This window comes from Thalassotalea ganghwensis (genome assembly GCF_053485795.1).
The window spans coordinates 1-115343 of the sequence record NZ_JBQRUM010000004.1 but is presented as its reverse complement, the minus strand read 5'-3'; the positions used below and the strand labels follow the sequence as shown (position 1 = coordinate 115343).

General features: G+C 38.2%; 101 protein-coding genes and 10 tRNA genes (1 of these 111 running past the window's edge). 80 read left to right on the top strand and 31 right to left on the bottom strand.

The annotated features are described in order from the left end of the window. The 3 genes from mnmA to ACSLUH_RS05600 form a co-directional block, all read right to left on the bottom strand. Positions 1-357 carry the start of a tRNA 2-thiouridine(34) synthase MnmA gene (mnmA, locus tag ACSLUH_RS05610; protein WP_448565316.1) on the bottom strand. It extends 786 nt beyond the left edge of the window, so only the first 357 of its 1143 coding nucleotides appear in the window; its start codon is at positions 355-357; its stop codon lies off the left edge, out of view. A gap of 66 nt (positions 358-423) precedes the next feature. Then, on the bottom strand, positions 424-921 hold the full coding sequence (locus tag ACSLUH_RS05605; protein WP_448565315.1) for an NUDIX hydrolase: 498 nt from the start codon (positions 919-921) through the stop codon (positions 424-426). Next, complete coding sequence (locus tag ACSLUH_RS05600) at positions 905-1555, bottom strand: pseudouridine synthase (RefSeq protein WP_448565314.1); 651 nt, start codon at positions 1553-1555, stop codon at positions 905-907. The genes ACSLUH_RS05605 and ACSLUH_RS05600 overlap by 17 nt, the downstream gene beginning before the upstream one ends. A gap of 173 nt (positions 1556-1728) precedes the next feature. Here ACSLUH_RS05600 and ACSLUH_RS05595 point away from each other — a divergent pair, with 173 nt between their 5' ends. The 9 genes from ACSLUH_RS05595 (at position 1729) to ACSLUH_RS05555 (ending at position 10931) form a co-directional block, all read left to right on the top strand. Beyond that, complete coding sequence (locus ACSLUH_RS05595; protein ID WP_448565313.1) at positions 1729-3963, top strand: NADP-dependent isocitrate dehydrogenase; 2235 nt, start codon at positions 1729-1731, stop codon at positions 3961-3963. A 241-nt stretch (positions 3964-4204) separates the two neighbouring features. After that, a tRNA-Ser gene (locus ACSLUH_RS05590) sits at positions 4205-4295 on the top strand. Between the two features lie 162 nt (positions 4296-4457). Beyond that, positions 4458-5036 carry an ankyrin repeat domain-containing protein gene (locus ACSLUH_RS05585; protein ID WP_448565312.1) on the top strand — a complete coding sequence of 193 codons (579 nt, stop codon included), beginning with the start codon at positions 4458-4460 and terminating at the stop codon, positions 5034-5036. 136 nt (positions 5037-5172) lie between these two features. Continuing rightward, positions 5173-5574: a hypothetical protein gene (locus ACSLUH_RS05580; RefSeq protein ID WP_448565311.1), complete on the top strand. Its 402-nt coding sequence runs from the start codon at positions 5173-5175 to the stop codon at positions 5572-5574. Positions 5575-5724: 150 nt separating this feature from the next. Continuing rightward, on the top strand, positions 5725-6906 hold the full coding sequence (locus ACSLUH_RS05575; RefSeq protein ID WP_448565310.1) for a tetratricopeptide repeat protein: 1182 nt from the start codon (positions 5725-5727) through the stop codon (positions 6904-6906). Between the two features lie 161 nt (positions 6907-7067). Then, the gene (locus ACSLUH_RS05570; RefSeq protein WP_448565463.1) at positions 7068-7625 is read left to right on the top strand and encodes a phosphoribosyltransferase; all 558 of its coding nucleotides are present in this window, start codon (positions 7068-7070) and stop codon (positions 7623-7625) included. 22 nt (positions 7626-7647) lie between these two features. Continuing rightward, positions 7648-8862, top strand: coding sequence for an alkaline phosphatase family protein (locus ACSLUH_RS05565; RefSeq protein ID WP_448565309.1), 1215 nt, complete (start codon positions 7648-7650; stop codon positions 8860-8862). 176 nt (positions 8863-9038) lie between these two features. After that, positions 9039-10256, top strand: a complete 1218-nt coding sequence (locus tag ACSLUH_RS05560; protein WP_448565308.1) for an EAL and HDOD domain-containing protein — start codon at positions 9039-9041, stop codon at positions 10254-10256. 135 nt (positions 10257-10391) lie between these two features. Next, positions 10392-10931, top strand: a complete 540-nt coding sequence (locus ACSLUH_RS05555; protein WP_448565307.1) for a DUF3750 domain-containing protein — start codon at positions 10392-10394, stop codon at positions 10929-10931. 9 nt (positions 10932-10940) lie between these two features. Here the strand turns inward: ACSLUH_RS05555 and ACSLUH_RS05550 are convergent, their stop codons facing one another. Then, positions 10941-11945, bottom strand: a complete 1005-nt coding sequence (locus ACSLUH_RS05550) for a LacI family DNA-binding transcriptional regulator (RefSeq protein WP_448565306.1) — start codon at positions 11943-11945, stop codon at positions 10941-10943. Between the two features lie 151 nt (positions 11946-12096). Here ACSLUH_RS05550 and ACSLUH_RS05545 point away from each other — a divergent pair, with 151 nt between their 5' ends. From ACSLUH_RS05545 to ACSLUH_RS05510, 8 genes are all read left to right on the top strand, one after another. Continuing rightward, positions 12097-13140: a UDP-glucose--hexose-1-phosphate uridylyltransferase gene (locus ACSLUH_RS05545; RefSeq protein ID WP_448565305.1), complete on the top strand. Its 1044-nt coding sequence runs from the start codon at positions 12097-12099 to the stop codon at positions 13138-13140. After that, positions 13140-14282 carry a galactokinase gene (galK, locus tag ACSLUH_RS05540; protein ID WP_448565304.1) on the top strand — a complete coding sequence of 381 codons (1143 nt, stop codon included), beginning with the start codon at positions 13140-13142 and terminating at the stop codon, positions 14280-14282. Before ACSLUH_RS05545 ends, galK begins: the two co-directional genes overlap by 1 nt. A gap of 37 nt (positions 14283-14319) precedes the next feature. Beyond that, a complete protein-coding gene (locus tag ACSLUH_RS05535) occupies positions 14320-15894 on the top strand; it encodes a sodium/sugar symporter (protein WP_448565303.1) in 1575 nt (524 codons plus the stop codon). A 251-nt stretch (positions 15895-16145) separates the two neighbouring features. Next, positions 16146-17171, top strand: a complete 1026-nt coding sequence (gene galE, locus ACSLUH_RS05530; protein WP_448565302.1) for a UDP-glucose 4-epimerase GalE — start codon at positions 16146-16148, stop codon at positions 17169-17171. Positions 17172-17347: 176 nt separating this feature from the next. Next, on the top strand, positions 17348-17950 hold the full coding sequence (locus tag ACSLUH_RS05525) for a hypothetical protein (RefSeq protein ID WP_448565301.1): 603 nt from the start codon (positions 17348-17350) through the stop codon (positions 17948-17950). Positions 17951-18028: 78 nt separating this feature from the next. Then, positions 18029-21961 carry a thrombospondin type 3 repeat-containing protein gene (locus ACSLUH_RS05520; protein ID WP_448565300.1) on the top strand — a complete coding sequence of 1311 codons (3933 nt, stop codon included), beginning with the start codon at positions 18029-18031 and terminating at the stop codon, positions 21959-21961. Positions 21962-22053: 92 nt separating this feature from the next. Beyond that, on the top strand, positions 22054-22626 hold the full coding sequence (locus ACSLUH_RS05515; protein WP_448565299.1) for a MiaE family protein: 573 nt from the start codon (positions 22054-22056) through the stop codon (positions 22624-22626). Between the two features lie 5 nt (positions 22627-22631). After that, positions 22632-23837 carry a glycosyltransferase family 2 protein gene (locus tag ACSLUH_RS05510; RefSeq protein WP_448565298.1) on the top strand — a complete coding sequence of 402 codons (1206 nt, stop codon included), beginning with the start codon at positions 22632-22634 and terminating at the stop codon, positions 23835-23837. A gap of 86 nt (positions 23838-23923) precedes the next feature. Here the strand turns inward: ACSLUH_RS05510 and ACSLUH_RS05505 are convergent, their stop codons facing one another. Next, positions 23924-24961, bottom strand: a complete 1038-nt coding sequence (locus tag ACSLUH_RS05505) for a M14 family metallopeptidase (RefSeq protein ID WP_448565297.1) — start codon at positions 24959-24961, stop codon at positions 23924-23926. Continuing rightward, a complete protein-coding gene (locus ACSLUH_RS05500; RefSeq protein ID WP_448565296.1) occupies positions 24952-26430 on the bottom strand; it encodes a glutamate-cysteine ligase family protein in 1479 nt (492 codons plus the stop codon). The genes ACSLUH_RS05505 and ACSLUH_RS05500 overlap by 10 nt, the downstream gene beginning before the upstream one ends. Positions 26431-26576: 146 nt before the next feature. Here ACSLUH_RS05500 and ACSLUH_RS05495 point away from each other — a divergent pair, with 146 nt between their 5' ends. From ACSLUH_RS05495 to ACSLUH_RS05430, 14 genes are all read left to right on the top strand, one after another. Continuing rightward, positions 26577-27503, top strand: a complete 927-nt coding sequence (locus ACSLUH_RS05495) for an AAA family ATPase (protein WP_448565295.1) — start codon at positions 26577-26579, stop codon at positions 27501-27503. Positions 27504-27514: 11 nt separating this feature from the next. Beyond that, positions 27515-28519, top strand: coding sequence for a DUF58 domain-containing protein (locus tag ACSLUH_RS05490; protein WP_448565294.1), 1005 nt, complete (start codon positions 27515-27517; stop codon positions 28517-28519). Next, the gene (locus ACSLUH_RS05485; RefSeq protein WP_448565293.1) at positions 28512-30602 is read left to right on the top strand and encodes a transglutaminase TgpA family protein; all 2091 of its coding nucleotides are present in this window, start codon (positions 28512-28514) and stop codon (positions 30600-30602) included. Before ACSLUH_RS05490 ends, ACSLUH_RS05485 begins: the two co-directional genes overlap by 8 nt. 213 nt (positions 30603-30815) lie before the next feature. Continuing rightward, positions 30816-31145: a DUF4870 domain-containing protein gene (locus ACSLUH_RS05480; protein ID WP_448565292.1), complete on the top strand. Its 330-nt coding sequence runs from the start codon at positions 30816-30818 to the stop codon at positions 31143-31145. Between the two features lie 652 nt (positions 31146-31797). Continuing rightward, positions 31798-35169, top strand: a complete 3372-nt coding sequence (recC, locus tag ACSLUH_RS05475; protein ID WP_448565291.1) for an exodeoxyribonuclease V subunit gamma — start codon at positions 31798-31800, stop codon at positions 35167-35169. Further along, positions 35166-38726: an exodeoxyribonuclease V subunit beta gene (gene recB, locus ACSLUH_RS05470; RefSeq protein WP_448565290.1), complete on the top strand. Its 3561-nt coding sequence runs from the start codon at positions 35166-35168 to the stop codon at positions 38724-38726. The genes recC and recB overlap by 4 nt, the downstream gene beginning before the upstream one ends. Then, positions 38720-40570, top strand: coding sequence for an exodeoxyribonuclease V subunit alpha (gene recD, locus ACSLUH_RS05465; protein WP_448565289.1), 1851 nt, complete (start codon positions 38720-38722; stop codon positions 40568-40570). The genes recB and recD overlap by 7 nt, the downstream gene beginning before the upstream one ends. Before the next feature lie 18 nt (positions 40571-40588). Then, a complete protein-coding gene (locus tag ACSLUH_RS05460) occupies positions 40589-41122 on the top strand; it encodes a DUF3087 family protein (RefSeq protein ID WP_448565288.1) in 534 nt (177 codons plus the stop codon). Between the two features lie 23 nt (positions 41123-41145). Next, a complete protein-coding gene (locus ACSLUH_RS05455) occupies positions 41146-41541 on the top strand; it encodes a VOC family protein (protein WP_448565287.1) in 396 nt (131 codons plus the stop codon). A gap of 120 nt (positions 41542-41661) precedes the next feature. Further along, on the top strand, positions 41662-41922 hold the full coding sequence (locus ACSLUH_RS05450; RefSeq protein WP_448565286.1) for a DUF5062 family protein: 261 nt from the start codon (positions 41662-41664) through the stop codon (positions 41920-41922). A 68-nt stretch (positions 41923-41990) separates the two neighbouring features. Beyond that, on the top strand, positions 41991-42446 hold the full coding sequence (locus tag ACSLUH_RS05445) for a CreA family protein (RefSeq protein ID WP_448565462.1): 456 nt from the start codon (positions 41991-41993) through the stop codon (positions 42444-42446). A gap of 145 nt (positions 42447-42591) precedes the next feature. Further along, positions 42592-43005, top strand: a complete 414-nt coding sequence (locus ACSLUH_RS05440) for a CBS domain-containing protein (RefSeq protein ID WP_448565285.1) — start codon at positions 42592-42594, stop codon at positions 43003-43005. 150 nt (positions 43006-43155) lie between these two features. Continuing rightward, positions 43156-47022: an ATP-dependent RNA helicase HrpA gene (gene hrpA / locus ACSLUH_RS05435; RefSeq protein ID WP_448565461.1), complete on the top strand. Its 3867-nt coding sequence runs from the start codon at positions 43156-43158 to the stop codon at positions 47020-47022. 71 nt (positions 47023-47093) lie between these two features. Beyond that, a complete protein-coding gene (locus tag ACSLUH_RS05430) occupies positions 47094-47393 on the top strand; it encodes a PilZ domain-containing protein (RefSeq protein WP_448565284.1) in 300 nt (99 codons plus the stop codon). Between the two features lie 54 nt (positions 47394-47447). On the opposite strand, the gene ACSLUH_RS05425 is transcribed toward ACSLUH_RS05430, so the two are convergent. Then, positions 47448-48638 (bottom strand): class I SAM-dependent methyltransferase, encoded by a 1191-nt coding sequence (locus ACSLUH_RS05425; protein ID WP_448565283.1) that lies wholly within the window; start codon positions 48636-48638, stop codon positions 47448-47450. Between the two features lie 102 nt (positions 48639-48740). Here ACSLUH_RS05425 and ACSLUH_RS05420 point away from each other — a divergent pair, with 102 nt between their 5' ends. After that, positions 48741-49010 (top strand): acylphosphatase, encoded by a 270-nt coding sequence (locus tag ACSLUH_RS05420; RefSeq protein WP_448565282.1) that lies wholly within the window; start codon positions 48741-48743, stop codon positions 49008-49010. Between the two features lie 115 nt (positions 49011-49125). On the opposite strand, the gene ACSLUH_RS05415 is transcribed toward ACSLUH_RS05420, so the two are convergent. Then, positions 49126-49344: a DUF1653 domain-containing protein gene (locus tag ACSLUH_RS05415; protein ID WP_448565281.1), complete on the bottom strand. Its 219-nt coding sequence runs from the start codon at positions 49342-49344 to the stop codon at positions 49126-49128. 526 nt (positions 49345-49870) lie between these two features. Between ACSLUH_RS05415 and ACSLUH_RS05410 the strand changes: the two genes are divergently transcribed. After that, positions 49871-50110 carry a hypothetical protein gene (locus ACSLUH_RS05410; protein ID WP_448565280.1) on the top strand — a complete coding sequence of 80 codons (240 nt, stop codon included), beginning with the start codon at positions 49871-49873 and terminating at the stop codon, positions 50108-50110. A gap of 24 nt (positions 50111-50134) precedes the next feature. Here the strand turns inward: ACSLUH_RS05410 and ACSLUH_RS05405 are convergent, their stop codons facing one another. The 3 genes from ACSLUH_RS05405 to ACSLUH_RS05395 all read right to left on the bottom strand — a co-directional run bounded on the left by ACSLUH_RS05405 (position 50135) and on the right by ACSLUH_RS05395 (position 51981). Then, the gene (locus ACSLUH_RS05405) at positions 50135-51631 is read right to left on the bottom strand and encodes an FMN-binding glutamate synthase family protein (RefSeq protein ID WP_448565279.1); all 1497 of its coding nucleotides are present in this window, start codon (positions 51629-51631) and stop codon (positions 50135-50137) included. A 104-nt stretch (positions 51632-51735) separates the two neighbouring features. Further along, positions 51736-51812, bottom strand: a tRNA-Met gene (locus ACSLUH_RS05400). 92 nt (positions 51813-51904) lie between these two features. Next, positions 51905-51981: transfer RNA gene (locus tag ACSLUH_RS05395), tRNA-Met, on the bottom strand. A gap of 219 nt (positions 51982-52200) precedes the next feature. Between ACSLUH_RS05395 and rlmKL the strand changes: the two genes are divergently transcribed. Genes rlmKL through ACSLUH_RS05375 form a run of 4 tightly spaced genes read left to right on the top strand, consistent with a single transcriptional unit; the run spans position 52201 to position 58274 of the window. Further along, positions 52201-54327: a bifunctional 23S rRNA (guanine(2069)-N(7))-methyltransferase RlmK/23S rRNA (guanine(2445)-N(2))-methyltransferase RlmL gene (gene rlmKL / locus ACSLUH_RS05390; protein WP_448565278.1), complete on the top strand. Its 2127-nt coding sequence runs from the start codon at positions 52201-52203 to the stop codon at positions 54325-54327. Continuing rightward, positions 54317-54565: a glutaredoxin family protein gene (locus ACSLUH_RS05385; protein ID WP_448565277.1), complete on the top strand. Its 249-nt coding sequence runs from the start codon at positions 54317-54319 to the stop codon at positions 54563-54565. Before rlmKL ends, ACSLUH_RS05385 begins: the two co-directional genes overlap by 11 nt. Next, positions 54565-56466, top strand: coding sequence for an ATP-binding cassette ATPase Uup (gene uup, locus ACSLUH_RS05380; protein WP_448565276.1), 1902 nt, complete (start codon positions 54565-54567; stop codon positions 56464-56466). Before ACSLUH_RS05385 ends, uup begins: the two co-directional genes overlap by 1 nt. A 26-nt stretch (positions 56467-56492) precedes the next feature. Continuing rightward, a complete protein-coding gene (locus ACSLUH_RS05375; RefSeq protein ID WP_448565275.1) occupies positions 56493-58274 on the top strand; it encodes a DUF3466 family protein in 1782 nt (593 codons plus the stop codon). 69 nt (positions 58275-58343) lie between these two features. Here the strand turns inward: ACSLUH_RS05375 and fabA are convergent, their stop codons facing one another. Further along, positions 58344-58859 (bottom strand): bifunctional 3-hydroxydecanoyl-ACP dehydratase/trans-2-decenoyl-ACP isomerase, encoded by a 516-nt coding sequence (gene fabA / locus ACSLUH_RS05370; protein ID WP_448565274.1) that lies wholly within the window; start codon positions 58857-58859, stop codon positions 58344-58346. A gap of 161 nt (positions 58860-59020) precedes the next feature. Between fabA and ACSLUH_RS05365 the strand changes: the two genes are divergently transcribed. From ACSLUH_RS05365 to icd, 13 genes are all read left to right on the top strand, one after another. Beyond that, positions 59021-59299 (top strand): RepB family protein, encoded by a 279-nt coding sequence (locus ACSLUH_RS05365; protein ID WP_448565273.1) that lies wholly within the window; start codon positions 59021-59023, stop codon positions 59297-59299. A gap of 155 nt (positions 59300-59454) precedes the next feature. Then, on the top strand, positions 59455-60099 hold the full coding sequence (gene uvrY / locus ACSLUH_RS05360) for a UvrY/SirA/GacA family response regulator transcription factor (protein WP_448565272.1): 645 nt from the start codon (positions 59455-59457) through the stop codon (positions 60097-60099). Next, a complete protein-coding gene (gene uvrC / locus ACSLUH_RS05355) occupies positions 60099-61937 on the top strand; it encodes an excinuclease ABC subunit UvrC (RefSeq protein ID WP_448565271.1) in 1839 nt (612 codons plus the stop codon). The genes uvrY and uvrC overlap by 1 nt, the downstream gene beginning before the upstream one ends. Before the next feature lie 105 nt (positions 61938-62042). After that, the gene (pgsA, locus tag ACSLUH_RS05350; RefSeq protein ID WP_448565270.1) at positions 62043-62621 is read left to right on the top strand and encodes a CDP-diacylglycerol--glycerol-3-phosphate 3-phosphatidyltransferase; all 579 of its coding nucleotides are present in this window, start codon (positions 62043-62045) and stop codon (positions 62619-62621) included. Between the two features lie 160 nt (positions 62622-62781). Further along, positions 62782-62857 (top strand) — tRNA-Gly (locus ACSLUH_RS05345). A gap of 57 nt (positions 62858-62914) precedes the next feature. Continuing rightward, a tRNA-Cys gene (locus ACSLUH_RS05340) sits at positions 62915-62988 on the top strand. A gap of 4 nt (positions 62989-62992) precedes the next feature. Next, positions 62993-63079 (top strand) — tRNA-Leu (locus ACSLUH_RS05335). 57 nt (positions 63080-63136) lie between these two features. Beyond that, a tRNA-Gly gene (locus tag ACSLUH_RS05330) sits at positions 63137-63212 on the top strand. A 24-nt stretch (positions 63213-63236) separates the two neighbouring features. Next, a tRNA-Gly gene (locus tag ACSLUH_RS05325) sits at positions 63237-63312 on the top strand. A gap of 61 nt (positions 63313-63373) precedes the next feature. After that, positions 63374-63460 (top strand) — tRNA-Leu (locus ACSLUH_RS05320). 296 nt (positions 63461-63756) lie between these two features. Continuing rightward, a complete protein-coding gene (locus ACSLUH_RS05315) occupies positions 63757-65580 on the top strand; it encodes a PAS domain S-box protein (RefSeq protein WP_448565269.1) in 1824 nt (607 codons plus the stop codon). Position 65581: 1 nt separating this feature from the next. Further along, positions 65582-65929 (top strand): response regulator, encoded by a 348-nt coding sequence (locus ACSLUH_RS05310; RefSeq protein ID WP_448565268.1) that lies wholly within the window; start codon positions 65582-65584, stop codon positions 65927-65929. 125 nt (positions 65930-66054) lie between these two features. Continuing rightward, positions 66055-67299, top strand: coding sequence for an NADP-dependent isocitrate dehydrogenase (gene icd, locus ACSLUH_RS05305; RefSeq protein ID WP_448565267.1), 1245 nt, complete (start codon positions 66055-66057; stop codon positions 67297-67299). Positions 67300-67389: 90 nt separating this feature from the next. Here the strand turns inward: icd and cspD are convergent, their stop codons facing one another. Then, complete coding sequence (gene cspD, locus ACSLUH_RS05300; protein WP_448565266.1) at positions 67390-67614, bottom strand: cold shock domain-containing protein CspD; 225 nt, start codon at positions 67612-67614, stop codon at positions 67390-67392. Positions 67615-67827: 213 nt separating this feature from the next. On the opposite strand from cspD, the gene clpS reads away from it, so the two are divergent. After that, positions 67828-68148 (top strand): ATP-dependent Clp protease adapter ClpS, encoded by a 321-nt coding sequence (gene clpS, locus ACSLUH_RS05295; RefSeq protein ID WP_448565265.1) that lies wholly within the window; start codon positions 67828-67830, stop codon positions 68146-68148. Positions 68149-68178: 30 nt separating this feature from the next. After that, on the top strand, positions 68179-70437 hold the full coding sequence (clpA, locus tag ACSLUH_RS05290; protein WP_448565264.1) for an ATP-dependent Clp protease ATP-binding subunit ClpA: 2259 nt from the start codon (positions 68179-68181) through the stop codon (positions 70435-70437). A 66-nt stretch (positions 70438-70503) separates the two neighbouring features. Here clpA and infA read toward each other — a convergent pair whose 3' ends face one another. From infA to ald, 5 genes are all read right to left on the bottom strand, one after another. After that, complete coding sequence (infA, locus tag ACSLUH_RS05285; protein ID WP_011043571.1) at positions 70504-70722, bottom strand: translation initiation factor IF-1; 219 nt, start codon at positions 70720-70722, stop codon at positions 70504-70506. A gap of 84 nt (positions 70723-70806) precedes the next feature. Continuing rightward, the gene (locus tag ACSLUH_RS05280; RefSeq protein ID WP_448565263.1) at positions 70807-71508 is read right to left on the bottom strand and encodes an arginyltransferase; all 702 of its coding nucleotides are present in this window, start codon (positions 71506-71508) and stop codon (positions 70807-70809) included. A gap of 3 nt (positions 71509-71511) precedes the next feature. Continuing rightward, positions 71512-72237: a leucyl/phenylalanyl-tRNA--protein transferase gene (gene aat / locus ACSLUH_RS05275; protein ID WP_448565262.1), complete on the bottom strand. Its 726-nt coding sequence runs from the start codon at positions 72235-72237 to the stop codon at positions 71512-71514. Between the two features lie 6 nt (positions 72238-72243). Then, complete coding sequence (gene trxB / locus ACSLUH_RS05270) at positions 72244-73194, bottom strand: thioredoxin-disulfide reductase (protein ID WP_448565261.1); 951 nt, start codon at positions 73192-73194, stop codon at positions 72244-72246. Between the two features lie 204 nt (positions 73195-73398). Beyond that, positions 73399-74520 carry an alanine dehydrogenase gene (gene ald, locus ACSLUH_RS05265; protein ID WP_448565260.1) on the bottom strand — a complete coding sequence of 374 codons (1122 nt, stop codon included), beginning with the start codon at positions 74518-74520 and terminating at the stop codon, positions 73399-73401. A 124-nt stretch (positions 74521-74644) separates the two neighbouring features. Here ald and lrp point away from each other — a divergent pair, with 124 nt between their 5' ends. The 12 genes from lrp to ACSLUH_RS05205 all read left to right on the top strand — a co-directional run bounded on the left by lrp (position 74645) and on the right by ACSLUH_RS05205 (position 88267). Further along, entirely contained in the window at positions 74645-75124 is a 480-nt protein-coding gene (lrp, locus tag ACSLUH_RS05260) for a leucine-responsive transcriptional regulator Lrp (RefSeq protein ID WP_448565259.1), read from the top strand. A 112-nt stretch (positions 75125-75236) separates the two neighbouring features. After that, on the top strand, positions 75237-77678 hold the full coding sequence (locus ACSLUH_RS05255; protein ID WP_448565460.1) for a DNA translocase FtsK: 2442 nt from the start codon (positions 75237-75239) through the stop codon (positions 77676-77678). 4 nt (positions 77679-77682) lie between these two features. Next, a complete protein-coding gene (lolA, locus tag ACSLUH_RS05250; RefSeq protein ID WP_448565258.1) occupies positions 77683-78348 on the top strand; it encodes an outer membrane lipoprotein periplasmic chaperone LolA in 666 nt (221 codons plus the stop codon). Then, a complete protein-coding gene (locus ACSLUH_RS05245; RefSeq protein WP_448565257.1) occupies positions 78335-79690 on the top strand; it encodes a replication-associated recombination protein A in 1356 nt (451 codons plus the stop codon). Before lolA ends, ACSLUH_RS05245 begins: the two co-directional genes overlap by 14 nt. After that, complete coding sequence (gene crcB, locus ACSLUH_RS05240; protein ID WP_448565256.1) at positions 79671-80072, top strand: fluoride efflux transporter CrcB; 402 nt, start codon at positions 79671-79673, stop codon at positions 80070-80072. The genes ACSLUH_RS05245 and crcB overlap by 20 nt, the downstream gene beginning before the upstream one ends. Before the next feature lie 42 nt (positions 80073-80114). Further along, the gene (gene serS / locus ACSLUH_RS05235) at positions 80115-81395 is read left to right on the top strand and encodes a serine--tRNA ligase (RefSeq protein ID WP_448565255.1); all 1281 of its coding nucleotides are present in this window, start codon (positions 80115-80117) and stop codon (positions 81393-81395) included. Positions 81396-81513: 118 nt separating this feature from the next. Further along, entirely contained in the window at positions 81514-81999 is a 486-nt protein-coding gene (locus ACSLUH_RS05230; protein WP_448565254.1) for a TlpA family protein disulfide reductase, read from the top strand. Between the two features lie 67 nt (positions 82000-82066). Then, the gene (locus tag ACSLUH_RS05225; RefSeq protein WP_448565253.1) at positions 82067-83194 is read left to right on the top strand and encodes a M14 family metallopeptidase; all 1128 of its coding nucleotides are present in this window, start codon (positions 82067-82069) and stop codon (positions 83192-83194) included. A 27-nt stretch (positions 83195-83221) separates the two neighbouring features. After that, on the top strand, positions 83222-84718 hold the full coding sequence (locus ACSLUH_RS05220; protein WP_448565252.1) for an alanine/glycine:cation symporter family protein: 1497 nt from the start codon (positions 83222-83224) through the stop codon (positions 84716-84718). Positions 84719-84841: 123 nt separating this feature from the next. Further along, entirely contained in the window at positions 84842-85174 is a 333-nt protein-coding gene (locus ACSLUH_RS05215) for a hypothetical protein (RefSeq protein WP_448565251.1), read from the top strand. Between the two features lie 13 nt (positions 85175-85187). Further along, on the top strand, positions 85188-85466 hold the full coding sequence (locus ACSLUH_RS05210; protein WP_448565250.1) for a YeaC family protein: 279 nt from the start codon (positions 85188-85190) through the stop codon (positions 85464-85466). Further along, positions 85463-88267 (top strand): DUF349 domain-containing protein, encoded by a 2805-nt coding sequence (locus ACSLUH_RS05205; protein WP_448565249.1) that lies wholly within the window; start codon positions 85463-85465, stop codon positions 88265-88267. Before ACSLUH_RS05210 ends, ACSLUH_RS05205 begins: the two co-directional genes overlap by 4 nt. Positions 88268-88490: 223 nt before the next feature. Here ACSLUH_RS05205 and ACSLUH_RS05200 read toward each other — a convergent pair whose 3' ends face one another. Then, a complete protein-coding gene (locus tag ACSLUH_RS05200) occupies positions 88491-88646 on the bottom strand; it encodes a hypothetical protein (protein WP_448565248.1) in 156 nt (51 codons plus the stop codon). A gap of 372 nt (positions 88647-89018) precedes the next feature. Here ACSLUH_RS05200 and ACSLUH_RS05195 point away from each other — a divergent pair, with 372 nt between their 5' ends. Further along, positions 89019-90032 (top strand): alpha/beta hydrolase family protein, encoded by a 1014-nt coding sequence (locus ACSLUH_RS05195; protein ID WP_448565247.1) that lies wholly within the window; start codon positions 89019-89021, stop codon positions 90030-90032. Between the two features lie 291 nt (positions 90033-90323). Here ACSLUH_RS05195 and ansA read toward each other — a convergent pair whose 3' ends face one another. Continuing rightward, complete coding sequence (ansA, locus tag ACSLUH_RS05190; RefSeq protein ID WP_448565246.1) at positions 90324-91331, bottom strand: asparaginase; 1008 nt, start codon at positions 91329-91331, stop codon at positions 90324-90326. A 21-nt stretch (positions 91332-91352) separates the two neighbouring features. Then, the gene (sppA, locus tag ACSLUH_RS05185; RefSeq protein WP_448565245.1) at positions 91353-93206 is read right to left on the bottom strand and encodes a signal peptide peptidase SppA; all 1854 of its coding nucleotides are present in this window, start codon (positions 93204-93206) and stop codon (positions 91353-91355) included. 159 nt (positions 93207-93365) lie between these two features. Here sppA and ACSLUH_RS05180 point away from each other — a divergent pair, with 159 nt between their 5' ends. Next, positions 93366-94061: an HvfX family Cu-binding RiPP maturation protein gene (locus tag ACSLUH_RS05180; protein WP_448565244.1), complete on the top strand. Its 696-nt coding sequence runs from the start codon at positions 93366-93368 to the stop codon at positions 94059-94061. 32 nt (positions 94062-94093) lie between these two features. Further along, a complete protein-coding gene (locus ACSLUH_RS05175) occupies positions 94094-94645 on the top strand; it encodes an NAD(P)H nitroreductase (RefSeq protein WP_448565243.1) in 552 nt (183 codons plus the stop codon). Between the two features lie 90 nt (positions 94646-94735). Here the strand turns inward: ACSLUH_RS05175 and asnS are convergent, their stop codons facing one another. After that, positions 94736-96136, bottom strand: coding sequence for an asparagine--tRNA ligase (gene asnS, locus ACSLUH_RS05170; RefSeq protein WP_448565242.1), 1401 nt, complete (start codon positions 96134-96136; stop codon positions 94736-94738). A 151-nt stretch (positions 96137-96287) separates the two neighbouring features. Between asnS and ACSLUH_RS05165 the strand changes: the two genes are divergently transcribed. Next, positions 96288-96656, top strand: a complete 369-nt coding sequence (locus tag ACSLUH_RS05165) for a hypothetical protein (RefSeq protein ID WP_448565241.1) — start codon at positions 96288-96290, stop codon at positions 96654-96656. A 41-nt stretch (positions 96657-96697) separates the two neighbouring features. On the opposite strand, the gene bioA is transcribed toward ACSLUH_RS05165, so the two are convergent. After that, positions 96698-97999 (bottom strand): adenosylmethionine--8-amino-7-oxononanoate transaminase, encoded by a 1302-nt coding sequence (bioA, locus tag ACSLUH_RS05160; protein WP_448565240.1) that lies wholly within the window; start codon positions 97997-97999, stop codon positions 96698-96700. Between the two features lie 100 nt (positions 98000-98099). On the opposite strand from bioA, the gene bioB reads away from it, so the two are divergent. From bioB to bioD, 4 genes are read left to right on the top strand one after another with little or no spacing between them, the layout of a single operon-like run. Further along, the gene (gene bioB, locus ACSLUH_RS05155) at positions 98100-99176 is read left to right on the top strand and encodes a biotin synthase BioB (RefSeq protein WP_448565239.1); all 1077 of its coding nucleotides are present in this window, start codon (positions 98100-98102) and stop codon (positions 99174-99176) included. An 8-nt stretch (positions 99177-99184) separates the two neighbouring features. After that, complete coding sequence (gene bioF, locus ACSLUH_RS05150) at positions 99185-100324, top strand: 8-amino-7-oxononanoate synthase (protein WP_448565238.1); 1140 nt, start codon at positions 99185-99187, stop codon at positions 100322-100324. Continuing rightward, on the top strand, positions 100324-101133 hold the full coding sequence (bioC, locus tag ACSLUH_RS05145) for a malonyl-ACP O-methyltransferase BioC (protein ID WP_448565237.1): 810 nt from the start codon (positions 100324-100326) through the stop codon (positions 101131-101133). The genes bioF and bioC overlap by 1 nt, the downstream gene beginning before the upstream one ends. Before the next feature lie 7 nt (positions 101134-101140). Continuing rightward, the gene (gene bioD / locus ACSLUH_RS05140; protein WP_448565236.1) at positions 101141-101818 is read left to right on the top strand and encodes a dethiobiotin synthase; all 678 of its coding nucleotides are present in this window, start codon (positions 101141-101143) and stop codon (positions 101816-101818) included. Positions 101819-101892: 74 nt separating this feature from the next. On the opposite strand, the gene pepE is transcribed toward bioD, so the two are convergent. The 5 genes from pepE to ACSLUH_RS05115 all read right to left on the bottom strand — a co-directional run bounded on the left by pepE (position 101893) and on the right by ACSLUH_RS05115 (position 105920). Continuing rightward, positions 101893-102597 carry a dipeptidase PepE gene (pepE, locus tag ACSLUH_RS05135; protein ID WP_448565235.1) on the bottom strand — a complete coding sequence of 235 codons (705 nt, stop codon included), beginning with the start codon at positions 102595-102597 and terminating at the stop codon, positions 101893-101895. A gap of 31 nt (positions 102598-102628) precedes the next feature. Continuing rightward, positions 102629-103033 (bottom strand): type II toxin-antitoxin system HicB family antitoxin, encoded by a 405-nt coding sequence (locus tag ACSLUH_RS05130; RefSeq protein ID WP_448565234.1) that lies wholly within the window; start codon positions 103031-103033, stop codon positions 102629-102631. 777 nt (positions 103034-103810) lie between these two features. Continuing rightward, positions 103811-103887 (bottom strand) — tRNA-Pro (locus ACSLUH_RS05125). 93 nt (positions 103888-103980) lie between these two features. Continuing rightward, complete coding sequence (locus tag ACSLUH_RS05120) at positions 103981-105657, bottom strand: DUF3413 domain-containing protein (protein WP_448565233.1); 1677 nt, start codon at positions 105655-105657, stop codon at positions 103981-103983. Positions 105658-105707: 50 nt separating this feature from the next. Further along, positions 105708-105920: a YejL family protein gene (locus ACSLUH_RS05115; protein WP_448565232.1), complete on the bottom strand. Its 213-nt coding sequence runs from the start codon at positions 105918-105920 to the stop codon at positions 105708-105710. 75 nt (positions 105921-105995) lie between these two features. On the opposite strand from ACSLUH_RS05115, the gene yejK reads away from it, so the two are divergent. From yejK to ACSLUH_RS05090, 5 genes are read left to right on the top strand one after another with little or no spacing between them, the layout of a single operon-like run. Beyond that, positions 105996-107051: a nucleoid-associated protein YejK gene (yejK, locus tag ACSLUH_RS05110; protein WP_448565231.1), complete on the top strand. Its 1056-nt coding sequence runs from the start codon at positions 105996-105998 to the stop codon at positions 107049-107051. Positions 107052-107078: 27 nt separating this feature from the next. Continuing rightward, on the top strand, positions 107079-108107 hold the full coding sequence (pyrC, locus tag ACSLUH_RS05105) for a dihydroorotase (RefSeq protein WP_448565230.1): 1029 nt from the start codon (positions 107079-107081) through the stop codon (positions 108105-108107). A 9-nt stretch (positions 108108-108116) separates the two neighbouring features. Further along, the gene (locus ACSLUH_RS05100) at positions 108117-108998 is read left to right on the top strand and encodes a 6-pyruvoyl trahydropterin synthase family protein (protein ID WP_448565229.1); all 882 of its coding nucleotides are present in this window, start codon (positions 108117-108119) and stop codon (positions 108996-108998) included. Beyond that, entirely contained in the window at positions 108991-109818 is an 828-nt protein-coding gene (locus tag ACSLUH_RS05095; RefSeq protein WP_448565228.1) for a M23 family metallopeptidase, read from the top strand. Before ACSLUH_RS05100 ends, ACSLUH_RS05095 begins: the two co-directional genes overlap by 8 nt. A 58-nt stretch (positions 109819-109876) precedes the next feature. Then, complete coding sequence (locus tag ACSLUH_RS05090; RefSeq protein WP_448565227.1) at positions 109877-110653, top strand: substrate-binding periplasmic protein; 777 nt, start codon at positions 109877-109879, stop codon at positions 110651-110653. Here the strand turns inward: ACSLUH_RS05090 and ACSLUH_RS05085 are convergent. Continuing rightward, entirely contained in the window at positions 110634-111536 is a 903-nt protein-coding gene (locus ACSLUH_RS05085; protein WP_448565226.1) for a tyrosine-type recombinase/integrase, read from the bottom strand. The two genes, ACSLUH_RS05090 and ACSLUH_RS05085, sit on opposite strands and share 20 nt — an antisense overlap. A gap of 255 nt (positions 111537-111791) precedes the next feature. On the opposite strand from ACSLUH_RS05085, the gene ACSLUH_RS05080 reads away from it, so the two are divergent. Continuing rightward, complete coding sequence (locus tag ACSLUH_RS05080) at positions 111792-112178, top strand: hypothetical protein (protein WP_448565225.1); 387 nt, start codon at positions 111792-111794, stop codon at positions 112176-112178. Positions 112179-112788: 610 nt separating this feature from the next. Here the strand turns inward: ACSLUH_RS05080 and ACSLUH_RS05075 are convergent. Both ACSLUH_RS05075 and ACSLUH_RS05070 read right to left on the bottom strand, forming a co-directional pair. Further along, positions 112789-112989: a hypothetical protein gene (locus tag ACSLUH_RS05075; protein ID WP_448565224.1), complete on the bottom strand. Its 201-nt coding sequence runs from the start codon at positions 112987-112989 to the stop codon at positions 112789-112791. Positions 112990-113063: 74 nt separating this feature from the next. Continuing rightward, positions 113064-114089, bottom strand: a complete 1026-nt coding sequence (locus ACSLUH_RS05070; RefSeq protein WP_448565223.1) for a phage/plasmid replication protein, II/X family — start codon at positions 114087-114089, stop codon at positions 113064-113066. Positions 114090-114286: 197 nt separating this feature from the next. Between ACSLUH_RS05070 and ACSLUH_RS05065 the strand changes: the two genes are divergently transcribed. Together ACSLUH_RS05065 and ACSLUH_RS05060 are read left to right on the top strand one after the other, a co-directional pair. Further along, on the top strand, positions 114287-114736 hold the full coding sequence (locus tag ACSLUH_RS05065) for a helix-turn-helix transcriptional regulator (protein ID WP_448565222.1): 450 nt from the start codon (positions 114287-114289) through the stop codon (positions 114734-114736). A 96-nt stretch (positions 114737-114832) separates the two neighbouring features. Next, positions 114833-115297 carry a hypothetical protein gene (locus ACSLUH_RS05060; RefSeq protein ID WP_448565221.1) on the top strand — a complete coding sequence of 155 codons (465 nt, stop codon included), beginning with the start codon at positions 114833-114835 and terminating at the stop codon, positions 115295-115297. The last annotated feature ends 46 nt before the right edge of the window (positions 115298-115343 follow it).

Here is a 115343-nt window from a genome sequence, read left to right as displayed (position 1 = left end):
TTCTTTGTTACACATAATATCTGGGTTTGGTGTTCGGCCTGCTTTATATTCAGCAAGAAAATATTCAAATACGTTATCCCAGTATTCTGTCGCAAAGTTAATTGTGTGCAGTTTTATACCTAGTTTTTCACACACCATTTGCGCATCTTTCAGATCCTCAGCAGCTGCGCAATATTCATCGGTATCGTCTTCTTCCCAATTTTTCATAAAAAGACCTTCTACTTGGTAACCTTGCTGTTGCAGCAAGTAAGCAGAAACAGAAGAATCAACACCACCTGACATACCAACGATTACTTTGGTTTGCTCTGGTAGTTTACCTTTAGGGTCGTTTGTTGTGTAAAATTGGCTATCCGACATTAATACATCAAAAGTCTATGGAAAATTGGCGCAAAATTATAGCACGCTTGCGCTAAGAGGCATAGATTAAAGATTAGATTTTATTAACGAAATGTCGATTTTATTGCCAGCCAAATAATCATTAATGCAATCCAGTACCATTGGTGAACGTAACTGTGCTTGTTTTGCTTGGATCTCTTCAAGCGTTAGCCAATGCGCGGCAATGATATCGCTATCTTGTGGTTTAGTCGCCAACATTTGACTGAGTTCAATCACAAAAGCAAAACGTAAGAAATACAAGTTAAGCTCTGGGCGGTGAAAATAATAAATACCACTACAATATTGTGGCGTCAGCGCAAGGCCGGTTTCTTCTAACAGTTCGCGCTTACAGGCATTAAACAAGTTTTCGTTGGCTTCAATATGGCCAGCGGGCTGATTAAATACGGTTTGACCGTTTTCCGTTTCTTCTACCAACAAAAAGCGATTTTCGGCAACGACAATTGCAGCTACCGTGGTATTGGGTTTGAATTGGTCATCATTTTCAATGGGTTGTGCTTTAGGTGTCAGATTATTTTGCTTTTGCACCGGTTAAATCCTTAGTTAACTTTTTATAGTGGCCATTATCAATGCCTTCAAGGGTATATTGGCCTATGCGGTATCGGATCAATCGCAGCGTTGGAAAGCCAATATGGGCGGTCATACGTCTGACTTGACGATTACGACCTTCATTAATGGTAATTTCTAACCAAGACGTTGGAATTGAAGCACGCTCTCGTATCGGCGGAACACGTGGCCAAATATCTGGAGCGTTGATTAAGTTTACTGTTGCAGGTAAGGTTAGGCCATCTTTTAATTCAACACCAACCCTTAGTTTTTCCAAGTCAGTTTCAGTTGGGATGCCCTCTACCTGTGCCCAATAGGTTTTACCGGTTTTTTGCGTTGGGTTTGCTAATTTGTGTTGTAATTTACCATCGTTGGTGAGTAGCAGCAGACCTTCACTGTCTCTATCTAAGCGACCAGCAGCATAGACATCTTTTACTGGAATAAAATCTTTTAACGTTTGGCGATTATTATCGTCGGTAAATTGGCTTAGGACATCGTATGGTTTATTAAACAGCACAATAATTTGCTTGTTAATCGCACGGCGAACTGCTGGTCGTACCTTTTTGTGGTGTTTGTTTTTTAGCCCGTTTGGCCGCGGTTTTCGGTTAGCTGTCACTATTTATTGCCTTTTTAACCTTTAACTTGTTTTAGCTAGCTATTTTAATGCGCCTTAAATTTAGATACTATGCGCGCGCAAAAAAAATTTTCTGACAAAATGAATGCTAATCTGCCAATCGTGCATGATTATTCGTTTTGTCTCAAGTTCGCCTAATATTAGCAGGAAAAGAAATGACTACAGAATCGTCTAAAATCATTTATACCATTACTGATGAAGCGCCAGCATTGGCGACGCAATCTTTGTTACCTATTGTTAAAGCGTTTACCTCGTCATCAAACATTGATGTTGAAACTCGCGATATTTCTCTAGCAGGGCGTATCATTGCAAACTTCCCGAAGTATTTAACAGAAGAGCAACGTATTGGTGATGCACTAGCAGAATTAGGTGAATTAGCAAAAACACCCGAAGCTAACATTATTAAATTACCTAATATTTCAGCGTCAATTCCACAATTACAAGCGGCAATTAAAGAGTTGCAAGCTAAAGGGTATGACTTACCTGATTATCCAGCTGAACCTCAAAATGAAGCAGAAGAGTCAATTAAACTTACTTATGCAAAAGTATTAGGCTCGGCAGTAAACCCGGTATTACGTGAAGGTAACTCTGACCGTCGTGCGCCAAGTGCTGTTAAAAACTACGCCAAGAAAAACCCACATTCAATGGGGGCTTGGTCAAAAGACTCTAAATCTCACGTTGCACACATGAGTGAAGGTGACTTCTACGGCAGTGAAAAATCAATGACGGTTGAAGGTGCTACTGATATGCGTATTGAATACGTTGATACAGCAGGCAATATCACCGTTTTAAAAGATAAAGTTGCATTAGAAGATAAAGAAATAATCGATGCTTCTGTAATGAACGTTAAAGCCTTAGTAGAGTTTTTTGAAGCAGAAACACAAAAAGCAAAACAAGAAGACGTTTTATTATCACTCCACATGAAAGCAACCATGATGAAGGTTTCAGACCCGGTTATTTTCGGTCATGCAGTGAAAGTTTTCTACAAAGACGTATTTGCTAAACATGCGGCGACGTTTGAACAATTAGGTGTTGATGTTAACAATGGTATTGGTGACGTTTACGCTAAAATTGAGCGCTTACCTGCTGAGCAAAAGGCAGAAATTGAAGCGGATTTAAATGCGGTTTACTCACAGCAGCCACCGCTTGCTATGGTTGATTCTGATCGTGGTATCACCAACTTACACGTACCAAGCGATGTTATTATCGATGCGTCGATGCCAGCGGCACTTCGCGCTTCTGGTCAAATGTGGGGGCCAGACGGTAAACAAAAAGATACCAAATTCATGATCCCTGATCGTAACTATGCTGGAGTTTTCCAAGCAGTGGTTGATTATTGTCGTGAAAATGGTGCATTTGATCCAACAACAATGGGTACGGTTCCAAATGTTGGTTTAATGGCTAAGAAAGCTGAAGAGTACGGTTCACATGACAAAACTTTCATGGCCAAAGGCGATGGTGTCATCCGCGCAGTTAATATTGCAACAGGTGAAGAATTGTTGTCACAACAAGTCTCGCAAGGCGATATTTTCCGTATGTGTCAAACCAAAGATGCCCCTATCCAAGACTGGGTTAAATTAGCGGTGACACGTTCACGTTTATCAGAAACTCCAGCAGTATTCTGGTTAGATGAAAACCGTGCTCACGACGCACAAATGATTAAAAAGGTGAATACCTATTTAGCGGATCATGACACCAGTGGTCTAGATCTTCGTATCTTAGCGCCAGTTGATGCTTGTCAGCACACGCTAGAACGTTGTGGTAAAGGTTTAGATACCATTTCAGTGACTGGTAACGTATTACGTGATTACTTAACGGATTTATTCCCAATTTTAGAGCTTGGCACGAGTGCTAAGATGCTTTCAATTGTACCACTAATGAACGGTGGTGGTTTATTTGAAACGGGTGCAGGTGGTTCTGCGCCAAAACACGTTCAACAATTTGAAAAAGAAAACCACTTACGTTGGGATTCACTTGGTGAATTCTTAGCATTAGCTGCTTCACTTGAACATGTTGCCAATACAACCGGCAATAAAAAAGCGCAAGTATTAGCCGATACATTAGATGCAGCGACAGGTAAGTTCTTAGACGAAAATAGATCGCCATCTCGTAAGGTTGGTGAGCTAGATAATCGTGGTAGTCACTTTTACTTAGCGATGTATTGGGCACAAGCGCTTGCTGAGCAAACCGAAGACGAAGAGTTAAAAACAGCGTTTACTGCGGTAAGCCAGGCGTTGACTAAGCAAGAAGCTAAAATTGTTGAAGAGTTAAATAGTGCGCAAGGTACTGCAATGAATATCGGTGGTTACTACAGCCCTGACGTTGAGTTAGCCGCTAAAGCAATGCGCCCAAGTGAAACATTAAATACGATTTTATCTAGTTTGTTATAATCGTTTTAAATCATTCACATTTTACAAAAAAGGTTAAGCGGGTGCTTAGCCTTTTTGTTTATCTATTAGCGGGTACTTTACAACAAAACTTTAACAAGCATCAGCTAGTGCAATTTTGCACAAAAGTTAATCATATCGTTAGCTTAATTCAAAAAAAGTGCTAAAAATGACAATTATCGCTTTACAAATTAATAGCTACTCTTTAATATTCGCACCGCTTTAGCGAGTTGTTAAAGCATTCGGTGAGATGGCTGAGTGGTCGAAAGCACTGGTCTTGAAAACCAGCAGGTGTTAATAGCGCCTCTAGGGTTCAAATCCCTATCTCACCGCCATATAAAGAAAAAACCGCCTAGATGGCGGTTTTTTTGTTTTAAGTATCTTAAATTTCATTTCGTTACTGAAGTTCCAATAGTGGTTGCCAATATTGATAAAACGGATTAAGTTGTGAGGAATGGCAATACATTTTAGATTACGCCTGCCTATGGAGTATTAACATGGAATCTGTTAACCCTAAACTAATTGTTTTACTCATTTCTGCATTTTGTTTATGGGTTTTTGTTCAATATACCAATCCCTATCAAGAATATGGTACTGATGATTTTTGGTTGTCAGCAACCATTGATGATGTTGGTCAGATACCTGATGAAGTATTAGCACCCAATAATCAAAATGGGCCAGCTATCATGTGGGCAGCCGCTAATGTAAAAGATCCAAATATTATTAAAGCATTGGTGGAACGTGGGGCAGACGTTAATGAGCGTGATAGCCTGTTTAAAGGGACTGCCTTAAGTGCCGCCGCTTATCAAAATCCACATCCAGAAATCATTGATCAATTGGTAGCTTTGGGTGCAAAAGTAAACGTGGTGTTAGGCAAACTAAAAAAATCGCCGTTATTACTTGCTGCGGAGCAGAATAACCCTGATATTACCGAACGATTATTATTTCATGGCGCCGATCCAAACTATAAGGATGCTTTTGGTAAAACCGCTTATCAACAAGCGATAGCGTTTGAAAACCAAGCGGTGGTGAATTTCTATCAACAATGGCTGGAGAATAATCGGCTTAAAAAATAAGGCGAACGTTAGTTTTTAAAGCGAGTTTATCCGCAATAATATTGCTTTTGATAAGTTAGAGGAATTAGTTATCTACGCGCCAGAATATAATAAAAAAGAACGAGTTAAACTTATTCTGCTTTTTCTGTTACTTAGTGTGGTGTTGTATCTTGGTTATGCTCAATGGTTCCTGCCTTTTTTAACATGGTATGTTGATACTGTTCATTGTCATACACCTCTTGGCCTCCCTGGGATAGTTGCGTTATGGTATGGGTTGTTCGTAGGCCTACCAATAATATGCGCTTTATTTTTAGGTATTTTTACCGTTCCGATTGGTATCAAAAGTTTTTGTAGTGAACAATTTCCACCGCCAGGTATGAAAGTCTTTAAACCAACTAAAATACGTTTTGGCTGGCAAGCCAAAACTATCGCGTTTATCCATGTTTTTATTCCTATGCTATTGTTATTGGTTTCTTTCTGGGGGTATTTTCAAGTAGGGGAGATGCCAACGGATGACAACAACTTTGATTATCGTGTATGCAAGGATATAAGCCAATAAATTGGGCTCTTCCTTCGTTCAGAACGAATCGCCAACCAAGGTTTATGTAACCAAACATTAATGTGAGCAAATTTTGCTCACATATACGAAGAATTTAGTATACCTTTTAAGTAGACCTTAACATAATTGATCAAATGCTTAGGTAAGACTATGTCGCTAGTTAAATCGCTTTTACTTATTTTGTTATTAATGTTTATTCATGCTTGTTCGACTGTGCCTAAAACTCAGGCTATCGATGTAGCGCCAGCGATGCACTTATTACAAGATCACTATTTTCCTCATTCGTCTGAGGCTAATATTGAAAGTGAACAAGAGGTTTTTTCTCTTGATAACACTATGAAAGAGGTGGTGAGAAAAGAACTCCTGTCAATAAGAGATTACCACGATCGTTCAGCTAAATTGCTGAAACACCTCTTTGATAAAGAAAGTATTAACCTTGCTTATCAAAATGATGCCAATTTAACAGCTAGACAAGCCTATTATTCGCAACTTGCCAACTGTCTGTCGTTAACCATTATGTCTTATTCACTCGCTAAAGCGGCAGGTTTGAATGTAGCATTTCAGCGCGTTGAAATACCTGAGTATTGGATTAGAAATGGTCAATATAATATGCTCACGGGGCACGTGAATTTATTGATAAGACGGGAACGTGGTTTTGTTGATAAACAAGTCTGGTTTGATAAACAGCTGACTGTCGATTTTGATCCTTTCGTGAACAAAAAGTCTTTTCCTGCATCTATCGTCGATAAAAATTTAATCTTAGCGATGTTTTATACGAATAAAGGGGCGCAGGCAATGATGAATCAAAAGTTCGACATTGCCTATGCCTATTTTAAAAAAGCGATTGAGACTGACCCTCGTTATATTGCTGGCTGGGGAAACCTAGGTATTTTATACCGAAAAATGGGGCACTATGATTTGACAAGGCAAGTCTACCAACATGCCTTAAAGATTGAACCCGAAAACCTGAGTGTTCTCGACAACTTAGTCGTTCTATTAAAGGTAGAAGGAAAACGAGAACAGGCGTTAACTATTGAGTCACTAATACACCAAAAGCGGAGTAAAAACCCTCATTATCATGCTTTACTGGCCGATGAAGCTATGCTTAAACAACAATACTCGCAAGCGCTTATACATTATAAAGATGCTTTAAATATCGATGAGAATAATCATGAGTTACACTTTGGTATAGCAAAAGTGTACTACCGTTTAGGACAACATAGGTTAGCTAAACGCGCTTTAAAGCATGCGATTAGATTGAATGACTCTGACATGATAGAACAAAATTACGTTGCAAAATTAAATTGGGTAACATCAAGATCAGATGATTAGTGTAACGTTGAGCTAAAGGTTGTTTTTAAGGCCTAGTGTAAATCGTTTTTCTTGACAGCTCATTCACTTAGATTAAAGCCCTGATTAAAATAATTTACTGCTTAGACGCCAAAGCACGTTATAATTGTTGGTTCCCCTGTATTAATTAAAGTGAAGCAATGATGCAAAAAAGATTTATCACAGCTCAAGAATTATTAGAAGATTCATTCAAACTCGCTGCACAAGTTTATGAAAGTGGTTTTAGACCAGACTATATTATCGGTATTTGGCGAGGTGGGGCGCCAATAGGCATCGCTGTACAAGAATATTTTGATTTTAAAAAAGTCGATACCGACCATATCGCTGTGCGCACCTCTTCATATTATGGTATTAACCAGCAGAGTAAAGAAATTAAAGTGCATGGCTTGCACTACATTATTGAAAATGCAAATCATGACGATAAGTTACTGATAGTCGATGATGTCTTTGATTCTGGGCGCAGTATTGATGCTTTGATCACACAATTAAAAAAACTGTCACGTAATAATATGCCTAGCGATGTTAAAATAGCGTGTCCTTGGTTTAAGCCTAAAAACAATAAAGTGGATATTGTCCCTGATTACTTTATTCATGAATCTGATGAATGGTTAGTGTTTCCTCATGAAATTTCAGGATTGTCTTTTGAAGAGATTGCTGAAGGTAAAAGTGATCTAGCGAATATTTTAGGACTTTTTAAATAGCTATTATTACAAGGTGAAGAAGGTGTTAAAGCGATTTGTTGCTACTGTTGGCTTTTATCTGTTTGCTTCTTATGTTTGTGCAACCGGTAATAACCAAACTATCACGATCGTAATTTCTATCGATGGCTTTGCCAATAGCTACTTTGAACAATATCAACCGACAACATTATCATTACTCGCTAAACAAGGAGTGAAGGCAGAGGCTTTGCTCCCATCTTTCCCGACTAAAACGTTTCCAAATCATCTGGCGATGATGACCGGAAAAAAGCCATTTCAACACGGTATTTTTTTAAATAAGTTCTATGACAAGCAATTTAAGGACACCTATCGCTATGGACAAAGCAATCAACCTAGGCAATGGTTAAAGTTTCCTCCTATTTGGTCTTTGTTAGAGCAGCGTGACATTAAAACCGCGATATTGTTTTTTCCAGAGTCAACGACACCATATTTGGGCGTGTTGCCAAGCTATGCAATACCGTATGATGAAAGTTGGTCTGATGATAAGCGTTTTGAGCAATTGTATCGTTGGTTAACGTTACCGAATGAGCAACGACCTCAGTTTATAGCTGGGTATTTTTCATCCATCGATAAAGTGGGACATCGTTATGGTACCCGATCACCTGAATTGGCGCGTGCTATAACCAACTTTGATAAAGCATTAGCCAATTTTACCAGCCAATTAGATGCGTTGCCTTTTGACGCTAATTTAGTGATTGTTTCAGATCATGGCATGGTTAATATTGATAATGAAAAAGCAATTGATGTTGATAAACTGTTGGCTGATTTAGAGGTGTTAGATACCATTGTAATTAACTCAGGTACTCAGTTAATTTTTTATAATAACGATCGACCAAAGTTAGAAGAATTAGCCAAGTTATTACGACAAAGAAAAGATAGCCGTTTTGATATTTTTGAAAATGGAAGTTTTCCAAAAGCTTGGTCTGTACCCAAGAATAGCACTTATGCTCCTGATATTATTCTCAGCGCTAAGCTTCCATTTGTTTTTATGGGTAACGATGGTTATACCGGCAGTGCAAGCCATGGTTTTGAACCTACAGAGAGTATGGAGTTAAATGCCATATTTGTAGCGAAAGGGCCTAGCTTTTCCCGTCAAAGAGAAGTCCCCTCATTTGCGAATACGGTGGTGTTTACATTGTTGTCACATATATATGGTTTAGAGCAACCAAAACTAACAACAGAAAAAGAAAAAAACTTATTAAAAATTTTAATGCCATAAAGCGCAATAAGGTTTTAGTCATATCACGCTATAGGTTCTTCTGGTTGTTCAGAGATTGAATATTGAGCAAATTTTAACGGTATTAACGATTTAATAAGATAAATTCTTTATTTTTCCCTATTAAATCGGTATGTTTGACCTTCTTAGTTAGCGTTTAACAATTAAATTATAAAGTTATGTATAGCACCTATATTGCAAGGCAAGCGATTTTAGATAGAAATACGCAAACCGTTGGTTATGAGCTGTTGTTTCGCGATAGTCCTGACAATAAGTTTCCTGAAATTGATCCTGATGTTGCAAGTTCTAAGCTCATTATCCAAAACCACTTACAGGGTGATATTAATTCAGTGTGTTTGGGTAAAACGGCATTTATTAATTTCACTGAAAAATGTCTGATTAACAAATACCCTTTGATGTTCGATAAGAATTCGATCGTAATAGAGTTGGTTGGGCAATCTTCGCCAACGGAGCGCTTACTAAAAATTGTTAAATTTTATTGTGAGCAAGGATATAAAATCGCGTTAACTGAGTACGATTTGAATGAAAAATGGGACGCTTTATTTCCCTACCTTTCGGTTATTAAAGTTAATATTGAAAAAATTAATCCTAAGCGATTACAACCGATAGTTGCCAAGATTAAACCTTTTAATATTAAATTAGCAGCAGAAAAAGTAGAAACTAATTTTCAATTACAATCTTTAGCTGAAGTAGGTTTTAACTATTATCAAGGTTTTTTCTATCACGAACCGGAAATGATAGAGGGGCAAACCTTAGCGCCAATGAAAACTCAGATGCTCAACTTAATCAGTGAAACCTTCAATGTTCCACTTGATTACACCGCAATAGCACACATTATTAGCCACGATATCAATTTAACGGTAGGCTTGTTAAAAATGGTTAATAACGTTGCAACGAGTACACGAGTCGAAATAACGTCACTAAAACAAGCGGCTGCGTATTTAGGTGAAGAAAAACTAAAGCAATTTGTCACTATACTTGCCTTATCAAAATTAACTTCAGACAAAACAGATGAAGTATCAAAACAAGCGTTAATAACCGCTAAGCTAATGTCAGCGATCGCTAAAGAAAGTGCCTTTAGTGAGATAAGTGATTTTGCGTTTATTACCGGACTTTTATCTTCTATTGAAGTGATTTTAAGTATGCCTATAGAAGAAATTGTCAAAACCATGCCTTTGGCAGAGCCCATCGTCAAAGCATTGGTAAACCACGAAGGCTTATTAGGTGAATTATTAGTGCTTACTACTAATTATATCGTCGGAGAAGGAGAGAGCATGACTCAACTGACCGAGACCTATGAAATTGATGCTGACTTTATACACCGTGAATTTGTTGAAGCGAGTCGTTGGTGCCAAGAGCTTGGTATTTTCAGTTAATTTACTGCTACGCTTATTAAAGCTGCTTATAGGTTGAACCTGAGCAGCTTTTTTACGTTATATGATACTCGCGCTTTAGTGGAATACGTCGTAAAGTCGTTATTATCGTTTCAGGATTTTTGGTTGAGACTGAAAGTGAAAAACAAACAATCTACGTTACTTATATTTATTTTCTCACTGCTAACCGTTAGTTGTAGCAACAATGATTGGCGCACGGCAAGTCGAGAGCCGGCAGGTATAGCAGCGGATCCGCTTATAGAAAAGCAAGCGGTTATTGAAGTTTATGCAGCGGACGCTTTTAGTTGGCGCGGATGGTTTGCCGTTCATACCTGGATAGCCGTCAAAGGGGTTGCAGATTCACACTATACGGTTTATGAAGTGGTTGGGTGGCGTGTTAGAAACGGTTTACCTGCGTTACACAGCTATCAAACAGCGACACCAGATCGTTATTGGTATGGAGCAAAACCTGAAAAAATTCTTTCGATAAAAGGACAGCAGGCTGAAAACTTAATACCTCGTATTGATCTGGTGATAAAGAGCTACCCTTGGGCTAATGAATACAAGGTGCTTCCCGGGCCTAACAGTAATACCTTTACAGCGTGGGTCGGCAAAGAAATACCTGAATTAAATTTAAACTTGCCTTTTAGTGCGATTGGCAGCGGGTTTGCTTATTAAAGTGCTGCACTATTTTACCCTAGTGGCTGTAGACTCTCGTTTGACAAGACGAGGAATATGCTTAAGTGCAGTCATTGGCGTTGATGTTTGCTTTACCGCAGCTAGTGCTAGCGTTGCTGCTTGCATGGCCATTTCTTTAATAGGGTAGTTAAGGGTAGAAAGCTTAGGCCTGGAATATCGTGAAAGTAAAACATCATCAAAGCCAATAACAGAAATATCTTCGGGTACTCGGTAGCCGTTGTCCTCTAACGTTGAAATAGCACCTATTGCCATCGCATCATTGTAAGCAAAAAGGGCGGTAAACTTGGTATTACTGGTTAACAGGGTTTGTGCAGCTAATTCGCCTCCTTGTAATGTTGGTTCTCCATAGGTAATTAATTCTTGATCTAAAAGGATATTGGCGGTCTCTAATTCACTTTTAAAACCGCCAAGTCGTAAACTCGGATCATCTATTTCAAAGCCACTGCTAATACAGGCAAATTTAGTATGGTTTAAAGCCATTAAGTGTCGTGCCGCGATTTTACCGCCCTCGAAGTTATCTAACCAGATACACCGATCTGCAATTGCTTTAATATAACGATCTATCAGTACCAAACCTGGTATTTGTTTTGCTAACGTTATTAGCTTGTCATCAGGAAGTTTTTTACTGTGAACGACAATAACATCACAACGTCGCTCTATTAGTAGATTAATTGCTTGTTGCTCAGAGTGTTCATCTACTAAGCCTGTACTTAATAATAGCTGTCTGTTTTCTTGTCGAGCGACAAAATCAACGCCACTTGCCAGTGAAGCAAAGAATGGGTCGGTAAGATCTGGAATAACAACGCCAATCGTATTACTTCGTTGGGTTACTAATGCACGAGCGTTGGCATTAGGGGTATAGCCTAATTGCTCCATAATCCGTTGCACTTTCTCTTTCGTTTTAGTGCTAACCTTTTGGTCGTTATTAACAACCCTTGAAACGGTTGCTACGGAGACATTAGCTAGTTTAGCGACATCTTTTATCGTTGACATAAATGTAAATGTTTACATTGGCTTGGTAATGTAACTTATCTTAATAAATTAATGATATATTGTGCAACATGAATAATGTATAAAATTCACTTGAAAGATAAAATGAAAACGTTTACATTTCAAGAAAATCATAAAATGAAGTAGTTTTTTAATGAATACGTTATTTAAACCGACAGAGCATCCGCATCGTCGATACAATCCATTAACCGAAGAGTGGGTGTTAGTTTCACCTCATCGTGCTAAAAGACCTTGGCAAGGTCAGGTTGAGAAAGTTGAGGAAAACGACAAACCTTCATACGATCCTGAATGCTTTTTATGTGCAGGCAATACGAGAATTAATGGCGAAATAAATGACAATTATCAATCAACATTTGTATTTGATAATGACTTTGCAGCATTAAAACCAGAAACGCCTGAATATAGTAGTGAAGACCCGTTATTTAAGACCCAAAGTGAGCAAGGAGAGAGTCGCGTTATTTGCTTTTCTCCAGATCACAGCAAAACGTTACCCCAGTTATCAACAGATGAAATATTTTCGGTGATATCTACTTGGCAACAACAATGCAAAGAGTTAGGTGAAACGTATCGTTGGGTGCAGGTTTTTGAAAATAAGGGCAGTGTCATGGGGTGCTCTAATCCGCATCCTCATGGACAAATTTGGGCACAAAATCATTTGCCAACCATTGTTAATCAAAAACAAAATGCGCAAAGCAATTACTTTATAAAATATGGCACTAATTTACTTGCAGATTACGCTGTTAAAGAGTTGGTGAGTCAAGAAAGAATCGTTGTTGAAAACGATGATTGGTTAGTCGTCGTACCGTACTGGGCTGCTTGGCCATTTGAAACGATGTTGTTACCAAAATTTGTTGTTCAACGTATGACCGATTTGACTGACTCTCAAATGGTATCACTCGCTGAAATCATTAAGCAAATCACGACATGTTATGACAATCTATTTCAATGCTCTTTTCCATATTCAATGGGATGGCATGGTGCGCCATATGACGATTTGGCACATAAAGAGTGGACGTTACACGCAAGCTTTTATCCGGCATTGCTAAGGTCAGCAACGGTACGCAAATTTATGGTCGGTTATGAAATGTTGGCTGAATCGCAACGTGATTTAACGCCGGAGCAAGCAGCAAGTCGACTTAGAGATGTTGTTGGCGTACATTATTTGGAGGCTTGCTAATGGCACAATGCAAAGAAATTGAGCAACTATTCGTTAAGCAGTTTGGGAAGTTTCCTGATGCTGTTGTACATGCACCTGGGCGAGTCAACATTATTGGCGATCATACTGATTATAACGACGGTTTTGTCTTACCCGCAGCAATTAATTTCGGCACCAACATCGCAATCGCTAAACGTGAAGATATGTTAGTGAATGTTTATGCACACGATTGTGAGCAGCAGTCTACCGAGTTTATCCTTAATCAATTTTACTTTGATGAAGTTAATTCTTGGTGTAATTATGTTCAAGGTAGCTTACAAGCGTTGATTAATGAATTTCCACTGATAAAAGGGGCTGATATAGTCGTATCAGGCAATGTACCCCAAGGTGCGGGGTTGAGTTCATCGGCTAGCTTTGAAATTGCGCTTTTAAAAGCATACGCGAAGATATATCGCCTTTCTTTAGACGGTGTCAAAGCAGCAAAGTTAGGGCAAATAGCTGAAAACGAATTTGTTGGCTGCAACTGCGGTATTATGGACCAGTTGATTTCTGCGATGGGAAAATCAGAGCACGCCATGCTCTTAGATTGTCGTACATTAGCATTTCAAGATGCCTTGATCCCAGAAGAACTTAGCTTATTTATTGTTAATTCAAATGTTAAAAGAGGTTTGGTTGACAGTGAATATAATTCTCGTCGTGAGCAATGTGAGCAGGTTGCCCAATACTTTAATCAAAATAGTTTACGCGATGTTTCATTAGACGAACTAGAAAATGCTCGCGAAAATCTCGACGATACCTTGTATCGACGTGCGAAACATGTACTCACTGAAAATGTGCGTACTGAGCAAGCGTTAGCGGCATTGAATGGTAATAACTTAGCCAAACTCAGTGAACTTATGTATGCGTCTCATCTTTCACTTCAACAAGACTTTGAAGTAACAACTCCTGAAATTGATGGTTTGGTGATGAGCATTAAGAACGTGATTGGTCAACAAGGTGGAGTGCGAATGACAGGTGGTGGTTTTGGCGGTTGCGTTATTGCAGTAGTACCAGATACACTCGTTAACGAATTAACGGAAGTGGTCAAAACTGAGTATAAGCGTCAGTTCAATATAGAAGCAGACGTTTATTGCTGTCATGCAACACAAGGTGCATTTCGATAATTTAAAATAATGATAATTATAAAAGGTAAAACTAACGATGGAATTAACAAATAAACTCGGTAATTTGGATACCGGGGTCTTTATTGTTTACGTCATAGGCCTGCTTATATTGGCGCTGTGGATATCTAAAAGTGAGAAGAGTGAAGGGGCAAATACAGAAGACTACTTTCTTGCCAGTAAGGCGCTTCCTTGGTGGGCAATAGGTGCTTCGCTTATCGCTTCCAATATCTCGGCAGAGCAAATTATCGGGATGTCTGGTTCTGGTTATGCACTCGGGCTTGCGATTGCCTCATATGAATGGATGGCAGCCATCACTCTGATTTTGGTAGGTAAATACATGCTACCTATTTTTTTGAAAAATCAGATTTTCACCATGCCGCAATATTTAGAACAACGTTTTGATAATAGAGTAAAGACAACGCTAGCGTTGTTTTGGCTAGCGGTTTATATTTTCGTAAACTTAACTGCTGTACTTTGGTTAGGGGGCTTAGCTATTGAAACCGTCGCGGGCGTTGACTGGATGTTTGGCATGATATTCCTGGCGGTGTTTTCAATTGCTTATTCGCTTTACGGTGGCTTAAAAGCTGTCGCATACACTGATATTTTACAAGTCGTCTTATTGGTCTTTGGTGGATTATTTTTAAGTTATTTAGCGCTTGATGCAGTATCGGGAGGTCGAGGGATTCTGGCTGGCTTTGGTGTATTGACTGATCAAATGCCAGGTCATTTTGACATGATTTTAAGTGAAGATAATGAGCATTACATGTCACTGCCGGGAATTTCGGTATTAATTGGTGGTATGTGGATAATGAACTTCAGTTATTGGGGCTTCAATCAATACATTATTCAACGAGCGTTAGCCGCGAAAGATATTAAAGAGGCGCAAAAAGGTATCGCTTTTGCTGCCTACCTTAAGTTATTGATGCCAGTGATAGTCGTGTTACCAGGGATAGCGGCGGTTATTTTATATCCTAATCTTAGCGCACCTGACCAAGCATATCCGTCAATGATGGCATTAATGCCAGCAGGTATTAAAGGGCTAGTTTTCGCCGCGTTGGTTGCTGCAATTGTGTCTTCACTTGCTTCGATGACCAATAGTATTTCAACAATTTTTACCATGGACATTTACAGCAAATTTAAGCCGAATGAAACGCAGAGACATTATGTGCATATTGGTCGTATTGCGGCGCTGGTTTCATTATCTATAGCGCTATTTGTTGCTGAGCCACTGCTTGGTAAGTTTGATCAGGCTTTTCAATATATTCAGGAATTTACTGGTTTCTTTACGCCAGGTATCGTGGTTATTTTTATTCTCGGGATGTTTTGGAAAAGAGCGACATCTGCTGGAGCATTAGCAGCAGCGTTAGGATCAGCAGGTTTTTCTATTGTTCTTAAGTTCTATTGGCCAGAGTTACCGTTTATGGACCGAGTCGGTTTAGTCTTTTTATTATGTCTAGCCGTTTGTTATGTCGTTTCAATGTTAGGTAAGCCAAGCACAAACGATAGCAGTGTTAGTCTGTCAGAGATTAGTTTTGAAACGGAAAAACCATTTAATATCGCTGCGCTAGGTGTGGTTGTTATTTTAATCGCATTATACGCAACCTGGTGGTAAGAAAACGTTAATGTTGAAATAAGGCCAAATAGTTTGGCCTTTTTTATGAGCAAATATAAGGTGTGTTGCGCTTTAGGGGCTATTTTGTCGCAATTGATGATGTATTGAAACAAGGCAAAGTTGATGTCGTGAAGATATTGGACATTAATTCACGATAACGCAGCAGAAAAACATCATAATGCCGCGAATAAAATGACGTTAATTCAAATAAAATTAAACCGCTAAAGATTAATACGCCCCGAGAGGTTATTATGAAAATTTTAGTTACCGGTGGCGCTGGTTACATAGGATCCCACACTACGCTATGTTTATTAGAACAAGGTTTTGATGTGGTTGTACTAGATAACTTAGTCAATTCAAATATAGAGGCGTTAAAGCGCGTTGAGCGCCTAGCAAATAAAAGTGTTTCATTTATTCATGGGGATATCAGAGATAGGCATCTTTTAGAGGAGATATTTAGTACAGACAATTTTTCAGCAGTTATTCATTTTGCCGCACTGAAAGCCGTCGGTGAATCAACCACTATGCCACTTAGTTATTATCAAAATAATGTCCATGGCTCGTTAACGTTATTAGAAGTAATGGCAAAGTATCACATCAATGACTTTATTTTTAGCTCTTCCGCTACGGTCTATGGGGAAGAAAAAGCCGTGCCTTATACCGAAAATATGACACTAGGTAGACCTGCTAGTCCTTATGGTGCAAGTAAAGTGATGGTTGAAAGAATACTCGAAGATCACTGCCAGGCAAATGACGATTTTAGAGCGGTTTCATTGCGGTATTTTAATCCTATTGGTGCCCACCCTAGTGGTATTATTGGTGAGGATCCTAAAGGCATACCAAACAATTTACTGCCATATATTGCTCAAGTGGCGGTCGGTAAAAGAGAAAAGCTTTCAATTTTCGGCAATGATTACCCAACTCCTGATGGCAGTTGTTTAAGAGATTATTTGCATGTAATGGATCTTGGGCGAGGCCATGTTAGCGCGCTTAATTGGCTCTTAGATAATCCAGATTTTAGTGGTAGTGAAGCCTTTAATTTAGGGCGAGGAAAGGGAATTTCAGTGTTTGAAATCGTGCAATCTTTTGAGAGGGTAACGGGTCAAAAAATTCCATTTGAAGTGGTAGCGAGACGCGCAGGTGATTTACCTGCCTTTTGGGCCGACGCGACTAAAGCTAATAAATTACTCAACTGGGTTGCTGAATACGATTTGCCAGATATGATAGCTGATACATGGCGTTGGCAATCTAGTAACCCAAGCGGATACGGTGAATAACGTTTAGCCTTTTTAAACGGTATTTGTTTACCCCAACCAGCAATAGTCTATTGCTGGTTGCTCTTCCTTTCACAAACCCGTTTAACAGCAAACCATTCGTATTAAAAAATGGTTTGAAAATTGCATTGTACTAACTATTAGGTTTTCTCCCGTTAGTCAAAATAATGGTGTTCTTTATGAAAAGGTTTCGAATGTTAAATTTGGTTAAGCCGTCTTTTGTCAGTAAGCGGCAAATTATTGCCGCTCCTTTATTGTTAGCAACATCTTTAACACCAGTATTAGCAGCCGAACTCGGTGTAAGTTATCTCAAAGGAAGTGACTCTGGCGTAAATGGTTATAGTTTTGAATACATCAATTCCTTTGGTAAGAAAAGTAGCTTTTACTGGTCTGTAGGTTACTCAAGTATGAAAGGCCTACCAGTTTCCTGGAATCAAGATGAGTTAACGTTTGATATTAACCAAGTCGACGTAAAGGTTAGCTATCGTCACAAATTTAGAAGCTATAATCAGTTTGTCAATAAGCTGACAGCCGAGTTTTTAGTGGGGGGTAGTGTCATGACAACGGAAAATAAATTCGTTTGGCCTCAACTAAATGAAGAAAAGTTTTTTAGTGAGAAGGGCGATGTCAGCGCTTTTGCAGGGATTGCATTGCTTTTTGAAGCTTCACGAAATACCTCCATCGTTTTTGGCGTTAGATTACAACCCGAGGTGTCTGAGTTTGATGATGTAAGTTCGGCTTATATCGGGGTTAACTATCGTTTTTCACAAGCGGGTTATTAAGCTAGGTGTTTTGTCTTACAAAAGCATCTAAACTTTAGGTGTTGTGTTGATATTTTTGTTATTAGTAGTGGAGTAATCATGCCTTCAAAAAATACTCTCGTTGTTGCTTTATCTTTAGCGCTTTCTATCAGTGCGCCAACGTATGGACAGGTTTTAGCTTGTCCTCCGCCAACCCCTGTGACTGATACAGATGGTGATGGATATGACGATAGTATTGACTTGTTTCCTAATGATCCAAGTGAATGGTATGACGTTGATTTAGATGGTATTGGTAATAACGCCGATCTAGACGATGATGGGGATGGAGTGCCCGATGTTATCGATAATAACATTGATAATGATCCCGTGATCAATATTTACGATCCGTTTCCAGAAGACCCCACCGAGTGGTTAGATACTGATGGTGATTGTATTGGTAATACCTTAGATACTGATGATGATAATGACTCTTTTCAAGATTTAGAAGATGCTTTTCCTTTAAATCCGCTTGAATGGGCCGATACCGATAGTGATTTAATTGGTGATAATGCTGATACTGACGATGATGGTGACCTGGTAATCGACCTCTATGATGCCTTTCCAAAAGATCCGTTTGAAACCCTAGATACAGACAGTGATGGAATAGGTAATAATGCAGATACCGATGATGATGGTGATTTGGTGTTAGACGGTAACGATGCTTTCCCATTAGACCCTAATGAATTTAGTGATTTAGATGGAGACGGTTTAGGAGACAATGCCGATAACGATGATGATGGTGACGGTTTTAGTGATACCACTGATAGTTTTCCAACCAATCCAGCTGAATGGTTAGATACCGACAACGATGGCATTGGTAATAATGCCGACAATGACGACGATAATGATAGTTTTGGCGATGAAATAGATGCTTTTCCATTACTGGCAAGTGAGCAGTTTGATTCTGACGGCGATGGCTTAGGAAACAATACTGACAGTGATGATGATAATGATGGCATCATTGATATTAATGATGTATTTCCATTAGATCCTAGTGAATATATTGATACAGATAGTGACGGTATCGGTAATAACGCTGATTCAGACGATGATAATGACGGGACGCCAGATGGTGAAGATGCTTTTCCGTTAGATCCAACCGAGGACAGAGATTTTGATGGTGATGGTATTGGCGATAATGCTGATACTGACAAAGATGGTGATGGAGTACCAGATGTTGATGATCCAAGTGATTATGACTCGTTAGAGTTTTTAGATACTGATGGCGATGGTATCGGCAATAATGCCGACGATGATGATGATGGCGATGGCGTATTAGATAGTGACGATGCTTTTCCCTATAATCCTGCCGAATTTGTTGATACTGATGGAGATGGAATCGGTAACTTCAGTGACAGTGACGATGATAATGATGGCATTGTTGACGCCGATGATTTTTTTGCATTAGACCCTCTCGAATGGGTAGATACTGATGGAGATACTATTGGTAATAATGCTGATACTGATGATGATGGAGATGGCGTTGCTGATGCCGATGATGCTTTTCCTTTAGATAGGTTTGAATCAACTGATAGTGATGGTGACGGTTTAGGTAATAACGCTGATAGTGACGATGATAATGACGGTTTTATCGATGCAAGAGACGATTTTCCATTAGATCCTCTTGAGTGGTTAGATACCGACAATGATGGGATCGGTAATAACGGTGATACCGATGATGACGGCGATGGCGTTTTAGATAATGGCGATATATTTCCGTTAAATCCTCAAGAAGCATACGATACTGATGGTGATGGCATTGGTAACAATGCTGATAGTGACGATGATAATGATGGTCGCATCGACAGTGAAGATGCCTTTCCTTTAGATGTCAGTGAATGGTTGGATACAGACAATGATGGTATTGGTAATAACCTTGACAGTGATGATGATAACGATGGTGTAACCGACAATCTTGATTTATACCCACTTAACCCAACAGAAAGTCGTGATGATGATAATGATGGCATAGGCAATAATGCAGATGCTGATGATGATAATGATGGCGTTCTCGATGTCGATGATGCTTTTCCATTAGACCCCATTGAAAGTGTCGATACCGATGGTGATGGTATTGGTAATGTGCAAGACATTGATGATGATAATGATGGGGTTTTAGATTTTGAAGATGCATTCCCTTTAGATGCGACTGAAAGTTTAGATTTTGATCAGGATGGTGTTGGTGATAACACTGACCCTGATGATGATAATGATGGCATGAGTGATGAGTATGAAATTAAATATGGGTTTGATCCATTTAATGATAATGATGCGTTATTAGATAGTGACCAAGATGGTGTTTCTAATGTTGACGAATATAAAAATCAATCAAACCCGTTAGCTGACGATTACGCGCCAGTAATATCAACACTGCAAACCATGGATATCGATGCAGATCATATTTTTACCGAGATTACTATAGAGCAACTGCGTCAGTTTACCAAAGTTGTCGCAAATGATGGTAAAGATGGTGTTAACTGCTGTGAGGTAAAACCGATAGGTTTTCAAAATGACGTTTTAGTGTTAGCTGCGGGCAGAGCCACAATAATGTGGCGTACTCAAGATCAAGCGGGCAACATTGGTACGGCAGAGCAAACCATCAATATTTATCCATTGGTGAATATCGACTTACAAAAACACACTGCAGAAGGCAATGAAGTTAAAATACCCGTTTTCTTGTCGGGTGAAGCACCCAATTACCCAGTCGTTATTCCATTTGATGTCACAGGCACCGTTGATAGCTTGGACTATCAATTGTTAACCAATGACGTTGTAATAGAGCAGGGAGTCAAGGGGGAAATATCGCTACTTATTCACCAAGATTACCAGGCCGAAAGTGATGAAACCTTGATTATTACGCTTGATGATAATGTCAACCTAGGCTCACAAACTACTCATACGTTAACGATAAGCGATCAAAATATAACGCCAGAGGTAGTTGTGGAGGTCTATCAAGGACAACCTGTCACCACCATTGCTAAAGATAATGGTGAGGTTTTGATAACATTGGAAATAAAAGATCCCAACTTAACTGATCTACACCTTATTAGTTGGACCATTCCTGATTACGCCAATGCACAAATTAGCGCTAATCAACGAACGGTAGTGTTAAATCCAGAGACAATAGAATTACCTGCTGAAAATAAAGGTTTATTGTCTCTTTCGGTATTAGTCACTGACAGTGGGGCGGGTGAGCTATCCCAACAACGTTTTATCGATATTCCTATTGTTGATACTTATCCACTATTAACTTCAACAGATACAGATGGTGATGGCACAACCGATGAACAAGAAGGTTTTCAAGATCAAGATAAAGATGGCATTCCTGATTTTATGGACAAGTCAACACTTGGCTATATTCAGCAATTACACGTTAACTCATCATTAACCAAATTAATGGAGACAGAACCGGGGTTGACGATAAAATTAGGTCGCTATGCTAAGTTATTACTCTCTGACGGCGTTCAATTAACTCGTGCTGAAATTGACCATACTCAATTGATCGCAGAGGATTCGTTGAGTCACCAAAGTGAGTATTTTGATTTTGAAATAGATGGCATTACACCGTTTGGCGGTTCAGTATCATTTGTTATACCGCTTACAACGGCTATCCCAAAATACGCAGTTTATCGAAAATATAGTGACGCTAATGGTTGGCAAGATTTTGTAGAAGATAGCAAAAATATGGTCGCCTCCGCGCTTGCCGTGAATGGTGTTTGTCCTAAATTAAGCAGTGCAGCATACAGTGCTGGATTAATAGAAGGTAATACATGCCTAAAAATCACTATAGAAGATGGTGGTGTAAATGATGCTGACGCAATAGCTAACGGGGTCGTTGTTGATCCTGGCGTTGTTGCGATTATTCCAAATGAAGAGATTGCTGAGCAAACCGATCCGGAAAAATCAAGCAGTGGAGGTAGTATTGGATGGTTATGGTTGTGTAGTGTTTTAGCATTGCGCTGCCTTCGTAACAAAACCAACCTAAAGTATTAGACAAAATAGCATAGTTCAATGGTGTTTGGGCTTGGAGCTACAACAGAAGCTGTGTAAAATACGCGAAATTTTTGACTAGCGTTGTAATATTTATGTTCGAATTAAAGTATCAAACACCATCAGAATGGGCACAAGTAGTATTAACTGATTTTAATGCCTTCCTACAAGACCACGCCGCTGCTGAGAAAAAAGCGTCAGGAATGGCTGTGTCGATGTTGTCTCATTATCCTGATAGAAAAAATTTGGTACGTGCAATGACGGACTTGGCGATAGAAGAATTGATCCATTTCAAGCAAGTGGTCAAACTATTACAAGCACGAGATGTACAATTGTCAAATGACGAAAAAGACCACTATATCAAAGAAATTAGAAAGTTGTTTCGTCACGGTAAAGACGTGTTTTTCTTAGACCGATTATTAGTGGCTGGCGTGATCGAAGCGCGAGGGCATGAGCGCTTTTCTTTAGTGGCAGAAGCGCTTCCTGAAGGTAAAGAGAAAGATTTCTATGTCAGTATTGCAAAATCTGAAGAAAAACATAAAAACCTTTTTGTTGAACTGGCTTATGAGTACTTTGATAAAAATGAAGTTGATCAGCGCTTAGAAGAAATTTTGATTGCTGAAGCTAAGATCTGTGAACAGCTTCCGTTTAGACCGGCATTACATTAAGTTGAATGTCTAAAAATTTTACTCAATATTTACAGCGCTATGCAGAGCCTATAGTAAATAGGCTTGACGATTTTCCTTGTCATCATCATTTTCAGCATAGTCTGGTTATCCCCGCATATAAAGAAGATGTAGCGTTTGTTAAACGCTTTTTAACATCAGCGCTTAGTTCACAAGCTATTTTACTTATCGTTGTGATCAATCAACCCGATAATGATAACAATAAACTACCTCAGCAAACATTACTTAAAGATATTGCTTTGTTAGGAGAGGCAAGTTGGGTCAGCGAGCAATGCCGGTTGGTTAACTTAAAGTGCTGTAATAGCGCCATTTTAACCATTGACTGCTTTAATGTTGCTTTACCCGAAAAAGAGGGGGTCGGCTTAGCCCGAAAAATAGGGGCTGATGCTGCGATAAAACTCTATTCAACTGGGGTAGTCGCAAAGCCTTGGATAGGGTCAACAGATGCCGATGCGACTTTACCTGATCATTATTTCAACGCGTTAAACGGGCTTTCTGAACAATCGGTTGCTGCTTGCTTTAATTTCACCCACGAGAGTGAACAAGAAACGATCTTTAAAGCGACCAAACAATATGAACGAGCCCTACGTTACTATGTTGCTGGTTTAACATATGCAGGATCACGCTATGCCTTTTTTACCATAGGCAGTGTTATTGCATTTACCGCTTCTAGTTATGTAAATGTGAGAGGATTTCCTAAACGTAGTGCAGGAGAAGATTTTTATTTGCTCAATAAACTGGCGAAGCAAGGACAAGTGGCATGGCTTAAAGACAGTGTTGTTCGCTTAGAGGCTAGGCTTTCAGATCGCGTTCCATTTGGCACTGGGCCTGCAGTAAGTGAAATTATCAGACAAACACAAGAAGGTTCGCGATACTGTTATTATCATCCCCAATTATTTGTGGAATTAAAGTCACTATTATTAGCCTTTGAGGATTTAGTGCATCAATTTGATAATTATAACGTTTGGTTTAACCAATTAAGCGATATAAACCAACAAGCGTTAACATTTTTAGCATTTGAGCTATTCTTCGATAAACAAAGTCATGGTAATGCGAAACAATTCAGCCAACAATTGAAGGTATGGTTTGATGCGTTTAAAACGTTGAAATATCTTCACTATTTACGTGATAATTTTTTTGAAAATATTCCTCTTGAGCAAGCAATTGCAACAGCCAATTTTCAAGTTGATTAGATAAAGTAACTCAAGATCAACAACCCCAAGATCAACAACCCCAAGATCAACAAACCCTATGCTAAACAGGTTATCGTTGAAAACACTTAGGTTTGATTCACTTCAACAAGGTAAAAAAGACAATCATTTGTGGCGATCTCTTTCTTGGTTGTTGCCATAAAAATTTTCATGTCTTTACGACAAATCAATTGATTATCCCGTAAGGTAAAAAATTCATTGATTACATCTTCATTGTTAGCATTTCTTAACGTGAGGTTCGCTAAACCTTTGTCGTCTAACCAGCCAAGCATTTGATCTTTATAAATATTGCCAAAATTAAATTGTTCAATATTTTTCAATAACGAGACGCCGGTCTCTCCTTCGTCATGAGCTACAAACCATAAATCGACGTTGGGTTTTATTTTTAATCGCAATGGTTGATAAACGATATCTAATATGGGTTTTGGGTGACAGCGGTGAATATCTTCACATTCTAGCAGTTGACAAATGCCTTGAAACGCAGCTTCATGAGCTTGTTCATCTTGAGCGCCGCCACATTCAATCGTAACGATAGGGCAGCCAAAGTTTTGCTCCATTAACGCGCCTAGTTGAATACCTGAAAGAATAATGGTTTTACAAAAGAATGCACTAAGCGCCAATATTTCAGGCGTTATCACTGGACTCACTGCAAAAGCAGGGCTAGAGCCAGAAGTGTTGTGCATGTCGATGACTAATTCAGGAGATACTTCCCTTATTAATTTTTTAATAATATTTGCTCTTAAAAAGTAACCTTGATTTGAGTCATTGTTAAAGCATCTATTAATGTCTAAACCATCGGGTAAATATCGATGACTAAACAAAGGAAATTTGCTTGCAGCTTCAACAGAGCAGATAATAAAACGAATATTGGTTTGGGGGATACTAAAGCTATCTTTGTTGGTTAACCATCGATGAAGCGCAATTAAGCCAGAAGGTTCGTTGCCGTGTAAAAGTGTCGCAATTACACGCCATTTGTTAGTTTCCTTTCCTGTTACGTCAATGACGGTCATGGTGCTTAACGATAGCAAAAATTGTTGATAATCTGCTTTAAGCGCAAGTTTATCAGGGTCCCTTAAATAGGCGACTTCGCTAAAATCTAACTCCATATACTTTCCCATTCAATAATCGATTTACCCGTTTGATAATGCGCTAAATAGTTTTTAACTAATTGTTCGCTAGCTTGCTGTTTGTTCATACTTTTTTCTAAATGAGCCATGGTGTTTTTTTGCCATATGGCTCCGGTAATTTGCTTATCAAGTCGTTTTTCTATTAACGATAAGTAAAAACTTGCTTCTTTATGACTAATACCAATTTTAGTTAAACCAATGAGTGCAACAGGTAATAATGATCTAAGGACATCAGTTATTGCGGTTTCCTTTGGCTGAAACGCATTGTTTAACGGCCACAATATTTTCGCATTAAGGCCATGTTGAGCTGCGCGATAAAAATTATATTCTGCAAAGTTAAAAGGTATTTTTGCAATATAATCGTCGATATTATCAGCCAACCCTGAAGCTAGACCAATAGCTAGCGCAGCATTCGCTATCATATCTATGTGACTTGGCCCCGCAGGAATTGCTCTAAACTCAATTCTGATATGACCGTTGCCTTCACTTGAATATACGGGACGATGCCAAGGCCATATCGTTCCAAGGTGTAGTGAAAGCTCTTTAAACTTTGGTAAATGTTGATCAGTGTGGTCTTCGTCATAGATGACAGGGAGAACGGGGGGATATAAGGAAACCGCTTCAATAAAAAACTCATCAATGCTTTTTCTTAGCCAACCGTGTCCAAAGTTCACTCTAGTTGGAACTTTCCATTGAAATTCATTGTGTTGTCTAATATCCAATGATTGCTTAAATAATGCTATTCTGGTTTCATCCCATAACCTTTGTTGCAAAAAAATGGGGGAGTTTGCGCCAATAGCAGTTATTAATGGTAAGGTCAGTTGTGCAGCGTTAAAGGTATTCACCAATAATTCGGGTGTTGTCATCAAGTGGACTTGAAAAGAGGTATTAGCGCCTTCTGCACAAATATCACTGAAATTTACTGAAAGTGACTCATCACCCTTTACATTGACATGAAAATCTTCGCCTCGTTGCTCGCTAAAGTACTGTGCCATTGTATGGTAGCGCGGTACATTCGTCATACATTTGGTCGTCAGTAGCTCCTTTGTTAAGGTCGGTAAAATACCTATCGGCAAAATATCAATATTTATTGTTTGCGCTTGCTCTTGCAATAGCGCGGTTTTTTCATCAATTTCTTGTTGAAGAGCAGTGAGTGGATTATCCAATAAATTAAAGGCGCTTAGATTAATTTCCAAATTATATTGATTAAGTTCGTGTTGCATTTGAGGATCATTAATTTGATCAAGTAAGCGCTGATTTGAAAGACTAGCGTGACCTTTCTTATCAATTAAATAAAGCTCTAACTCAGCACCTATTTTTAGTGGCTCATTACCAAAATCCGGCTGACGACATATTGATTTTAAGCATTCAACTTGTTCAAACAGCTTTTGTTGAAAGGTCGCATAATCATTAGCGGTGAAATGCGTTTGCGTGATATCTTGCCCCATAAATGGTGATCCCTTTGTTAAGCTCGCCTTAGCATGTCATACTCTATTGGTACAAGTTGTTGACTAAGGTCAATAAAAATTGTTTTTATGCATTATTTTTAACCATAGGTTGTTATTGGTCGAAATAAAAGGAAGTACTGTTAGTTATGAATACAATAGTTGGTGAAGTACTTAATCAAATAGAGCAAATAATCTTAGGTAAGCCTAAGCAAATAAAGCTAGCGGTCGCCTGTTTGTTTGCGAAAGGACATCTGTTGATTGAAGATTTACCAGGAATGGGCAAAACAACGTTGGCTCATGCATTAGCTGCTACCTTAGGTTTAAGTTATCAGCGCACGCAATTTACCAGTGATTTATTACCAGCAGACGTTATTGGTGTATCAGTTTTTGATAAAGACTCTGGCAAGTTTACGCTTCATCAAGGTCCCATTTTTAATCAATTGGTATTAGCCGATGAAATTAATAGAGCGAGTCCTAAAACACAGAGTGCGCTACTTGAAGCAATGGAAGAGAATAGGGTCAGTATTGATGGCAATACTTATGAACTACCACAACCTTTTTTCGTGATAGCGACACAAAATCCACAGTTTCATTCTGGTACATATGCGCTTCCCGAGTCACAACTTGATCGTTTTATGATGCGTTTATCGCTTGGCTTTCCGAGTATCGAGGCTGAAAAAAAAATATTAGCTAATAGCTTTGGAGCGATTGATTATTCAACGCTTCCTACGCTAATTTCATCTGAGCAGCTTATTGAAATACAGCAAGTAGTTCAGAAAATTCACGTTTCTGAGCATGTTCTCGATTACGTCGTTCGCTTGTTGCGGGCAACAAGAACAAAAGAAGTGGAAGTCATGCCGCTTTCACCGCGCGCCGGAAAATCGTTATTGTCGGCAGCAAAGGCTTTTGCCTACATTGAAGGGCGCGATTATGTCTTACCTGAAGATATTCAAGCGGTATTTATCGCTTGTTGTCAACATAGATTATCGTCGCTATATGATGTCGGCGCAGATGATGCCAATAATATATCTGAACATATCTTAGCATCTGTTGATGTGTTAAGCGCGCATTAAGGATAAAGGTAATGTCTGTGGTAAGCACTGCAATCAATCATTGGATTAATACCAAGTTTGAAAAGTGGTTAGCTAAGCAGTTACCAGCGTCATCAAAGCAAACGCTGAAAAGGAACAATATTTTTATTTTACCGACTCGTTTTGGTTACGCTTATCTATTTTTCGCAACCTTGATGTTTATCCTTGGCACGAATTATCAAAATAACCTCATTATTTTAGTTAGCTTTATTTTAGCCAGTTGCTTTGTCACAGCGATGATACAAAGCTATCGAAACCTTGCTCACTTGCAACTCGCCTTAAACAATTCATTAGTGACCGGCTTTTGTGATGAAAAGTTATTCTTGCCTATCAATCTAAAAAGCGCTGGCAAGAAGTTCAAGTTATTCTTCTCACTGTCAAAAAACGCAATGGTTTGCGTGGATTTGATTAATGAGCAAGCAGAAGTCATGGTACCCTTAATGTATCAACAAAGGGGAATTCATCGCTTGCCGCGAGTTATTGTCAGTACAATTTACCCTTTTGGTTTATTTAAGGTTTGGACCCAATTAAATTTTGGCGTAAGCGCCTTAATATATCCCAAACCGATAAAACCCCCTGGAGACTTTGTTAACGCTTTTTTATCAAATGAAAGTCGTGATGCTTCAGATACCAACAAACAACAAATCGTTACTGAACGAGAGGGTATAGATGATTTTGCTGAGCTAAAAAGATATCAACGTGGTGAGTCATTAGCCAAAGTTGCATGGAAACAAGTGGCAAAAGGACAAGATTGGCACACTAAACACTATGTGCATGCAATTGATGCATCACCTGATTGGTTGAGTTTAGAAATGTTTCCTTCCGCCCATATTGAGTCGAGATTAAGTTGGTTAACCTTCTTAGTTTTAACATTAGAAAAACAAGAAATCCCTTTTGGATTAATGTTAAATAACGAAAAAATATCGCCAGATGGTGGCAAGCTCCATTTCCAACGCTGCCTAAAAATGATTGCAACTTATGGGCAGCATCATGGTTAATAACGTTGTAAAAGATCAATTAGATTATTCGTCAGCTACCCAATATCTGTTAATTATTAGTATGGCTTTCAACGGACTAACCTTAGTTGCCAACATTTCTATTTGGTTGATTGCTTTTTATGCAATAAGTCTAATTTGGCAAGTTTGTTTGGTGACTAAGCTTTGCTCTACACCAACTCGAGCACTAAAACTTATTGTCAGTATCTCTGGTCTGATATTGCTCGCTATTAGCGCTAAACAATTAGGCGCGCTAAATGCTATGGTTCACTTATTGTTTTTTGCTTACTTATTAAAACCGCTCGAAGTGAATAGCAATAAAGATTTTTATTTACTCGTATTGCTCGGCTTTTTTGTAATTGTAACTTCTTTGATTTTTAATCAGTCGCTTTACTTTATGCTGGTGGTATTGCTGGTAATTCTTATAAATTTCGCCGTTCTATTAAGTTTTCATTTTAACTCAAATAGCACTATTCAATATGGTAAAACATCTTTAGGGTTATTATTAAAAAGTGCACCGCTTGCCGCGTTATTATTTGTTATATTTCCTAAAATCCCTCCTTTTTGGCAAATGCCAACCGCTAAAAATGCCAACACTGGAATTTCTGATACGGTAAAAATAGGGGACATTGCTAACCTAGCATTATCAAATGATTTAGCATTTAGAGTAGAGTTTGATGATTTTACCCCCAGTAATCAGCAACTTTATTGGCGGGGGATTGTATTGGATCGTTTCGACGGTGTTGAATGGTCTACATCTTCTTTATCTAGAGCAACTAAATTAGCGTTAGCAAAGCAAAATGAACGGATGCAAACGACACGTCAATCAACCAAAGCGTTAAGTTATCGCATCCTCATAGAGCCAACGTATCAACCGTGGTTATTTGCACTTAATCAAATTTCGAGCGTTGACAGCAGCCTTATTGGCATCGATAAAACCTATCAATATACATTAGAAGCAACAAAGGAAATTGTCGCTCCAATTAACTATAGTGTAACGTCTAATATGTCTAATACGATTGATGTTGATTTAAGCAAACAACAAAAACAGTACTTTACTGTTATTCCTGAAAGCAACCCTAGACTCATTGAAAAAGGTCAGCAACTTCGAAACCGCCATGCTAAAAATATCGATATTGTAAATGCCGTTTTAACAACATTTAATCAAAACAATTACCGCTATACACTAAAACCGCCACTTTTGAATAATAATAGTCTCGACCAATTCTTTTTTGATACGAAAAGTGGTTTTTGTGAGCATTATGCCAGTAGCTTTACTTACTTAATGAGAGCTGCAGGAATACCAGCACGTATCGTTGTTGGTTATTTAGGTGGAGAGTACAACCAACAAGCAAATTATTATGGGGTCTATCAACGCGATGCTCATGCGTGGAGTGAAGTGTGGATTGAAGGAATTGGTTGGTTACGAATAGACCCAACTGCCGCGGTTAATCCTGACAGAGTAGAAAGAGGGTTCAATCAGTCGTTAGGTCAAGAACAAGCTGGGATCAATAATGAATTTTTATCATTTATCTCGGCCAGTTATCTTTTAACGAATATTAAGAATTATTTAGAGGCATTAGATTATGAATGGACTAAATGGGTGGTTAACTACTCAAGTCAAGATCAAACTGACATATTACAGGGAATAAAGTCCTTTCTATTTTGGTCTTTAAACTATCAAACACTAATCATTGTAGCGATAACCTTAGTCATCGCATTTTATTTCAGCTACCGTTTTTACAAGCACAAAGTTAATCAAGATGATACTTTGGTTGCCTATCATAAATTAGTAGCGCTTATTGAGAAGATAGGGTTTGTTCACCACCGAAAAACGACAGCAACTGACGTTAGAGCGTTTTTGTTAACCAAGCAACCTCAGCTAAAAGAGGCTATAGAAGGCTTTTATTTGACCTTTAATGATTTACGTTATGGTGACGCTAAAATGTCAAATTCTAAACGTCGACAATTAGTCGTTAAGCTGTCTGGCTACCTGAATAAGATAAAAGCAGGGCTGGTCAAAAGTGAAAAAAATCAAATAGTCGCTGATTTTAAAGTTAAGGATGAGCAAACCGTCGATAAATAAGAATCTGACTGCCTGAACCTAGCGAGTTGCTCTTATAGAAAAATATTCTTAATAGCAGCTTATTTAAAACAACACAGCGTTTCCCTTTTAAAAATAGTGAGATGATGTAACTAAATGTAACTCTGTTAAAGTATTTGCACTATTTATGTAGTTGATCAAGTGGCCATGGTTCGCTAACTTGAAGTTAAGGCAGTTATCATAGAAGTATTCGATATGACGCATATTCACACGGAGAGTCACCCTCAGTATGACATGGCAAAAGTCGTTGCAATATTGAGTTATGTAACAGTAGTTGGGTGGTTAGTTGCTATCTTTTTGTATGGCCGACATCATTCACCATTTGCACGCTTTCACTTAAAGCAATCGCTGGGTTTGATTGTCACTGCTGCAGCGCTATCATTTATCCCGCTAATAGGTTGGTTGATTAACTTTATCTTGGCACTTTATTGGTTATTCGCGTTGTGCTGCGCCATTAGAGGGCAGCAATATCTCGTTCCAATTGTAGGCCAATATTATCAAGAGCATCTCGACTTTATTCGATAGGCTTATTGGTCATAAAGTGTTTATTGTAGTGTGTTTTTTAAAGGTTGTTATTGCAGCCAAAGAACATGTTTTCATAAGTTCTTAAACAGTCGTCGTGTAGAGATTCCAAATAAAGTTTTATGATCAACGTCGAAAGACATAAAAAATCTAGCTACTACACGAAGGACTGACGTTAAAGTGACCTTACTCTTCATTAAAAACTAATCGATGAGTCCACTAAACTTTTATGTTTTTCCTTGATTTAGGTCATTTTATCCGTCAGCATAAATTTTAAACAATGGTTAACTGACCCTAGACAAAATATAGAGCGTGTTGAACCTTTATGTTTGATTTTTGTTCGAGTTAAATGTGTTTTGACCACGGCGCAAGGAATGTAGCATAGTTATTTTATGTAAAATCCTTGCAACAAAGGGCAAAGCACATTTAAACGAATCCGTAGGACAGTGTTTATACACCATTCCTACTGTGTAACGTCAATTCAAATAGAAGAACTATGAAACAGTGACACTGTCTTGTATCAAAGGCGTCTAAATCGCTGCAAAAACAAACAGCAAAGATCAACAAGCTCTAATAATATCGAGATTTTAACTGGCTATCGATTACAGGCTATGGTTTAATTTTCTCACAGGAAATTAATAAGAAATATGTCCCATTGATCCATCTTTATCCTGCCAACAAAATGGAAAATTTATTGGTCTTACTCGATAAAGTCCATCAAGTTGCGCCGCTACCAGTATTTAGCAAAGAATACATCATTGTTCAAAATGCAGGGATGCAACATTGGCTGAATATGTCCTTGGCGACTCGTCGAAATCTGAGTATGAATAATCAATTCATGCTTCCAGCTCAATTTCTTTGGCAAATGATGAGGTCTTTGGCCAGTAAGGAAAAAGTACCTGAGCAATCTCCTTATTCAAGGGAAGCGCTTTGTTGGCGGATATATTCAATACTTGCGCAGCCAATAGTGACCAATGATGAGCGCTATCAAACCGTTAATCGATATTGGAATAATTCTCTGTATAATCAAGAAAAGCGTGAACTGCATCGTTATCAATTAGCCTGTCAGCTTGCGGATTTATACGAACAATATTTGATATATAGACCACAATGGATTGATGCTTGGTATAAAGGAGAGCACCTGGCCGGAGATAGCGAGTTTCAAAGTTTAGCGTCATGGCAAGGAGCACTTTGGCTAAAATTAACAGAGCAAGCTCCCTATAACCCAAAAACGATGATGGAAAGTGCCATAGCCAACATGGCCGAATTTCAACAGTTTATTCCCGAGAGAATTACGTTCTTTGGTATTAATGCGATGGCGCCAATGTGGCTCTCTTTTATTCATGAGTTGAGTCAGTTCAGTCAAGTGCACTTTTTCCATCTCAATCCCTGTTTTGACTACTGGGGGGAAATAAAAACACAAAAACAAGCGGCAAACCTTGTCAGCCAGTGGACAGATAACCTAGATGAATTCAGCGAGCTGATTGGTAATCCTTTGCTGGCAAATCTTGGTCAGCAAGGGCGTGAATTTTTAGCGTTATTGCAGCAATACTCAACAATAGACATTGAGGTTTTTGATGATTTTTCTGCTGGTTTTGAAAAGACATCAGCGCAAAAAAACAGTGTGTTGGAGTTAGTACAACAAGACATATTAACCCTTAATAATAGGTCTTTAAACGCTCAACCGCTGATCGATGAATCTATTGTCTTTACCAGTGCCCACAGCCCATTAAGAGAAGTTCAAGGGCTTCATGATTGGTTATTACATCAGTTTAATCATGATCCATCATTAACACCGAAAGACATTTTGGTGATGTGTCCGCAGGTAGAAGAGTATGCGCCTTATGTACAAGCAGTTTTTGCTCAAGGTTGGCATGATTTATCAAGAAAACTACCGCCATTACCGTGCTCTATTTCCGATCGTATCAGTAAAGATAGCGATCCAATCGTTGCGACATTTTTAGAGTTTTTAGCATTACCGGATAATCGATTTAATGTCACTAAAATAATTGCTTGGTTGAATATACCAGTGATCAAAGAGAAGTATCGTTTTAGTGATGAAGATATCGACAAGTGTTGCCATTGGTTAAAAGCAGCGTGTGTTCATTGGGGAATAGATCAGCAACAAAAACAACAAATTTTGGATACCAATAACGCTAGTAACATGTACACATGGCAGTTTGGATTTTCAAAATTATTACAGGGTTTTGCCTATCAAGATGAAAATGTGCTTTTTCAAGATAGCGTGTTGCTGGCTGATGTTGAAGGTAGTGATGCTATTGTTCTTGGGCAATTGATGTTGTTTATTGAACATTTGCAATGGTTTGCCAAACAAATGAGTCAGCACAGAACGCCTTCGCAATGGCATGAGTTTTTAACGACTCTTAGTCAGCAATTGCTTGTCTCAGCGAGTTTTCCTGATATTCAGAATATTAATTCAGTGCTCGATAGCTTTGTCGAGTATTGCCACCATGGTGCTTTTGAAGAAAAAATTAGCTTAAGTGTCATAAATGATTTCTTGCACAGCCATTTTAGCGTTGCTGATGCTGGTCGTCAGTTTATGGTTGGACAAGTGACATTTTGTTCTATGTTACCGATGCGCAGTATTCCTTTTAAGATCATCGCAATACTAGGTTTAAATGATGGCGATTATCCAAGACAACGCCAGCCTTTTGGTTTTGATTTAATGTCAGTGTCTCCAAGTAAACTTGGTGATCGCTCTAGGCGAGGGGATGATAAATATCTCTTTTTAGAGGCAATAATCTCAGCACGCCAATCGTTATATCTGAGTTACCAAGGTCGAAGTATTAAGAATAATGCGGTTAGGGAACCATCACTTGTTTTAAAAGAGTTGATGAGTTATTTGACCAAAGGGTTTGGTTGGGAATTTTCCCCCAATTTAGATGCAGTCTCATCTACAAACTGTTTAAGACAGTTAGCAATGCAACCCTACAGTGTAAGGAACTTTGTTCAGTCATTTCCAGGCTTTGATTCGCGTTGGTTAGCTTTAGGAAAGCAAATTTCTAATCTAAAAGACGATTCAAAGGCTAAACAAACAGAATTATTTATGCCATTAGCGCAAGAAACCCTAATGGTTTCCTTAGAAGATTTACTTAACTTCTACCAAAATCCAGCACGTTATTTTGCTAAAAATCAATTGAACCTTGTGCTAGATAATAAACAAAACTATTTAGAAGATAATGAGCCTTTTGTTATCGATTATCTAGACAGTTACCAACTAGCTGATACCTTTTTAAACGAAAATTTAGTTGTTAACGAAAACAAGATAGGACTGGCTATCGAGCATGAAAAATTGATTGCGATGTTAAGTGGTCGTTTGCCTGAATTACCAACTACAAAAGCTCAAGTGGATAAGTTAGCATCAGATAGCGAGCGTTTAGCATCTGTCATTAAAACGCATGTTGGTAACAATTTCCAAACGGTACCGGTGATTTTTGAAAGCCACCTTGTGTTGCCTTGTTTTGATAAAAATTCAATCGCTGAAAGTCAAGAATTTAAGGTTGTTATACAAGCAACATTACCGGTATGCGACCAACGAATTGTTCTAGCAAGGCCTACTTCAGCAAAAGCAAAAGACAAACTAAAGCTTTATTTGAGTCATTTATTAACTCAGTGCTTGAAAGAGAGTGGTAGCGGGTTGGAAATGCCAATTTCAACTTGTGAAGGATTTTATTTTAATACTAAGGCGCAAAAGGTAAATCATTTTCGAGTGGAAGAAGTCGAGCAGCCTAGGGAGGCGCTTAACGCTTTGCTCTCTCATTATATTGAAGGTATCCATTCACCTAAGCCATACTATGCAGGCATTGCTGAAACCATGTTAAAAGCAAAATCTTTTGAGCAAGCCCAGCTTGACAGTTTATGGCATGATGAACGCAGTGTTTACCAACTTGATCCTTATCTTCGTTATTTCTGGCCTGAATCGCCCAAATTGGAGCATTTACAACCAATTTTATTTTCATTATTTGAACCCGTGTTTTCAAAGGTTAAAGAGGTTAAGTCATCATGATTAACTCTCTAAATGCTGCAACGATAGGGCTTACTGGGCGACATTTAATTGAAGCGAGCGCTGGAACAGGTAAAACGTATAACATCACAAGGCTTTACCTTAGACTATTGCTAGAAAGGGATCTAACGGTACAGCAAATATTGGTGATGACCTTTACTAAAGATGCAACCGAAGAAATTCGAGGGCGTATCGAAAGCTTTATTCGCACTGCAATAGAAGATTGGGATACTTTAGTTAACGAAGACCAATATTTTACTAGCCTAAATGAAAAAGTATCCGCAGATAAAAGGCTTAAGGTTCTACATCAAGCATTGATCAATTTAGATGAAGCAGCAATATTTACCATTCACGGGTTTTGTAAGCGTGTATTAAGTCAACATGCTTTTCTAACCGGAGTGTCTTTTAATGCTTCGATGGAAGTTGACGCAAGAGACCTAGTTGTTCAAAGTTGCCAAGATTGGTTTAGAAATTTAGCTAACGAGAATCCCGAAGATTATCAAGTATTGGCGCAGTTTTGGCCAACACCCGAAACATTTATCCAGGCCTTTTTCAAAGCAATAAACCATCGCGCTCCTTTGAGTGCATTATCTGATGGTGAGGTTAAAGAAGGTTTTATTGAGTTAGTTAGGCTGGCATTACAACAGCTAAATAATAACCATGCATTATTAATTGAGACACTGATTGATGTAAAAAAGGGTGCTGATAAACAAAAACGAATTGAAGAACTTGATGCGTTAAAAAACTGGTTAATCACTGTTCAACAAGACTTTTCAGTAAGTGAAACGCCATTTCCTAAAGCGTTTATTGACGGAAAACGCTTTTCTAAGTCAGTCCACAAAGAAGCGCTTAAGCAAATTTTTTCCCCTTGCCAACAATTAAGCAAGGCATTAGCAACCCTGCCTATTAAGCTCAGCAAAGCACAAGCGCTTAAGGTTGCTAAAAATGGTATTTATCAGATTAGAGAAAAGGTTACTAACCAAAAGTTAACCGCCAATATGTTAACGTTTGACGATCTTATTGGTGTATTAGCAGACCGCCTAAGTGACGATGATAAACCAACGGGAACATCAAAGCTTTTAGCCGAAAAGCTCGCAACTCAGTACCCCGCGGCGTTGATTGATGAATTTCAAGATACGGATCCGCTCCAGTTTAGTATTTTATCGGCTATTTATTGTGATCATCAATCAACAGTACTTTATCTCATTGGCGATCCTAAGCAAGCAATATACGGTTTTCGCGGTGGCGATGTTTTTGCGTACTTACAAGCGAGAAATATTTGTGAACATCATTGGGTAATGGATACAAATTGGCGTTCTTCTCCAGGAGTTGTTGCTGGTTATAATCGATTATTTTATGGCAACCCATTAAACAAAGACGCCCAAGACGTTTTTAAATACGGCATTGAATATCAACCGGTTAAAGCAGCAAAAACTGCAGACAGTGCTAACTTAGATAATCGCTATAAAGCGATTCAATTTATTCATTTTAGTGGTGAACAACAACCTCAAAGTTTTCGAACCCAAATGGCGACTTGGTGTGCGAATGAAATTTTGACACTGTTGAATGAGACATCTGTAGCGTCTAAAGATATCGCTATTTTAGTACGCGATGGTACTGAAGCCGCAGATATTAAGGTCGCGTTACAAAATGCAAATTTAGCCAGTGTGTATCTCAGTAATCGAGCAAATTTGTGGCAAAGCACACAAAGCAAACAATTATTATTGCTGTTGAAAGGAATTGTTTATTTTGAAGATAAACGCCAGTTTAACGCGGCGCTAACCAGTCAGCTCTTACAGTTGTCTCCGTTAAAGTTTGTTGAGGTGACAAGTGATGAAGCGTCTTGGCAATATTATGTCGATAAATTTTCTTGTTACCGTCAAATGTGGTCTAGCCAAAGCTTCATAACAATGGCGATTAGTCTGTTGCATGATTTGATGTCATTTAGCTATCAGCAAGACAGAGAGCTTACCAATGTATTGCATCTGTTTGAATTGTTGCAATCGGCTAGTCAGCGACATCGACAACCGACAGAATTGCTTGCTTGGTTTGAACAACAATTGCTGCAAGAAGGCGGCGAAAATGAGGCTGAACTTAGGTTAGAAAGTGAAGAAAACCTGATAAAGATAATCACTCAACATGGCTCGAAAGGTTTAGAATATCCTGTTGTTTTCATACCGTTTAGTACAAGACATAAAGATCCGTTAAAAGTTGGGGTGAAAAACGTCGAACTTATAGAGTATCACGATAATCAACGGCAACTACTATTGAGCTTAGATGCTAATAAACACGCAAAGTCTGCTATGGCAGAAGAGCACTATGCTGAAACGGTTAGGTTACTTTATGTTGCAATAACTCGTGCTGAGCAGCGCTGCTACATTTTAACCACCAACTTTGATAATGCCCATCGTTCACCGTTAGGACAGACCCTGAACCTTAACGAACCGCAAAATTTAGGTAACGCGTTACAGTGCTTGGTAAGCGATGAGCCAGAATATATGGGCCTAGAGCTAATAAGTGAGCCGGTTGTTTCTCTTCGTGTTGATGAACACGTGCAATCGAATATTGAGGCGCAGGAAGCACTTTTTAAAGGCTCGATCGAAAGAAACTGGTGGTTAAGTTCATTTAGTTCATTAAGTCGTAATATTGTTGATATAGGCGTGTCTAATCCTGATCGAGATACTAATGGTATTGAAGCTAAAGAGGAATTGACTCAGGTGTTGCCATCTCAATCGATTCGTTTTGATATAGAGAAAGGGGCACGAACCGGTAATTTACTCCATGATATCCTAGAAAACTTGGATTTCGAACGCGTTAATGACAGTGAGAGTAGTATTTCTCAAGCAATGGAAAATCCGCTACTAAAATTTGGTGAACTAGATGGCTTTACTGAGCATGACTTAATGCAATGGTTAATAGACGTTGTTAATGCACCGCTTTTTCACACTGACACTATTGATAACTCAGTTTCATTGTCAGATGTTTCGTTTCAACAATCTATTCGAGAGTGTGAGTTTTATTTTCCGTTGACAGCGGTTTTGACTCGTCATTTAGTTAAACTGCTGTCCGATCATCGTATTCGTATTAATAAACAATTAGTTGCAAAAGATGTGCTGCTAACACGGCCAATGTTGCCTAACATTGAGCAACTCAATGGAATGATGCATGGCTTTATTGACTTGATTTTTGAATATCAGGGCAAGTACTACATTGCCGATTATAAAAGTAATTATTTAGGTGATTGCTTTGAAGATTACCGGCAAGAGTGTTTAGTTGAAAATATACAACACCATCACTATGATCTTCAGTATTTAATCTATAGTGTTGCCTTGCACCGCTATTTAAGCCAAAAGCTAGCCAATTACAAAATTGAACAACATTTCGGTGGTTGCTTATACCTTTATTTACGTGGCATGTCGCCCGTAAATAAACACCATGAAGGCGTTTATTTTTGTCATTTACCCCCAGAAGAACTGCTAGCGCTTGATCGGTTATTTACTGATCAAGATGTTCAAACTAGCAAAGACTCGCAACAGGATAATGAGGAGGTTAAGTGGTAAATACACTCGCAGTATCATCAAATCCTTTACCTTATTCATATTTTGAACAAGCAAGTACACAACTATACGGTATCAGCGCTATTGATTATTTTCTGGCTAAGGAGCTGACAGAGCTGCTTGTTAACACCACTGCCGATGATAAGGTCGAAAGCGAGGCGCAGATAAGCGAGAAAACTTTTCATCTTGTTGTCACATTGAGTATGGCGATGCGACAGGGCCATAGTTGTTTGTCATTAAAAGAGGTCGCTACGCAACGCGTTGGCTTTATGGCGCAAGCAAATGGTATTGTGAGTCATCAAGGTTACCAATTACCTACGTTAGTTGAATTAACAGCTTTATTAGAGAACTTAGCAATACGCCCAGAGGCTGGTAAGCCATTAGTTTATGCAAATGATAATCTTTATCTCAGACGTTACTATTTGTTTGAGCAAGAAGTGCGTAGCTATGTTAATAATAGTAAAAGCGACCAGCAATTAGAAAATACGATTGAAGTTAAACAACACTTATCGACGTTGTTTAGTAACGAAAGTGAAGAATTAGATTGGCAACACCTCGCGGTTGCTAACGCGATTAACAAGCGCTTTTCGATTATTGCGGGAGGACCAGGTACGGGTAAAACGTACACAGTAACGAAATTATTAGCCGCAATTATTAGCCTTTCATTTAATAAAAGCTTAACGATTGCATTAGTTGCTCCGACCGGAAAAGCGGCTCAGCGACTTAGCGAGTCTTTAGTAAAAGCGATAAAGGGCTTCGAAGGACAAATTGATGCTTCTATCCTTGCCCAAATACCGACGAATGCACAAACTATACACCGTTTGTTAGGCGTAATTCCGTATCAAGTAAATTTTCGTCATCACCAAGAAAACTTGTTGTCAATTGACGTATTAATCGTAGATGAAGTATCGATGGTTGATTTACCCATGATGGCGCGTATTATTCGAGCGTTACCAACACATACTCAATTAATAATGTTAGGTGATGCCGATCAGTTACCGTCTGTAGCTGTTGGCAGTATTTTAGCTGATCTGGCGCCAAGGCCGTTTAAAGGTTTTACCAAAGCAAATCGTGATTATCTACAAGAAGTAACAGGTTACGAACAAATTCCGGTGAGCAAATCTGGTCAAGATCACGTCACGTTTTTGCAAAAAAGCCGTCGCTTTGACGATAAAGGGTTAGTAGGGCAATTGGCAACTCTCGTCATTGAGAGCCAAGCCGCATTAAGTTGGTCGCTACTTGAACAACACAACGTCGTATATTCTCCAGAAAGTTTTACCTGGCTTGAAGCGATTGTAAAACAATATTATGCACCGCTATTAAGCGTTAAGTCATTAGATGAAGCTTTTAATATCCTAAATCAATTTAGAATATTGTCAGCAACACGCGTTGGAGAGTTTGGTGTAGAAAAATTAAATGAGCGAGTAGAACTTATTTTACAGGGTAAGTCATACGCAGAGCAGGTTTATCATGGTAAGCCTATTATGGTCACTGAGAATGATTATAGTTTGGACTTATACAATGGTGATATAGGGATAGTTTGGCGGCAAGAGAATGGTTCATTTAAAGTGTTTTTTGAGCGTCAACATGGAGAGTATTATGGTGTATTACTTTCTCGCTTACCACGCTACCAAACCGTTTATGCAATGACGATTCATAAAACACAAGGTAGCGAGTTTTCACACCTAGTGATGGTGCTACCAATAAGGAATGAAAACAATATGCTCTCTCGAGAACTCCTTTATACTGGTATTACACGAGCGAAACAATCGTTAAAGGTGGTTTCTAGTAAAGCAATCTGGTGTAATGCGGTTGAAGCTCGTGTCAAAAGAAACTCTGGATTGTAATTACCGTAAGCATAAAACATGAAAAATATAGATATCAATACCATTAACAAAGCGGTTTATCGCAAAAATCTTAATATGATTATTGTCGGTTTTATCGCGACCTTTGCTTTATTATCTGTCGCTTTTGGCGCTATTTTTATCCACTTTTTTGGTATAACGCTGGCGGAATCACTTCAAGGTGAAACAAATTTTAGATTTAATTTATTAGGGGTTATTTTAGCATTGTTGGCCTGTGCTGCTATCTTGCATAGCCTTAAACATAGTGATTTTTTTAAAGAGGTCTACTTTGTTTGGCAGTTAAAACAAATTAATAACCAAATTTATCGAAAGTTAAAAAGTATAAAATCAGCAGCAATGAAAGATGATATAACCGCTTTAACAATATTAAAGTATTATTTTTCAACACAAATATCTTTACTAAAGCTTGACGATAACACCATAACTATTGGCCATTTAGAAAAAGAACTAGCGGCTGTTGAACGACAAATACAGTCAAAAGATTTATCAATCGACATCACAGATTTTAATAAGCAAATGTTAGATAATTTTTAGTCCATTCACTTAAAAAGGAACATATGATGATAGGGTATATTACACTTGGCACTAATGATTTAGCCAACGCTTGCAACTTTTATGATCAACTGTTTGCCTGTATTGGCGCAGGTAGATTTTTAGAAACTGATAGTTTTGTTGCGTGGGCAACTTCTCCAGAGCAAGCCGCATTAAGTATCACTAAGCCATTTAATGGTGAAGCTGCAACAGTTGGCAATGGGGTTATGGTTGCATTAGTGATGAACTCACCACAAGATGTAGATAAAGTTTATCAAAAAGCAATAGAGCTTGGGGGGACGTGTGAAGGAAAACCAGGACCTCGTCAAGAAATGCCAGGTTTTTACGCGGGTTATTTTCGTGACCTTGACGGCAATAAACTGAACGCCTTTTACATGGATATGTCACAAATGCCTGGTTAAATGGCGGCAATATTAACTATCTTGATTAATCGGATACGCGCTAAAAAGCGGGTTCATCATAACCTATGATTGGACTCGCTTTATTAAATTTATTTGTTTGCAATCTGTTGGAGACTGTCGATGAAAAAAATAAAAAATGAGTCAGCATTATTAAAAAAAGCGATTATGATTGGTGAAAAATATGCCATAAATAGAGGCTATGCAGGTTTCTCTGCAACGGATGCAGCAAAAGAAAAAGTTGAAGTGCTTTATCGTTTACTCGTGCAAGATAAATTAGTTCATCCGCTGCCAGAAAGCGAAGAGAACTTGCTAAATATGAAACATAAACTCGCACTTTGGATAGCTAAACAACTACCTGAAGATCACCCTTTGCTTAAGTAATCATTTAAGAGGAATAATTCATGCAGTTAAAGATCCACCAAAACGTAAAGCGGGGAATATGTTTCGTAATGGTATTCATCGGCTTAATGAGTTGTTCTGACGATGTTGGCAAGGTAAGCCTCGGTCTTTTTACAACCAAGGATGTCGTTGTCGTGGCAAAGCAAGATCCAATTGTTAAAGGGGTAACCTGTCATATTAGTCATGTTGAAGCCAATTTAGATTTTTCCGATCCTTCTGATATGTCGATAGCGTGTCGACAAACAGGAGAAATTACCATGGAACAAATTAACAAAATTGACAAGACTAAAGATGGCGAAATAGTTTTTCGTGAATCGAAAAGTATTCTATTTAAAAGCCTAAAAGTTCGTCGTATTTATGATCAAGAGCACCAAACCTTAATTTACCTTTCTTATTCAACAAAAGAGTCCAGTGGTAGTCATCACCATTCATTGTCAACAGTACCACTGTATAACACGCAAGCGTGGAAAGTTTTTAGTAAGCCACCTGAAAAACCAGCGTCTTAATGGTTTATCAATACCGTTATCTTAGTAAAGTGGTAATCAAAGGATTATTTAAACAATTTTTTGATAAATATAGGAATTAATAGCTAATTCAGTCTATGTTTAATGTGATGAATAGTTAATTTTGCGCTAGTTTAAAGGAAAATTTATGGAATCATTACAAGTCAAAGAATATATGAACCATTATCCGGTAACGTTTAATCCTGATATGGGATTAGCGGAAGCGTCTTTGCGATTTTTAAAAACCAAACAAATTGGTGGGCCAGTCGTTGATCAAGGGCATCAACTTGTTGGCTTTTTATCAGAAAGTGACATTCTTTCTAAGTTATTGGAGTCGACTTATTATAATCAACAAACCTTTACCGTTGATGATTTGATGCGTAAAGATGTCTTATCAGTAAAGCCCTATGACAGTATTATTGAGCTTGGTCAGAAAATGCTCCAAAACAAGCCGAAAGTGTATCCGGTCGTCGATGACGAAGGAAGTTTATTGGGAACCATATCAAGAAGCGATGTCCTTCTTGCGATAGATAAACATTTGCGTTCTGGTTATCACGTTTAATCTTAGAATTTAATTGCTAACGCCTATCCAATCTGCTGCATTTCTCAGGGTAAACTGATAAACTTCGCGTTTTGATGTTTACTTTGAGAAAAGTCTTTGTCTTCTGCAACACCTGATAATACTAATATTACTCTTGAATCAATTCAGTCCTTGTTACCTCAAGTAAAGGGCTCAGATATTGCGCGTATTAAAAGTCGACTAAATGGATTACGTAAATTAAAGCCTAGCGAAAAGCAGCAAAAAGTGTTGCGTTCAATTTACGATATGACCTTACAATCGATTCAAAGTAAGCTGGTCAAACAACAGAACTTACCAGAAATCAGTTTTCCAGAAGGCCTACCAGTCAGTCAAAATGTCGATATTATCGCTAAGGCTATTAATGATAACCAAGTTGTCATTATTGCAGGTGAAACCGGTTCGGGAAAAACAACGCAAATTCCAAAAATTTGTATGTCTCTAGGACGCGGGATTGAAGGGCGAATAGGCCATACACAGCCTCGACGAATTGCTGCAAGAACAGTGGCATCACGAATTGCCGAGGAGCTTAACAGTGAATTAGGCAAGGTCGTCGGTTATAAAGTACGTTTCAACGATATGGTTGATGAAAATAGCCATATAAAACTGATGACAGATGGTATTTTGTTGACAGAGATGCAGCATGACAGATTACTGCGACAGTACGATACTATTATCATTGATGAGGCACACGAGCGTAGCTTAAATATCGATTTTATTTTGGGTTATTTACGGACAATTTTACCGAAACGTCCAGATTTAAAGGTTATCATCACCTCTGCGACCATTGATCCTGAGCGTTTTGCTAACCATTTTAAAGATCATCAAGGAAAGCCGGCGCCGATTATTGAAGTGTCAGGGCGCACTTATCCCGTAGAAGTTCGTTATCGACCGCTAGAGGAACAAGATGACCCTGATGTCATTACGGGTATTTTGAATGCTGTTGATGAACTATCGGAACTTGGTCAAGGTGATATTCTGGTTTTTCTAAATGGTGAACGAGAAATTCGCGATACTGCTGAAGCTTTAGAGAAGGCCAAGTTGAAACACACCCAAATCTTGCCGCTCTATTCGCGATTAACAGTACAAGAGCAAAACCGTATCTTTTTGCCACATTCTGGGCGAAACATTGTTTTAGCTACCAACGTTGCAGAAACCAGTTTAACGGTACCTGGGATTAAATATGTCATCGACCCTGGTACGGCACGTATTTCACGTTATAGCTATCGTACTAAAGTTCAACGATTACCCATTGAAGCGATTTCCCAAGCCAGCGCAAATCAAAGAGCAGGTCGCTGTGGTCGTGTTTCCTCTGGTGTATGTATTCGACTTTATAGTGAGGATGATTATAACTCACGTAGTGAGTTTACCGACCCAGAAATACTACGAACCAATCTAGCGACGGTTATTTTACAAATGTTAGCCCTTGACTTAGGGGACATCAGCCGCTTTCCATTTGTTCAGCCTCCTGATAATCGTAATATAAATGATGGCTTACGATTATTAGAAGAGTTAGCAGCTATTGAGAAAACTCATAGCAAAAATAAATTAACAGATTGCGGTAGAAAACTGGCAAAATTTCCGGTTGACCCTCGACTATCGAAGATGATTTTAACTGCGATAGAACTGGGCTGCATTGAAGAGGTTTTTATTATTGCTGCCGGGATCAGTATTCAAGATCCGCGTGAGCGACCTCATGAAAAACAGCAAGCTGCAGATGAAAAACACAGCCGTTTTAAAGATAAACAATCAGATTTTATTAGCTATTTAAATTTGTGGCGTTATATCAAAGAGCAGCAAAAGTCGTTATCAAATAATCAATTTAGGAAGTTGTGCCAAAAAGAGTTCCTCTCATACCTGCGTATTAGAGAATGGCAAGACATTGTTAGTCAGTTAAAACTTGCGCTAAAAGAGTTAGATATCAAGTTAACCCGGTTAGACCAAGAAGATACCAACGCTGAGCAAATCATACATCAGGCGATTTTGTCTGGTTTACTTAGTCATATTGGACAAATAGAAGAGAACAAAGAATATAAAGGAGCTAGAGGTAGCAAGTTTTACATTTTTCCGGGCTCATATATCGCAAAAAAACCACCTAAATGGATCATGGCTGCCGAATTAGTTGAAACGAGTCGACTATTTGCTCGTATTGCAGCAAAAATTGAAGTTAATTGGATAGAACCACTTGCAAAACATTTATTAAAATATAGCTACAGCGAACCTCACTGGGAGAAAAAACAAGGTGCAGTAATGGCCTTTGAGCAAGCTAGCTTGTACGGTTTGGTCATCGTAGCTAAAAGAAAAGTTAATTTTAACAAAATTGAGCCTGCTACCTGTCGAGAAATCTTTATTCGAGAAGCGTTAGTTAATGGCCAATCAACCATTAAAGAAAAGTTTTACCTTACTAATAAACAACTCGTAGCTGATATTGAAAAGCTTGAGCAAAAAGCACGACGTAAAGACTTTCTCATCGATGAAGAGTACTTGTATCAGTTTTTTGATGAAAAACTGCCTGAAAGTGTCATATGCCAACGTAGTTTTTTAAGTTGGTGGAAGAAAGCTAAACAAACTCAGCCCCAATTATTAACCTATACGCGCGAATTCTTGCTTAATGAAGATGAAAAGATAGTAAACAAGCAAGAATTTCCTGATACGTGGCAGCAGGGGACGTTAACGTTACCGTTAACTTATCATTTTGCACCAGGTGAACAAGATGATGGAATAAGCTGCCATATCCCGATAAGCTTACTAAATCAGGTACAAGATCAAGGCTTTGATTGGCTTATTCCTGCAATGAGGTATGAGCTGATCATAAGCCATATTAAAGGACTACCGAAAACTCTCCGTCGCAATTTTGTCCCTGCACCCAATTATGCTCAAGCCTGCCTTGCGGCGATGACCGATACCGAGCTGACCTTTAAAGAAGCACTTGCCAAACATTTATTAAGAATGACAGGTGTTAGGATTGAAGCGGAAAACTGGCAGCAAGTAGAACTTGCCAATCACCTGATTGTTAACTTTAAAGTTATTGATGACAAAGGGAAGTTGATCGCTCAAGGTCGAGATTTGACCAAGTTAAAAGAGCAGCTGCAAGGAAAAGTAAAAGCAACGATTAAATCAGTCGCTGATAAAGGTATTGAACGCCAAGGTATTGAACAGTGGGATTTTGACCAATTACCTGAAAATTATCAAAAAAATGTTGCTAATATCACCGTGAAAGCCTACCCCGCGTTGGTTGATAAAAAGTCCAGCGTTGCCATTGAATTGTTTGAACAGCCACAGGTTGCCGAGCAAACAATGTTAAAGGGTTTGGCGAGATTGGTACTATTAAACATTCCATCACCATTAAAATACCTTCAAGAAAACTTGCCCAATAAAGCCAAATTAGGCATGTATTTTAACCCGTTCGGTTCAATAAAAGAGTTACTAGATGATTGCATTGAAGCTGCATGCTTGCATTTAATTGAACAGCAAGAGCATCTTGCAAGAAATGAGAGCGAATTTATTAAACTAAAAGATACTGTTCGCCAAGATATCTGTGAATGCGTTTTAGACGCTGCACTTCAAGTAGAGCAAATTTTAAATCTTACGCACCAAATTAATAAAAAGCTTAAAGGAAAAGTATCCCTTGAAATTATTCAATCGCAAGGAGATATCAAAGACCAGTTGAATCAATTGGTCTTTAAAGGCTTTATCGTTAAAAGCGGCATCAAAAGACTTCCAGACATTTTACGTTATTTAAATGCCATAGTGCGACGCTTTGAAAAACTCCCGATCGATCCAAACCAAGATCGGTTGAAAATGCTTGAAGTTGAAAAAGTACATACTGCTTATCAGCAACTATTAGCAAAACAACGAAAAGACTTGCCGTTACCAACTGAATTAGTTGAGGTTCGTTGGATGATAGAAGAGCTAAGGGTCTCGTTATTTGCTCAAAATTTAAAAACAGCCATACCAATTTCGAGCAAGCGCGTTTTAAATACTTTAAAAGCACTTGAATAAAGACAGCGATTGACAGCGAAGTTACCAATGCGTATAAATTAGTTAACGCATTTAACATAAATGGAGCAGTAATGGTTAATTATGACGATAAGCGTGATTTTTATCGCATGATGGTAAATAGCGATGTCACAGTAACAGTGTTAGGCGATGAAACAACTTCTACCTTGTTAGCAACATGTCGAGATTTAAGTGCTACCGGCTTAGCCATTGAAATGCCGCATCCGCTAGAGTTAAATACTCGCGTTAATGTTAGTCTTGCCTCAGCTAATAACAGAGTGCAACCACTTGATGTTACTGGTCGCGTTGTGCGGGTAAACGAAGAGTCTGCAGATAGCTATTTGATCGGCATTAATATCTCTGAAATAGATTAGCCAATAAGCGCATTGTTTAACTAACACAATGCGCTAAAGAAAATGTTTCAGGTATTACTCTACCTGACAAACAAGTCCTTTAAGATAATACCCTTCTGGATAATTGCTACTGATAGGGTGGTCTGGTGCTTGATGCAATCGTTCAACAAAATAGGCGTTACGTTTGGCATCGAGTGCAGCGTCAGCAACGACTTTTTGGAATAAACTGGCTTCCATTAAACCTGAACATGAAAATGTTAATAATATGCCGTTAGGTTTTAATAATTGCATGGCTAACATATTAATATCTTTGTAGCCTCGACATGCCCCGGTTAGTTGCGCTTTAGACTCAACGAACTTGGGTGGATCAAGAATAATCATATCAAAGGTTCTTTTTTCAGCGCGGTATTGTCGAAGCAGTTTAAAAACATCTTCCTTAACAAACGTTACTTTATCCGCGGCAATGCCGTTAAGTTCAACATTGCGTTTGGCAGTATCTAGCGCTTCTTGAGAGACATCAACATTAATAACTTCTTTAGCACCCTGCAGAGCACAATGTAGAGAAAATGTACCAGTATATGAAAAGCAGTTAAGAATTTGTTGATCTTTAGCGTAAACACCCGCGGTTTTTCTAGATTCGCGTTGATCTAGGTAAAAACCGGTTTTGTGGCCTTTTTCTACATCAACAATTATCTTCACACCATATTCTTCAATGACGCGTTCTGTACTCGGTGCCGGCTCGGTTAGCCACCCTGTAACAGGTGTTAAACCTTCCTTTTTGCGAACATCGACATCGGAACGCTCATAAATAAAATAATCGGGGTAAAGTGTTTTTAAGGCATTAACAATAGTGTAACGATGAAAGTCTGCTCCAGCGCTTAATAATTGACAGACAATGATATCGTCATAAATATCAATTGTGACACCGGGTAGGCCATCAGATTCGCCAGCAATCAATCGATAACCATTAAGTTTTCCTTTCGCAATAAACCAATCGCGTCGCCTTTGTGCATTGCTAAGTTTGTTGATAAAAAACGTTTCATCAATTTGTTCGCTTTGTTCAAAAGTCCACACTCGGATACGAATTTGAGATTCAGGCGAGTATGCGCCGCGAGCAAGCCAATTACCTTTGTGATCATGGAGTTCGACAGTTTCGCCAATTAAGGGATTACCTTTAATTTTATTAATTGCTTTTGAGAACACCCAAGGGTGTTTGCGGAGTAATGATTTTTCACGAGAAATTTTTAAATTAATAATTGCTGACATTTGCCTATACTTAAGTAATGAACGATGCACAGCGCGCAGTTTAGTCATTCGTGCATCAAGGTGCAAACTTAACGTAGCTAATATTTGTTTGAGTATATTTATATGAATGTAAGTTATTTAGCCCATGTCAGTGGAAAAGTACAAGGCGTCTATTTCAGAGCGTCTAGTCAACAACAAGCGATAGAGTATGGATTAAGCGGCTATGCACGTAACCTTGCTGATGGCGATGTTGAAGTTCTCATGTGTGGAGAGCAAGAAAATGTCGAAAAAATGATAGAGTGGCTAAAGCAAGGGCCACCACAAGCGACGGTTGAAAAAGTTGATGCTCACCAAGTCGACTGGCAAGACCATGCGTTTTTTTCAATAGGTTAAACCGTGTATTAAGCTTTAGTCTTTAAAGTTAATCTACATTTCACTAGTTAATGGCAGCGGCAATGCCAACCATTTCATGGAAAGGATTTGCCGCTAATCTTATTGATTGGCATCGTTATTTGTCGTTTACTTTTGTAAAGCGTTTGATTTTTTTGTTGTCCCGCTCAATAAATTCATCAAACATTGATAAGGGGCGTACCCAAATGTCACGCTCACCATATTCAGGTTGATAAACCACCATTAGCTCTTCAGTCTCACTGTGTTTAGCGATATGCAAAACATTATAATAACTGCCCTTAAAATGCTGATATCTTCCGAGTTCTAGAATAGGCATATTGGTTTCCTTAATAATATTAAATTTTTTGGTGCTAGTTTATTGGGCTTTGACGATAATTACTATCGTTGTTATTAGCGTCAAAAATTTAAGGTATACAAATTGCTTAATTTAAGGTGAATTAACAATTCGCCGTTTAAGCATTTTTTTAAATTGGTATTAGAGCGTTTTGAACTTTGATGTTTAATTTTTGTGCGAGTTAAATGTGTTTTTACCACGGCGCAAGGAGTGTAGCATAGTTATTCTATGTAAAATCCTTGCACAGCTTCCGCGTCCTGCTTACGCTTAGTACCTACGTCCTGCAGGCAACAACGGGCAAAACACATTTAAACGAATCTTTAGGACAGCGTTTATACGCCATTTCTACTGTGTTATCGTTAATTCGAATAGAATAACTATTAAACATTGACTCTGTCTTGTATTAATGGCGTCTAAATCGCTGCAAAAACAAACAGTGAAGTTCAACACGCTCTAGATATTGCAAGCACATTAGTGCTGAGATTGTTTAATTATGGAGACAGGTTTTATGGCGTTAAGAAAAAAAGTTAAATTAGCCAACCACCATCAGCTACCGCACTCATTATTGTCGATAATTAATGAGTTTAGAGGACAGAATGTTGTTGGTTTTGGACGAAACCGTCAGCAACAATTAGAATGTTTATTAAAAAACCTACTTAATTACCAGTCAGAATCCTTTAAACAACAACTAAAGAAAGAACTTTTAGCTTATTATCAAGAACTGAGTGAAGACGTTATTAATCGCTAATTAACGCTCCAAAACAAACTAACGCTAATGAATATGCTCATCATAATATTCATTTAACGGTATCGATTTACCATTTTCCAATACGATACGCGCATGAGTAGCATTTAAGTCCCTTGGATCGCTAACGCCACATGAGTGTGCAATCATTCCAACTGCGTCCATCATGTTTTTTGCATAATTTGCGACTCTTACAGACTTCTCTTTTGCCACTAAACCTCTTTGTAAGCTTTTCTTATGAGTCGTAATGCCTGTTGGACAGGTGTTTTTGTTACATTGCAGTGACTGAATACACCCAAGTGAAAACATGAAGCCTCGTGCGCTATTGCAAAAGTCTGCCCCTGAACATAACGCCCATGCGACATCAGCGGGATTAATCATTTTTCCTGCGACAAATATTTTGATGTGCTCGCGCAAATTGTAGGTAATTAATAACTGATTTATAGCGGGTAGTGACTCTCTAATCGACATGCCTACATCATCCATCAAGGTCATTGGAGCTGCACCGGTTCCACCGTCACAGCTATCAATAGTAATAAAGTCAGGCGCCTTTTCTTTTCCTATTTGTACTATATCCTGACAAAAGCTTTCAAACCATTTTACAGAGCCTAAAACAAACTTAAATCCCACTGGCTTACCCGTGATTTCCCGAATATGGTTTAATTTTTTAATGAGCGATAGATTGTCGCGGACATCAGGGTGTCGATTGGGGCTTATTGAATCTTTACCTAATGCTATTCCACGAACCTCTGCGATATCTTCGGTAACTTTATCTCCCGGTAAAATGCCACCTTTGCCAGGTTTTGCGCCTTGTGAAAGCTTAAGTTCAAACAACTTTACTTGTTCGTGTTTTGCTATGTTAGCAAGCTTACTATCGTCTAAGTTACCTTGTTCATCTCTAACACCATAATTTGCGGTACCTATTTGAAAAATAATATCTGCACCACCTTGTAAATGGTAAGGCGAAAGACCACCTTCACCAGTATTCAACCAAATCCCGGCTTTTGCTGCCCCGTATGAAAGCGCCTGAACAGCAGGTTTAGAAATAGCACCATAACTCATCCCTGAAATACCGAAAAAGGCATTCGTCGTCCAAGGTGTTTTACAATCTTTTCCAACAGTGATAGTTCTTGGTGATACTATGTCATTCTCTAGGGTTGGAAATGTGCAATTGGCAAACGAGACATAGCCAGTGGCTTTGATATCTCTTGTAGAACCAAATGCGATGGTTTTACTCAGATTTTTTGCTGCGCGATAAACCCAAGCACGTTGAGCACGGTTAAATGGTAGCTCTTCTCTGTCCATAGCAAAAAAATATTGGCGAAAAAACTCGCCTAAATGTTCGAAAAGATAGCGAAAACGGCCTACAACAGGGTAGTTTCGTCTAATCGCCTGTTTGGTTTGAAAACGGTCTATAACGTAAATGACAACAATAGCTACGATGGCGAGCGATAATAAAATGACAAAGATAAAAGCAAGCCAATTAAGGGTTGAGCTGGTGATTGATTGCCACGAGCTTGGCATAATAGATTCCTTACACGTCTTTTCGAGTATAAGTTACTATCAATAATACAAAATTCATCAAAATTCAATGAGTAAGAGATAATTCAATGGGAAGAGAGAAGTGTTGGTTGCGGGAGCCGGATTTGAACCGACGACCTTCGGGTTATGAGCCCGACGAGCTACCAGGCTGCTCCATCCCGCGTCCGAATGGTTTATCTTATTTGCTTTAACGCTAAGATAAACAAGCCTTAGAGTTTTGAATTCGCTCTAAACGAATACTTTACCATAAAGTGTTGGTTGCGGGAGCCGGATTTGAACCGACGACCTTCGGGTTATGAGCCCGACGAGCTACCAGGCTGCTCCATCCCGCGTCCGATATCTCACCTCAGTGAAAGCGAGGCGTATGTTAAGGATTGTTGACCCAGATTGCAACCTGTTTTTCTGCTTTTTTTAGTGTTGGTTTAATTATTATACAAAGCGCTTTAATTATCATCACAAACTCAAGTCAATTACGATAAATGGCTATCGACAGAGCGTTGATTTGTTTATAATCCCACTCAATTTATTAAGTAATTTGTGGATATTAACAAGTGCATTCATTTTTAGCGTTAACTTCTCCTGGTGTAGAAATTTTACTAGCCGAAGAATTAAAGGAGCTAGGGGCAGATCAGATTGTCCAAAAACCAGAAGGTGTTTACTTTGAAGTATCGCTAACTAAAGCTTATCAGATTGGATTAGCGACTCGTTTCGCAACTCGAATAATGCTCAAGTTAGGAGAGGGTGAAGCGCGCAATAAAGACGAACTTTATCAAAGTGCTAGAGCAATAGATTGGTTGTCGCATTTTGATTCAGGTCATACCTTTGCTATCGATTTTGTCGGAAAAAGCCAAGAAATACGAAATAGCCAGTTTGGTGGATTAACGGTTAAGGATGCTATTGTCGACTCGTTTCGCGATAATGGTAAAGAACGACCGTCAGTAGATAAAACCAATCCTCATATCGGCTTTCAAGTAAGACTCTTAAAACAACAAGTTACCTTTTATCTCGACTTTTCTGGTCGCGGGTTATTTCAACGAGGTTATCGAGAAAACAAAGGAGCAGCGCCATTAAAAGAGCATTTAGCAGCAGCTATAGTAAAGCGCTCTGGTTGGTTGGCAGATACTAGTATTCCCCTAGTTGACCCTATGTGTGGTTCAGGGACAGTATTGATAGAAGCCTGCTATATGGCTGCGGGTTATCTGCCAGGTATTGATCGTCAATATTGGGGATTTGAACATTGGTACGGGCACCAGCAACAGGAATTTGAGCAGCAGTTGGAGCAGGCCAAACAATCATCTTATCAAGGTCTATCGAAATTGGACGTTAACTTGTTTGGTCATGATATCGACGCTAATGTATTGTCCAAAGCACGACAAAATATAAAACGAGCCGATTTAGCGAAATTTATTAATCTTTCAGAGCAAAATATTAATCAATTAGAAAACCACTATGGTGATAAAGGGGTAATGCTATTTAACCCTCCATACGGTGAACGTATCGGTGAACTTCCTGAATTAGTAGAAAACTTTGTTGGTTTAGGACAAACATTAAAAGCTTCGTTTCAGCAATGGCAGGTGGTTATTTTAACTGCCAACATTGATTTACTTGCCATGTTGAAGTTAGCCAGCAAAAAAAGATATAAGTTTAAAAACGGACCTTTAGATTGCCAATTAGCTCTTTACACAATAGATGATAAGCAAATTGAAAAGGACCAAAACCAACCACAGTTTGCTATTGAAGATTCATCGTTTGCCAATCGTTTAAAAAAGAACGTGAAGAACCTAAAATCTTGGCTAAAATCGCAAGCGATTGAATGCTATCGTGTCTATGATGCCGACATTCCAGAATATAACGTTGCCATTGATGTTTATGGTGATTACTTGGTTATCCAAGAGTACGCAGCACCGGCCACCATAGATGAACAAAAAGTTGCTAAACGTTTACAGGAAATTATTTACTTTGCTCCTAAAGTACTTAATGTCGACGTTAATAAGGTGGTCTTGAAAACCCGTAGTAAACAAAAAGGTAATGCGCAATATCAGAAGATAGATAAAAGCAAAAGGTTTATTACCGTGCATGAACATGGAGCTAAGCTTAAGGTAAACCTTTGGGACTATCTCGATACTGGATTATTCCTTGATCATCGAAAAACCCGTCAAATAGTTGCTAAAAAAGCTAAAAACAAAACATTATTAAATCTTTTTGCCTACACTGGTTCGGTATCACTGCAAGCAGCGTTGCATGGTGCTTCAAAAGTAACAACCGTTGATATGTCTAACACCTATTTGAATTGGGGGCAGGAAAATTTTGCCTTAAATAATCTAGGAGGGCATAAGTATCCGTTTATTCAAGCCGATTGCTTAAAATGGCTAAAAGAATGTAAAGAACAATACGATGTGATTTTTATTGATCCGCCAACCTTTTCAAATTCAAAACGGATGGATGATAGTTTTGACGTACAACGGGATCATGTTGAATTAATTACTGATGCCTTGAAGTGTTTGGCACCGCACGGCGAAATAATTTTTACCAATAATAAACGCAATTTTAAAATTGATCGTGATGCAATGTGTGCAATCGGCGTCAATGTAACTGAATTAACGGAACAAACTCGAGACAAAGATTTTTTGAGAAATAAACATATTCATAACAGTTGGTTGATAAAACGTGAAAGTTAACGCCGAAAAGAGTTCCTATTATTTGTTTAGTAGCGAAGGATGTCACCTGTGTGAGCAAGCACTAGAATTAATTCGTCAGGTAATCGATGACAATAAGTTAACGATTATCGATATTGTGAGTGACGATAAATTGGTTGATTTGTACGGAGTACACATACCCGTACTTGAGCGACAAGACACAAAAGAAAAATTATTTTGGCCTTTTGAATTGAGTGAAATAGAGAAGTTGATTAGTTAATGGAATTAATTCGTATTACCGATGCTGAGTTAGCTTTTGGTGAAGACAAAATCCTTGATAGTGCTGAACTTAGAATTAAACAAGGTGAGCGCGTTTGTTTAGTGGGTCGCAATGGTGCTGGTAAATCGTCTTTACTCAAAGTGTTAAATAAACAACAAGTGCTTGATGATGGACAATTTGTTGTTTCAAATGATGTCCACGTAGCTATGCTACAACAAGACCCACCAGACTCTTGTGACATGAGTGTTTTTGACTATGTTGCCCAAGGTGTTGAACATAATGCTGCGTTAATAAAACAGTATCATACGTTACTTGGTGTCATTGCTAACGATGCCAGTGAAGCAAACTTGGAAAAACTTTCAAACGTCCAACATCAACTAGATCAAGCAAATGCGTGGCAAGATGAGCAACGTATCGAAAAAGTTTTATCAACATTAAGTTTAACCGCAGAAAAACAGGTTAATTCACTTTCTGGTGGCTGGTTAAGAAAACTTGCGTTGGCAAAGGCATTGGTAAGTAACCCAGATATTTTGCTGTTGGATGAACCAACCAACCATTTAGATATCTCTAGTGTTCTATGGCTAGAGAAGTTTCTTAAAGACTTTAGTGGAACCATAGTATTTATTAGTCATGACCGTGCTTTTATCCGTGGATTAGCAACGCGAATTGTTGATTTAGATAGAGGAAAACTAACCAGTTATCCTGGAAACTATGATGTTTACGTAGAGCAAAAACAACACGATTTGCAAGTAGAAGCTTCACAAAACGCGCTATTTGATAAAAAGCTCGCAGAAGAAGAAGCTTGGATCAGACAGGGAATTAAAGCCCGTAGAACCCGTAACGAAGGACGAGTCAGAGCATTAGAAAGGTTACGAGTTGAGCGTCAACAGCGCCGAGAAGTTAAGCATCAAGGCGATATTAATATCTCGACAGGTGATCGTTCAGGTAAGTTAGTATTTGAATGTGAAAACCTCAACGTTAGTTTTAATGACAAGAACGTTATCCAAGATTTAAGTTTATTAATAACACGTGGGGATAGACTTGCGCTTATCGGTGCAAACGGCACTGGTAAGTCTACGTTAATTAAACTTATTATGGAGCAACTAAAACCGAGTTCTGGCAAACTGCGGGTAGGCGTTAATTTGGAAATTGCTTATTTCGATCAACACCGAGAGCAACTAGACCCGAATAAAACAGTGCAAGATACTGTTGCTGATGGTAAGCAAGATATTACGGTTAACGGGAAAACTAGACACGTACTTGGCTATCTTCAGGATTTTTTATTCAGCCCAAAACGTGCTCGTACTCCAGTTCGCGCATTATCAGGTGGTGAAAAGAATCGCTTGTTATTGGCTAGGTTGTTTTTAAGGCCTAGTAACTTGTTAATTTTAGATGAACCAACTAACGATTTAGATATTGAAACGTTAGAGTTATTGGAAGAAGTCGTTGCAAATTATTCAGGAACCGTTATTTTAGTCAGCCATGATCGCGATTTCGTAAACAATTGCGTAAATAGTTGTTTGTATTTTGATGGTAGCGGCCATATAAATCAGATTGTTGGTGGTTATGACGATGTAGATGAGTATCTTGAGCTTAAAGCACAGCAAAGAAAGCAACAAGAAAATGCTCATAAGGTGGTAAAAAAACAGGTTGAGAATAAAAAGCCTGAAACACCGATAAAAAAGAAGTTATCTTATAAAGAACAGCGTGAATTAGAAATTTTACCTGAAGAAATCGATCAGTTAGAACAGCAAATTGATCAGATTCAACAACAGGTAAATGAAGCTGACTTTTTTAGTCAAGACGCAGCTATCACAACGAAAATATTGAACCAGCTGGAAGAATTAGAGTCGAAGTTGGACGCTTGTTATACAAGATGGCAAGAATTAGACGAATTATAATACGAAAATGAGAGTTAAGTAGTTACATGAAAAAATTTGCAACTTCAGTGTTAGCACTAAGTTTATCCACGATATTAAGCGCGTCATTTGCTCAGGCGGCTACCTACCAAGTTATCGACAAAGGAGCTGCTTCTTCGTTGGAATACACCTATGGCAAGCAAGAAAATAATATGGGCCAGATGGTTATTGAAGGAACAAACTTTTACAATTTTCCTGTTCAGTTTCAATATCTAAAAGAGACTGACTATGACGCTATTGTATCATTAGCGGATAGCAACCATGAGAATCAGTTTTTTTTAGAAAATATTGAAGATGAATCGTTACTTCGTGCAGGAAATCCAACGGCAAACGATCTCGCGTGGGTGGTACTTTATCTTCAAAATAAATCGACTGATCTACTTTATCAAAAAGTTGGCAATACCGCAGCCTTAATTAATGATGGTGGAGAAACGAGAGAAATTGTTATTTTTGATGAAAAGATCACTGATACTGGCAGGTATTCTCGCTCTACAGAAGATCATGTAAACGGTATAACTGAGCAGGGTTGGTTGTATGGCTATGCATCAGCTCCTTTTTTGCCGCTGGAGCATACCTTATCTGATGGTGAAGTTATTACTTATTGGGTTAGGGATTACTCAACAAGAGGCTACTACTCAATAGATAGCGGCGAAACCATCATTCCGATAATACCTCCTGAATCAACTTATGGCGGCCAATCGTCAATATTTGATATGAGTAACAATGGTTACGCGGTGGGCTTTGCTAGTACAGAAGTCGCACAAGAAGCAATTGACTATATTAACGATGAAGAAAATGGTTGTTCAAAACCTGAAACATTAGAGAATCAACCACTAGAAGTATGTATTCAACAATACTCAGAGCGTAATATTTATAATGCTCAAGCCTTTAAATGGCTTCTTGATAGTAATGGGGTGGTATCAGAGCAAGCATTGGGGCGTTTAGCACAGCCGGAAGAGGATGACCCTAGAGAATTTGCAAGTTATGCGCTTGGTGTCAATAGCAGCGGGGTTGCAGTTGGTTATGCGCTTGGCGGTTTAGAAAATAATATTAAAACACCGCTTTCAAATAAAATTACCAACGTTTATTCGGTGATGTTTATTAACGATGAAGTTATTCCATTTAATTTTCAAGATAGTAAATATGCAGATGATAGGGTAGACAATAGAAACTCCGACTCAAGAGCAACCGCGATTAATGATGCAGGTTTTGCCATAGGCTATCTAAATGTTTTTGTTAACGGCTCTGAGCGCAAGAAATTCTATTATGTAGACACAAATTCAGATTCATTATTAATGAATTTTCCCGATGGTTTTTTCAATGGTTCTTCGAGTGAACCTAATGCGATTAATGAAAATGGCATAATCGTTGGTAAAGGCGAGGTTGAAACTCATAGTAGCGCACGTAAAGCTCGCAGAACTCACGGCTTTATGTATGAGATAGAGACTGATACTTTTACAGATTTAAATGATTTTTTACCATGTCTTTCTGAATATACGATTATAGATGCTAATTCTATCAATGAAAATAATGAAATCTCAGCAACAGCGGTTGTAAAAACACCTCGAAGAAACGCTAAAGGAGAGCTTTATTACGACGAAAGTGGCGAGCAAGTAATGGAAGATGTGTTAAGAGCGGTAAAACTTGCACCAATTGAAGGTGAGATAGAAGATTGTAGCGAAGTAGAAGAGAAAATAGAGCGTCAAGGCGCTTCAACCAGTTATACAGCGTTGCTCGGTTTATTTTTGTTAGGATTGGTTCGAAGAAAGGGTTTATTCAAACAAAAATAAATTAAACTTAATTTAAGTAATAAAAAAGCACTTAACAGTGCTTTTTTTATTACTAACAATTAAGATTGTTTAAAATGCGGTCGTATCTGTAAATAAGCCAACTTTTAAATCAGTAGCTGTATAGATTACACGACCGTCTACAGAAACCGTTCCATCAGCTATACCCATGAATAATTTTCGTTTTATTACACGCTTTAAGGTAATGTTGTAGGTAACTTTCTTCGCGGTAGGAAGAACTTGTCCTGTAAACTTTACTTCTCCAACACCTAATGCTCTGCCATGGCCTGGACCGCCAGACCATGCTAAGTAAAAACCAACCAATTGCCACATGGCATCTAAGCCAAGACAGCCAGGCATAACAGGATCACCTTTAAAGTGACAATCAAAAAACCAAAGATCAGGGTTGATATCGAGTTCAGCAATAATTTCGCCTTTACCATATTCGCCGCCATCATCATTTATTTTGACAATGCGGTCCATCATTAACATATTATCAGCAGGTAACTTACTATTACCTTCACCAAAGAAGTCTGTAGTGCCAGCTAGAATTAGGTCTTCTTTAGAATAAGCGTTTTTTTGTTCCATAGGAAAAATGAATCCACGTAGTTTAAATTTTTCAGGCGCTACTTTAGCGAACACTTGTACGCTAGACAACTCTGAACAGTTGATTATTTAAAATTTTTATTACTTTTTTCGCTAATATTTTTTATAATTAAGTTACGCGTAACGAAAGGTTTATGTAAAACATGAATGAAAACATAGATGTAAAAGAAACTCCCCAAAAAAAGCCGTTAAGTAATGCAGAAAAGCAAAAACGTTATCGAGAACGACAAAAATTAAAAGGAAAGCAAGAATTGCGAGGTTATTTAACGCCAGAAGCAAAAATTTGTTATGAAAAAATAGCAGAGCAAACCCAATGGTCTGATTCAACTATTTTAAGTAATGCGATTAGATTAACCTATGCCGCTTATAAAAATGGTCAAATTGGGCTTTTAAATAAATGGTTAACCAAGCACGAGCTATAATAAAGGTTACATTTTGTCCAAACGATAAATAAATAGGGTTTACTAAGGCGTATTGCCATTAAAATCAATTGTACTAAAACGTGTTTCGCTATATTCTTACCAAGTTATTTTTATAAATAGCCACCTATTTAGCGTGTTAATAAAGGTAATCTCCATTGATAAATGTTCTATTAGTTGACGATCATGAATTAGTTCGTACAGGTATAAAAAAAATACTCGACGAAGTAAAAGGTCTAAAAGTGATTGGTGAAGCGAAGACTGGGGAAGAAGCCGTACAGTTTTGCCGAACAACGCAACCCGATGTTGTGCTAATGGATATGAATATGCCGGGCATCGGAGGTTTAGAAGCAACAAAAAAAATAATACGTTATTCACCTGATATAAAAGTTATTGTCTTAACGGTTTATTGTGAAGATCCTATTCCAACTAAGGTAATGCAAATCGGGGCTGCGGGTTACCTAACTAAGGGTGCAGGACCAGATGAAATGGTCAATGCAATTAGAGCAGTTAATAGCGGTCAACGTTATATCACTCCCGAAATTGCGCAACAAATGGCGCTTAGCCAATTTAAATCAAACGATGAAAACCCTTTTAATGTCTTATCTGAACGTGAGTTACAAATCATGTTAATGATAACTCGAGGGGAAAAAGTCCCCGATATTTCTGAACAGTTAGTGTTAAGTACAAAAACCATTAACAGCTATCGATATCGGATGTTTGAGAAATTGAACGTTAGCAACGATGTTGAGCTTACCCATCTCGCCATTCGGCATGGAATGTTAAAGACCGAAAAACTATAGTGTCTCAAGAGCTATCAATAGAATTTGATCATAAAGCATTTTTATCCTCGGTAAGTCATCAGCCAGGAGTCTATCGTATGTATAACATCGATAGAGAAGTCATTTATGTTGGTAAAGCAAAAAACTTAAAGAAACGTTTAGCCAGCTACTTTAGAAAAGATGTCGGCAGCAATAAAACGAGAGCTTTAGTCAAACAAATCACGGCTATTGACGTTACGATCACTCAAACCGAAGGCGAGGCCTTACTTCTAGAAAATAATTACATTAAAAAGTATTTACCAAAATACAACATTTTACTGAGGGACGATAAATCATATCCTTATTTATTGATTACCGATCATCGCCATCCAAAACTTAGTGCTCATCGCGGTGGTAAAAAAGTAAAAGGTGAATACTTTGGACCGTATCCAACGGTAGGAGCCGTATGGGAAAGCTTGCGCTTAATGCAAAAGCTATTTCCAATTCGCCAATGTGAAGATAGTTATTATCGAGCGAGGAGTCGCCCTTGTTTACAATATCAATTGAAAAGATGTTCAGCACCGTGTGTCGATAAAATTTCTGATACTGACTATCAAGAGCAAGTGAGATTAGCAAAACTTTTTCTTCGTGGAAAAAGCTCTGAAGTGGTTACACAACTTGTCGAACAAATGGAGCATGCAAGTAAGTCTTTAGCCTTTGAACAAGCCGCTAAATTGCGAGATCAGATCTCGACATTAAGAAAAGTTCAGCAACAGCAGTTTGTTAGTGGTATAGCTTCTGACATGGATGTGATTGGTATTTATCGTCATAAAAATCAAGCCTGTGTCCACCTTTTGTTTATTCGCGATCATAAAATCTTAGGCAGTAAAAGTTATTTCCCTTCAATACCTGCTGATAGTCAAGAAAGTGAAATAGCATTGGCCTTTGTCTGTCAGCACTACTTGGGTGAACAAGTAAATACGGGAAAAATTCCTAAAGAATTAGTACTCAGCTGTGACATAGACAATAAAAATGATCTTAAAGAATTACTGGAAAAGCAAGCCCAACATACCGTTAAAGTGTCTACCAATGTGCGCTCTGAGCGGGCTCAATACTTAAAGTTGGCAAAAGTTAATGCTGAAAATGCCTTACGTAGCAAAAATAGTCACAAGGAATCAATGCAAGCTCGATTTAGAGAACTAAACGAAGTATTTGAACTCGATGGCGGTATAAATAGAATTGAGTGTTTTGACATTAGTCACACCATGGGGCAACAAACCATTGCCTCAAACGTTGTCTTTAATCAGGAAGGGCCGTTAAAAAGTGATTATCGACGTTATAACGTTGTTGGCATTACCCCTGGTGACGATTACGCGGCGATGGAATTTGCCCTAAATAAACGCTATCAAAAATCGGCTAAAGATAAAATTCCCGATATTGTCTTTATTGATGGTGGCAAAGGGCAGTTAGCTCGTGCAGAATCTGTATTTAGTTACCTTACTCTTGATAAAACTCCGTTATTAGTTGGGGTCGCAAAAGGAGAATCACGTAAACCAGGGTTAGAAACATTGATATTAGCGGGTAGTCATCAGCTAATTAATCTTCCCGCTGATTCTCCTGCGCTGCACTTAATTCAACATATACGAGATGAGTCGCATCGTTTCGCTATTGCCGGGCATCGAGCCAAAAGGCAAAAACAAAGTAAAAAATCAGCATTGGAATCAATACCAGGAGTAGGTGCTAAGAAAAGGCAAGCATTACTTAAGTATCTCGGTGGTATGCAGGAAGTTTTACAAGCTGACATTACAACGCTAATCAAAGTGCCAGGTATTAGTGAATCTCTGGCAACGACAATTTATCAAGCATTACATGACAAGTAGCTCAACTGTTGTGTAGAATAGCGACAATAACGCTTAGTATGTGTTTGCCATTTCAAAGGCTGATGTGCAAGCAGGTCATTAGGTGATAATAAAGAAGTGAAACGTATGTGGACAATTCCCAACCAAATAACCTTATTTAGAATAGTTTTAATTCCTGTATTTATTATTGTTTACTATTTACCATTAAGTTGGAGCCATTTTGGTGCTTTTGCTGTTTTTTGGTTGGCTTCAATAAGTGATGCGCTAGACGGTTACCTCGCCAGAAAGTTAAACCAATCATCTGCATTTGGTGCATTTATTGATCCAGTAGCCGATAAGCTTATGGTAGCGGCGGCGTTAATAATGATAGTAGAAGATTACCGCACTTGGTGGGTTGCTATCCCTGCGATGATAATGATTTCTAGAGAAATATTTATCAGTGCGTTACGGGAGTTTATGTCTTCTCGAGGTAAACGAGATTCTGTCGCTGTTTCTACGCTAGGTAAATATAAAACAGCGGCACAAATGCTGGGTATTATGGGGTTAATTTGGCGACCTGATTATGATATTCCATTGATATTCTTTTACTTCCCTCACGAAATTCTAATGTTTGCTGCTTATGCATTTTATTTCATCGCAACAGTGTTAACATTTTGGTCGATGATAATTTATTTTAAAGCTGCGTGGCCAGAGTTAAAAGGGTAACTTTTAAGCAATCTTTACTTGAATAGCTTAAGGATTTAGTCAAAAAAACGCCGTTTTAGCTGCTTTTTAACCAGTTGAAATAAATTTGAAATTTAATGGTTGACTCCTTATTTTTTCAATGTAGAATGCGTTTCCAGTTGACAGGGAGTCAATTGATGAAGCGGCTGTAGCTCAGTTGGTAGAGCATCACGTTGCCAACGTGAATGTCACGAGTTCGAGTCTCGTTAGCCGCTCCAACTTCTCTTTAAAAGAGAATTCCAAAGGAATACTACTCAGCTCGTAGTGATTGAAACGGCGGGTTGGCAGAGTGGCTATGCAGCGGATTGCAAATCCGTGGACCTCGGTTCGACTCCGGGACCCGCCTCCATAATGCCCGGGTGGTGGAATTGGTAGACACAAGGGATTTAAAATCCCTCGCTGGTAACAGCGTGCCGGTTCAAGTCCGGCCCCGGGTACCATTTCATTATTGCAGGTTGGGTTGTATAGAAAACCTTATCGATAGATAAGTAAATGAAGCGGCTGTAGCTCAGTTGGTAGAGCATCACGTTGCCAACGTGAATGTCACGAGTTCGAGTCTCGTTAGCCGCTCCAACTTATTATCGAAGAAAATGTAAAGCGGCTGTAGCTCAGTTGGTAGAGCATCACGTTGCCAACGTGAATGTCACGAGTTCGAGTCTCGTTAGCCGCTCCAATTTCTAATATTATATTAGAGCGTAGGTGACCAATATCTACGATAAAAAACTTCCCTTTAAGCCCGGGTGGTGGAATTGGTAGACACAAGGGATTTAAAATCCCTCGCTGGTAACAGCGTGCCGGTTCAAGTCCGGCCCCGGGTACCATTTATCATAAACCATGATAAAAATGTTAATCAAAAAATATTGCTAGTTTTTCTTATCAGTTTATTTTTTTCACATTAAGAAAAACCAATGCACATATTTTTACTATTCATGCTCACATCAAACAAACATTTTAGTTAAGAAGTTTATTGATTTTGTTCAATTAATCGCATTTTATTTGGCTTGTTTTAAATTTACCTTCTACACTTATTCTCAAGTATAAAACAAAAAGCACAAGACGCTCGTAAAACGTTATTTTGTATCTACTGTGCTTCATATCTCATAGAACAAGGAATTTCATGGCGCTATCAGATGTAGAAAGTAATGATTTGCGACAGTTATTTTTAACATCCTCTGATTATATTTGCATCTTAGATATCGATGGGAATATTCTTTCTGCAAATCCATATTTTGAAGAAAACTTACTGGCAATTTCAGCTCACCACGCTGGAAATATATTTAAACTGGCTCATGTCGATGATTTAGATAAGTTGAAAACCGCTTTATTTAAAGTTAACAAATCAGCGACTCCTATAACGTTAGACAGCCGCTTTCCGTTAAAGGATAACAATTCGCTGACAATATCTTGGAAAATTTCCGCAGACTCAAAAAAGCAACAGTTTTACGCAATAGGCAGAGATATTACGGGTAAACGACGTGAGCTTCATAAACTTCGTCAGATAGAGCAAGTACTTAATAAAGAAACCATTATCGCTGTTACTGACCGAAGGGGCATAATAACCGAAGTTAATGAAAAGTTTTGCCAGATCAGTGGCTACAATGAAAATGAATTGCTTGGCCAAAATCATCGAATTTTATCATCTGGCAGCCATGATAAGGCGTTTTTCCAACAGCTTTGGAAAACAATAGCGAAAGGTAATACATGGTCTGGTGTTATTAAAAATCGTAAAAAGAGTGGAGAGTACTATTTTGTTCATACCATTATAACGCCACTTTTTGATATGCAAGGTCGGATTGAGCACTATTTAGCGGTTCGCTTTGATATTACCGAAAAAGTTGCCATGAAAAAGGAATTAGAAAAAACGCTTAATATTTTAAAAGAAACAAGTGCTAGCGCAAAAGTCGGGGGCTGGGAATTAGATGTCGAATCAGGAAGTTTAACGTGGACCGATGAAACCTTTAGTATCCTAGAGTATGAAAAAGACGATAGTAATTCCCCTAAGCTTTCTCAAGGGTTAGCACTATTTACTGAATCATCAAAACCAATTATTGATGAGGCTGTAAAGCGAGCAATAGAATTTGGTGAGCCATATGAGCTCGAGTTACAAGCATTGACTGCAAAAGGTAATATTAAATGGGTTTTCACCAATGGTAAGGCAAATTATAATGGCGATAAAGTCGTATCATTATCAGGCACTATCCAAGATATTGATGCAAAAAAACTAGCAGAATTAAAATACGAACAAGAAAGATTAAAAAGTTTTCATTCAGCTAAGCTTGCTTCATTAGGTGAATTATCTGCTGGTGTTGCTCATGAAATTAATAACCCTCTAGCTATTATTGCCGGTTCTGCGCAATTATTACGGAAGTATTTGTATGAACCAGAGAAGCTCAATGATGTTGTTACAAGAATTTCTAAATCAACCGACCGAATCGCAAGAATTGTTAAAAGTCTGAAAAAATTTTCACGAGCGACAGAACGCTCAGTATTTGAATATATCCCGATAAGTAAAATAATCAAAGAAGCGATAATCTTAACTGAAACTAAAACGAAAAGGCATGACGTTACTGTCGTATACGATAATTTGTTTGATCGTGATATTTACTGTGATGATGTTGAGATTGAACAGGTTATTGTTAACCTCATTAATAATTCTGTTGATGCGATTAGAAATTTAGAGCAACGATGGATAAAGATAGTTACCCTTGAAGAAGGTGATGAACTCATCCTGATGGTAATGGACTCGGGAAGTGGCATACCCGAAAAAACTAAAGAAAAACTCTTTGAACCTTTTTTTACCACTAAACGATCTGAAGGGACAGGATTAGGTTTATCGATAACGAAAGGGATATTAGATGAGCACAATGCGACAATTACTGTCGATGAAAATAGCAATAATACCTGTTTTGTTATTAAATTTAAGCAACACTGGGAAGGTTAGTATGATATTTAACGTCGTTTATTTAGATGATGAACAAGATCTCTGTGAAATATTTTATGAATTCTTAAGTAATGATGAAACTGTCGTCAAAACGTTTACTATTCCTGAAGATGCAATTAACGCAATTAACGATACTCCCCCCGACTTATTTTTTATTGACTATCGTTTACCAGCGACGACAGGAGACGATGTTGCCAAAGCTGTGGATAAAAGTATTCCCAAAGTGCTCGTAACGGGAGATTTAAGTGTTCAGACAGATTATATGTTTGATCAAAAAGTGGCTAAGCCGTATCAATTTTCTGATATCCAGCAGTTGATTGAACATTTTAGAGCCAAGAAGTTTGCTTAACCCTGATTAAAACGGCCGTTTGATTTATTCAGTTTGTTTATAGTGAACATCACCAAAACTATATTAGTGTTTCACTATTTATTCTATTAGCTTATTAGTTAAACCCAATGATGAAGGTGATATCTATGAGCACAATAGAAGAAACAAAAGGCCATGCCATTTCAATAGAGTCCGGAGAGCTTTGCGTACCCAATGACCCAATTATTCCATATATTGAAGGTGACGGCATTGGAATAGATGTCACGCCGACCATGCTACGCGTTGTTAATTATGCAGTAGAAAAGGCTTATCACGGTGATCGTAAAATTTGTTGGAAAGAGGTGTATGCCGGAGAGAAAGCTACACAAATTTTTGATAGTGAAACTTGGTTACCAGATGAAACGCTACAGGCGTTCAAAGAATATAAAGTCGGTATTAAAGGCCCATTAACAACTCCTGTTGGCGGAGGTATGCGCTCTTTGAATGTTACTTTACGTCAATCTTTAGATTTATTTGTATGTCAGCGTCCGGTTCGTTGGTTTAAAGGTGTACCAGCACCGGTATTAAAACCCCATGAAGTCGATATGGTCATCTTTAGAGAAAACTCAGAAGATATCTATACTGGCATTGAATACAAAGCGGGCTCTGAAAATGCTCAGCAATTGATTACATTTCTAAAAAATCAACTAGGTGTTACGAATATTCCTTTTGAAGAGGATTGTGGAGTAGGGATCAAACCAGTTTCTAAACAAGGATCTCAGCGGTTAATTAGAAAAGCTATACAGTACGCAATTGATCAAGATAGAAGCTCTGTCACCATAGTTCATAAAGGCAATATTATGAAGTATACCGAAGGAGCTTTTAAAGAGTGGGGCTATGAGTTGGCTAAAGAAGAATTTGGCGCAGAAACCATCAATGGTGGGCCATGGTGTCAAATTATTAACCCACGTACAGGTAAAGAAATCGTTATAAAAGATGTTATTGCTGATTCAATGTTACAGCAAATTCTGTTGAGGCCTGCAGAGTACAGCGTTATTGCAACGTTAAATCTCAATGGCGATTACTTATCAGACGCTTTAGCTGCACAAGTTGGTGGTATTGGCATTGCACCTGGAGCGAATCTAAATGATCAAATAGCAATATTTGAAGCAACTCACGGTACCGCTCCTCAATATGCGGGTAAAAACAAGGTTAATCCGAGCTCGGTCATTTTGTCTGCAGAAATGATGTTAAGACATATCGGGTGGTCAGAAGCCGCAGATCTACTGCTAAAAGGCATTAGTGGAGCGATTAATGCTAAAACAGTAACCTACGATTTTGAACGTTTAATGGAAAATGCCACATTAGTATCATGCTCTCAATTTGGTGAATGTATTATGGAGCACATGTAAGGTCGATAGCTTTATCAAAAAAGCTAAAGACGTAAAAATTTAAGCATAAAAAAACACAGCAAGTGCTGTGTTTTTTTTTATTAGATTTAACTAGTTGTCTGAGTCTTTAATTTCAGTAGGTGTAATACTTGCTGCATGATGCCCTTTAGGGCCTGCATTAAGCTCGTAGCTTACATCTTGACCAGCTTTTAAGGTTCTATAGCCTTCCATCTGAATAGTAGAGTAGTGGGCGAAAATGTCTTCTCCACCATCCTCAGGACGAATAAAACCAAAACCTTTTGCGTTATTAAACCATTTAACTGTACCGTGAGCCATACTTCCACTTCCTTCTCTATTACTCGGTATTTTAGTATGCTTCCCCAAAAGCATATAATCTAACATGGCAATGGCTAAATTTTAGCCATTGTTTTAAATCGTAGATAAATATTTGAAATAGTCAAGGTTAATCCCCATATTTTTTTCAAATAAAATGAAAAAAAATCTAAAAATTTTACAGCAAAATAACTAGGTAAATACTAATATAGAATTATGAGCAAGTGGAAAGAATTAGTCGATCATCAAGTTGAACTTGATGAGGAGGCGATTGAAAAGTTTCAAAAGCCCCCAATGTATAATGTAATGCTGTTAAATGATGATTATACGCCAATGGATTTTGTCGTAGAGGTCTTAAGAAAGTTTTTTAATATGAATGAAGTCTTAGCAACGGATATTATGTTAGACATTCATTACAAAGGAAAAGCAAAGTGTGGTACCTACACGGCAGAGGTTGCGGAAACCAAAGTTAGTCAGGTAACAAACTTTGCCATCGAGAATCAGCACCCGTTAAAGTGTATGATGGAAAAAGCGTAAATTAAACAGGGTTTAGAGTTGGAGTAGCCTATGTTGAATAAAGATTTAGAAATTTCGCTAAATATGGCTTTTCGTCAAGCTAAAGAGTCACGTCATGAATTTATGACGGTAGAGCATTTGTTGCTAGCACTCTTGGATAATCCATCTTCAATCGAAGCACTCAAAGCATGTGGCGCTGATATGGCCAAGCTTAAAAAAGAATTGCTAGATTTTATCGGAGAGACCACTCCGGTAATACCAGAAGGCGAAGATGATCGTGAAACTCAACCAACACTTGGTTTTCAACGAGTATTGCAGCGCGCTGTATTTCATGTCCAATCTTCAGGTAAAAGTGAAGTGAATGGTTCCAATGTTCTCGTGGCAATCTTTAGTGAACAAGAATCTCAAGCAGCTTATTTCTTGAAAAAATCGGATATTAGTCGTTTAGATATTGTGAACTATATCTCACATGGGATCGCTAAAGTCGATAGAGCCGATACTAATCAAAGTCATGAAGAGACATCAACACAGGTAGAAGAAGAGCCTAGAACGGTAGAGAATTTTGCAACAAATCTAAACGAAGAAGCCTTAAAAGGTAATATTGACCCGCTAATTGGTCGTGATAATGAGTTAGAGCGTACTTTACAAGTACTTAGTCGTCGCAGAAAAAATAATCCGCTATTTGTTGGTGAGGCTGGTGTCGGTAAAACAGCGATTGCTGAAGGCTTGGCTAATTTGATTATTTCTGACAAAGTTCCTGAATTTCTCGCGGATACGACAATATACTCACTTGATATGGGGGCGTTGCTTGCTGGCACAAAATATAGAGGTGATTTCGAGAAGCGTTTTAAAGCCTTGTTGAAAGAGCTTGAAAAAGAAGGTAATGCAATTTTATTTATTGATGAAATTCATACTATTATCGGTGCAGGTGCAGCGTCTGGTGGTATGATGGATGCGTCTAACTTGATTAAGCCTTTACTTTCTTCAGGAAAATTACGTTGTCTAGGTTCTACTACTTATCAGGAATATCAAAGTATTTTTGAAAAGGATAGAGCGTTAGCACGACGATTCCAAAAAATTGATATTGTCGAACCAAGTGTTGATGATACCACTAAAATACTTATTGGCTTGAAAGATAAGTACGAAACACACCACGGTATTCGTTACACCAACAAAGCGTTAAGAGCTGCAGCGCAATTATCGGCTAAATATATAAATGAGCGTTTTCTACCGGATAAAGCAATAGATGTTATTGATGAAGCAGGGGCTAAACAACAACTCGTTGCTCCTTCTAAACGTAAGAAGGTCATCAATAATAATGATATAGAAAGTATTGTTGCTAAAATGGCTCGGATACCAGAGAAGTCGGTTTCAAGCTCAGAGTTAGATAGTTTAAAACATCTGGATAGAAATTTAAAACTGGTGGTGTTTGGTCAGGACCATGCTATTGATGAATTATCATCTGTGATTAGGTTATCAAGAGCAGGTTTAGGCAACGATCAAAAACCCGTAGGCTCTTTCTTGTTTGCAGGACCCACCGGTGTCGGTAAAACAGAAGTGACCCAGCAATTAGCGAATACCCTTGGGGTAGAATTATTGCGTTTTGATATGTCAGAGTACATGGAAAAACACGCAGTTAGTCGCCTAATCGGTGCTCCTCCTGGCTATGTTGGTTATGAGCAGGGCGGTTTGTTAACCGATGCGGTGATTAAACATCCTCACGCGGTAGTATTGTTAGATGAAATCGAAAAAGCTCATCCAGATGTTTATAACATCTTGTTGCAAGTAATGGATCACGGCACTTTAACGGATAATAATGGAAGAAAAGCTGATTTTCGTAATGTAACACTGGTATTGACTACCAATGCGGGAGTCCAGGAAACCATCCGTCAATCCATCGGTTTTAAACAGCAAGACCACAGCGTTAATGCAATGGAAGAGATTAATAAAGTATTTTCTCCCGAGTTTAGAAACCGTTTAGACAATATAGTTTGGTTTAATCATTTAACTGATGATGTCATTCAACAAGTTGTTGATAAATTTATTGTTGAATTACAAGCACAATTAGATGAAAAAGGGGTTTCTTTAGAACTTTCAAAAGACGCTAAGAAATGGTTAGCAACCCATGGCTATGATAAAGCAATGGGTGCTAGACCGATGGCACGTTTAATTCAGGAGCAACTGAAAAAACCACTAGCCAATGAGTTGTTGTTTGGTGAGCTCATTCATGGTGGTCTGGTTAAAGTGACAGTTAAGAAAGATAAACTTGTGCTTAACTGTGAATCGAAAAAAGAACTTGTTGAACATTAGTTTGTGTAAACAATAGGCATAAAAAAACCTGCGATAAAGCAGGTTTTTTCTTTTAAGTATCTTAACTTATCTTGCACGGAAAATAATGCGGCCTTTTGAGAGATCATAAGGTGTTAGCTCAACAGTCACTTTATCGCCAGTTAAAATACGAATGTAATTTTTACGCATTTTTCCTGAAATGTGAGCAGTAACAACGTGTCCATTTTCTAATTCGACACGAAACATCGTATTTGGTAAGGTATCTAAAACCGTACCTTGCATTTCAATATTTTCTTCTTTCGCCATTGGGCGTCAAACCTCTATAAGTGTGCATAAATAAAAAGCTGCGCAGATCATGCCGAATTGTTTCAATAAAGTAAAGTAACTTGGCTATTTATTTATCGTTTGCCACTGATTTTTTATTAGTATTTGATGAGGAAAGTAACGATTCTTGTAATTCATTTTTTGACATTCGTTAATTTGATATCCCAAATACAAGTATGTTTTGTCTAACGCTTGCGCAACTTTAATTTGGTTTAAAATTGAAACTACACCTAAACCAAATTTACGATAAGATGGGTGGTAAAAGGTGTAAACAGCCGATAAAGCTTCATCCAGTATGTCAGTAACTGCAACGGCAATTAAGTTATCATCGTCAAATACTTCTAAAAATAATTGCGCTGTTAATTGTGATGAAAGAAAGCTTTTGTATTGCGCCAAAGTAGCAGGGTACATAGCACCATCTTTATGGAGGGTATTAATGTATTGCTCAAATAAAGGATAGTATTCGTCTTTTAAGCGGTTGTTCTTTTTAAAAGTTAAGTTCGCAGACTTTTTAATCAGCCTTCGTTGGCTTTTAGTCGGTTGAAAATCGTTTACAATAATTCTTAAAGACTGACATGCTTGGCAATTTAAGCAATGAGGTTTGTAAATTTGTTCACCACTTCGTCTAAAACCTTGCGACATCAACCAAGAATAATGCTTACTATCTTGTAAACGAGGATCGGTAGCAACAAGTAACCTTTCTTGCTGCTCTGGTAAGTAGTTGCAAGGAAAGTTCTCAGTAATACCAAGTTGATAACTAACGCTCATAATTTAATTATAGCTAAGTTCGTTAAGAGATAAATATCTTGGAAGCCAAAATGTAGTGGGTAATACAATCGACAACGCTTGTTGCTTTAGCTGACAAAATTTATCCAATGATATCTCGTCGCATCCCATACTTGCGAGAAAATGATTGTTTAACTGGCAATCGATCATTGGAATATTTGCTTGGCGTAACAAGTGATTCAGTGCAATGAGCGCGAGTTTTGAAGCATTATCTTTTTGATAAAACATCGACTCTCCCGAAAAGAAGCCATTAATGGCTACACCGTATAATCCACCAACTAAGCGAGAATTATCCCAGATCTCTATAGAGTGAGCATAGCCATGCTGATGCAATTGAATATAGGCCTTTTTCATCATAGGGCTTATCCAAGTGCCTTCTTTTCTAAATGGCGCATTTGAACAGTTTTGAATTACCTCATCAAACGCTTTATTGATGCTAATTTGGTAAGGTGATTTCTTTAGAAATTTACGCGTGGTTTTATTAACGTGCAGTGCATTGGTTAGAATCACGGCTCGCGTCGATGGATACCACCATAATATGGGTTCCCCTTGATTGAACCAAGGGAAAACACCTAAGTTATAGGCTACCTTAAGCCTTTCAACGGATAAGTTGCCACCAACCGCTAATAACCCATTGGGTTCGGCTAGAGCTTGTTCTAACGGTGGAAAATTTAGATTATTATGCTCTAGCCATGTTAATGGAAGCGACATAGTCGTTTATTTTTTAGCGTCTAGGTAACGCTCCGCATCTAGAGCTGCCATACAACCTGCACCAGCTGAGGTAATTGCTTGACGATATATATGATCAGCAACATCGCCAGCAGCAAATACGCCTTCTACGCTCGTTTGCGTCGCATTGCCATTAGTACCACTGTTAATCGTTAAATAACCATCTTTCATGTCTAACTGGCCTTTAAAAATATCAGTATTAGGTTTGTGACCGATCGCAATAAATACACCAGATACCGGTATTTCTTCAGTTGCGTCTGATTGGGTATCTTTGATCCGTAAACTGGTAACTCCCATGTTATCACCTAGTACTTCATCAAGAGTACGATCTAAATGAAGCGTGATGTTACCATTTTCTACCTTATCCATCAGACGATCAGTTAAGATTTTTTCACTACGGAAAGTATCACGACGATGAATTAAATGTACTTCTGAAGCAATGTTTGATAAATACAATGCTTCTTCAACTGCAGTATTACCACCACCAACCACAGCTACTTTTTGATTTTTATAGAAGAAACCATCACAAGTTGCACAGGCTGAAACACCTTTACCCATAAACGCTTGTTCTGAAGGTAAACCTAAGTACTGCGCACTTGCACCAGTACAAATAATTAGCGCGTCACAAGTATATTCGCTATTACCAGTTAATTTGAACGGGCGAGATGAAAAATCCACTGATTCAATGTGATCAAAAATAATCTCTGTATCAAATTTTTCTGCATGAGCTTGCATACGCTCCATTAACGCTGGTCCAGTCAAATCGTTAGCATCACCAGGCCAGTTTTCTACTTCAGTTGTGGTGGTAAGTTGTCCGCCTTGTTGCATACCGGTGATCATTACTGGCTTTAAATTTGCGCGTGCTGCGTAAACAGCTGCTGTATATCCAGCTGGGCCTGAACCTAAGATAAGTAAAGGGCAATGTCTTGCGTCGCTCATGAACTGCTCCAAATAAAGATGAGAAAATATAAGTTTACTACTTGATTGGGATTCTACGTAATAATCTCAAGGGGGTAAAACAACTTTTTAGCGAGTGAAGTTAAAGAAATGTCTAATCTGCACAGTATTTTTTACGAATTTTATGGTGAAATAAAAAAGGCCGCTTAGAAAAGTGCGGCCTTAAAGCTTAACTAAGTTTGCTAACTATAAAGTCGCGATAGCGGCTTCTGGCGCAATGTATTCATAACCAAGCACTTCAGCAACTTCTTTATAAGTCACTTTGCCACCAAGTACGTTTAAGCCGTTCATTAAGTGAACATCGTCTAACATCGCTTGTTTAGCGCCTTTATTAGCAAGTGCTACTGTGAAAGGCATTGTCGCATTAGTTAAGGCTAACGTTGAGGTTCTAGCAACACCACCAGGCATGTTTGCTACACAATAATGCACGACGCCATCTACCACATAAGTAGGATCTTGATGCGTTGTTGCTTTTGATGTTTCAAAACATCCACCTTGGTCAATAGCTACGTCAACTACTACAGCACCTTGTTTCATCATCTTGATGTGTTCTTTGGTGACTAATTTAGGTGCAGCCGCTCCTGGAATTAATACCGCACCAATAACTAAATCAGCATCTACAATTAATTGATCCATGGCATCGGCAGTCGAGTATACGGTCTTTAAGCGGCCATCAAACTCTGCGTCTAATTGACGTAAACGCGGTAAAGAGCGGTCTAAAATGGTTACATCAGCCCCCATACCTACTGCCATTCGTGCTGCTTGTGTACCAACAACGCCACCACCAATAATTAATACTTTTGCCGGAGCTACTCCGGGGACACCACCTAATAATGCACCTAAACCACCTTGAGCTTTTTCTAATGCATGGGCACCCGCTTGAATAGACATACGACCTGCAACTTCAGACATTGGAGCAAGTAGCGGCAATCCACCTGCTGGAGATGTCACTGTTTCGTACGCAATACATGTAGCGCCTGAAGCTACTAATAATTCTGTTTGAGTTGGATCTGGTGCTAAGTGAAGGTAAGTGAATAATACTTGACCAGGTCTCAACATTTTACATTCATTAGGTTGAGGTTCTTTAACTTTAATAATCATATCGGCAGTCGCAAAAATCTCTTCTGCTTTTTCGATTATCTTTGCACCAGCGGCAATGTATTGCTCATTGTCAAAGCCAATTGCTGCACCACCATTATTTTCAACAATCACTTCGTGACCATTTACGATAAGTTCTTTAACACCTGCTGGTGTAAGGCCTATTCGATATTCGTGATTTTTAATTTCTTTAGGTACGCCAATTATCATGTTGTAATTCTCTCTTATGAAATTTGCGGCTAGTATAGTTGGTGTTTTGAAAAATAACCTATCGTATTTTTACCCTGAACGAGATAATATGCTAAAAATAGTTTAGTTTTTAGAGATAAATAAATTGGATAAACACTTTAAAGCGTTAGATCGTATTGATAAAAATATCCTTTTTGAATTACAAAGAAATGGGCGTATATCTAACGTAGAATTGGCCAAAAGGGTGGGGCTAAGTCCAACTCCCTGTTTAGAGCGCGTTAAAAAACTCGAAAAAGAAAAATATATTTTAGGGTATCAAGCGACACTAAACCCACAGAAACTTAATGCTGCATTGTTGGTTATCGTTGAAATTACACTGACAAAAACAAGTCCAGATGTTTTTGATGAATTTTCAAAAGCGGTAAGGGAACTCGAAGTAATACAAGAGTGCCACCTTGTATCTGGTGATTTTGACTTTTTGCTAAAAACAAGGGTCGCTGACATGGCAGCTTATCGAGAATTACTCGGAGATACATTACTAACCTTACCCGCGGTATCAGAAAGTAGAACTTATGTGGTAATGGAAGAAGTGAAATCGACTAATATATTACCAATTAAACGTTAAACCATTTTATTGCACGCTATAGTTTGTTATTTTAGAACTAATAATAAAAATTTACTCGGTGGTCCTTTTGTCTGATATTTCCACACCTGCAAAACTTAATGGGGTACAACGCATGCTAGAAGCCGGATTATTGGTTTCTTGTGTGTTTGCTATGTTCCTAATGTTGGCTTTATTTAGTTTTGATCCAGCAGATCCTGGTTGGTCGCAAACAGGTTATCAAACGCCGGTTCGCAATCTTGGTGGAGCTGTCGGTGCATACCTTTCTGATTTATTGTTAAACGTCTTCGGTATTATTGCTTATACCTTGCCATTTGTTGTCGCTATTATTGGCTGGCTGCTGTTTCAAAAATATTATCAACTCATCCAATTAGATTATTTAACCTTAGGTTTAAAACTATTAGGTTTCATCATGTTCTATTTAGGAATTACTGCAATTTCAAGTATGAATTTTGATGATATCTTTTATTTCTCTGCAGGTGGTATTTTAGGCGATCTTATCAGCAACGCAATCGTACCTTATTTATCTTTTGTTGGTAGTACCTTGCTCTTTCTGACACTAGTGCTCAGTGGCTTTGTTTTAGTAACTGGTATTTCGTTAATAAAGTTAATTGATGGGCTTGGCGAATATACAATTTTAGCGGCATTGTATTTAGCAAAGTTACCGCCGTTAATTAAGCAAACATTTGATAGTAGACCAAAGAAAGTTAAAACATCATCCAGTGACGATGAAAAACACTACAATATTAAAGGTGAATCTAAGCCGTTAGCTGGCCAAGTAGGGCAAGTTGACCAACAAGACGTTCACCAAGCGTTCTCTGCTATTGGCCAGCAAGATTCGGATGACATTATTTCAGCAAGTAAGAATGATTCCCCCTTCCAAAGGGATGAAGATATTGAACCCTTTATCAATATCGATGATTTGATGGAAGAACCACTAACCATCAATGTTCAAGAGCGCGTTAGTGACGAAGAAATTAGTGCTGCTTTTGAAAATGTTGAAAAGATAGAGGTTAGTAAACCTAAAACAAAAGTTAAAGAAAGTAGTAGTCAAGATGAAGAAATCGTTATGCCTTCAATTGAGCTGCTCGATCGACCTGATAAAGCTGAAAACCCAATAGATGAAGAACAATTAGAGCAAGTTAGTCGTTTGGTAGAAGCAAAATTAGCTGAATTTGGTGTTAAGGCAGACGTTGTTGCTGTTTATCCTGGTCCAGTTATTACTAGATTTGAGTTAGATTTAGCACCTGGTGTTAAGGTCAATAAAATATCTAATTTATCAAAAGATCTGGCTCGTTCATTATCAGCAAAAGCCGTTCGTGTTGTCGAAGTAATTCCTGGAAAGTCGGTCATTGGCCTTGAGCTTCCAAATAAACATAGAGAAATCGTTTATTTAAGGGAAGTGTTAGCCTGTGAAGATTTTGACAAGTCATCGTCCTCTTTAACCATGGCCATAGGCAAAGATATTGCGGGTGAGCCTGTTGTGGTCGACTTAGCAAAAATGCCGCATCTGTTGGTTGCAGGTACAACAGGATCTGGTAAATCCGTTGCTGTTAATACCATGATTGTCAGTTTGCTTTATAAATCAACGCCTGAAGATGTTCGTATGATTATGATTGACCCCAAAATGTTGGAGTTGTCTGTCTATGAAGGAATCCCGCACTTATTATCTGAAGTTGTCACTGATATGAAAGAAGCCGCCAATGCTTTGCGTTGGTGTGTTGGTGAAATGGAACGCCGCTATAAAGTCATGTCGTCGTTAGGGGTTAGAAATTTAAAAGGGTACAATCAAAAAATTAAGCAAGCGGCAAAAAATGGTGAACCTATTCTTGACCCACTTTGGCAGCCAAGCGATGGATTAGATCAAACGCCTCCTGTTTTAGAGAAACTGCCCAGTATTGTCGTTGTTGTTGATGAATTTGCCGATATGATGATGATAGTGGGCAAAAAAGTTGAAGAATTAATTGCTCGTATTGCGCAAAAAGCAAGGGCTGCAGGTATACATTTGATTTTAGCTACCCAGCGCCCTTCAGTAGATGTAATTACCGGCTTAATTAAAGCTAACATACCCACTCGAATGGCATTACAAGTTTCTTCTAGAATAGATTCTCGTACCATCCTAGATCAACAAGGGGCTGAACAACTGCTTGGTTATGGGGATATGTTTTATTTGCCGCCAGGTTCCGGATTACCTACGCGAGTTCATGGTGCTTTTATTGATGATCATGAAGTACATGCTGTAGTAAATGACTGGAAATCTAGAGGCGAACCTAATTATGTTGAAGAAATCCTATCAGGGGAAAATGAACAAGACATATTATTACCGGGAGAAACGGCAGAAGGTGACGATTCTGATTTAGATACCCTCTACGATGAGGCATTAATGTTTGTCACAGAAACTCGACGGGTATCAATATCGAGTATCCAACGTAAATTCAGAATTGGTTACAATCGTGCCGCTCGAATTGTTGAACAAATGGAGCAACAGGGGGTCGTAACTACACCAGGTAATAATGGTGCTCGTGAAGTACTCGCACCACCACCTATCAAGGAATAATAAATTGAAAAGTAAATCGCTTATATTTGTAGCCACTGTGATGTCTTGCATTCATTTATCAAGCGCCGCACAAGAGATGCCTGATAGTACTGTTGAGTTAAAAGTGATCAGCAGTGTCAGCGAAGCGTTAAAACACAAACTACAACAAGTAAAACAGTTTAGTGGTGAGTTTACTCAGCAGGTTATAGACGACGAAGGTAATATTATTCAGACCGCAAATGGCACGTTAAAAGTAAGCCAACCAAATTTAGTAAATTGGCATACTTTGTCTCCAGAAGAAACGTTAATTGTATCTGACGGAGACAACTTGTGGTTGTACGACCCATTCGTAGAACAAGCAACGGTTTATACGATAGATGCATCGGTAGCTAATACACCAATATTATTGTTAACTAGCGTAGATGACAGCATATGGCAACAATACCATGTGCAACAATCCAATGAACGTGGCTATTTGATCACACCTAAAGATGACAATAGTCGTGTACAATCACTAGAGCTGACTTTTAAAGATCAGACAAGTTATCAAATAGAGCAGTTTACTATGATTGATTCTTCAGGCCAGGCAAGCATAATCAAGCTTAGTAATGTTATTTATCATCAGCCAATAGACAAAAAAAACTTCCATTTTGAACCACCTACTGGAGTGGAGATAGATGACCAAAGGTGAGGCCAATTATCAGTTAGACTTTCATACAACTGATCAAAATCAGCCTTTAGCAGCGAAATTGCGCCCTAAAACATTATCACAATATGTTGGCCAGGCACACATACTAGGTAAAGGAATGCCGCTTCGCCAAGCGATAGAAACGGGGCGTTGTCAGTCAGTTATCTTTTGGGGGCCGCCAGGAACAGGTAAAACAACGCTAGCTGAAATTATTGCCCAGCACGCGGAAGCAGATATTGAACGTCTTTCAGCCGTTACGTCGGGCATTAAGGAAATTCGTTTAGCAATAGATAATGCCAAGCAAAGATTGGTTAACCGGCAGAGAAAAACGGTGTTATTCGTTGATGAAGTTCATCGCTTCAATAAAAGCCAACAAGACGCGTTTTTACCTCATATAGAAGACGGCACGATAATATTTATAGGGGCAACCACTGAAAACCCTGCGTTTGAATTAAACCGCGCCATTTTGTCTCGCGCTAGTGTTTATACGCTAAACAAGTTATCAGATGAAGAGCTAACTACAGTTTATAACAACGCCAAAGCTTATTTGGCGGTTCAACAAGAACTTGACGTTACAATAAATAATAAAGATTTGGCTCAGCTTATTGCGCTAGCTAATGGTGATGCCCGCCGGTTATTAAATTTACTCGAAGGCTGTATTAATCTAAACACTACAAAAATCGGCCAAGTGTCAATAACCGCCCAACAAATTAAAGATGTAGCAGGAAGTAAAGTAGCGCTATACGATAAAAATGGTGATGCATTTTACGACCTTATCAGTGCTTTTCATAAGTCAGTTCGTGGCTCAGATCCTGACGCTGCGTTATACTGGTATGCTAGAATTCTTGCAGGTGGCGGTGATGGACTTTATGTTGCAAGGAGGTTATTGGCTATCGCCAGTGAAGATATTGGCAATGCCGACCCTAGAGCAATGCAACTAGCAATCAATGCCTTTGACACTTATCATAGAGTCGGACCTGCTGAAGGGGAGCGAGCTATCGCACAAGCGAGTGTTTATTTAGCGTTAGCACCTAAGAGCAATGCCGTCTATTTAGCGTTTAACCATGCTAAAGCATTAGCACAAGAAACGTCGCACCTAGAGGTTCCATTTCATTTAAGGAACTCGACCAGTAAGATCACTAAAGAACTCGGGCATGGAGAGGGTTATCGGTATGCTCATAACGAACCAAACGCCTATGCTGCTGGGGAGTGCTATTTCCCTGAAGAAATACAACATACACAATTTTATCAACCCTCTGAGCGAGGGTTAGAGAAACAGCTTAAAGAAAAACTCGATTATTTAACTCAGCTCAATAGGCACAGTAATGCAAAACGCTACTCCTAGCATTATCATTTACACTATGGTCGCTATCGGTGGTGCTTTCGGGGCCAGTTTAAGGTTTTATATTTCTGATTTAATGTTAAATTGGTTAGGAAAAGGATTCCCTTTTGCGACGTTGGCGGTTAATATTTGCGGCTCATTAACAATGGGCATTCTATACGGGTTAATAGAACAAGGTGTCATAGAAGTTAGCATTTATCGTACGTTAATCGGTATAGGCTTTCTTGGCGCTTTTACTACGTTTTCTACATTCTCATTGGATACCTTGTTGCTATTACAACAAGGTGATATTTTTAAAGCGGTTTTAAACGTTTTATTGAATGTAAGTTTATGTATTTTCGCCGCAGGTATTGGCCTGTATTTCGTGACCTTATTAAATAAGTAAAGTCCTAGACAATTAAAAGACAGTAAAAAGAAATAAAACATCATGCTTGATCCAAAACTTTTAAGAACAGATATTGAACACGTAGCGGCAAACTTAGCGCAACGTGGTTTTACTATAGACGTAGAGGCGTTTAATGCACTTGAAGAACAACGTAAAGTGATTCAAGTAAAGACGCAGGAGCTGCAAAACCAAAGAAATACGCGTTCAAAATCAATTGGTCAAGCAAAAGCTCGCGGCGAAGATATACAGCCGTTGCTGGCTGAGGTTAGTCAACTTGGTGAAGAATTAGAGCAAGCTAAGCAAGAGCAAGCCGAGGTGATGGAAAAAATTGATGCCTTAGTCAGTGCGATGCCTAATATGATCCACGAATCTGTTCCGCAAGGCGCAAGTGAAGACGATAACGTTGAAGTTAAGCGTTGGGGAACCCCTCGAGAGTTTAATTTTGAGGTTAAAGACCACGTAGATATCGCCACTAACCTTGATAAAGGCTTAGACTTTGAAAGTGGAGCAAAACTAGCGGGTACGCGTTTTGCTGTCATGCGTGGACAAATTGCCAAATTGCATCGTGCCTTAGCGCAGTTCATGTTAGATGTGCATACAGAACAGCACGGCTATCAAGAAATGTATGTGCCTTACCTTGTTAATCATCAATCATTGTTCGGTACTGGGCAATTACCAAAGTTTGGTGAAGATTTGTTCCACACAGACTTAGCCAACCGTCAATTTTCCTTGATTCCAACGGCTGAAGTGCCATTAACAAACTTAGTCCGAGACGAAATCGTTAATGCGGATGAATTACCGATAAAAATGTGTGCTCACACACCCTGTTTTCGAAGTGAAGCGGGTTCTTCAGGGCGTGATATACGTGGTCTAATTAGACAGCACCAATTTGATAAAGTTGAAATGGTCCAGTTAGTAAAAGCTGAAGATTCATTTGAAGCATTAGACGAATTAACCGGACACGCAGAGAAAATACTCGAATTGTTAGAGTTGCCCTACAGAACGGTAGTACTTTGTTCAGGTGATATTGGTTTTAGTGCCACTAAAACGTTTGATATTGAAGTTTGGCTTCCAGCGCAAAACACCTATAGGGAAATCTCTAGCTGTTCAAATATGGGCGATTTTCAAGCTCGTCGAATGCAAGCGCGCTATAAACAAAATGACAGTAAGCAAACCGAGCTTATGCATACATTAAATGGTTCAGGTTTAGCCGTTGGAAGAACGTTAGTGGCGGTGTTAGAAAACTACCAACAAGAAGATGGTAGTGTTCAAATCCCTAAGGTGTTGCAACCTTACATGAAAGGCGAAACTCATATTCGCTAATCGTGTATAAGCTTTATGGAGAATCCGAAACTAATGTTTCGGATTTTTTTTGCAATTAAAGCGAAGTTCAAAGGGTCTTTACCGATAGCTAAGACAAAAAAGCAGAGTAAAGTTACAAGTGTTAAAAAATCTAGTCATTCAGATAACAGTATTTGGCGGGATATTCCTTTTCCTATCATGGATAAAAACCACCAGCATGCTGAGTTATGGAGATAGTGCTCAGAGCGAGCAATTTGTGTTAACGACGTTAGATAGTCAATTAGTTACCGTTAACAATAGCAATAAGCGTTTAGTACTCTACTTTTTTGCTCCTTGGTGCAGTATTTGTCATGCTAGTATCAGCAACTTACAACAACTTTATATCAGTAATGAAAATATTGATGTTATCGCCATAGCACTAGATTTTGTTGATGAAAATGAAGTGCGAGAGTTTGCTCAGCAACATCAACTGACCTTTCCAATAACTTTTGGAAATGAGCGAGTAAAGCAATTCTATCAAATCGAAGGCTATCCTAGTTATTATGTGCTAGATGAAAATAATACGGTGATTTCTAAATCTATTGGTTATTCTACTGAAATTGGATTGTATATTAGATCACTTTAACACTTCTGATCTGCTTTCTGTTTGTGTACACTTAAGGGCTAATTCTAACAATAAGATAATACATTGCATGCAAATCACATCAAATTTTGATAGCGGGAATATCAAGGTTATCTCAGCAAAAAGTGCTGATGATATTCAATTAGAAATACGCAAAGATAATCAATCTGAATTTTATCAATGGTTTCATTTTAAATTACACAATAATGAGCGTACAGAGCATGTGTTGTCTATAACCAATGCCGGACAATCAGCCTATGTTGAAGGATGGAAAGATTACCAAGCCGTAGCATCCTATGATAGAGAGCACTGGTTTAGAGTGCCAACAGAATTCGATGGTCAAAATTTAACCATTAGATTTACGCCGGAATACGATTCGACTTATTTTGCTTATTTCGCACCATACAGTTATGAGCGTCATCAAGACTTAATTCACAACGCGCAACTAGATATTGATTGTCAATTGCAAGTTTTAGGGCAAACATTGGATGGTCGTGATATATCACTACTTAAAGTGGGTGAAGAAGGTTCAGGCAAAAAAGTCATTTGGTTGACAGCTCGTCAACATCCAGGTGAAACCATGGCTGAATGGTTTATGGAAGGGTTTATCGATCGTCTACTTGATGAGGATGATGGGGTAGCTCGTGCGTTGCTAAATAAGGCGGTTTTCTATTTAGTGCCAAATATGAACCCAGATGGTTCCGTGCGTGGCCATTTAAGAACTAATGCCGCTGGTGTTAACCTCAATAGAGAATGGGCAACACCGACCATGGAAAAAAGTCCGGAAGTATTTTTAGTGAGAGAAAAAATGCTCGAAACTGGTGTTGATATGCACCTTGATGTTCATGGAGATGAAGCTTTACCCGTTAACTTCGTTGCTGGTTGCGAAGGGATCCCATCCTACGATGAGAAAATGAAATCATTAGAAGATAGTTTTAAAGCTATCTTGATGAATATCACACCAGAATTCCAAGATGAGCGTGGTTATGATAAAGACGAACCAGGTCAAGCAAATTTAACCTTAGCGTCTAACTGGGTAGGGGAACAGTTTAAATGTTTAGCCTATACGTTAGAAATGCCATTTAAAGATAATGATTTACTTCCAGATTATAGTGTCGGTTGGTCTGATATGCGCAGTAGTTTGTTGGGTAGAGATGTATTAACCGCCATTTATCATCTTGTTGATGATTTAAGATAAAAAATAACAATAAATAGGAGTTGTAACGTGTCAGAGTTAGTTAATACACTCAACAGTTTTATATGGAGTCCTGCACTAATTTACCTTTGTTTAGGTGCTGGAATATTTTTTTCCATTATTACCCGTTTTGTTCAAGTAAGACATTTTGGTGAAATGTGGCGCTTATTGCTGTCAGGTAAAAGTTCAGAACACGGTATTTCATCATTTCAAGCCTTAGCAGTTTCATTATCAGGTCGAGTTGGTACTGGTAACATCGCAGGTGTGGCAGCCGCTATAGGATTTGGAGGCCCTGGTGCCGTATTTTGGATGTGGGTGGTCGCATTTTTTGGAGCGGCAACCGCTTATATTGAATCGACTAATGCGCAAATATATAAAGAAGATCAAGACGGTGTTTATCGTGGTGGTCCAGCGTACTATATTGAAAAAGCCATGGGGCAAAAATGGTATGCTTGGATTTTTGCGATAGCGACCATTATTGCTACAGGTGCATTACTACCAACGGTTCAATCAAATAGTATTGGTGAAGCGGTTGTTATGGTGTTTGGTACAGGTGAAATTATTGATACCGCATTTGGTGCACTCGCTAGTACCAAAATTTATACTGCAGTATTTATTGCTATCTTGCTTGGTTTTATTATCTTTGGTGGTGTGAAGCGTATCGCAAGCTTTACTCAAGTTGTTGTACCATTTATGGCGTTGGCCTATATTATCATCGCCTGTATCATTATCGCGCTTCATTATGACCGTTTACCTAGTGTACTCTGGTTAATATTAGATGATGCGTTTTCACCGATGGCCGGTGTTGGTGCTGCAATTGGTTGGGGTGTAAAGCGTGGTGTTTATTCTAATGAAGCTGGACAAGGCACTGGGCCACATGCAGCAGCGGCTGCTGAAGTAGAGCATCCAACACAACAAGGTTTGGTTCAAGCATTTTCCGTTTATATTGATACGCTTTTTGTTTGTTCAGCAACGGCATTTATGATTCTTATTACACAATCATATAACGTTCAGCTTGAAGGCAATGCTAGCTTTATTGTTCAAAATATTGCCGGTGATATTGCCGCTAATAGTCCTGCTTTTACGCAAATTGCAGTTGAAAGCATGATGGAAGGATTTGGAAAACCATTTATCGCCCTAGCGTTATTCTTCTTCGCATTTACCACGATTTTGGCTTACTATTTTATTGCTGAAAACAACGTTGCGTATATTAAGCGTACGTTTAAGATTCCAGCGTTAACCTTTGGCTTAAAAATGCTAATTATGACCGCAACATTTTATGGTACCGTTAAAGCGGCAGATGTTGCATGGGGTATGGGTGACGTTGGTGTTGGTGTCATGGCATGGTTAAATATCATTGGTATATTGATCATTTTCTTTATGGCAAAACCAGCAATAAAAGCATTAAGAGATTACGAAAGACAGCAAAAAGAAAATGTCGAGGTATATACTTTTGACCCTGAAAAACTAGGTATCAAAAATGCTGATTTCTGGAAAAATCGATTAAAAAATAACGCACAAAAATAACAACAAAAATTATTAAAAAAGCACCCAATTGGGTGCTTTTTTTTAGTAGAATATCGATTAATTAAAAATTCAAAACGATTACACCAAAAGATTAAATACCTTGCAGTGAATCGAGGGGGATAAATGGCAGTAATTAATTGCCCGAGTTGTAAAAAGAAGATTTCTGATAAAGCAAAGCAGTGTAACCATTGTCAGATCGATCTTCAAAATCTCGATGAAGAAAAATTAAAAAACATCAATACCGTAAATCTTATCAATAAATCACAACGATTAATGACGCAATCTTTCATTGCAATGTTGTTATTCTGTGGTGGTTTTTTGTTTTACTATTGGAAAAATGTTGAGCCAGGTACATGGCAATATTTTCTCTCTGTCTTTTCGATTATTATCGGTTTTGTTTTATACATCGTAACCCGCGTTCGACTTATTTTGTTAAAGCGAAGTACTAAATCATAAAAGAGTATAGTTAATGAATATCACTAGTATCGTCGAAAATATGACTGAAGAAATGTATCTTCGATTAAAACATGCTGCCGAAACCGGTAAGTGGCCGGAGGGCAATGAAGCAGGGCAAGAGCAACAAGAAAGGGCGTTACAATTGTGTATGGCGTATCAAGCCAAACATTTGAATTCGGATGAAATGTTAACCATAGGTGCTAGTGGTGAAATCGTCACCAAAACCAAGCGAGAGCTTAAAGAAAGCTTCAAAGAGCGCCCCGACACAATAGCTAGGTTTGATGATTTATGATTTTTTCAAATTTGTTTAAAGAAAAATGGCAAAGTAAACAAGCACCTGTCAGGTTACAAGCCATCGCTGAAGATTTAAATATTGAGCGTGCAGAAGATAGAGCTAAATTAAAAACGTTAAGCTCAAGTGATTCAGATATTAATGTTAGAAAAGCCGCTTTATTGAAACTTGATAGCTTTGAAAGTTGGTACGAAGCTTACCAAAACAATGATAGTGCTGACATACGACAATTAGCCGAAAAAAAAGTCGAAGATATTGTGCTTGGTAGAACTAACATCTTGTTATCGGTGGAAGATAAGTTTGCTTATTTAGATACCAAGCCAAAGTCAACCTTACTAGAACAATGGTTATTAGTAGAAACAAACGATAATTTACTCATTACCTTATTCGAAACTTTAGCTAAACCACAAATCATTCCCAAGCTATTTGAACAGCATCCTAACAGTGCGCTGCTAGACTATATTGTCGATCAAACCGATGATTTCGCTTTAATTGAAAAACTGGTAAAAAAAACAAAAAATAATAAGGTTAAAACGAAGTTAGAGACGAAGCTTGAGCAACTAAAAGAGGCGATTGAGAAGCCTAAAAAGCTAGCTAAACAAGTACAGCTAACCTTGTCAAAATATCTCGCCTTAAAAGATGAAACCGACTATCAAACAGTACTAGATAAACGCAAAGATTTAGAACAAGAGTGGCAAACACAACAAGAACACTTTGCAGTGTTTGATGAAGAGATACAACAACAATATCTCAATAAGTGGCATGATATTGAACGTCAGTTAACCTCAATATTCGCGCAAAAAGCTGAGCTATTCGAACAACAAAAAATAGCGAAGCAGTTAAAGCAAGATCAAGTAAAACAACTTAAAGTATTTGAAGAAGCGATAACAGAGATTAATCAACAGCTCTCTACCGCTATTTTTGAAAACAACGCTATTGATAAAGACAGTGTCGCCAATGGTATAAGCAAAAAAATAGCGGAAATAGCACAATCTTTATTGTCTGATGATGACAAAGAACGCCTGAAAAAAGCATTTTTGTCTGAACTGGCAAAACTTGAACAATTAGATGAGATTGCCGAGTCTGTGGCCAAAGCAACCCATTTAATTTCTAGAATGTCACAGTTTTCGGTGCCAAATAACCAAGAGACATTTGTCGAAAAATATCCTACATATCAGCTTTGGAAAGAGGATTGGCAAAAAATTGTTAAGCAATCAATCAATATGTTGCCGCAAAGCATATTAGATGCACATAGCAGTATTTGCCAAGCTTGGGATAAAGAAGCTTCGGTTCATTTGAAAAACCTAGAACGGGAATTCAAAGCAACCCGTAAAAAGCTTTTTGATGTTAAAAGGCTAATTGACAATGGCAAGTTCAACCCCGCATTTGGTGTCTTTAAACAGGCTAAATTACGATATCAGTCATTGCTTCCGTCACATCAACAGCAATTGTCTAAAGAGCTCGAGAATTGCCAAGAAAAAATTGATGAAATAGCTGATTGGGAGCATTATGTAGCTACCCCTAAAAAGCAAGAGCTGTTAGAAAAAGTACAAAAAATTGTTCAACAGCCCCTTGATAGCCCATTAGAGCAAGCAGATGCTGTTAAACAGTTTCGTAAGCAATGGAATAGTTTAGGCCATGCAGATGATGAAGTAGAAGCACAGTTGAATCAGGCGTTTAATGAAGCTTGTGAAAATGCCTTTGCGCCTTGTCGAACGTTTTTTGCAGAACAAGAGCAGCTTAGAGCCAAAAACTTGCAACAACGAAAGGAGTTAATTTCAGAACTTACCCGTTTTGTCGAAATTAACACGGCTAACGATTTAGACTTTAAAAAATTAGAAAGTAGCATTAACAAGTTCAATCAACGTTGGCGCAATTGTAAAGAGGTAGACAAAAAGCACTATCAAACACTAAACAAATCGTTTTCGACGTTGATAAAACCATTAAAAACGTTATTAAAGCAACATCATGAAGATAATGCCAAACGCAAACAACTCATCATTAATAAAACAAAAGAAATTGTCGCAAATAGTGAAGCGTTTGATGCAGCTAACGCAATAAAACCTCTGCAAGCCGAATGGAAAACAATAGGGTATGCGGGAACAAAAGTTGAGCATGCATTGTGGCACGAATTTAAATCGTTAACTGATTCGGTGTTTAATAACAGGCAACAAGTTATTGAAGAGCAAAAAGAAAAAGAACAAGGAGAGCTTAAGCGTTTAAAAGAAAACGTTGAGCAAGTTGCTCAATTAATGAGTGACGATATAACACTTGAGCAGATTACTGATGGAGAACAGCAGTTAAATAGAATTGCTAGTGAAATTAAAAATCTGAATCTTAATACCCATGCCGAAGTAGATAAGATAAATAAAGAACTAAAAACGTTAAAAGCCATTAAAACGAAAAAGTTAAAGCAACAAGCGAATAAGCAATGGCAGATTTTTTTCTCAATTCTGGAAGAAAATATAAAGCAAGATCAAAGCTATTCACAGTGTCAGGGTTTTGAGCAGCTAGATAATAATACCAAGAAAATTCTTTGTTCGATTGAAGAAATGCCAGAGGCCGAACATCAAACACGATTAGAAAAAACGATTGCGGTTGAAGTGTTAGCAGAACAAAAATTTGCAGATGAAGACCCTAACTTAATCATGAAGGTGCAAGTTGAATTAATGCAGTCTCAGCTAGAGATAGGCTCGAAATTATCAATCGAGTTAGCTCTAGAGCAATGGTTAAAAGTAGGTAAGTTTAGTGAAAGTGATGACGTCTTGATCCACAGAGTAAAACAGGTATTACTGGGCTAGTATAAATTTGTTCTGCATAGAACTGATGGCTTTGTCGTAAAGAATTTGTGTCGTTGAACTACGCTAAGTCATTAATACTGTTAATCAGTCAATCGGTATGAATATTAATTTCAGGGTCAGTTAGTGACCCTAAATCAATCTGACTGGCATATATTACCTGAGGGCAAACGTTGTACTAGCAAAGCATTGCCATTTACACCCTAATTGCTTGGGGATCAGTAAATCACTTACCGTATTTCAGTTCAAATAGTTCTTTAAGTAACGTGGTACGTTGAACATTTGAATGCCCAACACTAGAGATTGTTATCGCAATCAGCATAACATTCATCGGTGACCAAGTAGTATTACCTATCCAAATAGACCAAAATCCAAAAATCATGAGTATTAACCCGGACATCGCCGGTATAAAACTCAAGCGATGAATTTTTTTTCGATGCGTTGTATCTGTTCTAGCTTATGATATTCAGTAAGTGCTTTAACATCTTCTACTGATTTTAGTTCCATGTGTTGAATTTCCTTTTTTGTTAGACAATGTTGCTACAGTAAGGTGAGCTTAGCGAAGTACGAGTGAATGCCTAATTAACACCCTATAATCTTGTTAGGATACTTTCACACCTGTTACAGGATGGGCTTGGGCTGTGGTCGCCAAGTAAAACCTGTTGAAAATAATACACTTTTACTAAACTTTTTAACAGTTTTTTGCAATCGAAGCGTTTATTATACTCGGAGCATTTACTTAAAAGGAAATAATATGTTTCGCATAGCAACACTGAGTGTAATAGTTCTTCTGTTCATTGGATGTGGAAGTACAAAAACACCTGAAAAAGAATGGATAGTATCTTCGCAGCAAAACCAACTGGATGTAAAAGTATTTACCGCTAAAATGCTTAGAAAAGAAGAGCCTGTGGTGATTATGATACATGGTGATGGTCCTTCTACAGCAGATGCAAGTAGCTATTATCTGCCTATTATCGAGCTACTTAATAACAAAAATATTAATGTCGTATCCTGGCATAAACCTGGAGTGGAAAGCTCGAGTGGAAATTGGCTTACTCAGTCTATGACTGATAGAGCACAAGAAGTTGAAGATGTTATACGTGATCTGAGAAAGAAAGGGTATATAGGCAAAATTGGAATTCTAGGCTTTAGCCAAGCTGGTTGGGTTTTCCCTTATATCGATAATTCTCTTATCGACTTTATTGCGCTGGTAAGTCCTGCAATAAATTGGAAGCAACAAAGTATATTTTTAATGAAACAGCGTCTTATCAACGAAAAATTAATAGCCAGTAACGACACTAATGCCGAACAAGAAATTAAAGCGTTAGTAGATCGGGAGTATCAACTATTTAACCAAGGTTTTTCTGCATACAAAGACAGCGATTTACATCATCACCCTTATATGTCAGAGCCAATTTCAGATGAAGATCGCTTTAACTTTGTTCGCTTAAATATGAATGAAGATGCAACTGAAGCCTATGAAAAAGTGAAAGTACCTATGGTTGTATTGTTGGGGGATAAGGATACCAATATTGATGTTGTGCAGACATTGTCTGTGTTGCAACAAGTGGAAGAGGAAAACCAAGCCGGACTGCTAAATTATCGTTTATTTACCAATGCCAATCATCAGTTGTTAAACGCTGATGAATACATAAACTTAACCGGGCTTGATTGGTATATTAAATTTCAACAACAGCAAGCTGAAGCTTTTGCTCCAAATGTTTTACCATTTCTCACCGGCTGGTTGTCAACGGTGGTTAATAACTAACGAAAACTCGGCTGTACCAATAAACCTGCTAGCTGCGCGTTGTTAACGTCGAGAGTTATGAAGTGAGTGGGGCTGGCAGAATTATCAACAGACAGTTAGTGTTAAACGTTTGATAAAAATATTTCTTTTGATGGTAATGTTACCAAGGTGAGTTATATCTACGGGATAAATAGGCATTCAAATCTGATAAACAATCTTATAAAAGTATTTAGGTGATTTACAAAGCAGTTTAAGTAAATCACCCAATGTATTATGGTTAGATCAGCGATGAAAAATAAAGCGACTCATACTTTACTCAGTCAATTCACCACGAAGATCTGCTAACATGAAATCTTTTATTTGTTGATTAGCAAGATCTAAACTTAATAAAAAATGCAGTTTGGTTAATGCGGCTTCAAGCGTCATATCTTTACCACTTATAACGCCAATTTGACTGAGTGCCGAGCCTGTTGCATAACCTTCCATATTAACCATGCCTCGTATACATTGGCTACAGTTAACAATAATAATGCCATCACGGTTCGCTTGAGCTAGGCAGTCTAGCAATGCTTCATTTTGGGGGGCATTACCAACGCCGTAACTTTTAATAATTAATGCTTTAACCGGTTGTTGGATTACATTTTTAATAAGTTCAACTGAAATACCTGGGTACAAGTGAACTACGCCAACAGGTTGCGGAGTGATCTGATGAAGTTTAGGTAGTTTGTTCGTTTCTTTGGCTAGTTTACCTGCGATAAGTTTGATGCTAATTCCCGCTTCTAACAACGCGGGCATATTGGGCGAATCAAAGGCATCAAAACCATCCGCATAGGCTTTAATTGATCGATTGCCGCGAAATAGTTTATTGCTAAAAAACAAGCCAACTTCATTTATCGGATAGTGTGCCGCGATATATAGCGCGTTCAATAAGTTCTCTTGTCCGTCAGAGCGGATTTGACTGAACGGAATTTGAGAGCCAGTAACAATTATAGGCTTAGTTAGCCCTTCGAACATAAAAGACAATGCCGAAGCAGTGTAGGCCATAGTATCGGTACCGTGAAGTACGACGAAACCGTCATATTGATCATAATGTTGATAAATATCGTTTGCGATAAACTGCCAATCATTAGGTGTCATGTCAGAAGAATCAATGATTGGGTTATATTCATTAATCGTAAATTCAGGCATTTCAGCGCGCTGAAAATCTGGCTCTTTCATGATGGATTCAGTCAAGTGCCCGCGAATTGGAACATAGCCATCTTTACTTGCTTTCATCCCAATCGTGCCGCCAGTGTAGGCGATATAAATTCTTTTTTTCATTTTTTGTTATTCGCTAATTAATTATTTAGGTAATTCGCAAGCTATACAAAATGCATAAGTACCTTGTGGATCATTAAGCTGCTCAAGTAGTGCGAATTCCTTTAATGTGGCTCTGATTATTTTTTCTATAGGGCCTGCGCTTTCTACGTCATTTTGCTCTGGTAAAAAGGTGACGATTTCACCAAAAAGATTTTGATAAAACCTGTCTTTAGTCGAGAGTTCGTGTTGGATAAGCAAGGTATCGTAAGAGGGCAGTTGCGCCAAATCACCCGCTGCCTTTATTGCGTCTTCCAAACCACCTAACTGATCGACTAAACCTAATTCAAGTGCTTTGCTGCCTGTCCAAACACGACCTTGTGCTATTTTATCAACCTGTTTTATGGTGAGTTTACGGTTTTCAGCGACAAGTTCTAAAAAGTCTTGATAACCTCTTTCAATACCGACTTGAAAAATTTGACTAATATCGTCGTCTAGTCCTGTTGTTACTCCCATTCCTGCAAAGTCGGTTGTGCCGACACCATCGGTGTTAATTCCGAGTTTTGCTAGCGTATTTTCAAATGTCATGAAAAAGCCGAAAATACCAATAGAGCCTGTAATTGTCGTTGGGGCAGCGACTATTTTATCCGCTGCAGCAGAAATCCAATAACCACCTGATGCAGCGTAGGTACCCATTGAAGCAACAACGGGCTTACCATTTTGTTTTAATAATTCAACTTCTTGTCTGATAACATCTGACGCAAATGCGCTACCACCAGGGCTATCAACACGCAATACAACCGCTTTAACATTAGGGTTCTTTCGCGCTTTTTTAAGTAATTTTGCGGTGCTGTCACCACCGATCGTGCCAGGCTTTTTGTGGCCATCCAAAATTGTACCTTTGGCAACGATAACTGCGACTTTGTCAGTATTTGGGTTAGTGATTTCAAACGGTAATTTAGTCGCCGCTAAATAATCTTCAAAGCTAACGGCTCTATATTTGTTTGTGCCGATTAAATCAGTTAAGTCGTTATTAACTTGCTCTCGTGTTTTTAAATAATCTACCCAATTATTTTCCAACGCATACTGAGAAAATTTACCGTCAACTGTCTTTAATTTGGTTAGTAGGCTTTGTGCTTCCTCATCAAAATTTGTTATTGGAAAACCGCGACGCTCTGCAACACTTGCTTTGTAATGACTCCATAACTCACTTAGCCACGCTTGATTTGCTTCTTTGGCTTCAACAGACATATTATCGCGCATGTAGGGTTCGACAGCAGACTTATAGGTACCTACTCGAAATATATGAGAACTAACTGAAAGTTTTTCTAAAGCTGATTTAAAATAAAGTTGGTATCGTCCATAACCATCAAGTAAAACCATGCCATTTGGGTTTAACCAAATTTCATCGGCAAAACTTGCTAAGTAATATTGATTTTGGGTAAACAGATCCCCGATTGCAATGATTGGTTTGCCAGACGCTTTAAAGCTCTCTAATTGCTTGCCGATAATATCGAGTTTAGTGATACCAGAGCTTTTCATCTTCTCTAGCTTTAACACCAATACTTTAACCCGATCATCATATTTTGCTTCGTCAATGACATCGAGTATGTCGCTCAGCAAAACCTCTGGATTTTCTGGTTGTTGATTAAAGCTTTCATTCAAAAAACTTTCAAGTGGATCAACCAATTGTTTTTGCTCAACAATATCACCATTTAAATCTAATAAAACGGCAGTTTTATTCGGTATTAATATTTCGTCGTTGTCACCCATTAATGCGAGAACAAACAAGAATAGCACTAAAAAAAAGATAAAATTTACGATAACTTTCCTTGTTATGTTGATGAAAGAGAAAAATGAAAATACTACACGTTTAATGCCACTAGGTTGTTCTGTCATGCTTTTTAGTCACTCTCAGTTATTTTGAAAGGTATGCTACCGAATTATGGATACTGACAATAGCAAATTTTGTCACTAAATTTGTCAATTTTTAGGAAATTGAAAGATATTTTAACTAAAGTAGTTCTTATAGTTAACCTTAATCACTAATCATTTTTTATGTCTTTAATTCAATCTGTTATACAATCCACCAGAAAACTACCTTTAGTTGATGTTATTACACCATTTTTAATTCGGCTCTATTTAGCCCCCGTTTTTATTATTGCGGGTTATAGCAAACTTGGCATGAGTGAGAGCGAAACCGTTGGTCTTAATAACTTTCTTGCCAATGAAAGCATAGTTAATTGGTTTGGGAATCAAGAGTGGGGCTTAGGCTTACCTTTTCCAGAATTACTAGCGAACTTGGCGGCATGGACTGAGTTTTTTGGTGGATGGCTATTACTCGTAGGTTTATTGACGCGATTAGTCACTATTCCGTTACTATTCACCATGATAGTCGCAGCAAGTACCGTACATTGGCAGCATGGTTGGTTTGCGATAACGCCAACATCTCCTTCAACCAGTCCAGCTCAAGTGTTCTCATGGATGGGATTTGATGCAGCCGAAAAAAGTTTAGAAAATAGTGTCGACACCGCAGATAAACTTAGCCGTATGAGGAATATACTTGAAGAGCACGGCAATACAGATTGGTTATATGAAAATGGCGGTATTGTTGTGTTAAACAACGGTATAGAGTTCGCGGCTACCTATTTTATTATGCTATTGGCGTTACTTAGTTTGGGAGCAGGGCGCTTTGTTAGTTTCGATTATTATCTATATCGCTATTGGCTTAAACCCAAGTACCATTTAACATAAAGAGCCTATTTGACATTTAATATCGAGTATCGATGAATAGTGTAGATCTATTACTAAAAAGACAGTCTAACCCCAAGCTTATTGCACCAGCTCCAAATGATGACGAACTTAACACCATTTTGGCTGCTGGTATGCGTGTGCCAGATCATGGCAACTTATCCCCTTGGCATTTTACCGTGGTAAAGGAATCCGGCTTAAATACCTTAAGTGAACTGTTCGTTGAAGCGGTAAAGCGAGATGGTGCAAATCAAGTAAAAATAGATAAGACCGCTAATATGCCATTTAGAGCACCAATGATTATCGTTGTTTCAACACGATATACCCCTCACGAGAAAGTCCCATTTAATGAACAGTTAATTGCTGCAGGATGCGCATGTCATGCCATGCAAATGGCTTGTGTCGCATTAGGTTACGGCGCGATGTGGCGAACAGGCGAGTTAAGTTTAAATACCTTGGTTAAAGACAGATTGAATATCGCTCAGCAGGATGAGATTGTTGGCTTTCTTTACATCGGTTCAGTAGAAACACCTTTACCTGAAAAAAGCAGCAAAGCTATTAATTCACATGTGACTTATTTAACTTAGCTTTTGTTGATAAAATAAAGTACTTAAACAAGACACACAAAAAAGCCCTACTAAATAGGGCTTTTTTCAATGTTGCATAAGTTGCATTAGTTAGAAAGCAGCATTGTTTGGTGTTCTAGGGAATGGAATCACATCCCTTACATTTGATACACCGGTAGCATATGCAACTAGACGTTCAAAACCTAAACCAAAACCTGAATGAGGCACCGTACCATAGCGACGTAAATCGCGGTACCAGCTATAATCGTCAACACTTAAGTTTAACTCTTCCAAACGTTGGTCTAATACGTCAAGACGTTCTTCACGCTGGCTACCACCGATGATCTCGCCAATGCCTGGTGCAAGTATATCCATAGCAGCAACAGTTTTACCGTCATCGTTTAAACGCATATAAAAAGATTTGATTTCTTTCGGATAATTTTGGAGGACAACAGGGCCACCAACATGCTCTTCAGCTAGGTAACGTTCGTGTTCAGAGTTTAAGTCGACACCCCATGAGACTGGGTTTTCGAACTTTTTACCACAGTTTTCCAAAATCGTGATTGCGTCGGTATAATCCATACGGACAAAGTCACTGTTAATCACTGAATTAAGACGGTCAATGACCCCCTTATCGATGCGTTGTTGGAAGAACGCCATGTCATCAGCTCTCTCTTCAAGCAGTGCTTTGAATACATATTTCAACATATCTTCAGCAAGATCTGCAGCATCCGAAAGGTCAGCAAAAGCAATCTCTGGCTCTATCATCCAAAACTCAGCTAAGTGACGGCTAGTGTTTGAGTTTTCCGCTCTAAATGTTGGACCAAAAGTGTAAACCTTTGATAGTGCACAACAATAAGTTTCAACGTTTAATTGTCCAGAAACCGTTAAGAACGTTTCTTTACCAAAAAAGTCTTCTTTATAATCAATCGCGCCTTTATCGTCACGAGGTAGGTTTTCCAAATCTAGGGTACTAACTCTGAACATTTCACCGGCACCTTCACAATCACTCCCCGTGATCAAAGGTGTACTTACCCATAAATAACCTTTTTCATGTAAGAAACGATGAACGGCTTGTGCAAGACAGTTGCGAACTCGCGTAACGGCACCACCAAGGTTTGTTCTGGCACGAAGATGAGCGTGTTCACGTAAAAATTCAATACTATGGCGCTTTGCTGCCATAGGGTAAGTGTCAGGGTCTTCTACTAAACCGAGGACTTCTACTTTATTCGCTTGAACTTCGAATGATTGACCTTGACCTGGAGATTCAACAAGTTTACCTGTAACAACAACAGCAGCACCTGTTGTTAATCTTAAAACGTCAGATTGATAATTCTCTAATTCATTAGGAACGATAGCTTGAATGGTATCGAAACATGTACCGTCATGAATAGCTAAAAACGAGATCCCAGCTTTTGAGTCACGTCGAGTTCGGATCCAACCGTGTACAGTTATATCTTCGTTTACTGGGTATTTCCCAGCTAAGATATCAGTAATAGCGATAACTGACATTATCAACCTCTTTGTCTGTTAAAATTTCTTCTAGATTTTGGGGATGATATGTTACCTTGCTGGTAGGGTTTAACAAGTAAAAGTTAAGGTTTATCGATAACAAAAACAAAATTTTGTTCAAAAGTTAATCGATTGCTAGGAATTTAATACGATGACATCGTCAGAGCGCAGAAAAAAGCAAGATAACTGGACTATTCTACTCAAAGTTTTAGCCGTTGCTAGTTGGCTGTTATTTACCTTTGCGCTGATCATGTCTTATTACGCTGCACCAGAACCTGCTTATGGTGTCGTCCGCTACCATGGTTTAGCGATAAGAGAGTTTTGGTTAACACCATTAACCGGTTATTTGTATGTGATGTTATGGTTGAGTGCATTAATAAGCTATGTCAGTTTAATACTTAACCGCTATAGAGCTCGAAGAAAAACAGACAATAAACATTACAATTTATGGTTACTGTTTTTCATTTGTGTTGCATGGATTGTATATATCATGATCGAGATCATTAAGATGAATGGCTAAACCAACATCTTAATTAATTTCATCATCTACAGATAAAAAAGTTAATCGTTAAAGCAGTCATCTTCGTCTATCACCGTCGCTATCGCACTCACCAATGCTTCTATCTGCTGTTGATTGATAATTAGCGGAGGCATTATATAAATAAGGTTATTAAACGGACGTATCCAAACGCCTAAATCGACGAATCGTTTTTGAATATTGGCAACATTGACCGCATGATGGCATTGAACAACGCCAATTGTGCCCAGTACACGTGTACTTTCAACTCTCGAATGAGAAGCAAGCGGGATGATTAACTTTTCTAAACTCGCTTCTATCCCTTTTACTTGTTTTTGCCAATCATTTGCTAAGAGCATGTCAATACTAGCGTTTGCCACGGCACATGCTAAAGGATTGCCCATGTATGTCGGTCCGTGCATAAAACATCCGGCTTCACCTTCGCTAATAACCGTTGCAACATACTCAGTGGTTAAGGTAGCGGCGAGTGTTAAATAACCACCGGTTAATGTTTTACCAATACACATAATATCTGGGGTGATGCCTGCCCATTCACAAGCAAATAGTTTGCCTGTGCGTCCTAAGCCTGTCGCTATTTCATCGGCAATGAGCAATACCTGGTATTGATCGCACAATTGTCGACACAAGGTTAAGTACTCAGGATGATAAAAATTCATACCGCCAGTACCTTGCACTATTGGTTCAATAATAAATGCAGCGAGCTCTTGATGATGTTGTTCAAACAGTTCTTTTAAAGCGTCAGCGCTTGTTGGCTGCCAAGCTTGATAAAAATCACAACTTGGTTTTGGTGCAAAGACATTTTTCATCAAAACCTGATCAAAAATTTGATGCATTCCGGTAACTGGGTCACAAACTGACATAGCGGCAAAAGTATCACCGTGATAACCATTTCTAACCGTCATTAATTTATGCTTGTTCATCGCCCCTTGACTTTGCCAAAACTGAAAAGCCATTTTTATCGCGACTTCCACTGAAACGGAGCCAGAATCGGATAAAAACACCTTTTCTAACCCCTGTGGTGTGAGTTCAACTAACTTTCTACACAGTTCAACCGCAGGCTGATGGGTTAAGCCACCGAACATAACATGAGCGACTTTATTCATCTGGTCGGTTATCGCCTTGTTTAATACCGGATGATTGTAGCCATGCAATACTGACCACCATGACGACATGCCGTCTATCAATTGTTCACCGCTAGAAAGGCAAATGATGCAACCTTGCGCTGATTCAACATGATATGACGGTAAAGGTTTTGACATTGAAGTATATGGGTGCCAAATGTGTTTACGGTCAAACGTTAGATTGTCTGTATAATTTGTGGTCATTTGTTAACTTGCTACACTGAAAGTTGTTGACATATCGTAGTTGGCGCATAGACTACCGATATTCTAAAGATGATGCAATTTTAAAACTCTAGGTTTATTTATGTCTGGCACTAGCAGCACTACTAACAATGTTCAATTTCCTGTTCGTCACAATTGGACCCATCAAGAAGTTAACGCGTTATTTGAATTACCTTTTAACGACTTAATGTTTAAAGCACAAACAGCGCACCGTGAAAACTTTAATCCCAATGAAGTTCAAGTCAGTACATTGTTGTCGATTAAAACAGGAGCCTGCCCAGAAGATTGCAAGTATTGTTCGCAAAGTGCACGCTATAAGACTGATATTGAAAAAGAACGTTTAATGGAAGTTGAGAAAGTTCTAGAAGCCGCTAAAAAGGCGAAAGAACAAGGTTCAACTCGTTTTTGCATGGGCGCTGCGTGGCGAAATCCAAAAGAACGCGATATGCCTTATGTCGTCGACATGGTTAAGGGCGTAAAAGCATTAGGGTTAGAAACCTGTATGACCTTAGGTATGCTTGATCAACAGCAAGCAATGCAACTGCAAGAAGCAGGTTTAGACTATTACAACCACAATTTAGATACATCTCCAGAGCATTATAATCAAATAATTACCACGAGAACCTACCAAGATCGTTTAGATACACTTGATAATGTTAGAAGTGCAGGTATGAAGGTTTGTTCAGGTGGAATTGTAGGTCTTGGTGAAAAAGCAAATGATCGAGCGTCACTTTTAGCACAACTTGCTAATTTATCACCACAGCCTGAAAGCGTACCCATTAACATGTTAGTTAAAATTGATGGTACCCCGTTAGCTGATGTCGATGATTTAGATGAGTTTGATTTTATTCGCTGTATTGCCGTTGCAAGAATTATGATGCCGAAAAGCCATGTTCGCTTATCAGCAGGTCGAGAAGCGATGAATGAACAAATGCAGTCGTTATGCTTCTTAGCCGGTGCAAATTCGATATTTTTTGGTTGTAAACTTTTAACAGCAGCAAACCCTGAAACAAATGCCGATGTCATGTTGTTCAAAAAGTTAGGTATTAATACCGAAACTATCGCGACTCAAGTAGACGAGCAGCAAGAGCAAGATAACTTAAAACACGCCGTTAGTGATAATCAACATAGCGATTTATTTTATAACGCTGCAGGTTAAATACGTTAATGAGCTTTGAGTTTATTGGCAGTTGCGTTACTAAGCAAAGCGACCTAGGTTTACTAAGAAAGCGCCAACTTATTGAAGAAACACGTCACAGTGAAATTAAGATTGATGGTAATTGGTACATTAATTTTTCTTCTAATGATTATTTAGGTTTAGCTCAAGAACCTCGCTTGATAAAAGCATTGAGTGAGGGCGGTAAAAAGTCGGGTGTCTGTTCGAGTGCTTCATCATTAATCACTGGTTACAGTTATGCACATCAACAATTAGAAGAAACCATTTGTGATTGGTTGGATAAGCCACATTGTTTGTTATATAGCAGTGGCTTTTCGGCAAATGTTGGTGTGCTTAGTGCACTTGCAGATCACGGTACCCAGTTTTTACTCGATAAATTAAGTCATGCCTCGTTAATTGATGCGGTAAGATCTCACAAGCAGCAATTTAAACGATATAACCATAACGACTACCAACAGTTAGCCGCTTTATTAGCCAAATATGAAAATGAGGATTGTTTAGTCGTCAGTGAAGGTGTGTTTAGCATGGATGGCGATTGCGCTGATATTCATGCGATTACTCAGCTTAGTAAACAATTTTCAGCAAAATCTTATATTGACGATGCACACGCGATTGGAGTGTTGGGTCAACAAGGACAAGGCAGCTGTGCACAAGCAAAATGTGACATTACCATGGCAACGTTTGGTAAAGCGATAGCCACCTCGGGAGCCTTTGTAGTTTGCGATAGTGACCTATATGAGTTTTTAGTCAACTTTTCTCGCCACTATATCTATTCGACGGCAATTTCACCCGCTATAGCATGGGCAACGAACAAGAGTATTGAAATTATACAAAAAGAAAATTGGCGAAGAGAAAAAATAACTGAACTTAGTGGATTATTTTCGTCTAGACTAAAACCTGAAATAGAATTGATAGCCAGCAACTCTTCAATACACGCTATTGTGATTGGAGAGGCTGAAAAAACGCTAAAGATATCACAACAACTAAAAGAAAACGGTTTATGGGTATCGGCGATCAGACCTCCAACGGTTTCCAGAGGAAGTTCAAGGTTACGCATAACCATAACCGCCAACCATAATAATAAGCAAATCATCAAGTTAGCTGATGTATTGAATGAGGTAATATATTAATGGCCGATGTTCGCAATCGGATAAAAATCGCCAAATCTTTTGGTGGAGCAAGTCATTCTTACGATGTTTCAGCCCGATTACAACGATTTACCGGTAAACATCTGATCCCATGGTTACCTGACAAATCGGATTTAACTGTGTTAGATCTCGGTTGTGGCACAGGTTTTTTTGCAGACATATTAGCAAGTAAATATCAACGTGTATTGGGCGCTGATATTTCGACCAAAATGTTGAAGTTTGCACAGGAAAATCGTAGCAAGAATATTTTCTGGTTTGAGGGCGATGCCCATAAGTTACCATTGCAAAATGAAAGTGTAGATATTGTTTATTCAAACTTGGTCATGCAATGGTGCGAGCCCTTAGATAAGGTGATAGCTGAAATAATGCGTGTTATCAAGCCTGGCGGTCTTTTTGTGGTTTCAACATTGGTTGAAGGGACATTACACGAACTTAAATCGTCGTGGGCACAAGTTGACGATGATCAGCACGTCATAGATTTTCATACCGAAGAAGAATTGAATACCTTATTTAACACTGGATTATCAAAGATTATTGATCATCAATGTAAAGATGTCATTTTGGAGTATTCAGACGTTAAACACTTAGCCACAGAGTTAAAAGGACTCGGTGCTAATCAGGTACCTAAACGTGTTAGTAAAGGGCTCGCTGGTAAAGATAAATGGAAAAAAATGGTTGAAAGTTATCAAGACTTTCAAGAGCCTTCTGGAATTTACCCTGCGACATACTCAGTTTATTCAGCGATCATGGTAAAACTATCAGATTGGTCAATCAACTATAAGAAAACGTAATTCGAAAATGAGTAAAAGGTTATTTATAACGGCAACTGATACCGATGCCGGGAAAACCCATTTTAGCCGTGCGCTAATTAGAGCACTGACAAATCAACACTACAAGGTGTCGGCGTACAAGCCTATCTCGGCTGGCTGCGAATGTGTTAATGGTGAGCTAGTGAATGAAGACGCAAAACTGTTACTTGAAGAAGTTAATACGCCACAGCGTTTAAAACAAGTTAATCCGATAGCTTTTGAAGAACCCATTGCGCCACATATTGCGGCAAAATACCAACAAAAAGCGATAACGATAGAACAGATAATAATTGGCTATCAAGATATCCAAGCTAATAATAACGCCGATATTATTGTCACAGAAGGTGCCGGGGGGTGGAGATTACCACTTGGCAATAAACGCTTTTTATCCGAATTTGCTCAGGAAAGTTCTCAATCGGTCATACTGGTCGTTAATATTAAGCTTGGCTGTCTAAACCACGCTTTACTGACTTATGAAGCAATCTCTGATGATGGTTTACGGGTTGTAGGCTGGGTAGCAAACTGTCAAGATGATAACATGCCATATCAGCAAGATAATATTGAAGAGCTTTGTTCATTGATACCAGCGCCGCTAATCGCAACGTTTAACGCCAATGAAAGTATTGAAACCGCAGCAAACAAAATTCAACTCGATTTTTTAAAATAAGCTAACGTTATTAATTCACACCATTACTACATAAAAATCAGGGCAAGTATTTGCCCTGATGTCGTTCAACTACGTTAATTTACTAAGGCGCTAATATTGCTGTTTTTAGGAAGAGTAGACTTTTGACCATTTAGAAATAGATAACCTTCATATTCGCCAATTAAGTGAGTATCATTTCCAATAACTTTCAATGCCGTACCTTCAATTAAGCCAACAATTTGAGTATCAGGATTTAACACCATAAATTCTTGCAACCTTTGTTCTCTCGTTTCTCCATTGTGGCCGGGTGGAGTATGATCCGTATAATGTGGATTTAATTGAAAGTTTACCAATGCTAGGGCGTTAAAACTGTCAGGTTGAATGATTGGCATGTCATTCGTGGTTTTAATTGATAATCCCGCAATATTTGAACCAGCGCTCCAACCAACATAGGCCACCCCAGAATTCACCTTGTCGCGAATTATGTCGAACAAGTTAAAATGATAAAGACGTTCTAGCAATCTAAATGTATTACCACCGCCAATCATTATTGCTTCAGCGCTTTCAATAGCGTGCTTAGGATCGTCAAATTGATGAATGCCTTTTATCGAAATTGGTAAATCGCTGAGTGCTTGTTGTACTTTATTCGTATACTCATCGTACGTCATAGTAACGCCAGCATAAGGAATAAAAACAACATTTTTAATCGTTGATAAATGTTCGTCAAGCATGCCTTTCGCGTGAGCCAAATAATCTGTATCACCAACACGAGAGGCACTTAGTAACAATAATTTTTTCATAATGATATTTACAAGTTGATTTGTTAAAAGTTTAACGTGAACGCTCAAGTAAAGAAATACATGCATTCGCAATAAAACCAGAACGGGTTTTATGTTCGGGGCTAATACTGACTATGTCATCAATTTTTTTAATCAATAACTCAGGTAGGGTGACATTAATTTTATGGCTCTTTCCTAAGTAAGGGACAATATCAAAGTCAACAAGCGCCCAAATAGCATTGGGTTGCTGTTTGATTAACTCATCAATTAAAGATGCAGTTGGAATATTTTCACCATATTCAGAAAGTATCGCTAAATGATCTGCGATTATTTTTTGGCAACCATCTAATAAAGTCTCGACGCTTTCACTTTTAAGCTGGCATCCGGGTAGGTCAGGGATAGTTAATTCATAACTTTGGTCTGTTCTCGATTTTATAATTTTTACTGGATACTTCATGTCAAAACTCCCTAATTTGCTTAACCAATAAAGGTAACCCCTATAACCCTGAAAGTCAATAGTATTAATAACCCCGGCAACCCCGTGAATAAATATCAAAGTAACCCTGGTAACTCTTGGTGATGATTGAATGGCAACCCCGATAACCCTGGATGATGCTGGAGTAATTACTTACTAAATCTCTTTTTACTATTTTAATTGAAGGTGATTTTTTGAAGGTAAGAAAAGGAGTGAGTAGCCCGCTTTAAGATAAGCGTTAGAATTACTAGAGTTAGTAGAGTGCATTGGTAAGTGTAAAAACTAATTTTTACACTTTTAAAATTGGTGTTGAGTTAAGTAGTCGTTATTCTTTTAAGGGTTATTTTACAGAGTATTTAGGAGGCTACTTTGATTTTTGATCACATTAACATCAGTGCGCCTATTGATGTAATTAATGCAGATAAGTTAATTCTCTGTCAGTTATTTAATTTAAAAGAAGGTTATAGACCAGAATTTTAAAGTAATGGCTATTGGCTATATAAAGGTAATTTAGCCATTGTTCATTTAACCGAAAGTCATCATCAGCCAAATAAGGAGTTAGCCTATTTAGATCATATAGCGTTTCGACTTAACGGGTTTAATGAGTTTATTGGCAAATTGACTGCATTTACTATGCAATTTGAAATAAGTGAAATAACTGAGCTGGCAATGACGCAGGTGTTTTTTAAGTTACCATCAGGCGTAGGGTTGGAAGTTAATTTTGTCGGAGAATAACAAGCGTTGGCTTAAAGCATAAATTGGTCGGGATAGCAGGACTTGAACCTGCGACCTCACGTCCCCCAGACGCACGCGCTACCAGACTGCGCTATATCCCGACATACAAGCTAATTTGCACTTGTGGTGAGTATCATAAAGGCAAAATACTATTTTGCAATCATTAAACTGCACCTTATCGCTTGTTCGGCTAATTATTCGCCATTGTTAGTGTGTTGAGTAAATCGTTTAATAAAATTTACGCCATCTATCAATAGCGGAAAATCAGGTTTAACCATTATTGGTGATTGTAATTGGCGAGAGTAACTTTGGAAATTACTGTTTTGATCAATAAACACCGATTTATCTTTATTAAATACCATTACACCTTCATCTACTGTATTCGCAATGATCCTATCGTGTTTTAACTTAAGAATGTTGCTGCCATTAGGGCTAAGTTCATTCGTCAGCTGACAATCAAACCAGCTCGATAATAACGTAGGAGCAACATCAAAATGGCTGGTTAAATAGTTAACTGTTTTATCTTTAATATCTGGATGAATTAATAATGCGGGTTTTATCGCAAAACGATTATTTAAAGATTGATTGCCAATTGAGCTTATCCAAACAATATCAGGGTTAGTTTTGCCACGCTGTGAAAGCAACAGGGCATCGATAAACAGTTCAAATTGGTAACTATCATCTTGGGAAAAATAATAAGTTTGTAGGCCTGGTTCGGTGCGCGTAAATCCTTTACTTGTTAAGAATTCAGAAATATCACTGTGCTTTTCGATATTGCTAAAGTGTTTAGTTAACCATTTGGGTGCGGCTATTTCAGTCGAATTACCATTAATATAATAAAAATTGCTGGCTAGATTATGTTGTTTTAATGCTTGAAAAAGTAATGGCGGTGTATCTTGATTAACTATTTGATTTTTATAAATACTTGGTAAGCTATACACCAAGTTAAACAAGGCGTCATTTGGTAACGCGTTATCAAGATGGTGTTCTAGTTGTGCTTTTGGAGCGCTGGCTCGTAAGCTAAATTGTTTAATTTGACGTTCAGTTAAAATTTGCTCGGTAAGAATTAAATAAGCGGAACGTTCGGATGTTTTACTTGCACACTGTTTTGGTAACAAAGGGTAATTGGGCACCAATTTGGTAAATGAAAGTGGACTATTTTTACGTTCGTTATAATCATCTAAATTAAATAAATCATACTTGGTTAGTAAGGTTTTGGCGGTCGCAGGATACGAAAGCGGTAGCATGGTATCTTGTCTTAACACATCGTATTTTAAATTAGCATCCGCCCAAATATGTGTGATATGACTAAAAAAGAACGAAGCCACTAAAAATATGACGATGAATTTCGCAAATACTGTACGTTGTAATTCTCTTAGGTGTTTCCACGCATAATTGCTGACCACTAATTGTATTGATAATAACGCCATGGTTGTAATTAATGCGATAAACCAAAACAACCTTGAATTCTGACTAATAAGAGAGGCGATCAAATCGATAATCTGTGTTCGTGACGAGGCATTCAGGTGATAACCCAAACGACTATAGACAAAAGCGTCTAATAACAGCATTACCATACCAGCTGTAAATAATATTGACGATGCGCCTCTGATAAAACGGGTATGAGGATAAATTAGGGTGATCGGGAATATTATTAACATAAAGCCGATAAAGGTGAGAAACCCCATATGGCTGACCCAGGTAGTAAACAAATAAAGCTTACCAATTAAGGTTTCAGGTAACGGTTCAACAACCAAATAAAAAACAGATAAGGTGATGGCTAATAGGATATTGAAAAAGGTAAACCAATGACCCCAACTGATAAGGTGTAATAGTCGTTTGCTATAATTCGTTGAACCGAAAGAGACCATGTTTATTTATTCTCTTATTATTGTTAGTCTTTGTTTTTATTAATAGTATTCTATTTTATAGATTGTTTTAATGCATTAGTAAAATTTTCGACAATATCACTACGCTTTGCTTCTGGGACTTCATTATTGATAATATCAGAAACGGTATTACCCAGACACATCAGTGCCAAATCAGTGGTGGCAGATTCTTTGACTAATACATTAAGTAAATCATTAATAATTTTTTCTACACGTTCGTTAGAATACTTCGATACAATAGGCATAAATTTATTACTGGTTAATTTGAATAAAACGCAAGTTTACCAAAACACAAGACAAGATAATACTGACCAATAACTATGAGCATCATAATTTCCAATATTGCACTACATTTTTTATCTCAAAACGCCGAATCTGGCGAAATTGAATTGCGTTTCGGGCCTGATCAAATTGATGTTACTCCTAAAATTGAAGATTTTAGTAACGGCCTACACCAGTTATATAACAGCAAAGGTAATAAAGGGTATGGGCGGTTTAATGCGCAGCCGCAAACAGACGACAGCCAACCATTTGTTCAAGTTATGGAAGGTTATTTAAATGAACAAGTCGCCTTTAATCAATTTTCTCAACACGCCGCTAAAGCATTGGCTAATGAACTGGCTAAATACGATCTTGGAGAAACGGGTTACTTAGTCGTTAACCATTATGAATATATGGGGGGAAGGTACATTTTAGTATGTATTATCCCGGTGACCGAACATTTTTCGGTAGATCAAGAGTTAACTATTTCTGCAGCAAAACATCTCGATACCAGCAAATTACAACTAGCTGCTAGGATAGACCTTTTTGAATATCAACAAAATCCACAAAGCAATCGTTATATTTCTTTTATAAAAGGTAGAGCGGGTAGAAAAGTCTCTGATTTCTTTCTCGACTTTTTAGGTTGTGAAGAGGGCTTAGATGCTAAAGCACAAACGCAAACTTTGGTGCAAGCAGTTGAAGACTTTGTTGCGGTTAATCAATTTGATGCACAAGAAAAACAGCATACTAGAAAGGAATTATTGTCTTATTGTAAAGAGCAAAAAGAAAATGCACAGGAAGTCTCTTTAAAGGATGTTGGTCATGTAATTTCAACAGACCAAGAAAAAGACTTTTATCAATTTTGTCAGGAGCAAGCGTATCCGTTAGAAGAAAAGTTCCCGCATGATCAAGCAGTTGTGAATAAGGTAACTAAGTATTCAGGTTATGGCAATGGCATTAGTATTAGTTTTGAACGCAGTCATTTTGGCCAAGATATTGTGTATAATAGGGCAAATGACAGTTTAACCATTTTTAAAGTTCCACCGAACTTAAAAGATCAATTGATCGCTTTGTTAGAAAGTGATGAAAATGACGGTAATGCTTCAGAATTGTAATTAGCACATTTATTATTAAGGTTTTTCATGAATTCAATAACCATTATTAGACCAGATGACTGGCATGTTCACTTACGTGACGGTGATGTATTAAAAAATACAGTAGCTGATATTAGTCGCTACTTTGGCCGAGCGATAGTGATGCCAAATTTGGTGCCGCCTGTTACTAATAAAGCGCTTGCTGAACAATATTATCAACGCATTATTGCTGCACAGCCAAAGCCTCATTTTAAACCTTTGATGGTGCTCTATCTTACTGATAATACGACAGCAGAAGATATACGTGAGGCAAAAGCCTCTGGTATCGTTTATGCGGCAAAATTATATCCAGCGGGTGCGACAACTAACTCATCTTCAGGCGTCACCAATATTGCCAATATTTACCCTGTGTTAGATACGATGGAAGAAGTCGGTATGCCTTTACTGATTCATGGTGAAGTAACCACCGATGATATTGATATTTTTGATCGTGAACAGCAGTTTATTGAAACGATTTTGACACCCTTGGTAGAAAAATACTCTACGCTTAAAATCGTATTAGAACATATCACTACCAAGCACGCGGTTGACTTTGTTAGCTCAGCAGGTAGCAATGTTGGTGCAACGATAACAGCCCATCATTTATTATTTAACCGAAACCATATGTTAGTTGGTGGTATTCGCCCACATTTCTTTTGCTTACCAATATTAAAAAGAAACATTCACCAACAAGCACTTATTGAAGCTGCGACAAGTGGAAATGAAAAGTTTTTCTTGGGCACTGATTCAGCTCCACACCCACAACACGCTAAAGAGTCAGCTTGTGGCTGCGCAGGTTCATATACAGCTCACGCGGCAATTGAGCTTTACGCTGAAGTTTTTGAGCAAGAAAATGCATTAGATAAATTAGAAGCTTTTGCCAGTATCAATGGACCAACGTTTTATGGCTTGCCGATAAACCAAGATACGATCACCTTAACTAAAAAAACATGGCAAGTACCACAAACATTAGCTTTTGGTGCAGACAACGTAGTACCTATCAGAGCTAATGAAACTATCCAATGGCAAGTATTATAAGGAGTATACATGCAATTATTTGTAGATGATCTAACCGTAATTGACTTTTCTTATGTGTGTGAAAAGCGAGGAATTGTAGGAGAAAGTTGGATCGTTGATGTTCGTCTAAACGGAGACCTTAACGAACAAAGCATGGTGCTTGATTTCGGTATTGTAAAAAAGCAAATTAAAGCGATTATTGATGAAGCAGTAGATCACAAACTCTTATTGCCCATTAAAAACTCGTGTGTAGACATTCAAACATCACGTCATCATCAAGGGCATAAAACGGTAGATATCAACACAAGTGTCGGTTCGTATTATATGCAGTCTCCTGAATGTGCGTTTGCATTTATCGATAACGAGCAAGTGTCAATTGATTCAGTTAAAGCACATTTGTCAGCGATTATCTTTGAACAATTACCTGATAATGTAAAAGGCATCGAGCTAACGTTAAGAGCTGAAAAAATACTTGGTGATTATTATCATTATACTCATGGTTTAAAACTGCATGATGGGAACTGCCAGCGAATAGCTCATGGTCATCGTTCTAAAATTAAGTTATTAGAAAATGGCCAACGTTCAGAAACACTCGAACATTTTTGGTGTCAACGTTGGGAAGATATTTATATCGCCAGTGAATCAGACAGAGTTTCGCTAGATGATATTGAACTGTCAGAAAAAGCAATATTTGCGTTAACTGAGCAGCATGAGCTTTTTGCATATCAAGCGCCGCAAGGGCGATTTGATATTGCGGTTCCAAAAAATAAATTGGAAATTGTTGATTGCGATTCCACTGTTGAATTATTAGCAGATTTTATTGCAAGACAGTTAAAGAAAGCTAGGCCACGCAACGACTATCAAGTGATCGCTTATGAGGGTGTTGCTAAAGGAGCTATTGCCGATGCTTAAACCAATCTACGTATCGTGGTGTAGCATTGCTCTAGCACTTTCAATTTCTGCTAAAGTCTTTGCAAACGTTGAACTGTCCGGTGATTTTACTCAAGGAAGTATGATAATTGGTAAGACAGTTCCCAACAGCCAAGTAAGGCTTAACGATAAAATACTTCCATTATCTGATGCAGGAGATTTTGTTTTTGGCTTTAGTTGGAATGATACGACAACGTATACGTTAGTGGTAACAACACCTTCAGGTAAGGAAGAAACAAAGACCTTCACTCCGTCTGTTCGAACTTACCCAAAGTCTAATGTAAATGGCATTGCCAAAAAAATTATGGAGCCAGATCCAAAGGCAATTGAAAGGGCAAAGATAGATAGACTACAAGTAGCGAACGCACGGCAAGACATCACGCCATTGGCTGCTTTTGCTAAAGGTTTTGTGCCGCCACGCGACAGTAAAGTTACCGGTGTATATGGTAGTCAACGCCTCTTTAATGGCGTTAAAAAGAGCACCCATTTTGGCGTTGATTATCGTGGAGCTGTGGGAGATCCAGTAAAGGCTCCAGCCGATGGCAAAGTCGTACTTTGGGTTCCAGATATGTTTTATTCGGGTGGCACGTTAATCATCGACCATGGCCATGGTATTAACTCAACATTTTTGCATTTAAGTGATAGTTATGTAAAAGTAGGGCAGATTGTTCAAAAAAACGACACTATTGCCGCCGTTGGTGCAAGTGGTCGTGCAACTGGCCCGCATTTAGATTGGCGCGTAAATTGGGGAGATATTCGCTTAGATCCACAATTAGTACTAAATGCAACGCCAATAAAATAATTATATTAACGTCATAGGATGTGTAATATTGATAAAACTGTCGATAAAACGACTGATAATGGTCGTACTCGCAATAGTACTAACACCGTTATCTGCTAAAGAGAAAGAGCTAGCTGTTGGGTGGGAGCTTTGGTATCCCTATCAATATCGAAACCAGAATCAAGAACTTGTTGGTCTTGACCTTGATATTTTCAACGCCATTGTTAAGCACGCTAACTTAACCGTTAATTACACAGAATTACCCTGGAAAAGACATCTTCAGTATATCAAAACTGGTGAAATGGATGTTGCCATGGGGGCTTCTTATACCAAAGAACGAGAAGAATACGCTTATTTTTCCCTTCCTTACCGTGTTGAAACGGTTAATCTATTTGTCCGAAAAGGTAATTCAGAAAACATTAAGCTTGAAAAGTTATCTGATCTCTTAGCAACTGACTATATGATAGGTGTTGAAGGCGGTTATTATTACGGTAAAGCATACCAAGAACTCATAAAACGCGGTGCCTTTAGATCTCATATTACAGAAGTACTCGACCTTGAGCAAAATATTGATTTATTAATGAGAGGGCACTTAGATGGGATTTTGGTTGACCCTTTTACGATGCAAGCCTTTGTTAAAAAGTACAAAATGTTTGATGAATTTGAAAAACATTCATTAGAGATTTATGCAGATGATATACAGATTATGATCAGTAAAAAGTCTAAGTTTGAAAACCTTCTTCCGAAAATTAATCAAGCAATTACAGAACTTAAATCCAGTGGGAAACTTAAGCAAATTATTGATAACTGGGATAATATTATTAAGTCAGAAAACGCTAAAATGGCAGGGCTTTAGCCGCTTTTTTCTTAGCTTTGTCATTACGGCGGTCGTAATTTTTAGTGGTTTCTACAGATGAATGTCCCATTAAATCTTGCACTAAAAATACATCTTCACCATTTTCTAACAATTTAGTCGCAAAAGTTCGGCGAAGATCATGTGGTGTTAAGCGCTTTAAACCGGCTTCTTTATAGCGTCTAATAATAATATCATATACGGTTTGACCTGAAATTGGCTCATTAGTTAAACGATTTCCTTTACGGGCTCTTAAAAATAACGGTCCAGGTTCCAATCCGCGTTCATCTAACCAAACTTCTAGTATTTCCAAAATACGATTATGAAGTGCATTTATTCGCTCTTTATTTCCTTTACCTAAAACACGCAGCGTACCCGTTTGGGTATCTAAACTACTTAACATTAGATTTGCAGCTTCGTGGCGCCGTAAACCGGCACCATACACTAATGCAATAACTGCAGCATCGCGCATCGCAATAACACCGTCTTGCGCCATACAATAATCGATAAGTTCATTTAATTCATCAAGCTCTAAAGCTCGACCTTTAGTTGAACGTGTACCTTTAATACGTTTTATTTCTTTAATGTGCTGATAGGTTTCAACATCGATCAGTTTTTTACGCCAGGCTTCTTTAGCAACACCTTTAAGTGCAGACAAGTAAACGTTAATCGTTGCTGGAGATTTTCCAGCGCTCGATAGTTCTGACATCAAAGATAATATTTGTTCATAGGTTAATCGCGACCAATCAACCAATTGATGTGATTTTTTTCTCTGCATTTTATAAGCAATTACATTTAGCATTGAATTCATCGTTACACGGCTTTGTGCAGATTGCAGTGAAAGTAAATAAATGTCAGAAGCCGTTTGTTGTGAAAAATTGATCATAATAAAAGTAAACTGCCAAATTAATCGTTAACGTACGTAAAAAATAAATCAGTTATGGCTATAATCAGCCACAAATTTTACGTAGCGTTACGTTATAAAAAGTAAAAGTGCATATTAAAGCCAAAATAATCAGTTAGTTAAAAACTAGCATAATATATGTCTTACATCAACATAATCTTTTAAAATATGTATTTTAATAAGTAATAATTGTGAGGAAATGTCGTATGTTTAGCAACCCTATGGTTTATAAGGCCTATGAATGAATCTGAGTTAGACAATATGTCGTTTTACCAATTATGTAAAGCTGCTGGTTTTACAAAAAATGGTAATCGTTATGACAAAGCGCGACTTGCTGATTTTTATGGTAAGTCTGAACGCACTATCGAACGCATGTTAAAAGCCGGTTCTTTTCATGATATGAATATCAGGCTGCTAAAACTGCAAGTGCTGAATGTTAATCTACAACACCAAATAGATATATTAGTTAGTGAGCCTGACAAGTTTCATCATGTAAATGAAATAGTTATTCGATTAAATAAAGATAAGATCCTCAACCATATTCGCTATCCGATCATCAAAAAAGTTGTATTGAAATCACTTATTAACGCCATTGTTTATCTCTATAAAATATTAGATCGTTAATTATTCATTCTAGTCGCGTTAACGCGCTTATCGCTGCGCGCACGTTTGTGCTCGCTCTTCACTTGTAACGCTTTGTGTGGCAGCACGTTGTATCTAGCCTTGTAGCCATTGCGCTAAAATTATTTTTTGGTTCCCTCCGCTTGCGCGGAACCTTCCTAAAAAAATTTCTAGCACTTTTTTTTGCGTTTGTTTCTCGCAAACAATTCTTTTGTTCACACATAGTAATAGGAAATTTAGCAAATAGTCACTTTTTAACGGAAGAACGCTGTGAATTAGGTTAAGTTTTCAAGGGTGAGCTGATATTGAATTCATTTAGCAGCTTTTTTATTGTAACCACTCGTTTTTATTGATTAAGGAGCGTAGCAGCATGGAACCAATTTATTTGGTTTATATCGCATACAAGGTGGCCAAGTTTGGCTTGAGTATATATAGAAAATACAACAGGAGGAAAAAAGAAGCGCGAATAATTAAGGTGTCGGCCAAGACATTGATCCTTAATATTCACGCTGACTCGATGCTTATTATAGTGGACAGCCCGCCAAATGGGAACTAAGCAATAATTAGAGCATCGCAGGGAACAGTTGCGCCTCACGCGCAGCTGGCCCCTGCTTTATACTTCAATATCTGGAGACGTTAGCATTAATAACGATACATACTCAGTGTTTAGCTGTGTATGTATTACTGATAAAACAGAGCCGTAAGCCTCGCCAACTGGTATGTTATCTGAAACATCCTTTAACGAATCAATACAACGCTTTAAATTCATTAATTGGTTGTGAACATTAATTTCAGTATGATTTTGTGTAGTCATGATAAACCCCTATCTGGTTTGTTGTGATTATGCCCAGAGTGATGTTGGAGCATCACTTTGGGCAGTTATTAAATTTAGGCTGTTGCAGAGTGATGAACTAATCCTTGCTGAAATGCAAAATGCGGTATTGCCGCAGGACGAGCCTCTAAGACTCTGATTAACGGGACAACGTTAGATTTTTGCGTTGATTCGGGGCGTAAATCGATATTTATGCCGTACTCTTTTAAGTCTGCACGATGTCGATAGTAAGCTGATTTAGATAGCATATCGCGTAAATCGTGACCATCTAGCCATGCTCGATATGTCATGCGTAAACGTTTTGGTATTTCTGCCATTTTCTCGTCTGTTAATGCTATTTGCTCACTCATCTCAATCTTCCTCAAATACTCGTTAAACACCGTATTTACTCTATCTACATTCAAATCTTTTACTTTTTCTATACCAAGTGACTTTAATTGTTTGCTTAACAATCGTAATTCAATTCTAAGTTTATTAGTTGCCCAGGTTTCAATACCAAGGCTAGTTAAATTGTTAGGCAAGCGCCCTCTTGTTGTTTGAATCTCCTCGGCCTTGCAGTAGAACTTTAAAGCCCAACGTTGTGATGTTTTACCAAAATATAACGTTCCACCTTTGCTAGATGGTCTGCCGTGACGTGTTTTAGCTTTAAACTCTAATGCTCTTATAAATGCTTTAACATCAGACATACTAGGTAATTCATAAGAGTAATTTATATCGACCATCGTTAACTCGTAGTCGCCAGTTCTTATACGCTGAAGCTCTTCGGCTGTTGGTTTAAGGTTATGCTGCTTGGCAATAACATCAAATAAATCAGAAAGTAACGATACGATATCATCACTACCAAAAACATTATGACCTTGAAGAAATTTAGCAGGGTTGCCATTGACCCAGAGGTGAGTTGCAAACCCCCTACCATCACCACCAACGCTTTTTATTGATACCTTTTTCTCAAAACTGCCAGTAGCTTGTGTACGTTTTGGCGAACGCCACTCTACCTCACCGTCAGGTGTGGTAGAAAAGACTTCACCAGAGTTAATCGGCTGGTGAACAATTGGAAACTTAACAAGGCTCCAATCGATCATTTACTAACCCAAAATTCCCAAAATGGGACAAAAGTCGGGTATTACTAGACTTACCGACTTTAAATAAAAAACCATACCTTAAAAACCTGTCAACTATATTTTTCTTTAAGTGTACATAAAGTTTAATATACATCAATAGTGATAGTGAAAAATATAGATGTACAATTAAAGAAATATTTAAGAAGCTGGTATTTAACGTGTTAAATAATGTAATTAAACAAGCAAGAATAGATAAAAACTTAAAACAAGAAGATATCGCTGAATATGTTGGTGTTACTGTTCAAACGTATAGCAAATGGGAAAATGGAAAAACTGAGCCTAAAGCTAGCCAAGTATATAAATTAAGTAAAATACTCAATATCTCAGAAAAAGAGATTTGCCAAGGCAAGTTACTCAATCAAAAGAGCGACCCATTATTGTTCATAAAAAAGATAGACTCCTTGATGAAGAACGTGTCTACGACAGAGTTCTTGATAAATATTTATGACTTTATTGATGATGAAGAAGGTTTTATAGAGACAATGTCAAAATTAGCTAATGCCGATAGTTCAAGCAATAAACCAGTTTATCGTGAAAGTGAGCTAAAAGAATTAGCTAGCAAATTAGGCATTAGTCTTGATGAACTTAGAGCAAAAATCAGCTTATAAAACTACTGTATAAAAACAGATAAACACTGTATAAACTCCCATAATGGGAGAAGAATCCACTGTTATAGTATGTGGATTTATTAAAAAGGAATGAAAATGAATTCTACGACTGAAGTAACTCACTCAACTAAGGAGTTTTTAAAAGAGCAAGAGGAAGTGGTTCGTAAAATGGATCACAACAGACATAACATACTTTCCGCAGAAGACTTCCAAAGACGATATAGGCAAATAATCATATCACTTGTCGAAGATGTTGCTAAAAATCCTGATGATCTTGAGAAAATAATTGAAGATATTCAATCGCCTAACGTAAATCACAGAACTGGCTATGGTTATAACTTACAAAATCTACAAAATAACTACAGTGTTGTTAAAAGACACTTGGAAGAGCTATTAGATAAAGATAAACAAGTAAGCAGACTAGAAAGAGAAGCGCATACTAGAAATATCATTTCAAGAGGTATTACAACATTAGTAATAGGGTTTAGTATTATGATTGTTTATGGAGTTGCACATTGTTTTGGCATACCAATGCCTATGTTAAGACTACCTGCTAGTTAATTATTTCATAACTTATTGAAATCATTATGTATTTTAATAAGTAATA

Excerpts from the sequence above, each read along its gene's own strand:
- ACSLUH_RS05085 (WP_448565226.1), bottom strand. The coding sequence starts at position 111,536 with ATGATCAATTTTTCACAACAAACGGCTTCTGACATTTATTTACTTTCA.
- ACSLUH_RS05570 (WP_448565463.1), top strand. The coding sequence starts at position 7,068 with ATGCAAAAAAGATTTATCACAGCTCAAGAATTATTAGAAGATTCATTC.
- ACSLUH_RS05080 (WP_448565225.1), top strand. The coding sequence starts at position 111,792 with ATGAATGAATCTGAGTTAGACAATATGTCGTTTTACCAATTATGTAAA.
- ACSLUH_RS05315 (WP_448565269.1), top strand. The coding sequence starts at position 63,757 with ATGGCGCTATCAGATGTAGAAAGTAATGATTTGCGACAGTTATTTTTA.
- serS (WP_448565255.1), top strand. The coding sequence starts at position 80,115 with ATGCTTGATCCAAAACTTTTAAGAACAGATATTGAACACGTAGCGGCA.
- ACSLUH_RS05410 (WP_448565280.1), top strand. The coding sequence starts at position 49,871 with ATGGCGTTAAGAAAAAAAGTTAAATTAGCCAACCACCATCAGCTACCG.
- ACSLUH_RS05280 (WP_448565263.1), bottom strand. The coding sequence starts at position 71,508 with ATGAGCGTTAGTTATCAACTTGGTATTACTGAGAACTTTCCTTGCAAC.
- ACSLUH_RS05210 (WP_448565250.1), top strand. The coding sequence starts at position 85,188 with ATGAATATCACTAGTATCGTCGAAAATATGACTGAAGAAATGTATCTT.
- crcB (WP_448565256.1), top strand. The coding sequence starts at position 79,671 with ATGCAAAACGCTACTCCTAGCATTATCATTTACACTATGGTCGCTATC.
- ACSLUH_RS05060 (WP_448565221.1), top strand. The coding sequence starts at position 114,833 with ATGAATTCTACGACTGAAGTAACTCACTCAACTAAGGAGTTTTTAAAA.
- trxB (WP_448565261.1), bottom strand. The coding sequence starts at position 73,194 with ATGAGCGACGCAAGACATTGCCCTTTACTTATCTTAGGTTCAGGCCCA.
- ACSLUH_RS05090 (WP_448565227.1), top strand. The coding sequence starts at position 109,877 with ATGGTCGTACTCGCAATAGTACTAACACCGTTATCTGCTAAAGAGAAA.
- galE (WP_448565302.1), top strand. The coding sequence starts at position 16,146 with ATGAAAATTTTAGTTACCGGTGGCGCTGGTTACATAGGATCCCACACT.
- ACSLUH_RS05375 (WP_448565275.1), top strand. The coding sequence starts at position 56,493 with ATGAAAAAATTTGCAACTTCAGTGTTAGCACTAAGTTTATCCACGATA.
- ACSLUH_RS05510 (WP_448565298.1), top strand. The coding sequence starts at position 22,632 with ATGTCTAAAAATTTTACTCAATATTTACAGCGCTATGCAGAGCCTATA.
- asnS (WP_448565242.1), bottom strand. The coding sequence starts at position 96,136 with ATGTCAGTTATCGCTATTACTGATATCTTAGCTGGGAAATACCCAGTA.
- ACSLUH_RS05405 (WP_448565279.1), bottom strand. The coding sequence starts at position 51,631 with ATGCCAAGCTCGTGGCAATCAATCACCAGCTCAACCCTTAATTGGCTT.
- ACSLUH_RS05445 (WP_448565462.1), top strand. The coding sequence starts at position 41,991 with ATGGTATTCATCGGCTTAATGAGTTGTTCTGACGATGTTGGCAAGGTA.
- ACSLUH_RS05525 (WP_448565301.1), top strand. The coding sequence starts at position 17,348 with ATGAAAAGGTTTCGAATGTTAAATTTGGTTAAGCCGTCTTTTGTCAGT.
- ACSLUH_RS05130 (WP_448565234.1), bottom strand. The coding sequence starts at position 103,033 with ATGAAGTATCCAGTAAAAATTATAAAATCGAGAACAGACCAAAGTTAT.
- ACSLUH_RS05420 (WP_448565282.1), top strand. The coding sequence starts at position 48,741 with ATGAATGTAAGTTATTTAGCCCATGTCAGTGGAAAAGTACAAGGCGTC.
- ACSLUH_RS05430 (WP_448565284.1), top strand. The coding sequence starts at position 47,094 with ATGGTTAATTATGACGATAAGCGTGATTTTTATCGCATGATGGTAAAT.
- ACSLUH_RS05460 (WP_448565288.1), top strand. The coding sequence starts at position 40,589 with ATGAAAAATATAGATATCAATACCATTAACAAAGCGGTTTATCGCAAA.
- bioA (WP_448565240.1), bottom strand. The coding sequence starts at position 97,999 with ATGACCACAAATTATACAGACAATCTAACGTTTGACCGTAAACACATT.
- ACSLUH_RS05075 (WP_448565224.1), bottom strand. The coding sequence starts at position 112,989 with ATGACTACACAAAATCATACTGAAATTAATGTTCACAACCAATTAATG.
- ACSLUH_RS05255 (WP_448565460.1), top strand. The coding sequence starts at position 75,237 with ATGCTAGAAGCCGGATTATTGGTTTCTTGTGTGTTTGCTATGTTCCTA.
- ACSLUH_RS05520 (WP_448565300.1), top strand. The coding sequence starts at position 18,029 with ATGCCTTCAAAAAATACTCTCGTTGTTGCTTTATCTTTAGCGCTTTCT.
- yejK (WP_448565231.1), top strand. The coding sequence starts at position 105,996 with ATGAGCATCATAATTTCCAATATTGCACTACATTTTTTATCTCAAAAC.
- ACSLUH_RS05425 (WP_448565283.1), bottom strand. The coding sequence starts at position 48,638 with ATGTCAGCAATTATTAATTTAAAAATTTCTCGTGAAAAATCATTACTC.
- ACSLUH_RS05440 (WP_448565285.1), top strand. The coding sequence starts at position 42,592 with ATGGAATCATTACAAGTCAAAGAATATATGAACCATTATCCGGTAACG.
- ACSLUH_RS05450 (WP_448565286.1), top strand. The coding sequence starts at position 41,662 with ATGAAAAAAATAAAAAATGAGTCAGCATTATTAAAAAAAGCGATTATG.
- ACSLUH_RS05165 (WP_448565241.1), top strand. The coding sequence starts at position 96,288 with ATGACATCGTCAGAGCGCAGAAAAAAGCAAGATAACTGGACTATTCTA.
- icd (WP_448565267.1), top strand. The coding sequence starts at position 66,055 with ATGAGCACAATAGAAGAAACAAAAGGCCATGCCATTTCAATAGAGTCC.
- ACSLUH_RS05310 (WP_448565268.1), top strand. The coding sequence starts at position 65,582 with ATGATATTTAACGTCGTTTATTTAGATGATGAACAAGATCTCTGTGAA.
- ACSLUH_RS05490 (WP_448565294.1), top strand. The coding sequence starts at position 27,515 with ATGTCTGTGGTAAGCACTGCAATCAATCATTGGATTAATACCAAGTTT.
- ACSLUH_RS05175 (WP_448565243.1), top strand. The coding sequence starts at position 94,094 with ATGAATAGTGTAGATCTATTACTAAAAAGACAGTCTAACCCCAAGCTT.
- bioD (WP_448565236.1), top strand. The coding sequence starts at position 101,141 with ATGAGTAAAAGGTTATTTATAACGGCAACTGATACCGATGCCGGGAAA.
- ACSLUH_RS05515 (WP_448565299.1), top strand. The coding sequence starts at position 22,054 with ATGTTCGAATTAAAGTATCAAACACCATCAGAATGGGCACAAGTAGTA.
- ACSLUH_RS05595 (WP_448565313.1), top strand. The coding sequence starts at position 1,729 with ATGACTACAGAATCGTCTAAAATCATTTATACCATTACTGATGAAGCG.
- ACSLUH_RS05545 (WP_448565305.1), top strand. The coding sequence starts at position 12,097 with ATGAATACGTTATTTAAACCGACAGAGCATCCGCATCGTCGATACAAT.
- fabA (WP_448565274.1), bottom strand. The coding sequence starts at position 58,859 with ATGGAACAAAAAAACGCTTATTCTAAAGAAGACCTAATTCTAGCTGGC.
- ACSLUH_RS05575 (WP_448565310.1), top strand. The coding sequence starts at position 5,725 with ATGTCGCTAGTTAAATCGCTTTTACTTATTTTGTTATTAATGTTTATT.
- cspD (WP_448565266.1), bottom strand. The coding sequence starts at position 67,614 with ATGGCTCACGGTACAGTTAAATGGTTTAATAACGCAAAAGGTTTTGGT.
- ACSLUH_RS05480 (WP_448565292.1), top strand. The coding sequence starts at position 30,816 with ATGACGCATATTCACACGGAGAGTCACCCTCAGTATGACATGGCAAAA.
- ansA (WP_448565246.1), bottom strand. The coding sequence starts at position 91,331 with ATGAAAAAAAGAATTTATATCGCCTACACTGGCGGCACGATTGGGATG.
- bioC (WP_448565237.1), top strand. The coding sequence starts at position 100,324 with ATGGCCGATGTTCGCAATCGGATAAAAATCGCCAAATCTTTTGGTGGA.
- clpS (WP_448565265.1), top strand. The coding sequence starts at position 67,828 with ATGAGCAAGTGGAAAGAATTAGTCGATCATCAAGTTGAACTTGATGAG.
- uup (WP_448565276.1), top strand. The coding sequence starts at position 54,565 with ATGGAATTAATTCGTATTACCGATGCTGAGTTAGCTTTTGGTGAAGAC.
- ACSLUH_RS05205 (WP_448565249.1), top strand. The coding sequence starts at position 85,463 with ATGATTTTTTCAAATTTGTTTAAAGAAAAATGGCAAAGTAAACAAGCA.
- aat (WP_448565262.1), bottom strand. The coding sequence starts at position 72,237 with ATGTCGCTTCCATTAACATGGCTAGAGCATAATAATCTAAATTTTCCA.
- ACSLUH_RS05560 (WP_448565308.1), top strand. The coding sequence starts at position 9,039 with ATGTATAGCACCTATATTGCAAGGCAAGCGATTTTAGATAGAAATACG.
- recB (WP_448565290.1), top strand. The coding sequence starts at position 35,166 with ATGATTAACTCTCTAAATGCTGCAACGATAGGGCTTACTGGGCGACAT.
- clpA (WP_448565264.1), top strand. The coding sequence starts at position 68,179 with ATGTTGAATAAAGATTTAGAAATTTCGCTAAATATGGCTTTTCGTCAA.
- ACSLUH_RS05485 (WP_448565293.1), top strand. The coding sequence starts at position 28,512 with ATGGTTAATAACGTTGTAAAAGATCAATTAGATTATTCGTCAGCTACC.
- pepE (WP_448565235.1), bottom strand. The coding sequence starts at position 102,597 with ATGAAAAAATTATTGTTACTAAGTGCCTCTCGTGTTGGTGATACAGAT.
- bioF (WP_448565238.1), top strand. The coding sequence starts at position 99,185 with ATGAGCTTTGAGTTTATTGGCAGTTGCGTTACTAAGCAAAGCGACCTA.
- ACSLUH_RS05195 (WP_448565247.1), top strand. The coding sequence starts at position 89,019 with ATGTTTCGCATAGCAACACTGAGTGTAATAGTTCTTCTGTTCATTGGA.
- ACSLUH_RS05200 (WP_448565248.1), bottom strand. The coding sequence starts at position 88,646 with ATGATTTTTGGATTTTGGTCTATTTGGATAGGTAATACTACTTGGTCA.
- ACSLUH_RS05550 (WP_448565306.1), bottom strand. The coding sequence starts at position 11,945 with ATGTCAACGATAAAAGATGTCGCTAAACTAGCTAATGTCTCCGTAGCA.
- pgsA (WP_448565270.1), top strand. The coding sequence starts at position 62,043 with ATGTGGACAATTCCCAACCAAATAACCTTATTTAGAATAGTTTTAATT.
- ACSLUH_RS05455 (WP_448565287.1), top strand. The coding sequence starts at position 41,146 with ATGATGATAGGGTATATTACACTTGGCACTAATGATTTAGCCAACGCT.
- sppA (WP_448565245.1), bottom strand. The coding sequence starts at position 93,206 with ATGACAGAACAACCTAGTGGCATTAAACGTGTAGTATTTTCATTTTTC.
- ACSLUH_RS05095 (WP_448565228.1), top strand. The coding sequence starts at position 108,991 with ATGCTTAAACCAATCTACGTATCGTGGTGTAGCATTGCTCTAGCACTT.
- ald (WP_448565260.1), bottom strand. The coding sequence starts at position 74,520 with ATGATAATTGGCGTACCTAAAGAAATTAAAAATCACGAATATCGAATA.
- galK (WP_448565304.1), top strand. The coding sequence starts at position 13,140 with ATGGCACAATGCAAAGAAATTGAGCAACTATTCGTTAAGCAGTTTGGG.
- ACSLUH_RS05365 (WP_448565273.1), top strand. The coding sequence starts at position 59,021 with ATGAATGAAAACATAGATGTAAAAGAAACTCCCCAAAAAAAGCCGTTA.
- ACSLUH_RS05415 (WP_448565281.1), bottom strand. The coding sequence starts at position 49,344 with ATGCCTATTCTAGAACTCGGAAGATATCAGCATTTTAAGGGCAGTTAT.
- ACSLUH_RS05070 (WP_448565223.1), bottom strand. The coding sequence starts at position 114,089 with ATGATCGATTGGAGCCTTGTTAAGTTTCCAATTGTTCACCAGCCGATT.
- infA (WP_011043571.1), bottom strand. The coding sequence starts at position 70,722 with ATGGCGAAAGAAGAAAATATTGAAATGCAAGGTACGGTTTTAGATACC.
- ACSLUH_RS05495 (WP_448565295.1), top strand. The coding sequence starts at position 26,577 with ATGAATACAATAGTTGGTGAAGTACTTAATCAAATAGAGCAAATAATC.
- ACSLUH_RS05215 (WP_448565251.1), top strand. The coding sequence starts at position 84,842 with ATGGCAGTAATTAATTGCCCGAGTTGTAAAAAGAAGATTTCTGATAAA.
- ACSLUH_RS05585 (WP_448565312.1), top strand. The coding sequence starts at position 4,458 with ATGGAATCTGTTAACCCTAAACTAATTGTTTTACTCATTTCTGCATTT.
- pyrC (WP_448565230.1), top strand. The coding sequence starts at position 107,079 with ATGAATTCAATAACCATTATTAGACCAGATGACTGGCATGTTCACTTA.
- bioB (WP_448565239.1), top strand. The coding sequence starts at position 98,100 with ATGTCTGGCACTAGCAGCACTACTAACAATGTTCAATTTCCTGTTCGT.
- ACSLUH_RS05120 (WP_448565233.1), bottom strand. The coding sequence starts at position 105,657 with ATGGTCTCTTTCGGTTCAACGAATTATAGCAAACGACTATTACACCTT.
- ACSLUH_RS05500 (WP_448565296.1), bottom strand. The coding sequence starts at position 26,430 with ATGGGGCAAGATATCACGCAAACGCATTTCACCGCTAATGATTATGCG.
- ACSLUH_RS05505 (WP_448565297.1), bottom strand. The coding sequence starts at position 24,961 with ATGGAGTTAGATTTTAGCGAAGTCGCCTATTTAAGGGACCCTGATAAA.
- ACSLUH_RS05535 (WP_448565303.1), top strand. The coding sequence starts at position 14,320 with ATGGAATTAACAAATAAACTCGGTAATTTGGATACCGGGGTCTTTATT.
- ACSLUH_RS05225 (WP_448565253.1), top strand. The coding sequence starts at position 82,067 with ATGCAAATCACATCAAATTTTGATAGCGGGAATATCAAGGTTATCTCA.
- ACSLUH_RS05115 (WP_448565232.1), bottom strand. The coding sequence starts at position 105,920 with ATGCCTATTGTATCGAAGTATTCTAACGAACGTGTAGAAAAAATTATT.
- ACSLUH_RS05245 (WP_448565257.1), top strand. The coding sequence starts at position 78,335 with ATGACCAAAGGTGAGGCCAATTATCAGTTAGACTTTCATACAACTGAT.
- ACSLUH_RS05180 (WP_448565244.1), top strand. The coding sequence starts at position 93,366 with ATGTCTTTAATTCAATCTGTTATACAATCCACCAGAAAACTACCTTTA.
- ACSLUH_RS05100 (WP_448565229.1), top strand. The coding sequence starts at position 108,117 with ATGCAATTATTTGTAGATGATCTAACCGTAATTGACTTTTCTTATGTG.